The organism is Streptomyces sp. NPDC088747, assembly GCF_044751025.1.
Lineage (GTDB): Bacteria > Actinomycetota > Actinomycetes > Streptomycetales > Streptomycetaceae > Streptomyces.
Genome location: NZ_JBIVKZ010000006.1, coordinates 282,830 through 394,368 on the forward strand (window position 1 = coordinate 282,830; position 111,539 = coordinate 394,368).

The 111,539-nt window shown below is 71.6% G+C and carries 89 protein-coding genes and 1 pseudogene (1 of these 90 cut by a window edge); 45 read left to right on the top strand and 45 right to left on the bottom strand.

Annotated elements, in window-relative coordinates:
- The 6 genes from ACIP79_RS17040 to ACIP79_RS17065 all read right to left on the bottom strand — a co-directional run.
- Positions 1-1,150, bottom strand: partial view of an IucA/IucC family protein gene (locus ACIP79_RS17040; protein WP_401223884.1) — the 5' portion only. Its footprint begins 623 nt before the window's first position; only the first 1,150 of its 1,773 coding nucleotides appear in the window; the start codon lies at positions 1,148-1,150; the stop codon falls past the left edge of the window.
- A complete protein-coding gene (locus ACIP79_RS17045; RefSeq protein ID WP_401224288.1) occupies positions 1,147-1,707 on the bottom strand; it encodes a GNAT family N-acetyltransferase in 561 nt (186 codons plus the stop codon). The genes ACIP79_RS17040 and ACIP79_RS17045 overlap by 4 nt, the downstream gene beginning before the upstream one ends.
- Positions 1,708-1,730: 23 nt before the next feature.
- On the bottom strand, positions 1,731-3,014 hold the full coding sequence (locus ACIP79_RS17050) for a lysine N(6)-hydroxylase/L-ornithine N(5)-oxygenase family protein (RefSeq protein WP_401223887.1): 1,284 nt from the start codon (positions 3,012-3,014) through the stop codon (positions 1,731-1,733).
- On the bottom strand, positions 2,998-4,464 hold the full coding sequence (gene desA / locus ACIP79_RS17055; protein ID WP_401223890.1) for a lysine decarboxylase DesA: 1,467 nt from the start codon (positions 4,462-4,464) through the stop codon (positions 2,998-3,000). The genes ACIP79_RS17050 and desA overlap by 17 nt, the downstream gene beginning before the upstream one ends.
- Positions 4,465-4,624: 160 nt before the next feature.
- Entirely contained in the window at positions 4,625-5,470 is an 846-nt protein-coding gene (locus ACIP79_RS17060) for a siderophore-interacting protein (protein ID WP_401223892.1), read from the bottom strand.
- A gap of 43 nt (positions 5,471-5,513) precedes the next feature.
- On the bottom strand, positions 5,514-6,563 hold the full coding sequence (locus ACIP79_RS17065) for an ABC transporter substrate-binding protein (protein ID WP_401223894.1): 1,050 nt from the start codon (positions 6,561-6,563) through the stop codon (positions 5,514-5,516).
- Between the two features lie 368 nt (positions 6,564-6,931).
- On the opposite strand from ACIP79_RS17065, the gene argG reads away from it, so the two are divergent.
- The 3 genes from argG to ACIP79_RS17080 all read left to right on the top strand — a co-directional run bounded on the left by argG (position 6,932) and on the right by ACIP79_RS17080 (position 11,800).
- The gene (gene argG / locus ACIP79_RS17070; protein ID WP_383685704.1) at positions 6,932-8,380 is read left to right on the top strand and encodes an argininosuccinate synthase; all 1,449 of its coding nucleotides are present in this window, start codon (positions 6,932-6,934) and stop codon (positions 8,378-8,380) included.
- Positions 8,381-8,613: 233 nt separating this feature from the next.
- Positions 8,614-9,375, top strand: a complete 762-nt coding sequence (locus tag ACIP79_RS17075; protein WP_401223897.1) for a hypothetical protein — start codon at positions 8,614-8,616, stop codon at positions 9,373-9,375.
- Positions 9,376-9,535: 160 nt separating this feature from the next.
- On the top strand, positions 9,536-11,800 hold the full coding sequence (locus tag ACIP79_RS17080; RefSeq protein WP_401223898.1) for a PQQ-binding-like beta-propeller repeat protein: 2,265 nt from the start codon (positions 9,536-9,538) through the stop codon (positions 11,798-11,800).
- A gap of 25 nt (positions 11,801-11,825) precedes the next feature.
- Here the strand turns inward: ACIP79_RS17080 and ACIP79_RS17085 are convergent, their stop codons facing one another.
- From ACIP79_RS17085 to ACIP79_RS17100, 4 genes are all read right to left on the bottom strand, one after another.
- The gene (locus ACIP79_RS17085) at positions 11,826-12,986 is read right to left on the bottom strand and encodes an acyl-CoA dehydrogenase family protein (RefSeq protein WP_401224290.1); all 1,161 of its coding nucleotides are present in this window, start codon (positions 12,984-12,986) and stop codon (positions 11,826-11,828) included.
- 11 nt (positions 12,987-12,997) lie between these two features.
- Positions 12,998-13,960: a hydroxymethylglutaryl-CoA lyase gene (locus tag ACIP79_RS17090; protein ID WP_401223901.1), complete on the bottom strand. Its 963-nt coding sequence runs from the start codon at positions 13,958-13,960 to the stop codon at positions 12,998-13,000.
- The gene (locus ACIP79_RS17095) at positions 13,957-15,975 is read right to left on the bottom strand and encodes an acetyl/propionyl/methylcrotonyl-CoA carboxylase subunit alpha (RefSeq protein WP_401223903.1); all 2,019 of its coding nucleotides are present in this window, start codon (positions 15,973-15,975) and stop codon (positions 13,957-13,959) included. Before ACIP79_RS17095 ends, ACIP79_RS17090 begins: the two co-directional genes overlap by 4 nt.
- Before the next feature lie 74 nt (positions 15,976-16,049).
- Positions 16,050-17,669, bottom strand: coding sequence for a carboxyl transferase domain-containing protein (locus ACIP79_RS17100; RefSeq protein WP_401223906.1), 1,620 nt, complete (start codon positions 17,667-17,669; stop codon positions 16,050-16,052).
- A gap of 86 nt (positions 17,670-17,755) precedes the next feature.
- Between ACIP79_RS17100 and ACIP79_RS17105 the strand changes: the two genes are divergently transcribed.
- From ACIP79_RS17105 to ACIP79_RS17125, 5 genes are all read left to right on the top strand, one after another.
- Positions 17,756-18,349 (top strand): TetR/AcrR family transcriptional regulator, encoded by a 594-nt coding sequence (locus tag ACIP79_RS17105; protein WP_383681015.1) that lies wholly within the window; start codon positions 17,756-17,758, stop codon positions 18,347-18,349.
- A gap of 172 nt (positions 18,350-18,521) precedes the next feature.
- A complete protein-coding gene (locus ACIP79_RS17110) occupies positions 18,522-19,679 on the top strand; it encodes an acyl-CoA dehydrogenase family protein (RefSeq protein ID WP_401223907.1) in 1,158 nt (385 codons plus the stop codon).
- Between the two features lie 35 nt (positions 19,680-19,714).
- Entirely contained in the window at positions 19,715-20,581 is an 867-nt protein-coding gene (locus ACIP79_RS17115) for an acyl-CoA thioesterase (protein WP_401223909.1), read from the top strand.
- Between the two features lie 24 nt (positions 20,582-20,605).
- Positions 20,606-21,583: a cation diffusion facilitator family transporter gene (locus ACIP79_RS17120; RefSeq protein WP_401223912.1), complete on the top strand. Its 978-nt coding sequence runs from the start codon at positions 20,606-20,608 to the stop codon at positions 21,581-21,583.
- Between the two features lie 106 nt (positions 21,584-21,689).
- Positions 21,690-22,376 carry a maleylpyruvate isomerase N-terminal domain-containing protein gene (locus ACIP79_RS17125; protein WP_401223913.1) on the top strand — a complete coding sequence of 229 codons (687 nt, stop codon included), beginning with the start codon at positions 21,690-21,692 and terminating at the stop codon, positions 22,374-22,376.
- Between the two features lie 19 nt (positions 22,377-22,395).
- Here the strand turns inward: ACIP79_RS17125 and ACIP79_RS17130 are convergent, their stop codons facing one another.
- Positions 22,396-23,184, bottom strand: coding sequence for a phosphatase (locus ACIP79_RS17130; protein WP_401223915.1), 789 nt, complete (start codon positions 23,182-23,184; stop codon positions 22,396-22,398).
- A gap of 338 nt (positions 23,185-23,522) precedes the next feature.
- On the bottom strand, positions 23,523-25,094 hold the full coding sequence (locus ACIP79_RS17135; RefSeq protein WP_401223918.1) for a PucR family transcriptional regulator: 1,572 nt from the start codon (positions 25,092-25,094) through the stop codon (positions 23,523-23,525).
- Positions 25,095-25,349: 255 nt separating this feature from the next.
- On the opposite strand from ACIP79_RS17135, the gene ACIP79_RS17140 reads away from it, so the two are divergent.
- From ACIP79_RS17140 to ACIP79_RS17150, 3 genes and pseudogenes are all read left to right on the top strand, one after another.
- Complete coding sequence (locus ACIP79_RS17140) at positions 25,350-26,816, top strand: sodium:solute symporter (RefSeq protein WP_401223921.1); 1,467 nt, start codon at positions 25,350-25,352, stop codon at positions 26,814-26,816.
- 73 nt (positions 26,817-26,889) lie between these two features.
- Positions 26,890-27,849: pseudogene (gene speB / locus ACIP79_RS17145) on the top strand (agmatinase); the annotation flags it as partial.
- 131 nt (positions 27,850-27,980) lie between these two features.
- Positions 27,981-29,666, top strand: a complete 1,686-nt coding sequence (locus ACIP79_RS17150) for a thiamine pyrophosphate-binding protein (protein WP_401223924.1) — start codon at positions 27,981-27,983, stop codon at positions 29,664-29,666.
- Between the two features lie 26 nt (positions 29,667-29,692).
- On the opposite strand, the gene ACIP79_RS17155 is transcribed toward ACIP79_RS17150, so the two are convergent.
- The 3 genes from ACIP79_RS17155 to ACIP79_RS17165 all read right to left on the bottom strand — a co-directional run bounded on the left by ACIP79_RS17155 (position 29,693) and on the right by ACIP79_RS17165 (position 33,534).
- The gene (locus tag ACIP79_RS17155) at positions 29,693-30,121 is read right to left on the bottom strand and encodes an ATP-binding protein (protein ID WP_401223926.1); all 429 of its coding nucleotides are present in this window, start codon (positions 30,119-30,121) and stop codon (positions 29,693-29,695) included.
- Between the two features lie 79 nt (positions 30,122-30,200).
- Entirely contained in the window at positions 30,201-31,004 is an 804-nt protein-coding gene (locus tag ACIP79_RS17160) for an endonuclease I family protein (protein ID WP_401223927.1), read from the bottom strand.
- Between the two features lie 238 nt (positions 31,005-31,242).
- Positions 31,243-33,534: an ArnT family glycosyltransferase gene (locus tag ACIP79_RS17165; protein ID WP_401223929.1), complete on the bottom strand. Its 2,292-nt coding sequence runs from the start codon at positions 33,532-33,534 to the stop codon at positions 31,243-31,245.
- 198 nt (positions 33,535-33,732) lie between these two features.
- Here ACIP79_RS17165 and ACIP79_RS17170 point away from each other — a divergent pair, with 198 nt between their 5' ends.
- From ACIP79_RS17170 to ACIP79_RS17190, 5 genes are all read left to right on the top strand, one after another.
- Complete coding sequence (locus tag ACIP79_RS17170) at positions 33,733-34,593, top strand: serine hydrolase (protein ID WP_401223932.1); 861 nt, start codon at positions 33,733-33,735, stop codon at positions 34,591-34,593.
- A gap of 132 nt (positions 34,594-34,725) precedes the next feature.
- The gene (locus tag ACIP79_RS17175) at positions 34,726-35,772 is read left to right on the top strand and encodes an esterase-like activity of phytase family protein (protein ID WP_401223935.1); all 1,047 of its coding nucleotides are present in this window, start codon (positions 34,726-34,728) and stop codon (positions 35,770-35,772) included.
- A gap of 85 nt (positions 35,773-35,857) precedes the next feature.
- The gene (locus ACIP79_RS17180) at positions 35,858-39,577 is read left to right on the top strand and encodes an ABC transporter ATP-binding protein (protein WP_401223937.1); all 3,720 of its coding nucleotides are present in this window, start codon (positions 35,858-35,860) and stop codon (positions 39,575-39,577) included.
- Between the two features lie 128 nt (positions 39,578-39,705).
- Complete coding sequence (locus ACIP79_RS17185; protein WP_401223939.1) at positions 39,706-40,092, top strand: hypothetical protein; 387 nt, start codon at positions 39,706-39,708, stop codon at positions 40,090-40,092.
- Between the two features lie 121 nt (positions 40,093-40,213).
- Positions 40,214-41,665 carry a S28 family serine protease gene (locus tag ACIP79_RS17190; protein WP_401223941.1) on the top strand — a complete coding sequence of 484 codons (1,452 nt, stop codon included), beginning with the start codon at positions 40,214-40,216 and terminating at the stop codon, positions 41,663-41,665.
- A 28-nt stretch (positions 41,666-41,693) separates the two neighbouring features.
- On the opposite strand, the gene ACIP79_RS17195 is transcribed toward ACIP79_RS17190, so the two are convergent.
- The 3 genes from ACIP79_RS17195 to ACIP79_RS17205 all read right to left on the bottom strand — a co-directional run bounded on the left by ACIP79_RS17195 (position 41,694) and on the right by ACIP79_RS17205 (position 45,689).
- Positions 41,694-42,347, bottom strand: a complete 654-nt coding sequence (locus ACIP79_RS17195; RefSeq protein WP_383680988.1) for a hypothetical protein — start codon at positions 42,345-42,347, stop codon at positions 41,694-41,696.
- A gap of 163 nt (positions 42,348-42,510) precedes the next feature.
- Positions 42,511-44,334, bottom strand: a complete 1,824-nt coding sequence (locus ACIP79_RS17200) for a glycoside hydrolase family 3 protein (RefSeq protein WP_401223944.1) — start codon at positions 44,332-44,334, stop codon at positions 42,511-42,513.
- 437 nt (positions 44,335-44,771) lie between these two features.
- Positions 44,772-45,689 (bottom strand): LysR family transcriptional regulator, encoded by a 918-nt coding sequence (locus tag ACIP79_RS17205; protein ID WP_401223946.1) that lies wholly within the window; start codon positions 45,687-45,689, stop codon positions 44,772-44,774.
- A gap of 124 nt (positions 45,690-45,813) precedes the next feature.
- On the opposite strand from ACIP79_RS17205, the gene ACIP79_RS17210 reads away from it, so the two are divergent.
- Both ACIP79_RS17210 and aroA read left to right on the top strand, forming a co-directional pair.
- A complete protein-coding gene (locus tag ACIP79_RS17210) occupies positions 45,814-46,731 on the top strand; it encodes an EamA family transporter (protein WP_401223949.1) in 918 nt (305 codons plus the stop codon).
- A 4-nt stretch (positions 46,732-46,735) separates the two neighbouring features.
- On the top strand, positions 46,736-47,965 hold the full coding sequence (gene aroA, locus ACIP79_RS17215) for a 3-phosphoshikimate 1-carboxyvinyltransferase (protein WP_401223952.1): 1,230 nt from the start codon (positions 46,736-46,738) through the stop codon (positions 47,963-47,965).
- A 29-nt stretch (positions 47,966-47,994) separates the two neighbouring features.
- On the opposite strand, the gene hemC is transcribed toward aroA, so the two are convergent.
- Positions 47,995-48,930: a hydroxymethylbilane synthase gene (hemC, locus tag ACIP79_RS17220; RefSeq protein WP_401223954.1), complete on the bottom strand. Its 936-nt coding sequence runs from the start codon at positions 48,928-48,930 to the stop codon at positions 47,995-47,997.
- Between the two features lie 93 nt (positions 48,931-49,023).
- Here hemC and ACIP79_RS17225 point away from each other — a divergent pair, with 93 nt between their 5' ends.
- Positions 49,024-49,620, top strand: coding sequence for an RBBP9/YdeN family alpha/beta hydrolase (locus tag ACIP79_RS17225; protein ID WP_401223956.1), 597 nt, complete (start codon positions 49,024-49,026; stop codon positions 49,618-49,620).
- Here ACIP79_RS17225 and ACIP79_RS17230 read toward each other — a convergent pair.
- Together ACIP79_RS17230 and ACIP79_RS17235 are read right to left on the bottom strand one after the other, a co-directional pair.
- Positions 49,601-49,789 (bottom strand): DUF397 domain-containing protein, encoded by a 189-nt coding sequence (locus tag ACIP79_RS17230; protein WP_401223958.1) that lies wholly within the window; start codon positions 49,787-49,789, stop codon positions 49,601-49,603. The genes ACIP79_RS17225 and ACIP79_RS17230 overlap by 20 nt on opposite strands.
- Positions 49,786-50,604: a Scr1 family TA system antitoxin-like transcriptional regulator gene (locus ACIP79_RS17235; protein WP_401223960.1), complete on the bottom strand. Its 819-nt coding sequence runs from the start codon at positions 50,602-50,604 to the stop codon at positions 49,786-49,788. The genes ACIP79_RS17230 and ACIP79_RS17235 overlap by 4 nt, the downstream gene beginning before the upstream one ends.
- A 119-nt stretch (positions 50,605-50,723) precedes the next feature.
- Between ACIP79_RS17235 and ACIP79_RS17240 the strand changes: the two genes are divergently transcribed.
- The gene (locus tag ACIP79_RS17240) at positions 50,724-51,143 is read left to right on the top strand and encodes an ATP-binding protein (protein WP_401223962.1); all 420 of its coding nucleotides are present in this window, start codon (positions 50,724-50,726) and stop codon (positions 51,141-51,143) included.
- Here the strand turns inward: ACIP79_RS17240 and ACIP79_RS17245 are convergent.
- The 3 genes from ACIP79_RS17245 to ACIP79_RS17255 all read right to left on the bottom strand — a co-directional run bounded on the left by ACIP79_RS17245 (position 51,057) and on the right by ACIP79_RS17255 (position 54,793).
- Complete coding sequence (locus ACIP79_RS17245) at positions 51,057-52,409, bottom strand: MFS transporter (RefSeq protein ID WP_401223964.1); 1,353 nt, start codon at positions 52,407-52,409, stop codon at positions 51,057-51,059. The two genes, ACIP79_RS17240 and ACIP79_RS17245, sit on opposite strands and share 87 nt — an antisense overlap.
- Before the next feature lie 96 nt (positions 52,410-52,505).
- Positions 52,506-53,444: a GNAT family N-acetyltransferase gene (locus ACIP79_RS17250; RefSeq protein ID WP_401223966.1), complete on the bottom strand. Its 939-nt coding sequence runs from the start codon at positions 53,442-53,444 to the stop codon at positions 52,506-52,508.
- 299 nt (positions 53,445-53,743) lie between these two features.
- Positions 53,744-54,793, bottom strand: coding sequence for a LacI family DNA-binding transcriptional regulator (locus tag ACIP79_RS17255; protein ID WP_401223969.1), 1,050 nt, complete (start codon positions 54,791-54,793; stop codon positions 53,744-53,746).
- Between the two features lie 258 nt (positions 54,794-55,051).
- Here ACIP79_RS17255 and ACIP79_RS17260 point away from each other — a divergent pair, with 258 nt between their 5' ends.
- Genes ACIP79_RS17260 through ACIP79_RS17270 form a run of 3 tightly spaced genes read left to right on the top strand, consistent with a single transcriptional unit; the run spans position 55,052 to position 58,190 of the window.
- Positions 55,052-56,203 (top strand): Gfo/Idh/MocA family protein, encoded by a 1,152-nt coding sequence (locus ACIP79_RS17260; protein WP_401223971.1) that lies wholly within the window; start codon positions 55,052-55,054, stop codon positions 56,201-56,203.
- Positions 56,200-57,357, top strand: coding sequence for a dihydrodipicolinate synthase family protein (locus ACIP79_RS17265; protein WP_401223973.1), 1,158 nt, complete (start codon positions 56,200-56,202; stop codon positions 57,355-57,357). The genes ACIP79_RS17260 and ACIP79_RS17265 overlap by 4 nt, the downstream gene beginning before the upstream one ends.
- Positions 57,358-57,383: 26 nt before the next feature.
- Positions 57,384-58,190: a sugar phosphate isomerase/epimerase family protein gene (locus ACIP79_RS17270; protein WP_401224292.1), complete on the top strand. Its 807-nt coding sequence runs from the start codon at positions 57,384-57,386 to the stop codon at positions 58,188-58,190.
- A 185-nt stretch (positions 58,191-58,375) separates the two neighbouring features.
- Here ACIP79_RS17270 and ACIP79_RS17275 read toward each other — a convergent pair whose 3' ends face one another.
- Positions 58,376-59,365, bottom strand: coding sequence for an AraC family transcriptional regulator (locus ACIP79_RS17275; RefSeq protein WP_401223975.1), 990 nt, complete (start codon positions 59,363-59,365; stop codon positions 58,376-58,378).
- Positions 59,366-59,855: 490 nt separating this feature from the next.
- On the opposite strand from ACIP79_RS17275, the gene ACIP79_RS17280 reads away from it, so the two are divergent.
- From ACIP79_RS17280 to ACIP79_RS17290, 3 genes are all read left to right on the top strand, one after another.
- Entirely contained in the window at positions 59,856-60,917 is a 1,062-nt protein-coding gene (locus ACIP79_RS17280; RefSeq protein WP_401223978.1) for an ArsR/SmtB family transcription factor, read from the top strand.
- Between the two features lie 158 nt (positions 60,918-61,075).
- Complete coding sequence (locus ACIP79_RS17285; RefSeq protein ID WP_401223980.1) at positions 61,076-61,492, top strand: hypothetical protein; 417 nt, start codon at positions 61,076-61,078, stop codon at positions 61,490-61,492.
- 137 nt (positions 61,493-61,629) lie between these two features.
- On the top strand, positions 61,630-62,511 hold the full coding sequence (locus ACIP79_RS17290) for a hypothetical protein (RefSeq protein WP_401223982.1): 882 nt from the start codon (positions 61,630-61,632) through the stop codon (positions 62,509-62,511).
- Positions 62,512-62,890: 379 nt separating this feature from the next.
- On the opposite strand, the gene rbsD is transcribed toward ACIP79_RS17290, so the two are convergent.
- The 5 genes from rbsD to ACIP79_RS17315 form a co-directional block, all read right to left on the bottom strand.
- A complete protein-coding gene (gene rbsD / locus ACIP79_RS17295) occupies positions 62,891-63,280 on the bottom strand; it encodes a D-ribose pyranase (protein ID WP_401223984.1) in 390 nt (129 codons plus the stop codon).
- Positions 63,277-64,236 (bottom strand): ribokinase, encoded by a 960-nt coding sequence (locus ACIP79_RS17300; protein WP_401223986.1) that lies wholly within the window; start codon positions 64,234-64,236, stop codon positions 63,277-63,279. Before ACIP79_RS17300 ends, rbsD begins: the two co-directional genes overlap by 4 nt.
- Before the next feature lie 117 nt (positions 64,237-64,353).
- The gene (locus ACIP79_RS17305) at positions 64,354-66,303 is read right to left on the bottom strand and encodes a substrate-binding domain-containing protein (RefSeq protein ID WP_401223988.1); all 1,950 of its coding nucleotides are present in this window, start codon (positions 66,301-66,303) and stop codon (positions 64,354-64,356) included.
- Positions 66,293-67,840 carry a sugar ABC transporter ATP-binding protein gene (locus ACIP79_RS17310; RefSeq protein WP_401224294.1) on the bottom strand — a complete coding sequence of 516 codons (1,548 nt, stop codon included), beginning with the start codon at positions 67,838-67,840 and terminating at the stop codon, positions 66,293-66,295. Before ACIP79_RS17310 ends, ACIP79_RS17305 begins: the two co-directional genes overlap by 11 nt.
- 14 nt (positions 67,841-67,854) lie before the next feature.
- Positions 67,855-68,883, bottom strand: a complete 1,029-nt coding sequence (locus ACIP79_RS17315; RefSeq protein ID WP_401223991.1) for a LacI family DNA-binding transcriptional regulator — start codon at positions 68,881-68,883, stop codon at positions 67,855-67,857.
- Positions 68,884-69,126: 243 nt separating this feature from the next.
- Here ACIP79_RS17315 and ACIP79_RS17320 point away from each other — a divergent pair, with 243 nt between their 5' ends.
- The 3 genes from ACIP79_RS17320 (at position 69,127) to ACIP79_RS17330 (ending at position 73,985) form a co-directional block, all read left to right on the top strand.
- On the top strand, positions 69,127-70,131 hold the full coding sequence (locus tag ACIP79_RS17320; RefSeq protein WP_401223994.1) for a hypothetical protein: 1,005 nt from the start codon (positions 69,127-69,129) through the stop codon (positions 70,129-70,131).
- Between the two features lie 42 nt (positions 70,132-70,173).
- Entirely contained in the window at positions 70,174-72,423 is a 2,250-nt protein-coding gene (locus ACIP79_RS17325) for an ATP-dependent RecD-like DNA helicase (protein WP_401223996.1), read from the top strand.
- A 272-nt stretch (positions 72,424-72,695) separates the two neighbouring features.
- Positions 72,696-73,985: a citrate synthase gene (locus ACIP79_RS17330; RefSeq protein ID WP_401223998.1), complete on the top strand. Its 1,290-nt coding sequence runs from the start codon at positions 72,696-72,698 to the stop codon at positions 73,983-73,985.
- 596 nt (positions 73,986-74,581) lie between these two features.
- On the opposite strand, the gene ACIP79_RS17335 is transcribed toward ACIP79_RS17330, so the two are convergent.
- Together ACIP79_RS17335 and ACIP79_RS17340 are read right to left on the bottom strand one after the other, a co-directional pair.
- Positions 74,582-76,849 (bottom strand): heavy metal translocating P-type ATPase, encoded by a 2,268-nt coding sequence (locus tag ACIP79_RS17335; RefSeq protein ID WP_401224001.1) that lies wholly within the window; start codon positions 76,847-76,849, stop codon positions 74,582-74,584.
- A 108-nt stretch (positions 76,850-76,957) separates the two neighbouring features.
- Positions 76,958-77,197 (bottom strand): heavy-metal-associated domain-containing protein, encoded by a 240-nt coding sequence (locus tag ACIP79_RS17340; RefSeq protein ID WP_387186000.1) that lies wholly within the window; start codon positions 77,195-77,197, stop codon positions 76,958-76,960.
- A 177-nt stretch (positions 77,198-77,374) separates the two neighbouring features.
- On the opposite strand from ACIP79_RS17340, the gene ACIP79_RS17345 reads away from it, so the two are divergent.
- Both ACIP79_RS17345 and ACIP79_RS17350 read left to right on the top strand, forming a co-directional pair.
- Positions 77,375-78,571: a cation:proton antiporter gene (locus ACIP79_RS17345; RefSeq protein WP_401224003.1), complete on the top strand. Its 1,197-nt coding sequence runs from the start codon at positions 77,375-77,377 to the stop codon at positions 78,569-78,571.
- Between the two features lie 97 nt (positions 78,572-78,668).
- Positions 78,669-79,703 (top strand): zinc-dependent alcohol dehydrogenase family protein, encoded by a 1,035-nt coding sequence (locus ACIP79_RS17350; protein ID WP_401224004.1) that lies wholly within the window; start codon positions 78,669-78,671, stop codon positions 79,701-79,703.
- Between the two features lie 55 nt (positions 79,704-79,758).
- Here ACIP79_RS17350 and ACIP79_RS17355 read toward each other — a convergent pair whose 3' ends face one another.
- Positions 79,759-79,959 carry a helix-turn-helix transcriptional regulator gene (locus ACIP79_RS17355; protein ID WP_401224007.1) on the bottom strand — a complete coding sequence of 67 codons (201 nt, stop codon included), beginning with the start codon at positions 79,957-79,959 and terminating at the stop codon, positions 79,759-79,761.
- 320 nt (positions 79,960-80,279) lie between these two features.
- Positions 80,280-81,233: a sugar phosphate isomerase/epimerase family protein gene (locus ACIP79_RS17360; RefSeq protein WP_401224008.1), complete on the bottom strand. Its 954-nt coding sequence runs from the start codon at positions 81,231-81,233 to the stop codon at positions 80,280-80,282.
- 122 nt (positions 81,234-81,355) lie between these two features.
- On the opposite strand from ACIP79_RS17360, the gene iolC reads away from it, so the two are divergent.
- The 5 genes from iolC to mmsA all read left to right on the top strand — a co-directional run bounded on the left by iolC (position 81,356) and on the right by mmsA (position 88,025).
- Entirely contained in the window at positions 81,356-82,306 is a 951-nt protein-coding gene (gene iolC, locus ACIP79_RS17365; protein WP_401224011.1) for a 5-dehydro-2-deoxygluconokinase, read from the top strand.
- Positions 82,307-82,899: 593 nt separating this feature from the next.
- A complete protein-coding gene (locus ACIP79_RS17370; protein ID WP_401224297.1) occupies positions 82,900-83,745 on the top strand; it encodes a deoxyribose-phosphate aldolase in 846 nt (281 codons plus the stop codon).
- A gap of 7 nt (positions 83,746-83,752) precedes the next feature.
- A complete protein-coding gene (gene iolB / locus ACIP79_RS17375) occupies positions 83,753-84,568 on the top strand; it encodes a 5-deoxy-glucuronate isomerase (protein ID WP_383681273.1) in 816 nt (271 codons plus the stop codon).
- On the top strand, positions 84,565-86,508 hold the full coding sequence (iolD, locus tag ACIP79_RS17380; protein ID WP_401224014.1) for a 3D-(3,5/4)-trihydroxycyclohexane-1,2-dione acylhydrolase (decyclizing): 1,944 nt from the start codon (positions 84,565-84,567) through the stop codon (positions 86,506-86,508). Before iolB ends, iolD begins: the two co-directional genes overlap by 4 nt.
- Positions 86,509-86,522: 14 nt before the next feature.
- Positions 86,523-88,025 (top strand): CoA-acylating methylmalonate-semialdehyde dehydrogenase, encoded by a 1,503-nt coding sequence (gene mmsA, locus ACIP79_RS17385; protein ID WP_401224015.1) that lies wholly within the window; start codon positions 86,523-86,525, stop codon positions 88,023-88,025.
- A gap of 58 nt (positions 88,026-88,083) precedes the next feature.
- Here mmsA and ACIP79_RS17390 read toward each other — a convergent pair whose 3' ends face one another.
- Positions 88,084-88,923, bottom strand: a complete 840-nt coding sequence (locus ACIP79_RS17390; RefSeq protein WP_401224017.1) for a hypothetical protein — start codon at positions 88,921-88,923, stop codon at positions 88,084-88,086.
- A 416-nt stretch (positions 88,924-89,339) separates the two neighbouring features.
- Between ACIP79_RS17390 and ACIP79_RS17395 the strand changes: the two genes are divergently transcribed.
- Complete coding sequence (locus ACIP79_RS17395) at positions 89,340-90,749, top strand: APC family permease (RefSeq protein WP_401224019.1); 1,410 nt, start codon at positions 89,340-89,342, stop codon at positions 90,747-90,749.
- Positions 90,750-90,765: 16 nt separating this feature from the next.
- Here ACIP79_RS17395 and ACIP79_RS17400 read toward each other — a convergent pair whose 3' ends face one another.
- A complete protein-coding gene (locus ACIP79_RS17400) occupies positions 90,766-91,176 on the bottom strand; it encodes a GNAT family N-acetyltransferase (RefSeq protein WP_401224021.1) in 411 nt (136 codons plus the stop codon).
- 116 nt (positions 91,177-91,292) lie between these two features.
- Between ACIP79_RS17400 and ACIP79_RS17405 the strand changes: the two genes are divergently transcribed.
- The 4 genes from ACIP79_RS17405 to ACIP79_RS17420 all read left to right on the top strand — a co-directional run bounded on the left by ACIP79_RS17405 (position 91,293) and on the right by ACIP79_RS17420 (position 98,634).
- The gene (locus tag ACIP79_RS17405; RefSeq protein WP_401224023.1) at positions 91,293-93,950 is read left to right on the top strand and encodes an alpha/beta fold hydrolase; all 2,658 of its coding nucleotides are present in this window, start codon (positions 91,293-91,295) and stop codon (positions 93,948-93,950) included.
- The gene (locus ACIP79_RS17410; RefSeq protein WP_401224026.1) at positions 93,947-94,810 is read left to right on the top strand and encodes an ABC transporter permease; all 864 of its coding nucleotides are present in this window, start codon (positions 93,947-93,949) and stop codon (positions 94,808-94,810) included. The genes ACIP79_RS17405 and ACIP79_RS17410 overlap by 4 nt, the downstream gene beginning before the upstream one ends.
- A gap of 153 nt (positions 94,811-94,963) precedes the next feature.
- Positions 94,964-96,565, top strand: coding sequence for a von Willebrand factor type A domain-containing protein (locus ACIP79_RS17415; RefSeq protein WP_401224029.1), 1,602 nt, complete (start codon positions 94,964-94,966; stop codon positions 96,563-96,565).
- Positions 96,566-96,714: 149 nt separating this feature from the next.
- The gene (locus ACIP79_RS17420) at positions 96,715-98,634 is read left to right on the top strand and encodes an AMP-dependent synthetase/ligase (protein ID WP_401224032.1); all 1,920 of its coding nucleotides are present in this window, start codon (positions 96,715-96,717) and stop codon (positions 98,632-98,634) included.
- A gap of 76 nt (positions 98,635-98,710) precedes the next feature.
- Here ACIP79_RS17420 and ACIP79_RS17425 read toward each other — a convergent pair whose 3' ends face one another.
- Entirely contained in the window at positions 98,711-99,121 is a 411-nt protein-coding gene (locus tag ACIP79_RS17425) for a rodlin (RefSeq protein WP_401224033.1), read from the bottom strand.
- A 199-nt stretch (positions 99,122-99,320) separates the two neighbouring features.
- A complete protein-coding gene (locus tag ACIP79_RS17430; RefSeq protein WP_401224036.1) occupies positions 99,321-99,734 on the bottom strand; it encodes a rodlin in 414 nt (137 codons plus the stop codon).
- Positions 99,735-99,989: 255 nt separating this feature from the next.
- Here ACIP79_RS17430 and ACIP79_RS17435 point away from each other — a divergent pair, with 255 nt between their 5' ends.
- From ACIP79_RS17435 to ACIP79_RS17445, 3 genes are all read left to right on the top strand, one after another.
- Entirely contained in the window at positions 99,990-100,406 is a 417-nt protein-coding gene (locus tag ACIP79_RS17435) for a rodlin (protein WP_401224038.1), read from the top strand.
- Positions 100,407-100,621: 215 nt separating this feature from the next.
- On the top strand, positions 100,622-100,879 hold the full coding sequence (locus ACIP79_RS17440) for a chaplin (protein WP_401224040.1): 258 nt from the start codon (positions 100,622-100,624) through the stop codon (positions 100,877-100,879).
- A gap of 134 nt (positions 100,880-101,013) precedes the next feature.
- On the top strand, positions 101,014-101,742 hold the full coding sequence (locus tag ACIP79_RS17445; RefSeq protein ID WP_401224042.1) for a chaplin: 729 nt from the start codon (positions 101,014-101,016) through the stop codon (positions 101,740-101,742).
- A gap of 46 nt (positions 101,743-101,788) precedes the next feature.
- Here ACIP79_RS17445 and ACIP79_RS17450 read toward each other — a convergent pair whose 3' ends face one another.
- Both ACIP79_RS17450 and ACIP79_RS17455 read right to left on the bottom strand, forming a co-directional pair.
- The gene (locus ACIP79_RS17450; protein ID WP_401224045.1) at positions 101,789-103,036 is read right to left on the bottom strand and encodes an FAD-dependent oxidoreductase; all 1,248 of its coding nucleotides are present in this window, start codon (positions 103,034-103,036) and stop codon (positions 101,789-101,791) included.
- Positions 103,036-104,298, bottom strand: coding sequence for an ATP-grasp domain-containing protein (locus ACIP79_RS17455; RefSeq protein ID WP_401224048.1), 1,263 nt, complete (start codon positions 104,296-104,298; stop codon positions 103,036-103,038). Before ACIP79_RS17455 ends, ACIP79_RS17450 begins: the two co-directional genes overlap by 1 nt.
- 182 nt (positions 104,299-104,480) lie before the next feature.
- On the opposite strand from ACIP79_RS17455, the gene ACIP79_RS17460 reads away from it, so the two are divergent.
- Complete coding sequence (locus ACIP79_RS17460) at positions 104,481-105,809, top strand: glycosyl hydrolase (RefSeq protein ID WP_401224050.1); 1,329 nt, start codon at positions 104,481-104,483, stop codon at positions 105,807-105,809.
- Between the two features lie 31 nt (positions 105,810-105,840).
- On the opposite strand, the gene ACIP79_RS17465 is transcribed toward ACIP79_RS17460, so the two are convergent.
- Genes ACIP79_RS17465 through murJ form a run of 5 tightly spaced genes read right to left on the bottom strand, consistent with a single transcriptional unit; the run spans position 105,841 to position 111,439 of the window.
- Positions 105,841-106,968, bottom strand: a complete 1,128-nt coding sequence (locus tag ACIP79_RS17465; RefSeq protein ID WP_401224051.1) for a GNAT family N-acetyltransferase — start codon at positions 106,966-106,968, stop codon at positions 105,841-105,843.
- Positions 106,965-107,621 carry a lipopolysaccharide biosynthesis protein gene (locus tag ACIP79_RS17470; RefSeq protein ID WP_401224054.1) on the bottom strand — a complete coding sequence of 219 codons (657 nt, stop codon included), beginning with the start codon at positions 107,619-107,621 and terminating at the stop codon, positions 106,965-106,967. Before ACIP79_RS17470 ends, ACIP79_RS17465 begins: the two co-directional genes overlap by 4 nt.
- A 17-nt stretch (positions 107,622-107,638) precedes the next feature.
- A complete protein-coding gene (locus ACIP79_RS17475; RefSeq protein ID WP_401224056.1) occupies positions 107,639-108,751 on the bottom strand; it encodes a glycosyltransferase in 1,113 nt (370 codons plus the stop codon).
- Positions 108,751-109,509 (bottom strand): polysaccharide deacetylase family protein, encoded by a 759-nt coding sequence (locus ACIP79_RS17480; RefSeq protein ID WP_401224058.1) that lies wholly within the window; start codon positions 109,507-109,509, stop codon positions 108,751-108,753. Before ACIP79_RS17480 ends, ACIP79_RS17475 begins: the two co-directional genes overlap by 1 nt.
- Positions 109,493-111,439 carry a murein biosynthesis integral membrane protein MurJ gene (murJ, locus tag ACIP79_RS17485; RefSeq protein ID WP_401224060.1) on the bottom strand — a complete coding sequence of 649 codons (1,947 nt, stop codon included), beginning with the start codon at positions 111,437-111,439 and terminating at the stop codon, positions 109,493-109,495. The genes ACIP79_RS17480 and murJ overlap by 17 nt, the downstream gene beginning before the upstream one ends.
- Positions 111,440-111,539 lie beyond the last annotated feature (100 nt).

Sequence of the window (111,539 nt, forward strand, 5' to 3'; positions counted from 1 at the left end):
TCGTCGCCAGGGTCTCGCCCTCCCGGAGAGCGGGCACCGGGCTCTCGCGCCACAGGGCCGCGAGCATCTTGCGGTAGGGCGAGGAGCGGTCGGTGGCCGCCTCGTACTCCAGGTGGCGGTAGCCGACGGCGGCGCGCTCGCGGATGACCGACAGGCCCGTCGACTTCAGCACCGGGTCGTTCTGGACGAGTTGGGCCAGCCAGTCGTTGATCGCCGGGGTCGCCTCCATGTACGCGGCCGAGAGCCCGCGCATGAAGCCCATGTTGAGGACCGACAGCGCCGTCTTGACGTAGTGCTTCCCGGGGTGGGACTTGTTGAAGAAGGTCCGGATCGACTGCTGCGCCAGGTACTCGTCGTCGCCCTCGCCCAGGCAGACCAGGTGCCGCTGGGCGACCTCGGCCGCGAACGTCACCGACAGTTTGTTCCACCACTGCCAGGGGTGGACGGGGATGAGCAGGTAGTCGTCGGCGTCCAGGCCCTGCTCGGTGAGGACCTTCGCGAACCGCTCGACGGTGTCGTCGCCCAACTCGCCCCGCACGAAAGACTCGTACTCGATGCCGACGCCCGCCGTGAACGCGGCACGCGAGCGGTGCGCGGCCAGCCACACCAGCCGGACCGGGTTCGCGGTCTCGGGGGCGTACGACAGGTACTCGTGCACGCCGAAGCCGAGCCGTCCGTTGTTGGCGACGAAGCAGGGGTGTCCTTCGGTCATGCCGGTCTCGATGTCCTGGAAGCCGGAGCGGGCGAGCTCGGCGGCGGAGATCCGCGGCTTGGTGAGTTTGAAGCAGGTGCCCGAGAGGGTGGAGGAGATCTCCTCCAGGTAGACGGGCAGGACCTCGTCGCTCAGACCGAGCGTCTTCCTCAGCTCGATGAAGAAGTCGAGGGCGGCGAGCGGGAGTTCACCGCCGTCGCGGTGCCGGGTGATCGACTCGGCGTCGACCCGCCAGTGGTCGAGCGCGTGCAGGCGGGCGGTGAAGCGGTAGCGGGTGAGGCCGTCGTCGCTGCGGACGGCGTACCGGTCTTTGCCCAGCGGCTCGGGGGTGAGCAGCCGCTCGTGCGCGAACTCGGCGAGTGCCTTGCGGACGAGCAGCCGGTTGGCGCGGTCCCAGCGTTCCGGGGACAGGTGGGCCACGGCGTCGGACAGGGTCATATCGCCACACTCCGCACTTCTCGTATCGCGGCGTCGAACTGCTCGCGCGTGCAGAAGCTCAGCAGCGCGCGCTTCTCGGGCTTGTCGATCTCGCGCTCGGCGACGAAACCGACGGCCTCGTTGAGCGCGTGCACCGCCTTGTTGCTCACGTCGGGCTCGACGACGACCCGACGGGTGGCGGGGTCCGCGAACAGCTCGGCCATCACCGCCGTGATCACCGCCCGGGTGAATCCGTGCACCGGCCTGTCCGTCGGCGCGACCAGGAAGTGCATGCCGACATCGCCCGGCTCGGGCTCGTACAGCCCCACGAGTTCGACGTACCGGGGGTCGTAGCTCTCCATCAGGAAGACGGGTTCGCCGTCCAGCAGGCCCAGGAAGGCGTCGTGGTGCTCGGCGGCGGCGATGGCCATGTACTCCCGCTCCACGTCCTGGAGCCTGGCGTCCCCCATCATCCAGAACGCGGACTTGGGATGGGTGACCCAACTGTGCAGCAGCTCGGCGTCCTTGAGCGGGTCGAGCTCGCGAATGGTGAACGTGCCGATGTCGGTGGTGGTCATCCGGCTCGTACCGGTGGGACGGCTCATACGGCGAACTCCTGGAACGCGATCGACTTCTCGACCGGGTAGTACTCGGTGCCGAGCAGCTCGCGGATGATGTACGCGTTGCGGTACGCGCCCATGCCGAGGTCCGGCGAGGTGATCGAGTGCGTGTGCACGCCGGCGTTCTGCAGGAAGATGCCGCGCCCGGTCGTGTCGATGGCGTAGTTGCGGGCCACGTCGAAGTTGCCGTGCGAGTCGTACCGCAGCCGCTCGTGGACCGGCTTGAGGAACTCCGGCGCGGCGTACTGGTAGCCGGTCGCGAGGATCAGCCCCTGGGAGCTGAGCTCGTAGTCCCTGCCCTGCTCCTCCTGGCGCAGGCCGAGGGTGTACGTCCCGTCCCGGTAAGTCGCCGTGTGCAGCGCGGAGTTGGTGAGCAGCCGGGTGGGCACCCGGCCGCCTCCGCCGACCTTCTTCTGGTAGAGCAGGTCGAAGATCGCGTCGACCAGTTCCCCGTCGATGCCCTTGAACAGGCCCTTCTGCTCGGTCTGGAGGCGGTAGCGGGTCTCCTCGGGCAGCGCGTGGAAGTAGTCGACGTACTCCGGGGAGGTCATCTCCAGCGTGAGTTTGGTGTACTCCAGCGGGAAGAAGCGCGGGGAGCGAGTGACCCAGTTGAGCTGGTAGCCGTGTACGTCGATCTCGCTCAGCAGGTCGTAGTAGATCTCCGCGGCGGACTGGCCGCTGCCGACGAGCGTGATGGACTCCTTGCGCTGCAACTCCCGCTTGTGGTGCACGTAGCGGGAGTTGTGGATGAAGTCGCCGCCGAGCCCGGCGCAGGCCTCGGGGATGTACGGCGGGGTGCCCGTGCCGAGGACCAGATGCCGGGCGCGGAACTCCTCACCGGCCTCGGTGCGGACGACGTACACCTCGTCCTCGTGGCTCACCTCGGTGACCGTGGTGTCGAACCGGACGCTGGAGAGTTTCGAGGCCGCCCAGCGGCAGTAGTCGTCGTACTCGACCCGGAGCGGATAGAAGTTCTCCCGGATGTAGAACGAGTACAGCCGGCCCGATTCCTTCAGGTAGTTGAGGAAGGAGTACGGGGAGGTCGGGTCGGCCAGGGTGACCAGGTCCGACATGAACGGGGTCTGGAGGTGCGCGCCCTCCAGGAACATCCCGGAGTGCCATTCGAAGTGCGGCTTGGAGTCGAGGAAGAGGCCGTCCAGTTCGGCGATCGGCTCGGTGAGGCAGGCGAGGCCGAGGTTGAAGGGGCCGAGTCCGATGCCGATGAAGTCATGGGTCTTCACGGCGGATTCAGGAAGCGCGGTCAAGGGACTCTCCCAGGTACTGCTCGGCGTGGCCGGCGATCAGATCGAGTACGGCGGTGATGTCGGCCGTCGTGGTCTCGGGGTTGAGCAGGGTGAACTTCAGGTAGTGCCGTGCGCCGACCTTCGTGCCCGCGACGACGGCGTCACCGGAGGCGAAGAGGGCCTTGCGGGCGTACAGGTTGGCGCGGTCGATCTCGGAGGGATCGGTGACCGCCGCCGGGATGTAGCGGAAGACGAGGGTGGAGAGGGAGGGCGTGACCACCACGTCGAAGCGCGGGTCGGCGGCGAGCAGTTTCCAGCCCTCCTCGGCCAGGGCGCAGACCTCGTCGAAGAGTTCGCCGATCCCGTCGGCGCCCATCACCCGCAGCGTCATCCACAGCTTGAGCGCGTCGAAGCGGCGGGTGGTCTGCAGGGACTTGTCCACCTGGTTGGGGATGCGTTCCTGCACCGAGCGGGCCGGGTTGAGGTACTCGGCGTGGTAGGTGGCGTGGCGCAGCGTCACGGCGTCCCGGACCAGCAGGGCGGACGAACTCACCGGCTGGAAGAAGGACTTGTGGTAGTCGACGGTGACGGAGTCGGCGCGCTCGATGCCGTCGATCCGGTCCCGGTTCCTCAGCGAGGTGAGCAGTCCGCAGCCGTAGGCGGCGTCGACGTGCATCCAGGTGCCGAACCGTGAGCACAGCTCGGCGATCTCGGGCAGCGGGTCGATGGAGCCGAAGTCGGTGGTGCCGGCGGTGGCGACGACGGCCATGGGGACGAGGCCGTCGCGCTCGCAGCGTTCCAGTTCGCGGGCGAGCGCGACCGTCCGCATGCGCTTGTCGCGGTCGACGGGGACCGACACGACGGAGTCGGCGCTCAGGCCGAGCAGTTTGGCCGACTTCCTGACGCTGAAGTGACTGGCCTCGGAGGCGAAGATCCGCAGTCTGCCGAGGCTGTCACCGGGCTCGAACCCGGACCGCGCGGGCTTGGCCTCCTCGCGGGCCAGCAGCAGCGCCTGGAGGTTGGACTGCGAGCCGCCGGAGGTGAACACGCCGTCGGCGGCGGGGCCGAGACCGATGCGCTCGTTGGTCCAGTCGATGAGCTTGCGCTCGATGAGGGTGCCGCCCGCCGACTGGTCCCAGGTGTCCAGGGAGGAGTTGACGGCCGACAGGACCGCCTCGCCGACCACGGCCGGGATGACGACCGGGCAGTTGAGGTGCGCGAGGTAGCGGGGGTGGTGGAAGTAGACCGCGTCCCGGAGGTAGACCTCTTCGAGTTCGTCGAGGACCGCGGTGGTGTCGTGCAGTGGGCGGTCCAGGTCGATCCGCTCGATACGGGGAGCGAGGGCGTCGACCGTGACACCCGTGAACGGCCGGTCGGTGGCGGCGAGTCTGGCCGCCACCCGCTCTATGCCGTCGGTCACGGAGCGGCGGTATCGGTCCGCCGTCGTGTCGTTGAGCAGGTGCGAGCGCATGTGGGGGTTCCTCCGTGCGGGGAGAGTCCGAGGGGGACATGAGTGGGGCGGGATCCCTACGGTCAACTTAGGTTAGCCTAACCTAACTCGACCATGGGATCCCGCCCCAGGGGTCTCCTCCCGCCCCACACGTGACGAACACCTCGTCCGGGGCCGGGGGTTACTCCGGCTGTTCGCGCAACTGCTCCTCGGTCAGCCCGCGCCGCCAGTAGCCGACGAAGGTGACCCGCCCGTGGTCGATCCCGCGCTCCCGCACCAGATGCCGGCGCAACTCCTTCACCCGGCCCGACTCGCCCGCGATCCAGACGTACGGCCGTTCGGCGGGCGGCAGCGTGGCGGCCCGTACGGCGTCGACGGCCATGGGGGCGCCGTCCGCGCTTACCAGCCAGTCGATGTCGGCGTCGGCCGCCACCGCCAGTTCCTGCACGTCGTCGGCGTGTTCGGCCTCCAGCCAGGCGCGGACACGGGTGCCGGCCGGCAGTGCCTCGATGATCGCGGAGGCGGCGGGCACGGCGGTCTCGTCGGCCCAGACGACCACCAGGTCGGTGTCCTCGGGCGGCCGGAAACGGATCGCCCTGTTGTCCTCGACCGCGGGACCGAGCAGCAGGACACGGTCCCCGGCAGCGGCCTCGGCCGCCCAGCGGGAGGCGGGGCCCGCCGGTGTCGCGGCCCCCGGCTCCACGCCGTGCAGCACGAAGTCGATGTCGATCTCGTCGGGATCGCGCCGCCGGGCCCGCAGCGTGTACGAGCGCATCACCGCCCGTACGTCGTCCGGGAGTTCGCGCCAGGCCCCGAACCAGCCGTCGCCGAGTTCGACCGGGACGCGGGGCTCGGTCTGGCCCGGGTGCGGCAGGAAGAGGGAGAGGCTCTGGTCCAGGCCGTCGGAGGCGAACGCGCGCAGGTCGCGGCCCGCGAAGGTCACCCGGGCCAGCGAAGGGCCGAGCCGCCTCGTCCGTACGACCTGGAGGGAGAAGAAACGGAACGGGGCGGCCACGGCCGTCGGCATCGGTGCTCCTGGGGTGCGGTCGGGGTGCGCTGCCCGGGAGGGGTCAGGCGACCTTCGTGGCGTTCTCGATGGCCTCGGCGAGGTTGTCGAGGATCGGGGTGCACTTGTCGTACGACAGGATCGGCTCCGGCGTACGGGCGATGACCTGGCCGGCCTTGACGGCGGGCAGCTTCTTCCAGGTCGCCTCGGTGATGTCGGCGGGCTGGATGGTCGAGGTGCGGTCGTCCATGATGATGATGTCCGCCGGGTACTTGTCGACGTTCTCCCAGCTGAGGTTCTCGAACCAGCCGCCGCTCGCCTCCAGGACCTTGGCCGAGGGCTCGACGATGTTCACGCCGAGCGCCTTGAAGTACTCCAGGTCGATGGAGAGGTTCGAGCCGGAGACGTAGAAGATGTCCTGGCTCGCGGAACCGGCGAGCACCTTGATGTCGGGGTGCGCCTTGGCGGCGGCGCGCAGCCGCTCGGCGGCCGTTTCGAACTTCTTCTTCGCCTCGACGACCTTCGCGGCCTTCACGTCGGCGCCGAGCGACTCGGCCAGCGTGTACAGGTGCTCCAGCGACACCGGCATCTGACGGTCGTACACGGAGATGCCGACGCTCGGGGCGAGCTTGAGGATCTTGTCCTTGGACTCCTCGGGCACGTACCAGAGGGTGCCCGCGTCGTCGAACAGGGTGGAGATCAGCACGTCGGGGGTGAGGGTCGCGTACTTCTCGATGTTGAACTGACCCCACTCGTTGCCGAGGATCGTCAGCTTGCTGATGTCGAGGTCGCCGGCCTGCACGTCGGCCTTGCCGTCGGAGGTCTTGGTCGGGCCGAAGACGCCCTTGACCTCGATGCCGTAGTCGAACAGGGCGGCGGCCACGCCGATGAACGCGACGATGTTCGCCGGGGTCCTGTCCAGCTTCACCGTGGTGCCGCGGTCGTCCTTGAACGTCCAGGGGCCGGAGCTCGCCGCTGCCTTCGTCCCGTCCGCCGAGCCGCTGCTCGCCGAGTCGTCGTCCCCGCAGGCCGCGAGGACGGCGCCGAGGCCGAGGGCACCGCCGGCGGCGAGGACGCCGCGACGGGAGAGGTGGGTGGCACGGGCGTTGGACATGTGTGTGGCTGCTTTCGACACGGGGCGGAAGAGCCCGCCTGACAGATTCGAAGGTAGGTTAGCCTAACCTCACGAAGTGTCCAGGGGGTGGGGCCCCGCCTCCCTGCCTGTGACCTGTGTGTATTCCGGGGCCGGGGCTGCAGCTGGCTCGTCCCCGATCCGGGTCGGGGACGCGTCAGGCCCGTGCCGGACCGTCTTCGGGGCGCGGTTTTCGGCCACCAGTGAGGCCTCCGCGCGGACATTTTCCTCGGGCGGAATGCCCCAACTCGCCGTCGCGCGCAGCGTGTTCGGTCTCTTCTCCTTTTCCCGCTCCCCGGATGCCGCGGGCCCACCTTGCATGATCATGCGTTCTCTTGCATAATATTGCCATGTCCAAGGTCCTCACCTCCCTGCCCACCGGCGAGCGCGTCGGCATTGCCTTCTCCGGCGGTCTCGACACCTCGGTCGCCGTCGCCTGGATGCGCGACAAGGGTGCCGTCCCGTGCACGTACACCGCCGACATCGGCCAGTACGACGAACCCGACATCGCGTCCGTGCCCGACCGCGCCGCCGCGTACGGCGCCGAGATCGCCCGGCTCGTCGACTGCCGTGCGGCGCTGGTCGAGGAAGGGCTCGCGGCGCTCGCGTGCGGCGCGTTCCACATCAGGTCCGGCGGCCGTCCGTACTTCAACACCACGCCGCTGGGCCGTGCCGTGACGGGCACGCTGCTGGTGCGGGCCATGCTGGAGGACGGGGTCCAGATCTGGGGCGACGGCTCCACGTTCAAGGGCAACGACATCGAGCGGTTCTACCGGTACGGGCTGCTCGCCAACCCGCACCTGCGGATCTACAAGCCCTGGCTGGACGCGGACTTCGTCACGGAGCTCGGCGGCCGCAAGGAGATGTCGGAGTGGCTGGTCGCGCACCAGCTGCCGTACCGCGACTCGACGGAGAAGGCGTACTCCACGGACGCCAACATCTGGGGCGCCACGCACGAGGCCAAGACCCTGGAGCACCTCGACACCGGCATCGAGACGGTCGACCCGATCATGGGCGTGCGGTTCTGGGACCCGTCGGTGGAGATCGCCACGGAGGACGTGACGATCGGCTTCGACCAGGGCCGCCCGGTCACCGTCAACGGCAAGGAGTTCGCCTCCTCGGTCGACCTCGTCATGGAGGTCAACGCGATCGGCGGCCGGCACGGCCTGGGCATGTCCGACCAGATCGAGAACCGGATCATCGAGGCCAAGAGCCGCGGCATCTACGAGGCGCCAGGCATGGCGCTGCTGCACATCGCCTACGAGCGTCTGGTCAACGCGATCCACAACGAGGACACCCTGGCCTCCTACCACAACCAGGGCCGCCAGCTCGGCCGGCTGCTCTACGAGGGCCGCTGGCTGGACCCGCAGGCGCTGATGGTGCGCGAGTCGCTCCAGCGCTGGGTCGGCGCGGCGATCACCGGCGAGGTGACGGTGCGGCTGCGGCGCGGTGAGGACTACTCGGTCCTCGACACCCGGGGCGCGGCGCTCAGCTATCACCCGGACAAGCTCTCCATGGAGCGCACCGAGGACTCCGCCTTCGGCCCGGTGGACCGCATCGGCCAGCTCACCATGCGGAACCTGGACATCGCCGACTCGCGCGCCCGCCTGGAGCAGTACGTCGGCCTCGGCCTGGTCGGCAGCGCCCACCCGACCCCGATCGGCGCCGCGCAGGCCGCCTCGACGGGACTCATCGGCGCCATGGACGAGGGCGGCGCCGAGGCGATCGCCTCCCGCGGCGAGGCCCCGGCCGAGGAGACGATGCTGGACCGGGCGGCCATGGAGTCCGGCACCGACTGAGCCAGGCACTCGGACCCGGACACCGGACGGCGGCCCCCGGCGGATACCTTTCCGCCGGGGGCCGCCGTTCTCGCGACGGCGGGTGCGACCCCGGGCGACCGGCAGTCCGTCGGTCACTTGTCGGCCGGCCACCGCTGGCGCCGTGGAAAACTGTCGGCCGGCCACCGTCGGCGCCGTGGAAAACTGTCGGCCGGTCACCGTCGGCACCGTGGAGAAAGAGGCCGCAGCACATCGTGAACAGTTCCGGCATACGCCGCAGCCGTCCCCGCGCCGGGGCCTTCGTGGCCCTGCTCGTGCCCCTCGTGTTCGCCGCCGGGTGCGGTGACTCCGACGACGGTTCCGGCGGCGGGGAGGGCGGCGAGGCATCCGCGTCGAGCAGCCGGCGGGCGTCCGACGCGCTCACCGCGGCGCGGTTGGAGAAGCTGGCCCTGGCCGAGAGCGACATCGAGGGGTTCCTCGTCAGGAAGCCCGCCGCGGCCGAGATCCTCACACAGCGGGACGCCCGTACGGGAGAGGTGGACTGTGCCGAGGTCAGCCAGGTCATGTGGGGGGTGGCCCTGGGGAAACCGGCGGCCACCGTGCACCGGCGGGTGACGTCCGAGCCCGACGGGGCGCTGGACGCGGAGCTCACGGTCTCCACCACCACCGTGAGCCTCTCCTCGTACGACAGTGCCGACCAGGCGCGTACGGCGATCGAGGCGCTCGGCGGCGGGATCGCCGGGTGCGACGGCGGATTCCAGACCGGCGCCCTCGGTACGGGGGAGCCGGGAGAGGTGACCGCGGGCAGCGCGCCGGACGCGGGTGAGGAGGCCGTCGCCTTCACCGCGACGCTCGGCGGGGACACCGACCTGCTGGGCCCGGTGAAGGCGGTGGTCTTCCGGCACGGCAGTACTCTCGCCCAGTTCAGCACCGTCAGCTCCAACGCCGCCGTGTCCGGGGGCGACTTCGACTTTCCGACCGCTCTGGTCGAGGCCCAGGACGCGAAGCTGGGCTGAGGGGCCGGGCGGTCCAGGCGTGCGAGAAGGGGTTCAGCGCGGCGAAGTTGTCGGCCGGGGCGCCGGTGATGATGGCACCCGGGAGGGGAGCGGGGCACAGGTACTACTCTGGTGCCGCTGAACGGCTGTGCGACACAGGGGATTTGGAAAGGTACCGGCGATGCCGCTGAGCACCGGGGAATCGGAGTCCATCGGGTCCATAGGCGGTTACGTCCTCGTCGACCGGCTCGGCAGCGGCGGCATGGGCGTCGTCCACCTGGCACGCTCGGCCTCGGGACGCCAGGTCGCGGTCAAGGTGGTGCACGCGCAGTACGCGCTGGACGAGGAGTTCCGGGCCAGGTTCCGGCAGGAGGTCGCGGCGGCGCGACGGGTCAGCGGTGCGTTCACCGCGCCGGTCGTGGACGCCGACCCCGACGCCCCGGTGCCGTGGATGGCGACCCTGTACGTGCCCGGCCGTACCCTGGCCGAACTCGTCGCCCAGGAAGGCCCGTTGAACGGCCCCGACCTCCGCGCGCTGGCGCTGGGACTGGTCGAAGCCCTGCGGGACATCCACCAGGCGGGCGTGGTGCACCGGGATCTGAAGCCGAGCAACGTCCTGATGGCCGCCGACGGCCCGCGCGTCATCGACTTCGGCATCTCGCGGGCCGCCGACAACCAGGCGCTCACCGTGACCGGGCGGCTGATCGGCACCCCGCCGTTCATGTCGCCCGAGCAGTTCGTCTCGCCCCGGGACGTCACCGCCGCCTCCGACGTCTTCTCGCTCGGCTCGCTGCTGGTGTACGCCGCCACCGGCAACCGCCCCTTCGTCGGCGGCAGCCCGTACCTGACGGGCTATCAGGTGATGTACGAGGAACCGCACCTCGACGGGGTCCATGAGCCGTTGCGGAGCATCGCCGAACGCTGCCTGGAGAAGGACCCGGCCGACCGGCCCGAACTCACCGAGCTGCACCGGCTGTTCAGGAGCCTCCCGGACACGGTCGACGCGGGCTCCGACGCGGCGGCCCCGCCCCGGGGAGAAGCGGCGCCCGAGCTCGCCAGGAGAGCGGCGGGCGGCTCCCTCGGCCCGAACCCGGCACGCAGCTTCGCGGACACGCAGGGGGCCGCGGGCAGCTCCGCCCGCGCCGCCGCCGCGCGACGGCGCCGGACCCGCCGGCTCCTCGTCCTCGGCGTGGCCCTGGCCGTCACCATGGTGGGCGCGGCGGCGTTCTACCTGTCGTCGAACCCCGGCAGCGGCGAGGAAGCCGAGCTGCGCACCGGCGTGTACCCGGCCCCGGTGCTCCCCGCCGGCTGGGAGCCGTGGCGCGCGAACCTCACCCGGGCCGAACTGTCCGCGGACTACGTCGTGTCGAACGCCGAGTCCGGCTGCCTGCCCGGCGGCTCCTTCGTGTACTGCGCGGGCACCGCCTTCACGGTCGCCAAGATCGACGCGGCCTCCGGTCATGTCGAGTGGCGGGCCGGCGTCAGCCCGCAGACGGCGCTGCCCGTCGGAGTCAGGGACGGGGTCGTCCTCGTGTACGAGAAGCCGGACCCCGAGGTGGTCGTGACCGAGTCGTGGCGGCTGGTCGCGCTGGACGCGGGCACCGGGAGACGGCTCTGGGCCCATCCGGTCAGCGAGGTCGACCCGGCCGTCCTGTTCAGCCGCGGCGTCCTGACGATGTCGGACGACAGGACGGAGTTCATCGCCTTCGACATCCGGACGGGCAAGGCGCTGTGGCGGACACCGGCGAAGTCGTCGGCGGGTGACTTCTGCGTTCCGGTGGCCCTGGGGGGCGTTCCCTACGGCCAGTGCGGGCAGGAGGACCCCGCCTTCGGGCCGATGGCCCTCGTCCGCCTCGCCCCGGCCGACGGGACGGCGCGCGAACTCGCCTCGCTGCCCGTCGGGTCGGTGCCGCTCGGCGTCGTCGACGGGCGGCCGCTGTTCGCGGTGCCCAGGTCGGTGGAGTACGAGTCGGTCGACGGCCTGGACGAGGCGTACACGGTGCTGCTGCGGGTGGACCCGGCCGACGGCGCCGTCACCCGGGTCCCGCTGGCGGGCACCCCGCGCGGCTCGGTCACCCTCGCCGGAGGCGTCGCCCACTTCGTCCGGCCCGACGGGACCGTCACCGCCGTCAGGGTGAGCGACGGCGCCCGGCTGTGGCAGCGGGCGACGGGGATCGAGAACCTCTCGAAGCCGGTGGTGTCGTCGAAGTACGACGCCCTCTACCTCGCCAACCGCTACGGCCGCCTGCTCGCGCTCGACCGCCGGACCGGTGCCGAGGTCTGGAGCACCGACAAGCTCGACGACCCCGGCATCTCGGCGGAGAGCACCGTCCCGAGGGTGCTGCTGGTCAAGGACGCGATCGTCGCGGTCGCGGGCGACACGGCCTTCTCCGTACGCCCGGACCGCTCCGCGTCCAGCCCGCTGCCGATGCCCGCCCCCAACTGACCCGGGCCGCCCGGGGGAAGGGGGATCAGCCCGTCAGCCCCAGCTCCCGGGCGATCAGCATCCGCTGCACCTCGCTCGTGCCCTCGCCGATCTCCAGGATCTTGGAGTCCCGCCACATGCGGGCCACCGGGTACTCGTTCATGAAGCCGTAGCCGCCGTGGATCTGGGTGGCGTCGCGGGCGTTGTCGACGGCGATGGTGGAGGAGTAGAGCTTGGCGAGGGCCGCCTCCTTCTTGAAGGGGTCGCCGGTGACGAGCCGGGACGCGGCGTCGCGCCAGGCCAGGCGGGCGGTGTGGGCCTTCATCTCCATGTCGGCGATCTTGAACTGGATGGCCTGGTACGAGCCGATGTTCCGCCCGAACGCGTGGCGCTCCTTGGCGTACTTCACCGACTCGTCCACGCAGCCCTGTGCGAGCCCGGTGGCCAGGGCCGCGATCGCGATGCGGCCCTCGTCCAGGATGCGCAGGAACTGGGCGTAGCCGCGGCCCACCTCGCCGAGCAGGTTCGCCGCCGGTACCCGGACGTCCTGGAAGGACAGCTCGCGGGTGTCGGAGGAGTTCCAGCCGACCTTGGAGTACGGGGCGGCCACCGTGAAGCCCGGGGTCCCGGACGGGACGATGATCGAGGAGATGCGCGGCCCGCCGTCCGGCTTGCGGCCCGTGACGGCGGTGACCGTGACCAGGCCCGTGATGTCCGTGCCCGAGTTGGTGATGAAGCACTTCGTGCCGTTGATCACCCACTCGTTCGTCTCCGGGTCGAGGCGGGCCGTCGTGCGCGTAGCCCCCGCGTCCGAGCCGCCGTCCGGTTCGGTGAGCCCGAACGCGCCGAGGATCTCGCCCGAGCAGAGGCGGGGCAGCCACTGGGCCTTCTGGGCATCGGTGCCGAAGAGGTGGATCGGCATGGCGCCCAGCGAGACACCCGCCTCCAGGGTGATGGCGACGGAGGAGTCGACGCGCCCGAGCTCCTCCAGCACGACGCCGAGGGCCAGATAGTCGCCGCCCATACCGCCGTACTCCTCGGGGAAGGGCAGCCCGAACAGGCCCATGCGGCCCATCTCGCGCACGATCTCGTACGGGAACTCGTGCCGCTCGTAGAGGTCACCGATCTTCGGCGCGACGACGTCGTGGGCGAACTCCGCGACGGTGCGCCGCAGTTCGTCCAGTTCGGGGGAGAGGCGGTGGTCCAGGGACATCGGGGTCACTCCTTGGGGGGCTGTGCGGTTCCAGCGAGCGCTTTGACGGTGCGGGACGGGCTGGGTCGGCCCAACTGGTCGGCCATCCACACGCTGGTGGCGGTGAGACGGCCCAGGTCGACCCCGGTGTCGATACCGAGGCCTTGGAGCATCCACACGAGATCCTCGGTGGCGAGGTTGCCGGTGGCGGACTTGGCGTAGGGGCAGCCGCCGAGGCCGCCCGCGGAGGCGTCCACGGTGGTGACACCGTGCTGGAGCGCGACCAGGGTGTTGGTGAGCGCCTGGCCGTATGTGTCGTGGAAGTGCACGCCGATCGAACCGGTCGGCACCCCCGCTTCGTTGAGCTCCGTGAGCAGCCCGCGCACATGGCCCGGCGTCGCCACGCCGATGGTGTCGCCGAGGCTCAGCTCGTCGCAGCCCATGTCCAGCAGGGACCTGCACACCCGGACCACCTGGTGGACGGGGACTGCGCCCTCCCAGGGATCGCCGAAGCACATGGAGAGGTAACTCCGCACATGCAGACCGTCCTTCTTGGCCTGCGACACCACCGGCTCGAACATGGCCAGTGCCTCGTCGACCGTCCTGTTCAGGTTGGCCTTGGAGAAGGACTGCGTGGCGCTGGCGAAGACGGCCACGCGGGTGGCGCCGAGGGCGAGGGCCCGGTCCAGGCCGTGCGCGTTCGGTACGAGCACGGGGAGGTGGACGCCGGGCAGGTCCCGTACGAGCGGGAACAGTGCCTCGGCGTCGGCCAGTTGGGGGACCCACTTGGGGTGGACGAAGCTGGTGGCCTCGATGGTGGTGAGGCCCGCGTCGGCCAGCCGCCGGACGAACTCGGCCTTGACCTCGGTCGGGACCGTCGCCTTCTCGTTCTGGAGACCGTCGCGTGGGCCGACCTCGTGGATCCGCACCCGGGCGGGGAGGCCCGGGGCCGGTACGACCATGGGGAGGCCGAGTTCGGGGGTGCTCATACCGCTGCCTCCCGCTCCGCGGGCTCCGCCGCCGTGATGACCGCCAGGACCTGGTCCATGGCGACGGTGGTGCCCGGCGTGACGTCCAGCTCGCTCACGGTCCCGGCGTGCGGCGCGGAGATGACGTGCTCCATCTTCATCGCCTCGACCACCAGCAGGCTCTGCCCGGCGGTCACCTCGTCCCCGACGGTGACCTTCACCACGGTCACGGTGCCGGGCATGGGCGCGGTGAGCGAGTCGGCACCGGCACGCGTGGCGCCGGTGAGCGACGCGGCCACCGGGTCGTGGTCACGCACCTGCCAGGCATCGCCGTCGCGGCCCAGCCAGGTGCCGTCCGGCAGAGCGGCGAAGGTGTGGGTGACACCGCCGAGCTGAAAGGCGAACCGGGCCGCGCTGTCTCCCCGGGATCCGGGGACGCGCAGGGGCGGCTCCCCGTCGTCGAGGAGCACCTCGGTGGCACCGTCGGCCGTGCCGCGCACGCGGACGGTCACCGGGTCGTGCCCCGGCACCCGCAAGTGGTGTGCCGTCCAGGCGGGTTCGCCGCCGAGCCGCCAGCCGTCCGGCACGGAGAACGGGTCGACCCAGCCGGTGCCGCGGGGCCCGAGGGCCGCCTGACGCAGCAGCGCCGCCGCCGCGTACACCTCCCTCGCCACCTCCGCCGAGACCAGCGAGTCCGCCTCCCGCTCCACCAGCCCGGTGTCCAGCTCCCCGGCGACCACCGCCGGGTGAGCGAGCAGCCTCCGCAGGAACCCCGCGTTCGTCTGCACCCCCAGCGTCACCGTCCGCGCCAGCGCCGCCCGGAGCCTGCGCAGCGCGGTCGCGCGGTCCGGCCCGTACGCGATGACCTTGGACAGCATCGGGTCGTACAGGCTGCCGACCTCCATGCCCTCGCCGAGCCCCGAGTCGGTGCGCACGCCGTCGCCCTGAGGCTCGTGCAGCATCAGCACCGTGCCCCCGGAGGGGAGGAAGCCGCGCGCTGGGTCCTCGGCGCACAGCCGGGCCTCCACGGCGTGCCCGGTGAGCGTGATGTCCTCCTGCGCGTACGGCAGGGGCTCGCCCGCGGCCACCCGCAGCTGCCACTCCACCAGGTCGAGGCCCGTGACCAGCTCGGTGACGGGGTGTTCCACCTGGAGGCGGGTGTTCATCTCCATGAAGAAGTACGAGGAGGGGTCGCGGCCGGGCACGATGAACTCCACCGTGCCCGCGCCCTCGTAGCCGCAGGAGCGGGCCGCCTGGACGGCCGCCTCGCCCATCGCGGCGCGGGTGCCGGCGTCCAGGAGCACGCTCGGCGCCTCCTCGACGATCTTCTGGTGGCGGCGCTGGAGGGAGCACTCGCGCTCGCCGAGGTGGATCACGTTCCCCCGGCCGTCGGCCAGGATCTGGATCTCGATGTGCCGGGGGCGGTCGATCCAGCGCTCCACGAGGAGGGTGTCGTCGCCGAAGGAGGCGCGGGCCTCGCGCCGGGCGGCGGCGATCTCCTCGGCGAGGAGCGAGGCCTCGCGCACCAGGCGCATGCCCTTGCCGCCGCCGCCCGCCGACGGCTTCAGCAGGACCGGCATGCCGATCTCGCGGGCGGCGTCGGCCAGTTCGGCGTCCGTGAGCCCGCTGCCCGAGGAGCCCGGGACCACCGGGACGCCGGCCGCCCGCACCGTCTCCTTGGCGCGGATCTTGTCGCCCATCAGCGCGATCGCGTCGGCGGGCGGCCCGATGAAGACGAGTCCGGCGTCCGCGCAGGCCCGCGCGAAGGACGCGTTCTCCGCGAGGAAGCCGTACCCCGGGTGGACGGCCTGCGCGCCCGTCCGCGCCGCGGCCTCCAGGAGCCGGCCGGCCGACAGATAGCTCTCGGCGGCGGGTGCCGGGCCGATCCGTACCGCCGTGTCCGCCTCGCGGACGTGCCGGGCGTCGGCGTCCGCGTCGGAGAAGACGGCCACCGAGCGCACGCCGAGCGACCGAAGCGTACGGATGACCCGGACGGCGATCTCGCCCCGGTTGGCCACGAGCACGGTGTCGAACATCAGCAGTTGTTCCTTACATCCGGCATCAGCATTCGTCCCTTGCATCCGGTGCATCCGGCATCAGTGGTCGTCCCCTACATCCGGAAGACGCCGAACCGGGGTTCGCCCAGCGGCGCGTTGGCACAGGCGGTCAGCGCGAGTCCCAGGACCTGCCGGGTCTCCATCGGGTCGATCACGCCGTCGTCCCAGAGGCGGGCCGTCGCGTAGTAGGCGCTGCCCTGGCGTTCGTACTGCTCGCGGATCGGGGCCCTGAAGGCGTCCTCGTCCTCGGTGGGCCAGGACTCGCCGCGCGACTCCAGCTGGTCGCGCTTGACGGTCGCGAGGACGGACGAGGCCTGCTCGCCGCCCATCACGGAGATCTTGGCGCCCGGCCACATCCACAGGAAGCGCGGGGAGTAGGCCCGGCCGCACATCGAGTAGTTCCCCGCGCCGTACGAACCGCCGATCACGACCGTGAGCTTCGGTACGCGGGTGCACGCCACGGCCGTCACCATCTTGGCGCCGTGCTTGGCGATGCCCCCCGCTTCGTACTGCCGGCCGACCATGAACCCCGAGATGTTCTGGAGGAACACCAGGGGGATGCCCCGCTGGTCGCACAGCTCGATGAAGTGGGCGCCCTTCTGGGCCGACTCGGAGAACAGGATGCCGTTGTTGGCGACGATGCCGACGGGGTGGCCGTGGATGTGCGCGAAGCCGGTCACCAGGGTCTGCCCGAACTCCGCCTTGAACTCGGCGAACCGCGAACCGTCCACCACGCGCGCGATGACCTCGCGGACGTCGTAGGGGGTGCGGGGGTCGACCGGCACCGCGCCGTACAGCCCGTGCGGGTCCGTCTTCGGCTCGACGGACTCCGCGACCGCCCAGGGCAGGGGCCCGCGCGCGGGGAGGGTGGCCGCGATGTTCCGGACGATCCGCAGCGCGTGCGCGTCGTCCTCGGCGAGGTGGTCGGTGACGCCCGACACGCGCGCGTGGACCTCGCCGCCGCCCAGCTCCTCGGCGGTGACGACCTCGCCGGTGGCGGCCTTCACCAGGGGAGGGCCGCCGAGGAAGATCGTGCCCTGGCCGCGCACGATCACCGCCTCGTCGCTCATCGCGGGCACGTACGCGCCGCCCGCCGTGCAGGAGCCGAGGACGGCGGCGATCTGCGGGATGCCGGCGCCCGACATCCGCGCCTGGTTGTAGAAGATCCGGCCGAAGTGCTCGCGGTCGGGGAAGACCTCGTCCTGCATGGGGAGGAAGGCGCCGCCGGAGTCCACCAGATACACACAGGGGAGGCGGTTCTCCAGCGCCACCTCCTGGGCGCGCAGGTGCTTCTTCACCGTCATCGGGTAGTACGTGCCGCCCTTGACGGTCGCGTCGTTGGCGACGATCACGCACTCACGGCCGCTCACCCGCCCGATCCCGGCGATCACTCCGGCGGCCGGCGCCTGGCCGTCGTACAGCCCGTCCGCCGCGAGCGGGGCCAGCTCCAGGAAGGGCGAGCCGGGGTCCAGGAGGGCGTCGACCCGGTCGCGCGGCAGCAGCTTGCCGCGCGCGGTGTGCCGCGCGCGGGCTCGCTCCCCGCCGCCGAGACGGGCGGCGGCCAGCTTCTGCCGCAGCTCCTCGCCCAGCGCGCGATGGGCCGCCTCATTGGCCCGCCAGGCCTCCGACGCGGGGTCTGCCGCGCTCGTCAGCTCCGGTGCCTCGTGGTGCATTGCGCGGACCCCTCACGTTGTTAATGAGCGTTAACGCGTTTCCTCCAGGTTAACGACCGCTAACCTTCCTGTCTAGAATCACTTCCATGGCCACGAGAACCGACGCGCCCACCCGTCGAGAGCAGATCCTCAAGGAGGCCGCCCGGCTGTTCGCCGAGCGCGGCTTCCACGGCGTGGGTGTGGATGAGATAGGGGCCGCGGTCGGCATCAGCGGCCCCGGTCTGTACCGGCACTTCCCCGGCAAGGACGCGATGCTCGCCGAGCTCCTGGTGGGGATCAGCGGCCAGCTGCTGACCGGCGCCAAGCGGCGGGTCGCCGAGGCCGACGGGAACCCTCCGGAGCGGGTCCTCGACTCGCTCATCGAGGGGCACATCGACTTCGCGCTCGACGACCGCCCGCTGATCACCCTGCACGACCGCGAGCTCGACCGCCTGCGTGACAGCGACCGCAAGCTCGTACGACAGCTCCAGCGGCAGTACGTCGAGCTGTGGGTGGAGGTCGTGCGCGAGGTCTATCCGGCGCTGGCCGAACCCGCCGCCCGCTCGGCCGTGCACTCGGTCTTCGGGCTGCTCAACTCCACCCCCCACCTGGGGCGCCCCGGCGCGCTGCCGGGGCGGGCGGCCACCGCCGCGCTGCTGCACCGGATGACGCGCGGGGCCTTCGAGGCCGCGGGAGCGTGACGAGCGTCTCGGGACGGCTGCACGCCTCCTCTGGACGACGGTCGTGACTGCCCGGTAACCTGGAACTGAGCAAGCGCTTAGCCGGGGTCGGTGGCCTCGACCGGGGAACCCCCACGGCTAGCAACCCCATACGCGAGAGCGGCGCCGGCTTAGGCGCAGAGAGGTGCCGGCGGTGCGCCGTACTGTGTTCAACGAGGACCACGAGGCGTTCCGGGAGACCCTCCGCGCCTTCATAGAGGCCGAGGTCGTCCCCGTCTACGACGAGTGGTTCGCCGCGGGCCAGGCTCCGCGCGACTTCTACTACAAGCTCGCCGAACTCGGCGTCTTCGGCATCCGCGTGGACGAGGAGTACGGCGGCGCGGGCATCGACTCGTACAAGTTCGAGGCCGTGATGTACGAGGAGACCGCGCGCGCGGGTGTCTCCTTCGGCGGCTCCGGTGTGCACGTGCTGCTCGGCCTGCCCTACATCAAGGCGCTGGCCACCGACGAGCAGAAGAAGCGCTTCCTGCCGAAGTTCGTCTCCGGCGAGGAGATGTGGGCCCTGGCGATGACGGAGCCGGGCACCGGCTCCGACCTCGCGGGCATGAAGACCACCGCGAAGCTCTCCGAGGACGGCACGCACTACGTCCTCAACGGCTCCAAGACGTTCATCACCGGCGGTGTGCACGCCGACCGCGTGATCGTCTGCGCCCGCACCTCCGCCCCGACGCCGGAGGACCGCCGCCACGGCATCTCACTGTTCGCCGTCGACACCAAGGCCGAGGGCTACTCCATCGGCCGCAAGCTCGACAAGCTGGGCCTTAAGGTCTCCGACACCGCCGAGCTGGCGTTCGTCGACGTGAAGGTGCCGGTCGAGGACCTGCTCGGCGAGGAGAACAAGGGCTTCTACTACCTCGGCGGCAACCTGCCCTCCGAGCGCTGGGGCATCGCGTTCGGCGCCTACGCGCAGGCCGCGGCGGCCGTCCGGTTCGCCAAGGAGTACGTCCAGGAGCGCACCGTCTTCGGCAAGCCGGTCTCGCACTTCCAGAACACCAAGTTCGAGCTGGCCGCCTGCCAGGCCGAGGTGGACGCGGCCCAGGCCGTCGCCGACCGCGCCCTGGAGGCCCTCGACCAGGGCGAGCTGTCCCCGGCCGAGGCCGCCAGCGCCAAGCTGTTCTGCACCGAGGTCGCGCACCGCGTCATCGACCGCTGCCTCCAGCTGCACGGCGGCTACGGCTTCATGAACGAGTACCCGATCGCCCGCCTGTACGCGGACAACCGCGTGAACAGGATCTACGGCGGCACCAGCGAGATCATGAAGTCGATCATCGCCAAGAACATGGGCCTGTAAGACCACCGAAATCACCGGTCAGTAGAAATGGCTCCATGAGTCAGGCACTTCAGTCCCTCCTCGATCTGCTCGACCTCGAACAGATCGAGGAGAACATCTTCCGCGGCCGGTCCAGGTCCGCCGTCGTCCCACGGGTCTTCGGCGGACAGGTCGCCGCACAGGCGCTCGTCGCCGCGGGGCGCACGGTTCCCGAGGACCGGTTCGCGCACTCCCTCCACTCGTACTTCCTGCGCCTCGGCGACCCCGGCGCGCCCATCGTCTACACCGTGGACCGCATCGGCGACGGCCGCTCCTTCACCACCCGCCGGGTCGTCGCGGTCCAGCACGGGCAGCCGATCTTCCACCTCTCGGCCTCCTTCCAGCGGTACGAGGAGGGCTTCGACCACCAGGCGCCGATGCCGCCCGCGCCCGACCCCGTCACCCTGCCCACGGCGGAGGAACGGATGAGGTCCTACGAGCACATCGACCCCGAGGTCAGGGCCAAGATCCTGCACGCGCGCGCCGAGGTCGACCTGCGCTACGTGGACGACCCGCCGCACGGCCGGTACGGGCAGCCGCGCGAACCGCGCTCGCAGGTGTGGTTCCGCGCCAACGGCAAGCTCGCCGACGACCCGCTGCTGCACGTCTGCCTCGCCACCTACGTCTCCGACATGACGCTCCTGGACTCCGTCCTGCTGGCGCACGGACGCGGCGGCTGGGCCGTCGGCGACGTCGTCGGCGCCTCGCTGGACCACGCGATGTGGTTCCACCGGCCCTTCCGCGCCGACGAGTGGCTGCTGTACGACCAGGAGTCGCCGTCCGCGTCCGGCGGACGGGGCCTGGGCCAGGCCCGCATCTACACCCAGGACGGCCGGCTGGCCATCACGGTGATCCAGGAGGGCGTGGTCCGTATCCCGCGATGAGCGCGGGCCGGTAAGACTTGGGTCATGGCTGACGCTTCGGAACAGGACGACAACGGCGGCGGCGAGAGCACCTTCACGGTGCTCGTCGCCGCCGTCGCCAATCTCGGTATCGCGCTCGCCAAGGCCGTCGCCGGGGTGATCAGCGGATCCAGCGCGATGCTCTCCGAGGCGGCGCACTCGGTGGCGGACACCGTCACCGAGGTGATGCTGCTGACCGCGCTGAAACGCAGCGAGAAACCGGCGGACGAGGAACACCCGCTCGGCTACGGCCCCGAGCGCTACATCTGGGCACTCCTCGCCGCCGTCGCGACCTTCGTCGGCGGCGCGGTGTTCTCGCTCTACGACGGCATCCACACCCTCGTCGCGGGCGAGGAACTCGGCGACCCGCTGGTCTCGTACATCGTGCTCGCCATCGCCTTCCTCCTGGAGGGCTACTCCCTGCGCACCGGCGTACGCCAGGCGCGGGGCGAGGCGAAGCGGCTGAAGGCCCCCTTCAGGCTCTACCTCCGGCGCACCCCCGACACCGCCGTGAAGGCCGTCGTCATGGAGGACTCGGCCGCGCTGGTGGGCCTGCTGCTCGCGGCGGGCGGCCTGCTCGGCGGCCAGCTCAGCGGCTCCGGTGTCTGGGACGGCATCGCGTCCCTGTGCATCGGCGTACTCCTGCTGTACGTCGCCTGGGTGCTGGGCCGATCCAACGCGGAGCTGCTCATCGGGCGCCCGCTGCCCAGGCAGGTCCGGGAGCGGATCGAGACCGAACTGCTCGCGTCGGAGCACATCGAGGCCGTACTGGAACTGACGACCCTGGTCCAGGGGCCGCGGGAGGCGCTGGTCGCCGCGAAGGTCGACTTCCGTGACGTGTCGACCGCCGCCCAGATCGAGTGGGCCTGCGAGCAGGCGGAGCAGCGGCTGCGGGAGGTGTTCCCGATGGTCAGCCGGGTGTACCTGGACCCGACGCCGGGGTTCGCGCAGCGCCGCGAGGAGGGGCTCAACCCCTGGCCGTGACCGGCCTTTCCATGGTCGTTTCTCGCCAACGGGGCCTGCACGGGACCTGTACGGGGCCCCACGCACGGCAGGATGGCGTGCACAGGACACTCGTTGAGGGGGCGGCATGACCGGGGTGGACATCGGGAGCTGGAACTGGCGCGGGCCGGGGGTCCGGGAGGCCTTCCTGGACGCCGCGGCGTCCATGGTGGGGCTGCTCGGCGAGCCCGCCGTCGTCGAGGCGTGGGAGAAGCCGAGCGCGCTGCGGGAGTACACCGTCGGGGGACTGGCCGGGCACACCGCCTGGCAGATCCTGTTCGTCCCGGAGGCACTGGACGCGCCCGCGCCCGACGGCGAGATCGTGTCGCTGCGCGACTACTTCATGACACGGGTGACGTGGATCGGCGAGGACACCGGCAGCGCGGTCCACGTCCGCATCCGCCGGGGCGGTGAGGCGGCGGCCGTCCTGGGACCCGAGGCGCTGGCCGCGCGCGCCGGCGCCGCCCTCGACCGCCTGCGCGCCCAGCTCCCCGGCGTGCCCGCCGCGCCGCCGAGGCCGCTCGGGATGCCGTCCTGGAACGGCTGGGCCCTCGGCCTCGACGACTTCCTGCTCACCCGCCTGCTCGAACTCGTCGTACACGCGGACGACCTCGCCTTCAGCGCGGGCATCCCGACGCCCGAACTGCCCGACCACGTCACGGAGCCGGTGGTGGAACTCCTCGGCCACCTCGCGGTCCGGCGGCACGGGGCGGTGAACGTACTGCGGGGACTGTCACGGGCGGAACGGGCGCCGGCGTCGATCGCCGGGATCTAGGGCCGGCCCCAGGGGCGGTCTAGGAGAGCCCGGCCGCGTTCAGGAGGTAGGCCGTCATCGGGTCGTAGTGGCGGGGGCTGGTGACGTGGTCGTCCAGCGGGACGGCCACCTGGAGGGTGCCCTCGGACTCGGCGAGGAACAGGGCGGGGTCGTTGCAGTCGGCGTAGCCGATGGCGTCGATGCCCTGCTGGGCCGCGAAGCCCGCCCAGCCGTGGTCGGCGACGACCAGGTCGGGCAGCGGCCGGCCCTCCCGCTCCAGGCCGCCCAGGATCGCGCGCATCGGCTCGCCCGAATGGGTGTGCCAGAGGGTGGCGCCGTGCTCCAGCATCGCGACGTCCGCGAACTGCATCACGTATCCCTCGTCGGTCTGGAGACCGTCCGGGATGACCACGATCTCGCAGCCGGCCGCGCGCAGGGCGCCGGCGGTCGCGCGGTGCACGTCCAGGAGACCGCCCGGGTGGCCGGTCGCCAGGAGCACGATCTGGGTGCCGTCGGCGGCCTTGCGCAGCCGCGCCGCCGCCCGGTCCAGGGCGTCCACCGTCAGGTCGGGGTCGATGGTGTCCTGCCCGTAGCGGTACTCCGGGTCGTCGTTCACGCCGCAGCGCTCCGCCATCACCGCGAGCACGTCCTGCTCGTCGGTCCAGCGGTCACCGAGCTCAAGACCGAGCCACCAGTTGCGCTCGCCGTTCGCCAGCTTGCGGTAATGAGAGAGGTTGTTCTCGCGGGGCGTGGCAACGTCGCCCGCGATGCGTGTCTGGACGAGGTGGTCGACGAGCTCTTGGCGGCTGGGGATCCCGGGTATCGGCATGGGTCCATTGTGCCGTCGGCGCCGGTGTGCGAGTCGGATGTCCCGAACGCTGGGACGGGGGTCACTTGGTTGTACGAGGGTGGGGTGTGCCCTGGATGCCTTCTTGCCGTTGGCCTGTGCGGGTGGGCTGCGCCGCTCCGCGGCGTGCGTTCCCGGACCGCTCCGCGGCAACACGTTCCCCACCGCTCCGCGGCGGCTTTCCCGCCCACCCACCCGTCTCGGTCCCTCGGAAGGCTCGCGCCCAGGCGATCCCGGCCGCTCCGCGCCCGTCCCTCCACCGCTCCGCGGCGGGTTTCCCGCCCACCCGCCCGTCTCGGTCCCTTGGAAGGCTGGACTCGTTACCCGTCCCGCAGCGCGAACCACAACTCCATCCGGACGTCGGGGTCGTCGAGGTCCGAGCCGAGCAACGCCGTGCAGCGGGCGATGCGTTGGCGGACGGTGTTGCGGTGGATGGAGAGGGCGACCGCGGTGCGGTCCCAACTGCCGTGCAGGGAGAGCCAGGTGCGGAGGGTCTCGGTGAGGGCGGCGTTGTCGGCGACGGGCGCGAGGAGGGCGCGGGCGTACGCCTCGGCGTCGGACGGGGGGACCAGGTCGGCGAGGGCGGGGCGTTCACCGTGGCGGACCAGCGCGGCGCGCGTGGCACGGGCGCGGGCCAGGGCGCGGCCCGCCTGCGCGTCGGCCGCCGCCCACTCCGGTGCTCCGACGGACGCGCTGACCCCGCAGGTCCAGCCGGGCTGCGCGGCGACCGCCCGGCCGTCGGGCACCAGGACGCGTACGACGTCACCGTCCGCGTCGACCAGCGTGGAGCCGAGCGCCGCCCCGAGCGCGGACGCGGCGACGGCGTCCGGAGCGGGGTCGTCCCCGGCGGGCCGCGCGTGCACGACGGTCCACCGTCCGCCGCCGCCCAGCAGGGGCGCGACGGACTCCGGCGCGGCTCCCAGGAGCAGCCGCACCAGCGCCGACGACCGCGCCGCCCCGCTCCCGCTCTGGTGCTCCCCGGTGAGCAGGGAGAGCAGGACCGCCGCGACGGAGGCGATGGTGTGGTCCCCGGGCTCGCGGCCCGGCGCGCCGACCCCGAGCACGAAACCCTGCCCGGAGCCCAGGGCGTAGGCGGCGAGGTGCGTGCGGCCCATGGTGTCCGTGGCGGAGGAGGGGGAGGGAGAGGGAGACGGGGACGGGGGCGGGTTGGGCGAGGGGCCCGCCTGGGACGCCGACGGCCGTACGACACGGGCCAGCGCCGCGAGTGCCCGCACCGCGCCCTCCTCCGCGCCCCTCCCCGCCCGCGCCAGCTCCGCCCCCTCCGGCCCGTACAGCACGGTCCAGCCGCCCACCCGCTGGGCGAGTTGCCGCAGTACCGCCGGTACCGGATCGGGGCGGGCGGCGGCCGCGGCGAGGCTCTGCTGGGCCTCGGTCACCCGGCGCAGTTCCGTGTGGCGGGCCTGGGCCATGAGCTGCCAGACCGCGCGGGCGACGGCCGAGAAGGTGGTCCGGGGCGGGACCTCCAGCAGCGGCAGACCGTAGCTGTCGCAGGCGGCGACCAGGGCGCGGGGGACCGTGTCGTGGACGGGGGCCACGCCGAAGCCGAGGGCCGCGCCGCCCGCGGCGACGATGCGGGAGACGTAGTCGTCGAAGTAGGTGCCCGAGCCCGCCGCCTCCGGGATGTGCACCCCGGCGGTGAGGAGCAACTCGCCGCCCAGCAGATACGGGTACGGGTCCGCCATCTCCGAGGTGTGCGCCCAGTGGATCACCGTGTCCGTCTCGGCCGGCCCGGCGATCCGGACCAGGCCGAGATCCTCGCGGGCCAGCAGCGCGGAGAGCGGCACGGGCGGAGTCGGTGGCACAGGCGGAGTCGGTGGCACAGGCGGCGTCGGCGGTACGGGTGGGGCAGGCGGGGCGGATGCGTCCGGCATGGTGGACGTTCCCTCCATCCGGTTCAGCGGCAATGGATGAAACGTACACTTCAGTGTCGCTTTCCGGCCACCTAGTGTCGTGACCGCCGGCAGCCGCGGGTACGGGCGGATGTCCCCGCGACCAGCTACCGGCTACTGGCCACCGGCTACTGGCCACCGGCCACCGGCTACTGGCCACCGGCCACCGGCCGAAGCCGAGACCCACCACCACCCCCCACCCGCACGACACGCCACAGAGCGCCCGGAGGAGACCCCATGGCCGTCGACTACGCAGTGATCGTCGTCTATCTGGCAGGCATGCTGGCCATGGGCTGGTGGGGCATGCGCCGCGCGAAGTCCAAGAGCGAGTTCCTCGTGGCCGGGCGGCGGCTGGGACCCGCCATGTACTCCGGGACCATGGCGGCCATCGTGCTGGGCGGCGCGTCCACCATCGGCGGGGTCGGCCTCGGCTACCAGTACGGGATATCCGGCGCCTGGATGGTCTTCACCATCGGCCTCGGACTCCTCGCGCTGTCCGTCTTCTTCTCCGCCCGTATCGCCCGGCTGAAGGTCTACACCGTCTCCGAGATGCTCGACCTGCGCTACGGCGGCCGTGCGGGAGTCATCTCCGGTGTCGTGATGTGGGCGTACACCCTGATGCTCGCCGTCACCTCGACCATCGCGTACGCCACGATCTTCGACGTCCTCTTCGACATGAACCGGACGCTCGCGATCGTCCTCGGCGGCTCGATCGTCGTCGCGTACTCGACCCTCGGCGGCATGTGGTCGATCACGCTCACCGACATGGTGCAGTTCGTCGTCAAGACGATCGGTGTGCTGCTCCTGCTCCTGCCCATCGCCGTGGTCAAGGCCGGCGGGTTCAGCGAGATGAAAGCGAAGCTGCCCACCGAGTACTTCGACCCGCTGGGCATCGGCGGCGAGACGATCTTCACGTACGTGCTCATCTACACGTTCGGCATGCTGATCGGGCAGGACATCTGGCAGCGCGTGTTCACCGCGCGCAGCGACACCACGGCCAAGTGGGGCGGCACGGTCGCCGGCACGTACTGCCTGGTGTACGCCGTCGCGGGCGCCGTCATCGGTACCGCGGCCAAGGTCATGTACCCGACGCTGCCCAGCGCCGACGCCGCCTTCGCGACCATCGTGAAGGACGAACTCCCGGTCGGGGTCAGGGGGTTGGTGCTGGCCGCCGCCCTCGCCGCCGTCATGTCGACGTCCTCCGGCGCGCTCATCGCCTGCGCCACCGTCGCCAACAACGACATCTGGTCCCGGTTGCGCGGCACCGCGGCGACCGGGGACGGCGAGGAACGCGACGAGGTCCGGGGCAACCGGGTCTTCATCCTGATCATGGGCATCGGGGTGATCTGTACGGCGATCGCGCTCAACAACGTCGTCGAGGCGCTCACCGTGGCCTACAACCTGCTCGTCGGCGGACTCCTCGTCCCGATCCTCGGCGGACTGCTGTGGAGGCGCGGGACCGCGCAGGGCGCGCTCGCGGCCGTCGTGGTCGGCGGCGTCGCGGTCATCGGCCTGATGGCGACGTACGGCATCCTCGCCAACGAGCCCGTCTACTACGGCCTGCTCTCCTCGCTCGCCGTGTACGTGATCGTCTCGCTCGCCACGCCCGCCACCGACGCCGCCGTCCTGGCCGCCTGGCGGGAGCGCCTCGCGGGCCACGGCGGCGCCGAACCCCTGTCCGAACCCGTCCCGGCCCACCAGTAGAGTCGTATCAGCTGTACTTAGTCGTACTTAGCTGTACATACGCGATGTTGCGTAGGAAAGTAGGCATTTCATCATGAGCGGTAACGAGACGCCTCGTGGCCCCGTCGACTCGTCCCGCGTTCCGCGGTACGCGGGACCCGCGACCTTCGCCCGGCTGCCGCGCCTCGACGAGGTCGGCACCGCCGACGTCGCCGTGGTCGGCGTGCCGTTCGACTCGGGCGTCTCCTACCGGCCGGGCGCCCGCTTCGGCGGCAACGCGATCCGCGAGGCGTCCCGGCTCCTTCGCCCCTACAACCCCGCCCAGGACGCCTCGCCCTTCGCCCTGGCGCAGGTCGCGGACGCCGGCGACATCGCGGCGAACCCGTTCAACATCAACGAGGCCGTGGAGACGGTCGAGGCGGCCGCCGACGAACTCCTCGGCACCGGCGCCCGGTTGATGACCCTGGGCGGCGACCACACCATCGCGCTGCCGCTGCTGAGGTCCGTGGCCAAGAAGCACGGGCCCGTCGCGCTGCTCCACTTCGACGCCCATCTCGACACCTGGGACACCTACTTCGGCGCCGAGTACACGCACGGCACCCCGTTCCGCCGGGCGGTGGAGGAGGGCATCCTCGACACCGAGGCGCTCTCGCACGTCGGCACCCGGGGGCCGCTGTACGGCAAGCAGGACCTCACCGACGACGAGAAGATGGGCTTCGGCATCGTCACCTCGGCGGACATCTACCGGCGCGGCGCCGACGAGGTCGCCGACCAGCTCCGTCAGCGCATCGGCGACAGGCCGCTCTACATCTCGATCGACATCGACTGCCTCGACCCGGCGCACGCGCCCGGCACAGGGACCCCGGAGGCGGGCGGCATGACCTCCCGCGAACTCCTGGAGATCCTGCGCGGGCTGTCGTCCTGCAACCTGGTCTCGGCGGACGTGGTGGAGGTCGCACCCGCGTACGATCACGCCGAGATCACCGCGGTGGCGGCCTCCCACACGGCGTACGAACTCACCACGATCATGTCCCGCCAGATCGCCCAGGCCCGCAGGGACGACGACCGGACGGGCGACCAACTCGACCAGACCCGCAAGGACGGCGACCGGCTCACCCGGGTCCGCAAGGACGACGACCGGCCCGGCGACCGGCTCGCTCAGACCCGTAAGGACGGCGAAGCGAAGTGACCCACGACCACGACCTGGTGCTCCGCCCCACGGCCGCCCAGACCTCGGCCGCGCTGAACCCGCCCGCCGGGCGCAACGGCGGGGACCTGGTCGTGGAGACCCTCGCCGGTCTCGGCGCCACGACCGTCTTCGGCCTGCCGGGACAGCACGCGCTCGGCATGTTCGACGCCCTGCGCCGCTCGTCCCTCCAGTACGTCGGACTGCGCGTCGAGAACAACGCGGGCTTCGCGGCGGACGCCTACGGCCGGATCACCGGCGAGGCGGCCCCGCTGCTGCTGTCGACCGGTCCCGGCGCGCTCACCTCGCTGGCCGCGCTCCAGGAGGCGGCCTCGGCGTCCTCCCCGGTGCTCGCCGTCAGCAGCCAGGTCCCGACCGCGGGGCTCGGCGGCGGGCGCCACGGCTATCTGCACGAACTCCCGGACCAGCAGGCCTCGTTCAGGGGAGTGGTGAAGTCCGTCCACACGGTCCGCAGCCAGTCCCAGATCCCGTCGGCGATCGCCGCGGCCTGGGAGTCGGCGCTGACCGTGCCGCACGGCCCGGTGTGGGTGGAGATCCCGCAGGATGTCCTCCTCGCCGAGACCTCCCTGCCGGTGGTCACGGCGATGGACGCGACCCCCGAGGACGTCGTCCCGCGCCCCGAACTGACCGCCGTGGCGGCCGACCTGCTCTCCCGCGCCGAGCGCCCCGCGATCATCGCGGGCGGCGGCGTCGTACGGGCGGACGCCGCCGGCAAGCTCCGCCTGCTCGCCGAGAGGCTGAACGCCCCGGTCGTCACCACCTTCGGCGGCAAGGGCGCCTTCCCCTGGGAACACCCGCTCTCCCTCCAGTCCTGGCTGGAGGACCGCCACACCACGGACTTCCTGGAGGACGCGGACGTCCTGCTGGTGGTGGGCTCGGGCCTGGGCGAACTCTCCTCGAACTACCACACGTTCAAGCCCCGCGGGCGGGTGATCCAGATCGAGGCCGACCTCGGCAAACTGGAGTCCAACCACCCGGCGCTCGGCATCCACGCGGACGCCCGCCTGGCCCTGTCGGCGCTGCTCGAAACGGTCGCCGACCGGGCCGACGGCACGGCGCCCGAGCGGGTCGCCGCCGTGCTCGCCCGGGTCGGCGAGCGCATCGCGGCCCAGGAACTCACCCTGGAACAGGACGTGTTGGCGGCAGTCCGCCGAGCCCTGCCCGCCGGCTCCCCGTCCTTCTGGGACATGACGATCCTCGCCTACTGGGCCTGGTCCGCCTTCGACCCGCGCGGAACGAACACCATGCACTCCGCCCAGGGCGCGGGCGGCCTCGGCTACGGCTTCCCCGCGGCCCTCGGCGCGGCGACCGCGGACCCGACCCGGCCCGTGCTCGCGGTCTCCGGCGACGGCGGCGCGTTGTATTCGATCGCCGAACTCGCCACGGCCAGGCAGTACGACCTGAACGTCACCTGGCTGATCGTCGACGACGGCGGCTACGGCATCCTCCGCGAGTACATGACGGACGCCTTCGGCCAGTCCACCGCGACCGAGCTGTCCCGCCCGGACTACGTGGCCCTCGCGGAGTCCTTCGGCGTGCCCGGCGTACGCACCACACCCGCGACCCTGGAGGCGGACCTCGCCAAGGCCCTGGCGACGCCCGGCCCCTCGGTGGTGCTGCTCCCGGCGGTCCTGCGGATGTTCGCGCCCACGCACCTGAGCTGACCGTCACGGCCCCGCGGGGGCCGGGCTCACCGCGGGAGCGCCAGCTCCGCCCAGGTGGCCTTTCCGCTGCCCTGCGACCGGGGGCAGAAGCCCCAGCGTTCGGCCAGTGCCTGGACGAGGGCGAGTCCCCGGCCGCCCTCGTCACCGGGAGCCGCCCGGCGGGGGAGGGGCCGGCGGTCGTCCGTGTCGGCGACCTCCACGCGCAGCCGGCCCTCGTACGTCGCCAGCCGCAGACCGATCTCGTGGCCGGGCGGGGCGGACGCGTGCTTGAGCGAGTTGGTGATCAGCTCCGAGAGCAACAGCTCGGCCGCTTCGGCCACTTCGCCGTCGATGCGCCAGTGCGTGAGCTGGGTGCGGAGCAGCTGCCGGGCGCGCGGAGCGCTGTGCGGGGTGCGGGGGAGCTGCCAGGTGGCGTCGGTGACTTCGGCGTTGGCGTTCGCGGCGGCTTCGGACATCGGCGTCTCCCTCCTGGCCGAACAGGTTACGGAGTCGAACTCCCCGCTGGCTACGGGGAGTTCAACCGTTCAGCCGTTGTTACCAGATCGCCTCGACCCACTCGGGGTGGTCGATGAACGGGTTGCGGTTGTGCTGGTAGGTGTCGTAGATGACCTGGTTGCGCTTCTCCTCGAAGGCGCTGGGCGGGTCCGCCTCGTTCCACGCCTTGAGCACGGACAGCTTGCCCATGTACGGGTTGCTGCCGTTGTTCACCAGCTGGTTGGGCTCCAGGTTGGCCCAGCCGTCGCCGCCCTCGTAGCGGACGGTCATGTAGAGGATCATGCGGGCCACGTCGCCCTTGTCGGCGTTGCGCGGCTCGAAGGAGTCGGAGTCCGTGTAGCTGCCGGAGGCGCCGCTGACCGCGCTGCCGCCGTTGTCGAAGTCCTTGTTGCCGCGGATGCTGTTGACCTGGACGTCGGCGGGACGCAGGTGGTGCAGGTCGGTGCCGGGACCGGTCGCCTCGCCGAAGTCGCCGTGGGACTTGGCCCACGTGTGCTCACGGTTCCAGTCGCCCACGTCGCCGCCGTTGAGGGACTTGGCGCGCGAGGTGCCGCTGTAGAGCAGGATCACGTTGTTGCTGTTGTTGGGGTCCTGGTCGGTGGCCATCAGGGCGTTCCAGACCGCGGAGTACGAGATCTTGGTCTGGGGGGTGATGATCGTGTGCAGCGACGCCTTCAGGCTCGTGCCGGTCTTGCCGATCGCGTTCTTGTAGTACGTGCTGTCGTACGCGGTAGTCGTGGCCGCCGCGGGGGTCGCGGTCACGGCGGGGAGGGTGAGGCCGACGAGCACGGCGGATGTGGCCACCGCAAGCGCCTTCCATCTGCCTATCTGCGCAACGGACATGGGGGTGCCCTTTCCCGGGATCGACAGGCGTTCGATCGCTGCGCCCGGATCAACGGGGCCTCGATCTACGCGTGTTGACTTTTTAGGTAACCGGGAGCGTGGCATGCCCTGGGGGTCGGCCGTGTAACAACTGAAAGGAATTCGCGTGACGATATGGAATAGAGGGCAACCCCTGACCGTGAAAACGGTCAGGGGTTGCTTCGATCGAGGGTTTACTCCAACTGGCTAAGGGTTTCCCCTAGTTGACGTCCGACGGATCGAGCCGGTAAAGCGACTGAGTGCTCTGGGTGCCACTGCCGGCCGCGGATCCGGAGTCGGCTTCCGAGCCGGACGCGGAGCCCGAGGACGACGTGGAGGTGGACGTGCCGCCGTACTCGCTCGCCTCGACCGCCGTGGCGTTCTTCTGCACCCACGCCGTGACCTCGGAGCTGAGGGTCGAGCCGCCGCCCATGCCGCCACCGCCACCGCCGCCGAGCTGGATGTAGTGCAGCTCGCCGTTCTTCACGAGTTCCTTGAGCCTGGCGAGCGTCATCGCCTTGTCGGTGCCGGACCAGCCCCACATGGAGATGACCGGCTCACCGCTGCTCAGGATGAGCGACGCGGCGGTCTGCGAACTGGACACCGCGAGCAGCCACTCGGCGCCGTCCTGGTTCTTCTTCAGGTAGCTGATCAGCTCGTCGCTGGTCTCGCCGCCCATACCGCCACCGCCCATACCGCCGCCCATACCGCCACCCCCGCCGAAGCCGCCGCCGGGCTGACCGGTCGTGCCGCCCGCCTCGCCGGTTCCGCCGGTTTCGCCGGCTCCGCTCGGCGGCGTACCGGTGCCGCCGTCCTGCTGACCGCCGGGCGCGGTGCCGCCCGGGGCGCCGCTGGGCATGCCGCTCGGCGGCGTACCCGCGCCACCCGCCTGCCCGGACTGGCCGCCCTGGCCCGCCTGGCCGCCGCCGGGCAGCTCACCACCGGCCATGGCGCCGCCGCCCGCCCGGCCGCCGCCCCCGCCGCCGAAACCGCCGCCGCCCGTCGAGGGCCCGGCCGTCGGATTGGTGCCGCCGCCCATGCCGCCGGTCGTGCCCGCGGGCACCGACGCCGCGTAGGCCGCGGGCCCGGCGACCGCGGCCACGATCGCCGCGGCCACGGAGGCCGCCAGCAGCCGGGTCCGGTGACCGGAGCGGAAGAGAAGCAGACCGGCGATCGCCAGTGCCATGACCACCGCGATCGCGGGCCACAGCCAGGTGTTCCAGCCGGTGGCCCGGCGCAGCAGCACGACGGCCCAGATGCCGGTGACCGCCAGGGCGACGGGCAGCACCCACGCCCACCGCCGGTCCGCCCGGAAGGCGCGCAGCAGCAGGACGCCGCCGCCTCCGCAGAGCGCCGCGATGCCGGGCGCGAGGGCGGTCGTGTAGTAGGGGTGCATCGTGCCCTCGGCCATGCTGAAGGTGAGGAAGTGCAGCACGGTCCAGCCGCCCCACAGCACCAGTGCGGCACGCGTCGGGTCGGTGCGCGGGGCGCGCCCGCACAGCGCGAGACCGCCGGCCAGTGCGATGCCCGCGAAGGGCAGCAGCCAGGAGATCTGGCCGCCCAGGGTGTCGTTGAACATCCGGCCGATCCCGGCGGTGCCGGCGAAGCTTCCGCCGCCGCCCCCACCGCCTCCGCCGTTGCCCTCGCCGCCGAAGACCCGGCCCAGGCCGTTGTAGCCCATGATCAGGTTCCAGGCGGTGCCGTCCGTGGAGCCGCCGATGTACGGCCGCTCGGAGGCGGGCACCAGTGACACCGCGGCGGGCCACCAGAAGCTGGCGACCGCCAGGGCCACGCCCGCGGCCAGCAGGTTCACGATCCGCTTCACGAGGCCGAGCCGGGACGCGTACAGGTAGACGGCGAAGACGGCGGGCAGCGCGATGTAGCCCTGGAGCATCTTCGTGTTGAACGCGAGCCCGAAGCACACCGCCGAGCCGACGAGCGGCAGCAGTCTGCCGTCCCGTGTGGCGCGCAGGCCCAGTGCGGCGCCCGCGACCATCAGCAGGACGAGCAGCGTGTCGGGGTTGTTGTCCCGGTTGATGGCCACCGTGATGGGCGTCAGCGCGAGGACCAGCGCGGCCACGGCCGCCGCCGCGTGCCCGAAGACGCGCTTCACGCTGGAGTGCAGGATCCAGATGGTGCCGAGCGCGGATGCGATCAGCGGCGCCATCATCTGCCAGGTGCCGTAGCCGAGGACCCGGCAGGACAGGCCCATCACCATCAGGACGAAGGGCGGCTTGTCCACGGTCATGAAGTTGCCCGCGTCGAGCGAGCCGAAGAACCAGGCCTTCCAGCTCTGCGTGCCGCTCAGCACGGCGGCGCTGTAGAAGCTGTTGAGGCCCGACGAGGAGAGGTTCCAGGAGTACAGGATCCCGGCCAGCAGCATGATCGCGATCAGCGCGGGGAGTGACCAGCGCGGCGCCTTCTCCGGGGGGCCGGGCGGCGCGGGAGGCGTCGGCGCGGGCGAGTCGGGGGCCGCGGAGGCGTGGGGGTGTGGGTCGGTGGCAGATGTCACCAGGGCATCCTGCGGACCGCTGGTGGGCGCGGGCTGTGGTGTACCTGGGGGGCACCTGTGGATCCGGCAACGGAGGGTCAGGGTCCGGCAACGGTTCCCCAACGTGTCGCTGTTCCGTACAACCATTCCCCCGTGCGGGTGAGTCAAAGGGGCGAGCGTGCAGGGGGCGCGCTCGTATCCAGCCAAGGGGGAGCGGCCATGACTCATCGGACATCCGGCATATCCAGGCGTACGCGTGTGATCGGCGCCGGTATCGGCGCCGGAATGCTCATACCGCTGGTGGCGGCCGTGACGCCCGCCGCCGCGGCCACGCCGACGGTCAGCTGTACGTCGGCGAAGGCGGGCCTGGCCACGAAGCTCAAGAGGGACATCACCGCCGCGCTCGCGAACCGTGCCGGCACCGTCGCGGTCGGTCTCTACGACCGCAGCACGAAGACGACCTGCTCGCTCAGATCCTCCACCACGTACGACTCGGCGAGCGTCGTCAAGGTCACCGTCCTGGCGACGCTGCTCTGGGACGCCAAGAAGACGAATCGTTTCCTCACGCAGCGCGAGGCCGACCTCAGCAAGGCCATGATCACCAGGTCGGACAATGCCGCGACCACCGCGCTGTGGCGGCAGCTCGGCATGACGAAGATCAAGGGCTTCCTGACGGTCGCCGGGATGACCCAGACCAAGCCGGGCGCGGACGGCTACTGGGGCCTGACCCGGATCACCGTGCGCGACGAACAGCGGCTCCTCGCGCTCACCACAGCGAAGAACTCGGTGCTGAGCGACAACTCCCGCGCGTACATCCTGAAGCTGATGGGCCAGGTCATCTCCTCGCAGCGCTGGGGGACGCCGGCGGGGGCGCCCTCCGGTGTCGCCGTGCACGTCAAGAACGGCTGGCTGTCCCGGGCCACCCTCGGCTGGCGGGTGCACAGCGTCGGCACCTTCAAGGGCGGCGGCCACGACTACACGATCACGGTGCTGACGCACGGCAACAGCAACATGCAGTACGGCGTCAACACCATCCAGGCGGTCGCCAAGGTCATCCACAGGGACCTCGCGGCGAGCTGACCGGCTCCGTCGGCGGGGACTGTGACCGGCTCCCCGGCGGGGACTGTGACCGGCTCCGCCGACGGGACTCGGCTCCCCAGAATTCACGGCGAGTACGCCCGCGCTGAACCGGCCGCTGCCTACCGTGTCGCCATGCGCCTGCGAACCGTACTCGCCACCGTCACCGCCGGCCTGGCGGCGGCCACCACCCTGACCGCCGCCGGGCCCGCCACCGCCGCCACCGGCACTTCAAGCGCCAACGCCTGCTCGCCCGCCGTCTCCGTCGACGGCTTCTCCGACGCGCTCGACAAGACGACGTACGAGGGCACCTTCGTCGGCAACTTCTCCGCGCTCGCCGTGGACCGGAAGGGCCGGATCGCCGCCGTCTCCGACCGGTCCGCACTCTTCACCCTCGACGCGAAGACGCTGAAGACCCTGGCGCCCACCGGCGTCGTCCCGCTCGCCGACGAGAACGGCGCCGCGCTGGACTCCGAGGGCCTGGTCGTCGACCGCGACGGCACCCGGCTGATCTCCTCCGAGACCGAGCCCTCCGTACGCCGCTACTCCCGCGACGGGAAGATCCTGGACCGCCTGCCGGGCCCGGACGCGCTCAGGGTCGCCCCCGCGGGCCGCGCCACCACGAACCAGACCTTCGAGGGCCTGGCCCTGCTGCCCGGCGGGCGCACCCTGCTCGCCGCCATGGAGGGCTCGCTGTCCGGCGACACCGCGGGCATCGTCCGCTTCCAGACCTGGGACCGGAAGAACACCCACAAGGCATTCCGGCTGGGCGACCAGTACGGCTACCGCACCGACACAGGTCTCGGCGTCTCCGAGGCCACCGCCACCCCCGACGGCCGCCTGCTCGTCCTGGAGCGCGGCTTCACGGCGGGCGTCGGCAACACCGTCCGCCTCTACCTGGCCGACCCGCGGCGCGCCACCGACACCGGTGACGTGACCACGCTCACCGGCCAGGACGGCGTACGGCTGGTGAAGAAGACCCTGCTCGCGGACCTGGTGAACTGCCCGTCCCTGGGTGCCACGGCCAAGCAGCCGCAGCCCAACCCGCTCCTCGACAACATCGAGGGCCTGGCGGTCACCGGCAGCACGAAGGGCCGACTGAACCTCCTGCTGGTCAGCGACGACAACCAGAGCGCGGCGCAGATCACCCGTTTCTACTCCCTGCGGGTCCGACTGCCGTAGGCCCCGAATTGTTGCGGAGGGATGAAATCCGCTTCGCTCGGCGTTGGTGCCTTCCGGCGGACTGAGATCTACGGAAGGCACCCGCGTGGCAGCGCAAGGGGGATGGGCACGGCGACTGGCCGGGTACGCGTGGCGGCACCCGAAGGAAGTCGTGCTGGCGCTCGGGTCCTCGCTGGCGGGCATGGCCGTCATGGCGCTCGTCCCGCTGGTCACCAAGGTGATCATCGACGACGTGGTCGGGAACTACACCAGGGACATGGCCCCCTGGGCGGGCGCGCTGGTCGGCGCCGCCGTCGTCGTCTACGTCCTCACCTACATCCGCCGCTACTACGGCGGCCGGCTCGCCCTCGACGTCCAGCACGACCTGCGTACCGAGATGTACGCGACGATCACCCGGCTCGACGGCCGCCGCCAGGACGAGCTGTCCACCGGCCAGGTCGTCGGCCGCGCCACCAGCGACCTCCAGCTCATCCAGGGCCTGCTCTTCATGCTCCCGATGACCATCGGGAACGTGCTGCTCTTCCTGATCTCGCTCGCGATCATGGCCTGGCTCTCCCTCCCGCTCACCCTCGTCGCGCTCGCCGTCGCCCCCGCCCTCTGGGTCGTCGCCAAACGCAGCCGCACCCGGCTGCACCCCGCCACCTGGTACGCGCAGGCCCAGGCCGCCGCCGTCGCGGGAGTGGTCGACGGCGCGGTGAGCGGCGTACGCGTGGTGAAGGGCTTCGGGCAGGAGGAGCAGGAGACCGGGAAGCTACGGGAGGTGGGGCGCAGGCTCTTCGCGGGGCGGCTGCGGACGATCCGGCTGAACGCCAAGTACACCCCCGCCCTCCAGGCCGTGCCCGCCCTCGGCCAGGTCGCGATGCTCGCGCTCGGCGGCTGGCTCGCGGTGCGCGGGCAGGTCACCCTGGGCACGTTCGTCGCGTTCTCCTCCTACCTCTCGCAGCTCGTCGGGCCCGTGCGCATGCTCGCCGTGGTGCTGACCGTCGGCCAGCAGGCCCGCGCCGGCGCCGAGCGGGTGCTCGAACTCATCGACACCGAGCCGTCGATCAAGGACGGCACGAAGACCCTGCCGGCCGACGCGCCCGCGACCGTCGAGTTCGACGACGTCTCCTTCGGATACGAGGAGGGCCGGCCGGTTCTCGACGGGCTGAGCTTCGAGATCCGGCCCGGCGAGACCCTCGCCGTCGTCGGCTCCTCCGGTTCCGGCAAGTCGACCGTCTCGCTGCTGCTCCCGCGGTTCTACGACGTGACGCACGGCGCCGTCCTCGTGGGCGGCCACGACGTGCGCGAGCTGACGACCGAGTCGCTGCGGGCGGCGATCGGGCTCGTGCCCGAGGACTCCTTCCTCTTCTCCGACACCGTCCGCGCCAACATCGCCTACGGCCGCCCGGACGCCACCGACGAGGAGATCCTCACCGCCGCCCGCGCCGCCCAGGCGGACCGGTTCATCGCGGAGCTGCCGCGCGGCTACGACACCACCGTCGGCGAGCACGGCCTCACCCTCTCCGGCGGCCAGCGCCAGCGCGTCGCCCTCGCCCGCGCCATCCTCACCGACCCCCGCCTGCTCGTCCTGGACGACGCCACCTCGGCCGTGGACGCCCGGGTGGAGCACGAGATCCACGAGGCACTCGGCCAGGTCATGGCGGGCCGCACCACCCTGCTCATCGCGCACCGCCGCTCCACCCTCAACCTCGCCGACCGCATCGCCGTCCTCGACGACGGCCACCTCGCGGACATCGGCACACACGACGAACTCCAGGCACGCTCACCGCTGTACCGGCGGCTGCTGACCGACCCGGACGAGCTCGGCGGCGTCTCCCCGGGACACGCCCTGCCCGTCGTGCCGCGGGAGGACACCTCGGTACGGGACGAGCTGGACGCCGAGTTCGACGCCGAGCGCGGGGTCACCCCGCGGCTGTGGACCGGCGACCGCGAGCCGAAGGACACCGCGCTCGCCGGGATGCCCGCCACGCCCGAACTCCTCACCCAGGTCGAGGCGTTGCCCCCGGCCCTCGACACCCCCGGGATCGACGAGGCGCGGGCGGCCACGCCGGAGGAGTCGTACGGACTGCGGCGGCTGCTGCGCGGCTTCGGGGCGCCTCTGCTGCTCAGCCTCGGGCTCGTGGCCGTCGACGCCGGTATGAGCCTGCTGCTGCCGGTGCTGATCCGGCACGGCATCGACCAGGGTGTCTCCGAGGTCGCGCTCGGCGCGGTCTGGGTGGCGGCCGGTCTCGCGCTGGTCACCGTGCTCGCCCAGTGGGCGGCGCAGATCGGCGAGGCACGGATGACCGGCCGGACCGGCGAGCGGGTCCTGTACTCGCTCCGCCTGAAGATCTTCGCGCAGCTCCAGCGCCTCGGACTCGACTACTACGAACGGGAGTTGACCGGGCGGATCATGACCCGGATGACGACCGACGTGGACGCGCTGTCCACGTTCCTGCAGACCGGCCTCGTCACCGCCTTCGTCTCCGTCGTCACCTTCTTCGGCATCCTGGTCGCGCTGCTCGTGATCGACGTCCAGCTCGCGCTGGTCGTCTTCGTGACCCTTCCGGTGCTGATCGTCGGCACCTTCTTCTTCCGCCGGGCGAGTGTGACGGCGTACGAACTCGCCCGCGAGCGCGTCTCGTCGGTCAACGCCGACCTCCAGGAGTCGGTCTCCGGGCTGCGGATCCTCCAGGCGTTCCGGCGCGAGGCCTCGGGCGTGCGGCGGTTCACCGAGGGCAGCGACAGCTACCGCCAGGCACGCAGGCGCGGACAGTGGCTGATCTCCGTGTACTTCCCCTTCGTGCAGCTGCTGTCGTCGGCGGCCGGGGCCGCCGTGCTCGTCGTGGGCGCGCACCGCGTCGACGCCGGGACGCTCACCACCGGCGCGCTGGTGGCCTACCTCCTCTACATCGACCTGTTCTTCGCGCCCGTGCAGCAGCTCTCGCAGGTCTTCGACGGCTACCAGCAGGCGACCGTGTCGCTCGGCAGGATCCAGGAGCTGCTCCAGGAGCCGACCTCGACGAAGGCCGCGGACAAGCCGCTCAAGGTGCGCTCGCTGCGCGGCGACATCGCCTTCGAGGACGTCGACTTCGCCTACGGGGACGACGAGGAGGCCCTGAGCCAGGTGTCGCTGACCATTCCCGCCGGGCAGACCGTCGCCTTCGTCGGGGAGACCGGCGCGGGCAAGTCGACGCTGGTGAAGCTGGTCGCCCGCTTCTACGACCCGACCGGCGGGCGGGTGACCGTCGACGGCACGGACCTGAGGTCGCTGGAGCTGACCTCCTACCGGCACCGGCTCGGCGTCGTCCCGCAGGAGGCCTACCTCTTCCAGGGCACCGTCCGGGACGCCATCGCGTACGGCAGGCCCGACGCCACCGACGCCCAGGTGGAGGCCGCCGCCCGCGCGGTCGGCGCGCACGACATGATCGCCACGCTGGAGGGCGGCTACCTCCACGAGGTCGCCGAGCGCGGACGCAACCTGTCCGCCGGACAGCGCCAGCTCATCGCGCTGGCCCGCGCCGAACTCGTCGACCCCGATGTGCTGCTCCTGGACGAGGCCACCGCCGCCCTGGACCTGGCGACGGAGGCGCTGGTCAACCAGGCCACCGACCGGATCGCGGGCCGCCGTACGACCCTGGTCGTCGCCCACCGCCTGACGACGGCCGCCCGCGCGGACCGGGTCGTGCTGATGGACCACGGGCAGGTCGCCGAGGACGGTACCCACGAGGAACTGCTCGCCCTGGACGGCCGGTACGCCGAACTGTGGCGGACGTTCATCGGCGCCGCCGAACCGGGGGAGCCCGTCGGCCGCCCGGCCTGACCCCGCGTGCCGTGCCTGCCCCGCATGCCGTGCCTGCCCCGCGTGCTCGCGTGCCCCGCGCAACCATTCCGCCCGTCTCGTGCGTCCGTACACCAGTACGCACATAAGCCGGTAAGGGAGTGGCGACTGTGAACAGTGGGGCGATTTGCCGAAGGGCGGCGCTCGGCCTGGCCGTACTGAGCACGTCCGGGATGCTGGCGCTGGTGAGCCCCGGCTCCGCGGCGGCCGCGTCGTACTGCGCGGGGCGCGAGGTCCGCAAGCTCCCCTTCTCGACCGGCACCGTACGGGTCTACAAGAGCGGCGGTTACGTCTGCGCGGTGACCTTCCCGAAGCGGCAGGGCCCCCGCAAGCAGATGTCCGTCAGCGTGCAGGCGCGCGGCAGCCGGCCGGCCGCGGACAAGGGAGTGTTCGCGCACCACGCGGGCCCGGCGAAGGTGCACGCCGGGCGGCGCTGTGTGTGGATCAAGGGCTCGGTCGGCACCGGAAAGGTGAGTTCGGGCTGGATCCTCTGCTGACCGGACCGGATTCTCCGCCGATTCATCGCAAACCCACAGGGTTCGCCCAATCACCCCTGGTGTCAGGCCAGTTGCTCCGCTAGGTTCCGGCGGACATCTGTGTAACTCCAGGGGAGGGTGCATGCGCAAGGCGCTCAGATGGCTGCTGGCGCTCACAGTGCTCATCGGCACGTTGAGCACGGCCGGGGCGGCCACCGCCGCCCAGCCGGAGGCCACCGCCGGTACGGCGAGTACGACAGGCACCGACATACTTGACCGGCTGCTCGCCATACCCGGGATGAGTCTGGTCCAGGAGAAGCCGTACACCGGCTACCGCTTCTTCGTCCTGAACTACACCCAGCCGGTCGACCACCGGCGCCCGTCCAAGGGCACGTTCCAGCAGCGCATCACCGTGCTGCACAAGGACACCGCGCGCCCGACGGTCTTCTACACCGGCGGCTACAACGTCTCCACGACGCCCAGCCGCCGCGAGCCGACCCAGATCGTGGACGGCAACCAGGTCTCGATGGAGTACCGCTTCTTCACTCCGTCCCGGCCCGAGCCGGCCGACTGGTCCAAGCTCGACATCTGGCAGGCGGCCAGCGACCAGCACCGTATCTTCAAGGCCCTCAAGCGGATCTACGACAAGAAGTGGATCTCCACGGGCGGCTCGAAGGGCGGCATGACCGCCACGTACTACGAGCGCTTCTACCCGCGTGACATGGACGGCGTCGTCGCGTACGTCGCCCCCAACGACGTGGTGAACGACGAGGACTCGGCCTACGACCGCTTCTTCGCCACGGTCGGCACCAAGGAGTGCCGCGACCGGCTGAACGCCGTGCAGCGCGAGGCGCTGGTACGCCGTGAGCCGCTGGAGAAGGTGTACGAGGCGTACGCCGCCGAGAACGGGTTCACCTTCACCACCGTCGGCAGCCTCGACAAGGCGTACGAGGCGGTCGTCCTCGACTACGTGTGGGGCTTCTGGCAGTACAGCCTGCTGGCCGACTGCGACTCGATCCCGGCCGACGCGGTGAACGCCACCGACGAGGAGATCTGGACCTCCATCGACACGATCTCCGGCTTCTCCTTCTACACGGACCAGGGCCTGTCGCCGTACACGCCGTACTACTACCAGGCGGGCACCCAACTGGGCGCGCCCACCATCAAGTTCCCGCACATCGAGGAGCGCCTGATCCGCTACGGCTACCAGCCGCCGCGGAACTTCGTGCCGCGTGACATCTCCATGAGGTTCCAGCCCTCGGCGATGCGCGACGTGGACACCTGGGTGAAGAACAACGCCGACCACATGCTGTACGTGTACGGCCAGAACGACCCGTGGGGTGCCGAGCGCTTCCGCCTCGGCAAGGGCGCCCACGACAGCTACGTCTTCACGGCGCCCGGCCTCAACCACGGCGCCAACGTCGCGGGTCTCGTCGCCGACGAGAAGGCCCTCGCCACGGCCCGCATCCTGAAGTGGGCGGGCGTCGCCTCGGCCACCGTCCAGGCGGACCCGTCGGCGGCCAGGCCGCTCGCCAGGTTCGACGCGAAGCTGGACCAGCGTGACGTGGAGCGCGAGCCCGCGTTGCGGCCGTAACTCCCGTGCTGCGCCCGCCCGTCGGCTGCTACAACGGGCGGGCGCAGCCCACCGGCTCGCTGCCGCCGAGCTGGACGTACAGGTCCGTGGCGGCCGGGCACTGCGCGCGGCTCCCGACCGCCGACGTCACCTTGTACTCCGGGGCCTTCTCGCCCTCGCCGTCGCACGCGGTCTCGCGGACCTGGCCGCTGCCCGAACTGTAGACGCAGTCACCGACGACGGTACGGGGGCCTCCGCCGCCGCCCGGGTCGCCCGGGTGTGGGGGCTGGAGCTTGCGCATACAGGCGTAGCCCTGCGGGACCGCGCCGTCGCCGTCCTCGTCGGAGGCGGGCCGTGTCTCGCTGATGTGCAGGACGAAGTCCGTGTTCGCGGGGCAGGAGGGGCCGTCCGCCACCTTGCCGTCGTAGCGGGCGACGACCCGTGCGGCCGCCCGTTCGCTGGTGCAGCGCACCTCGGTGAAACTGGTCGTCCCGAACGAACTGCACTCCTCGACGGCGAGGAACACCGCGCCGTAGCCCGTGGGCCGCATCGGCGCCGTGACCGCGGAGGAACCGGACGGCGAGGGCTCGGCGGGCCCCGACGAGGTCGACAGCGCGTCGCAGCCGGTGAGCCCCGGCACCGCCAGCACGCATGCCAGCGCACCCGCCGGCAGTGTTCCCAGCACGGAACGCGCAATCCGCATGGCTCGCATGGCAATCCCCCCGATACCCCAGCCCAGCGTGACCCGCGGCAGCGGGCCACGCCAGGCGTACGGGGGGCTTTGCGTCACTTGGGGGCGGTGCGCCGGGTGTGCGGCGTACGCGCCATACGTCGGATGACCCGCCCCTGTGACACCTCCTGTCCGACTAGTACCTCAGCCCGTACCCCACCGGATACAGCACCCGCGTCGGATCGTCGGCCCGTTGCACCGGCACCGGCAGCTCGCCCCGCGGCTCCGCGCGGCCCGCGATGACCCGGGCAGCCGCGCGCAGTTCGACGTCGGTCCAGGAGTAGGCCGCCAGGAAGGCCTGGACGTCCGGGAGTTGGGCGACGTCGTACGGGTTGCGGATGGCGACAGCGATCACCGGGACGCCGGTGGCCAGGAGTTGGGCGACCAGGGTCTTCTGGGAACTGCTCGCCGACACGTTGTACGTCCCGACCACCACCGCGTCCGCCTCGCCGGCCGCCGTGACCGCGCGGGCGATCGTCGCCGCCGAGGGCGCGGTGCCGGTGGACAGCGCGGTCGCGGTGAAGCCCAGCTCCGTGAGGGCGCGGGCCAGCACCGCGGTGGGCGGTCCGTCGCTGCCGGACGGGGAGGCCGGGTCGGCGCCCACCACCAGCACTCTGGGCGAGCGGCGCCGGGAGAGCGGAAGCAGGCCGTCCTCGTTGACCAGCAGGGTCGTGGTGCGCTCGGCGATCCGGTCGGCGGCCCTGAGGTGCCCGGCGGTGCCGACGGCGCGGTCGACCCCGGCGTCGGTGACGTACGGGTCCCTGAGCAGTCCCAGCTTCGACTTGAGACGCAGGACGCGCAGGATCGACTCCTCCAGGCGCGCCTCGGTCAGCTCGCCGCCCCGTACGGCGTCGAGGACGGCGTTCCAGGCGATGTCGAGGGAGGGCGGGTTGAGGAGCTGGTCGACACCGGCCTTGAGGGCCAGTACGGGCACGCGGTCGTCGCCGTACTTCGTGCGGACGCCCTCCATGCCGAGCGAGTCGGTCACCACGAGCCCGTCGTAGCCCAGTTCGCCGCGCAGGATGCCGGTGAGGATGGTCGGCGAGAGGGTGGCCGGGTCACCGGAGTCGTCGAGGGCCGGGACCATGATGTGCGCGGTCATGATCGAGTCGATGCCGGCGCGGACGGCCGCCCGGAACGGCGTGGCGTCCAGGGTCTCCCACACCTCACGGCTGTGCGTGATGACCGGGAAGCCGTAGTGGCTGTCCACGGCGGTGTCCCCGTGCCCCGGGAAGTGCTTGGCCGTGGCCGCGACTCCGGCGCCCTGATACCCCTTCACCTGGGCGGCGACCAGACCCGCCACCGCGTCCGGGTCGGCGCCGAAGGACCGTACGCCGATCACCGGGTTGGCCGGGTTGACGTTCACGTCGGCGACCGGGGCGTAGTCCTGGCGGATGCCCAGCGCGTGCAGTTCGGTGCCGGAGATCCGGGCCGCCGTACGGGCGTCCTCCCGCGACCTGCCCGCGCCGAGCGCCATCGCGCCCGGGAGCAGCGTCGCGGGCTTGCCCACCCGTGCCACTATCCCGTGCTCCTGGTCGGTGGAGATGAGGACGGGAAGCCCGCGGGGCTGGGCGAGGGAGGCCCGCTGGATCCCGTTCGAGAGAGCCGCGATCTGGTGCGGGTCACGGGTGTTGTGCGCCCAGGCGAAGTAGATGATCCCGCCGACGCGGTACTTGGCGATCAGCTCCTCGGCCGTCCTGACGCCGAGCTCCTTGAGGTTGGCGTCGATGTCGGCCTGGTCGGGCTCGGTCGCCGAGTGCCCGTAGACCCGCGTCACGAAGAGCTGGCCGACCTTCTCCTCCAGCGTCATACGGGAGATGAGCGCGCGGAGTCTCCTGTCGTCGTGCGAGTCGGCGTACGCGCTGGTGCCGGCGGCGAGGGCGGTGGTGACGCCCGCCGTGGCGGCGAGAACGGTACGTCTGGACGGTCGTGCCGTGCTTCCCGTGCTGGAGTCGCGCACGTGGCGCCCCTTCCCTTTTGAAGGAAACTTCCGAGGAGCCACGAATATCCGGGAAGTTTCTTCCAGTCAAGGGTGCGCACATCAACGCGCGGCGGGCGGCGGCGGGGCCGTCACCGGCGCTGTTGGAGGGGGGCGCACCGGTGACGGCATGCTGCCGGCCGCGGGCGGAGGAGAGGGTAAGTCAGCTTTCGCAGCCAGCAGCGACGCCGACACCGCCCCACGGAGACTCACCCGACAACACGCGCCTTGGACGAAGCGAGGGGGTTACGGGTTCCCCCCCGCTGTGGGCATGCGTGCCGCTAGGGGCGGCACGGGTGGGCACAGCGGCACCCCGCAAGCGCCGGGCTCCGCGTCCCACCCCGCCCGAGCCCCAACGCCGGGCAACAGGAAAACGCCCTAGGCCTCAGCTACACCGCCGGGCCCCGGCAACAGCACCGTCACCGCACCCCGTGCGCGGAAACCACCGGCCAATGCCCCTGCAAGGTCCGCACCATCTCCGAGATGGCCGGCCGCCGAGCCGCCCCCGCCCGCCACACCGCGTACAACCTCCGCACCGGCATGGGATCGAGCGGCACCTCGACCACCCCGTCCGGCAGGACCCCCCGCCCCAGCCGGGGAATGAGCGCCACCCCCAGCCCCGCCGCGACCAGCGCCACCAACGTCGGGTTCTCCTCCGCCTGGTGGACGATCTCCGGCTCGCACCCCGCCGCCCGCAACGTCCGCACCAGCCAGTCGTGGCACACCCGCCCCGGCGGCTGGCAGATCCACCGCTCGTCCCGGAGATCCTCGCGCCGCACGGCCGCCCGCCCGGCGAACGGATGCCCGGCCGGCACCAGCAGATCGCACAGGTCCTCGCCGATCAGCGCCTGCTCCACCCCGTCGGGGGCGGGCAGCGGCGCGATGTCCCAGTCGTGCGCGACCGCCATGTCCACCGCGCCCCTGGCGACGAGGTCGACGGAGAGATGCGGATCGACCTCGGTCAGTCGGGTGTCCAGCGCGGGATGCCGCCGCGCGAGATCCGCGAGCACCCCCGGCATCAGCCCCCGCGCCGCCGACGCGAACGCCGCCACCCCCAGCCGCCCGGCCGGCAGCCCCCGCCGCTCCTCCAGCTCGGTCTCGGCACGCTCCACGATGGACAGCAACTCCCGCGCGGTGGCGGCGAGTCGCTCGGCCTGCTCGGTGAGCCGTACGCCCCGGCCCTGGCGTTCCAGGAGCACGGTCCTGGTCTCCCGTTCCAGCTTGGCGATCTGCTGGGACACGGCGGAGGGCGTGTACCCGAGCGAGGCCGCGGCGGCGCCGACGGTGCCGTGGACGGCGACGGCGTGCAGGGCGCGCAGCCGTTGGAGATCGAGCACGGGGCCTCCCGGGGGACGGTGACGTGGCGGGTGACGACGTACCCGCATCACATAAGCATCGCTACATCCAACCATGCAGGAATCCGTGCTGGTGCTACACGATGGGCGCCCCGATGCTTGATCCATGCGACCCACCCACATCGCCCTGGCCGTACTCGTCGCCGCCGTCTGGGGCGTGAACTTCACGGTCATCGAGGTCGGCCTCGACCACTTCCCGCCCCTCCTCTTCTCGGCCCTCCGCTTCCTGGTGGCCGCCCTGCCCGCGGTCTTCTTCGTGGGCCGCCCGAAGGTGGCGTGGAAGTGGATCGTGGCGGTGGGCCTGGTGCTGGGAGTGGCGAAGTTCGGGCTGCTCTTCGTCGGCATGGACGCGGGCATGCCGGCCGGCCTGTCCTCGCTCGTCCTCCAGATCCAGGCGGTGTTCACGGCCCTGATCGCCATCGCCTTTCTCGGTGAACGCCTCACCGGCATACGGTTGTTGGGCATGACGGTGGCCCTGTGCGGAGTGGTGCTCGCCGCGGTGGACGAGGGCGCGGCCGGACCCGTCGGCGCCTTCGCCCTGGTCGTCGTCGCCGCGGCCTGCTGGGGCGTGTCCAACGTCCTCACCCGCAAGGCCTCCCCGCCGGACCCGCTGAACTTCATGGTGTGGGTCAGCACCGTTCCCGTACTGCCACTCCTCGCGCTCTCCCTGCTCACCGAGGGCCCTTCCCGCGATCTGGCCGCGCTGCGCGCCCTGGACTGGCAGGGCGCGGGCGTCGTGGTCTACGTCGCGTGGGTCACGACGGTCTTCGGCTTCGGCGCGTGGGGCTGGCTGCTGCACCGCCACCCGGCGTCGACGGTGGCGCCGTTCTCGCTCCTGGTCCCGGTCTTCGGGATGTCGTCCGCAGCACTCTTCCTGGGCGAGTCGGTCAGCCCGCTGCGCTGGGGGGCTGCCGCGCTGCTGGTGGGCGGGGTGGGCCTCACCTCGCCGGCCCCCGGCCGACGCCGGGCGGGGGTCCAGTCGGCGGACGGTCCGGCGCGATCGCGGATCAAGGAGCCAGCATGACCCCATGGCCGTAGTCAACATTCCCGGTTCCAAGTCCATCACCGCTCGTGCGCTGTTCCTCGCGGCGGCGGCGGACGGGGTCACCACCCTGACCCGCCCGCTGCGTTCGGACGACACCGAGGGCTTCGCGGAGGGCCTGACCCGGCTCGGCTACCGCGTCGGCCGGACCCCGGACACCTGGCACGTCGACGGCCGCCCGCAGGGCCCCGCGGCCACCGAGGCGGACGTCTACTGCCGCGACGGCGCGACCACCGCCCGCTTCCTGCCGACCCTGGCCGCCGCGGGCCACGGCACCTACCGCTTCGACGCCTCCGCGCAGATGCGCCGCCGCCCGCTCGCCCCGCTGACGAACGCCCTCCGCGACCTCGGCGTCGACCTGCGGCACGAGGAGACGGAGGGCCACCATCCGCTGCGGATCGCGGCGGCCGGGGTCGAGGGCGGCGACGTGGTCCTCGACGCGGGCCAGTCCTCCCAGTACCTGACGGCCCTCCTGCTGCTGGGCCCGCTGACCCGCAAGGGCCTGCGGATCACGGTCACCGAGCTGGTGTCCGCGCCGTACGTCGAGATCACCCTCGCGATGATGCGGGCCTTCGGGGCGGACGTACGACGTGACGGCGACGTCTTCGTGGTGGAACCCGGCGGCTACCGCGCCACGACGTACGCCGTCGAGCCCGACGCCTCGACCGCGAGCTACTTCTTCGCGGCCGCCGCGGTCACCGGACGCGAGGTGACCGTGCCGGGCCTGGGCGAGGGCGCGCTCCGGGGCGACCTGGGCTTCGTCGACGTGCTGCGCCGGATGGGCGCGCGGGCGGAGGTCGGACCCGGCGGCACGACGGTCACCGGCACCGGCGAACTGCGCGGCCTCACCGTCAACATGCGCGACATCTCCGACACCATGCCGACCCTCGCCGCGATCGCGCCCTTCGCCTCCGGGCCCGTCCGCATCGAGGACGTCGCGAACACCCGGGTGAAGGAGTGCGACCGCCTGGAGGCCTGCGCGGAGAACCTCCGGCGGCTGGGCATCCGGGTGGAGACGGGCCCGGACTGGATCGAGATCCACCCCGGTACGCCGGTCGCGACGGCCCCGGTCACCACGTACGGCGACCACCGCGTCGTCATGTCCTTCGCGGTGACCGGACTCCGGGTGCCCGGCCTCTCGTTCGACGACTCCGGCTGCGTACGGAAGACGTTCCCGGGGTTCCACGAGGCGTTCGCGGCGTGGGCCGCGGGGTGAGCCGGCAGATCAGTGCAGGTCAGTGCAGGTCAGTGGGGGATGCCGTCGATGAGCTCGCGGGCCCCCTGGCGCAGCAGCGCTACGGCGACGGAGGTGCCCAGGGTCGCCGGGTCGAGACGGCCCGCCCACTCGTGGGCGTTCAGCACGGTCTTGCCGTCCGGGGTGAACACGCAGGCGCGCAGGGACAGTTCGCCACCGCGCTCGGACCTTGCGTACCCCGCGATCGGTGAGTTGCAGTGGCCCTGGAGGACGTGCAGGAACATGCGTTCGGCGGTGGCCTCCCGGTGCGTGGCCGGGTCGCCGAGGCCGCTGACGGTGTCGATCACGGCCGTGTCGCCCTCGCGGCACTGGAGGGCCAGGATGCCCGCGCCGATCGGCGGCATCAGCGTCTCCGGCGACAGGATCTCGGTGATCACGTCCGCCCGCCCGATGCGTTCGAGCCCGGACGCCGCGAGCAGCAGGGCGTCGGCCTCACCGGCGGCCAGCTTCTCCAGACGCCGGTTGGCGTTCCCCCGGAACGGCACGCAGTCCAGATCCGGGTGCGAGGCCGCGAGCTGCGCGACCCGGCGTACGGAGGAGGTGCCGATCCGGGTGCCGGGCGGCAGCTCGTCGAGGGTGAGCCCGCCCGGGTGGATCAGGGCGTCCCGGATGTCGTCGCGTGCGAGGAAGGCGGCGAACATCGTCCCGGCAGGCAGCGGCCGGTCCGCCGGGATGTCCTTCACGCAGTGCACGGCGAGATCCGCCTCGCCCGCCAGCAGCGCGGCGTCCACCTCCTTGGTGAACGCCCCCTTGCCCTCGACCTGCGCCAGATCACCCATCCACTTGTCCCCGGTCGTCTTCACGGGGACGACCGCGGTACGGACATCGGGGTGCAGCACGGCCAACTCGGCGCGGACCCGCTCCACTTGGGCAAGCGCCATGGGCGAGTCGCGGGAGACGATACGGAGGAGTTCCGGAGCGGACATGCCGTTCACGATAGCGGTCCGACGGGAGTGCCGAGGTCCACGCTCCGGACCCGGTATGGACGCGGGCGCCGGTGATCGGAAACGATCGTCGCCATGACCTCCCGCGTGACCTCCCGTTCCTTCCTCGTCCTCCACGGCTGGCAGAACCACCGGCCGCGCGACCACTGGCAGCACTGGCTGACCGACCGGCTGACCGGCCTCGGGCACACCGTCGTGTACCCCCAGCTGCCTGACCCCGACGACCCCGACCTGGAGGTCTGGCTCACCGAACTGTCCCGGCACCTCGCCGCGCTGCCCGGCGGCGGCGAGCGCGTGGTGATCGCCCACAGCGCGTCAGTCCTGCTGTGGCTGCACGCGGTCGCCCGCGGTGTCCCGGGGCTCGACGTCGACCGGGTCCTGCTTGTGGCCCCGCCGTCCGCGTCCGTACTCCTCGGGTACCCGGAGGTCGCGGAGTTCGCCCCGCCCGCGTTCCCCCTCGCCCTGCCAGGACCGACCCGGCTGGTCGCGGGCGCCGACGACCCGTACTGCCCCGAGGGCGCCCTCGCGGCCTACGGCGACCCCCTCGGCATCCCCACCGAGATCATCCCGGGCGCGGCCCACCTCGACCTGGACGCCGGTTACGGCTCCTGGCCCGCCGTACTGTCCTGGTGCCTCGACGACTCCGCGAAGCTCACGGCCCGCCCGGCGTAGGCACGGTGTGCGCGAGGAACGCGGTCCAGGTGGCAGGGGAGACGGTGAGGTGGGGGAGGGAGGGGGCCTTGGAATCACGGATGTGGATGACGGAGGCGGTGGCTATCTCGACGCAGTCGCCGCCCGTGCTGTCGCTATAGCTGCTCTTGAACCAAGCCAGTTCGGTCATAGCTCACCTGCCAACTGCTCGATCAGGGCTACGGATTCCTCCGGGCGGAGGGCCTGGCTTCTGATCATCGCATAACGGCGGGTGAGGATTCCTACGTCTTCCGGACGGGAGACCAGCGTGCTCTGCCCCTGAACTTCCATGTAGACCAGGGTGGTTTGTTCGGGTGTTTCGATGACCTTCATCGGCCCAGGAAGCCCCGCATGACCTCCCTTGCTCATCGGCAGTACCTGGAGCACCAGGTTGGGGCGCTCAGCGCACGAGACGAGGTACTCGTACTGCGCGCTCATAACCTCCGGACCGCCGATCTGGCGCCTGAGCGCGGCCTCTTCGAGGATCACGCTCACCACGCACGACGGCTTGCGGTCCAGCAAGGCCCGTCGCTCAATCCGGGCCACGGTCAGCTGATCGATCTCCTCCACCTCCAGCGGAGGGAAGGCACACTCCAGCACCGCCCGCGCGTACGCCTCGGTCTGCAACAGCCCCTCGATGAGTTGAGTGCCGTACGACGACACACTCAACGCCTCCTGCTCCAGCTGCACGAACCCCTGGAAGTGCGCCGGATACCGCTCCAGCCGGAGATATTTGGCCGCCGCCGAAACAAGACCCCCCGCCTCCAACGCCTTCTCCGCGGCCTCGATGAACTCGTCGGTCGCCGGCTTGGCGCCCGTCTCCACCGCACTCACCGCCGCGCCCGAGTACGCCATCCGCTCGCCCAGTTCGTTCTGCGAGAGTCCCGCCTTCGTGCGCAGTACGCGCAGCACCTCCGCGAAGTACTGCGCGGCAGGCGAGGACGAGTTCTTCTTGGGCTGCCCCATCGCAGTCCCCCCTCTACACGGCTCTACGCCGATCAACGCGCGCGCGGCACCAGTTGCCGTACGCGATGGTCGACGCTCGGTCACTGGTGACGGTAGCGACCAGGGCGGACAGTGGTCTCATGAACACAGAAAGTGACGGTGTAAACCTCCGGCTCCGCACCTGGCGGCGGGGGTTCATGCCGGTGGCCGGAAACATCGCCGAGGTCCGGCACGGCGCCCGGATCGTGCTGGCCGGCTGGGCGGTACCCGAGGACGCCTGCGAGACGGCCGTGCTGATCGTCTCGGAACTGGCGACGAACGCGGTCCGGCACGCCCGCGTCCCCGGCCGTACCTTCGACGTGGCGCTCGCCTACGACGAGACCGGCAAGGCGGTCGAGATCGAGGTCTCCGACGGGTCGCCCCGGCACCCGGTGGTGAGGCCCTTCGACCCCGACGCGACCTCGGGCCGGGGCCTACTCCTTGTCGAGGCGCTGTCCGACGTCTGGGAGGTCCGCGACCGCGAGTTCGGCAAGACCGTCTGGGTCCGGGTCCTCGGCTGACGGGTCCGGCGAGGTGTCGGCCCGGTCGGCCCGCGATCCCCGTAGCTCCGGTGTGCCCGCCGCCACGGCCGCGACCGCGAGCAGGCACAGCACTCCGCCGCTGACCAGCGCGGTCATGCCGGACGTCCAGCCCGCGACCAGGCCGCCGCGCAGGTTGCCGAGGTTCGGTCCTGCCTGGCCGACGATCTGTTCGGCGGCCGTCACCCGGCCAAGAAGCGCGTCCGGTGTGCGGGTCTGCACGATGGTGCCCCGGGAGATGACGGAGAGGGTGTCGGCCGCACCGGCCAGCGCCAACAGGCCAAGGCCCGCCCACGGGTTGGTGACCAGGCCGAACAGCGCGAGCGCGGCTCCCCAGGTCGCCGCGCCGCAGAGCATCACCAGCCCCGGGCGGGCGAGGCGGGTGAGCGAGCCGGACAGGGCCGACGCGGTGATGCCCCCGACGGCCACCGCGGACAGGAACAGGCCCAGGGTGCGCGGATTGTCGCCGAAGCGCTCGGCGTTGACCAGCGGGAAGAGGCTCATCGGCATCGCCAGCACGGTGGCGGCCAGGTCGGTGATCAGCGCGCCGCGCACCGCCCGGTGTCCCACCAGGAAACGGAGCCCGTCCGTGATCCCGCGCAGCCCGGCCCGCGCCAACTCGCCCTCGGGCGGCAGCTTGGGCAGGCCGAAAGCGCCGTAGAACGCCATTCCGAAGCTCAACGCGTCGATCAGGTAGCAGCCGCCCACCCCCAGCACGCCCACCAGCAGTCCGCCGAGCGCCGGGCCCACCAGCATCGTCGCCTGGAACGACACGTGGTTGAGGGCGAGTCCGGCCCCCACCTGTTCCCTGGGCAGCAGTCTGCGGATGAACGAGCCCGCCGCGGGGCCGCCGATCGCGCCGAAGCAGGACTGGGCGGCGACCAGCGCGAGTACGCCGATCACCGGGACGTGGCCGAGGAAGCCCTGCACCGCGAGCAGCAGCGAGACGGCCGCCTGTCCGACGGTGCTCACCAGGTAGATCGCCCGCCGGTCCCGCCGGTCGGCCAGCGAACCGGCGAACAGCCCGACCGCCACCATCGGCAGCGCCTGCGCCAGCCCGACCGCACCGGTCCACGCCGTGCTGCCCGTCATCAGCCAGACCTGGTACATGACGGCGACCAGCGTCATCATGGCGCCGAGCACGGACACCGTCCGCCCGATCAGCAGCCTGCGGAACGCGGGGGAGGTGCGCAGCGGCTCGACGTCGAGCAACGCACGGCTGAGGGTCGGTTTCGGGCTCAGCTTCATGAGAGGGCGGCGGCGGCACGCGCGGGCGGATTCACCGGCCGGAGGTTAACCGTCCGCCCCCGGGCGCGGCCAGTGAATTATGCGGGGCCCGTTCCCTCACCGGCTGTTGCCGTGCAGGTCAAGGCGCCAGTCCTGGCCGACCAGGTCCGCGCCGAAGGAGCGGTGGGGTTTCTCCGAGACGAGGACGAAACCGTGTCGCTGGTAGAGGCGGCGGGCGGAGGCCAGGATGTCGTTCGTCCACAGCACGAGCTCGTGATAGCCGACGCCGCGCGCGAAGTCGATGACGGCGCGGACGAGTTGGTCGCCCACGCCGAGTCCGCGGGCGTCCGGTTCCACCAGCAGGAGGCGCAGGCGGGCCGTGGCGGGTGCGTCGTCCCGTACGCACATCACGCAGCCCACCGGGCGTCCGTCGACCGCGGCGATCCACACGCGCTCCAGGTGCGGGTCGTGATCCTCGGCGAAGTCGGCGACGATTCTCGCCACCAGGCCCTCGTAGTCGGTGTTCCAGCCGTACTCGGCCGTGTAGAGCGCGGCGTTGCGCTGCACGATCCAGCCGAGGTCGCCGGGGCCGGGCTCGCGCAGGCCGACGTCCTGGGGGTGCGGGGCCGCGCTTCGGCTGTCGCCGAGGATCGTGCGTACCGTACGCATCGCCTCCGCGAGCCGCGGTCGGTCGGCCGGGGCCACGGTGGCGAGCAGCTCGCCGACGGTCTCCCGCGCTCGCTCCTCCAGCAGCCCGGCGGCCTCCCTGCCCCGCGCGGTGAGCGTGACGCGCCGACGCCGCGGGTCCTTCTCGGACGGCGCCCGTTCGACCAGTCCGTCCTGCTCGAACTTGTTCAGGATGCGGCTCAAGTACCCCGCGTCCAGCGACAGTTCCTCACGGAGGTCGGCGGCGTCCGTACGAGGGGAGTGCGCGAGTTCGTACAGTACGCGGGACTCCGTGAGCGTGTACGGGGCGTAGAGGTGGCGCCCGTAGTCGAGGGCACCGATGACGTTCGTGTAGAAGCGGTTGAAGGAACGGACATCCTGAACACTCATGCTCGGCCCCGGGTGCTCGGCGTTTTATCGTTGACTCAGTCAGAGGTTCCCTCCGAGCGTAGGCCGCGCCCGGCCTGGCGTCCATGGCGCTCCACTCCCAAGGCGCGTCGGCCACCGGCCGGTGGGGGGTCGGGGCCGTGCCGGTACGTCCCGCCCGTCGCCGACGGATCAGACGTCGGGCAGGAGTTGGGGGTCCGGTGACGCGGGCGTACGCGACGGGCATGTGGACGTACCGGCACGGCCCCTTCCGCCGGTGGGCGGGTGCGGGGTGCGGGGCCTTCTGGCTTTGTTGACGGGGGCTACTTCCTGGGGGTTCCCGTCGAACCCCTCACCATCAACTCGCCGCGTACCGTGGCGATCCCGCCGGGCGGGGGGTCCTCGCGGCCCATGGCGATGCGGCCCGCACGGGCGCCGGCCTCGGAGAGGGGCAGGCGGACCGTGGTGAGGGCGGGTACGGCGTCGATGCTGAAGGGGAGGTCGTCGAAGCCGGCGACGGAGACGTCGTCCGGGATCCGCAGGCCCGAGTCCCGCAGGGCGGCGCAGGCGCCGAGGGCGACGGTGTCGTTGGCGGCGACCACCGCTGTCAACGTCGGCTCGCGGCGCAGGAGTTCGAGGGTGGCCTCGTAGCCGGAGCGGCGGTCGTACCGGCCGTGCACGGTGCGCGCCGGGGCGTCCTCGATGTCGTGGGCGGCGAGTGCGGCCCGGTGGCCCTCCAGGCGGTGGCGGGTTGTCGTGCGCTCCTCCGGACCGGCGATGTAGCCGATGCGCCGGTGGCCGAGCCCGATCAGATGCTCGGTCAACTCCTGGCCACCGCCACGGTTGTCGAAGGTGAGGGCGATCGCGTCGGCGGCCTCGGGTGAGGGCGGCCGGCCGCAGAGGACGACCTTGGAGCCGGCGTCCGCCAGCCGGCGCAGCTTCGCGGCGACGGCCGAGGCGTGCGCGGCGTCCTCGATCGCACCGCCGGTGAGGACCACGGCGGCGGCGCGTTGGCGCTGAAGGAGCGTGAGATAGGTCAGTTCGCGCTCCGGGGAGCCGCCGGTGTTGCACACGACGCCGAGCCGCTCACCGCCCGCGCGCCCCCCGGGCCCCCCGATCTCCGACTGGATCGCCGCGGCCATGATGCCGAAGAAGGGGTCGGCGATGTCGTTGACGAGGATGCCGACGAGGTCGGACGTCGCCGCGGCCAGGGAACTCGCGGGGCCGTTCAGTACGTAGTCGAGGTCGTTCACCGCGCGCAGTACGCGCTCACGCGTGGACGCCGCGACGGGGTAGTTCCCGTTCAGCACCCGGGACACGGTCGCGGGTGAGACCTGCGCACGCGCCGCCACGTCCGCCAGGGTCACGGTCATCTCGTCGTCCTCCGGTAGCGCAACTGGTTGATGTCTTGACTGCCGTCGTGGTGGTCGCCATATGCGGGTACATCCGACCCTGACCATGCCCCCCGCGTCCACCCGTCCGACCGATCGAACATCTCGTCCCCCCTGTGGTCTTGTCCAATTGGCTGGACAGAGGCTAACTTCTTCCTGGATAGAAAGCGCTTGCTGGCACGCTCACCAGTTCCTCAGTGGGGCGTACGGGGCGCGGAACCCGCGTACGAAAGGAATGACGTGACACGCAAGACGGTGCGTATCGCCATGAACGGCGTGACGGGGCGCATGGGCCACCGCCAGCACCTCGTCCGCTCGATACTCGCGCTGCGCGAGGAGGGCGGCCTCGACCTGGGCGACGGCACCGTGCTGTGGCCCGAACCCGTCCTCGTCGGGCGCCGCGAGCACGCGCTGAAAGCGCTCGCCGAGGAGCACGGTCTGACGGAGTGGTCCACCGACCTGGACGCCGTGCTGGCCGACCCCACCATCGACATCTACTTCGACGCGCAGGTGACCTCGGCCCGCGAGGAGTCGATCGCGGCGGCGATCGCGGCGGGCAAGCACATCTACACCGAGAAGCCGACCGCGACCGGCCTCGACGGCGCCCTCGAACTGGCCCGCCTCGCCCATGAGAAGGGCGTCAAGCACGGCGTCGTCCAGGACAAGCTCTTCCTCCCCGGACTGCTCAAGCTCAAGCGCCTCATCGACGGCGGCTTCTTCGGCCGGATCCTGTCCATCCGCGGCGAGTTCGGCTACTGGGTCTTCGAGGGCGACTGGCAGACCGCCCAGCGCCCGTCCTGGAACTACCGCTCCGAGGACGGCGGCGGCATCATCGTCGACATGTTCCCGCACTGGGAGTACGTGCTGCACGAGCTCTTCGGGCGGGTCACCTCCGTCCAGGCCATCGCCGCCACCCACATCCCGCAGCGCTGGGACGAGCGGAACAAGCCGTACGACGCCACGGCCGACGACTCCGCATACGGCATCTTCGAGCTGGAGAGCGGCGCGATCGCGCAGATCAACTCCTCGTGGGCCGTGCGGGTCAACCGCGACGAGCTGGTCGAGTTCCAGGTGGACGGCACGGAGGGATCGGCCGTGGCCGGGCTGCGCAACTGCCGTGTCCAGCACCGCAGTTCGACCCCCAAGCCGGTCTGGAACCCGGACATCCCGGCCACCTACTCCTTCCGCGACCAGTGGCAGGAGATCCCCGACAACGCCGAGTTCGACAACGGCTTCAAGGCCCAGTGGGAGCTGTTCCTGCGGCACGTCTACGCCGACGCGCCCTACCACTGGGACCTGCTGGCCGGCGCCCGCGGCGTCCAGCTCGCCGAACTGGGCCTGCGGTCCTCGGCCGAGGGCCGCCGTCTCGACGTACCGGAGATCTCGCTGTGACGGCCACGATCCGACTGCCCGGCGTGGGAGGCGAGTTGCGCGACCACACACCGCGCTCCGAGCCCCTCGCCGCTGTCACCGGAGGTGCCCTGGCCTCCCGTACGGTCTTCTCCGCGGCGCACGTCGTCGCCGACCCGTACGCGGACGTGTCGCCCGACTCGCCCGCCGCCGTCGACTGGGACGCGACCCTCGCCTTCCGCCGCCACCTGTGGTCCCACGGGCTGGGCGTCGCCGAGGCGATGGACACCGCTCAGCGGGGGATGGGCCTCGACTGGGCGGGCGCGGCGGAGCTCATCCGCAGGTCGGCCGCCGAGGCGAAGGCGGTCGGCGGCCGGATCGCGTGCGGCGTCGGCACCGACCAGCTCACCGAGGGTTCGCCGGGGGAGATCCGGAAGGCGTACGAGGAGCAGTTGGCCGTCGTCGAGGAGTCGGGCGCGCAGGCCATCCTGATGGCCTCGCGCGCGCTGGCGAAGGCCGCCACCGGACCCGAGGACTACCTGGAGGTGTACGGGCATCTGCTCCGGCAGTCGTCCGACCCGGTGATCCTGCACTGGCTCGGGCCGATGTTCGACCCGGCTCTCGACGGCTACTGGGGGTCCAGCGACCTGGACGCGGCCACCGAGGTGTTCCTGCAGGTCATCGCGGCCCACCCGGACAAGGTGGACGGCATCAAGGTCTCCCTGCTCGACGCCCGGCGCGAGATCGACATCAGGCGCCGTCTCCCACGGGGCGTGCGCTGCTACACCGGCGACGACTTCAACTACCCCGAGCTGATCGCGGGCGACGAGCAGGGTTTCAGCCACGCCCTGCTCGGCATCTTCGACCCGCTGGGGCCGCTGGCGGCGCGGGCCGTGCGCGTCCTGGACACGGGCGACGTACGGGGGTTCCGCGAACTCCTGGACCCGACGGTCGAGTTGTCCCGGCACCTCTTCCAGACCCCGACGCGCTTCTACAAGACGGGAGTCGTCTTCCTGGCGTGGCTCGCCGGTCACCAGTCGCACTTCACGATGGTCGGCGGCCTCCAGTCCGCCCGCTCGCTCCCGCACTTCGCCCGCGCCTACGAACTGGCCGACGGACTGGGCCTGTTCCCGGATCCGGAGCTCGCCGCGACGAGGATGCGGACGATGCTCACCCTGTACGGAGTGGCCCAGTGAACCTGTCGCGTTTCTCCATCAACCAGATGACGGTCAAGCAGCTGTCGATGCCCGAACTGGTCGACGCCTGCCTTGAACTGGGCGTCCCTGGCGTCGGCCTCTGGCGTGAACCGGTGCGGGCGTACGGGCTCGACGCGACGGCCAAACTGGTCCGTGACGCCGGTCTGGCGGTGACCACCCTGTGCCGGGGCGGCTTCCTCACCGCGATCGACCCGGCCGAGCGGGCCGCCGCCCTGGCGGACAACCGCGCGGCGGTCGACGAGGCGGCCACCCTCGGCACCGACACCCTCGTCCTGGTCTCCGGCGGACTGCCGGCCGGCAGCAAGGACCTGCACGGCGCGCGGGAGCGGATCGCCGACGCGCTCGGGGAGTTGGGCCCCTACGCGGCGGAGCGGGGCGTGCGGCTGGCCATCGAGCCGCTGCACCCCATGTTCGCCTCGGACCGCTGTGTGGTGTCGACGCTGGCCCAGGCCCTGGACCTCGCGGAACGCTTCCCCGCACAGCAGGTGGGCGTGACGGTGGACACGTACCACATCTGGTGGGACGACACGGCCCCCGCCCAGATCGCCCGCGCGGGCGCCGCCGGCCGCATCCACACCTTCCAACTCGCCGACTGGATCACCCCGTTGCCCGAGGGCGTCCTCAACGGCCGCGGCCAGATCGGCGACGGCTCGGTCGACATGCGGGAGTGGCGCTCCCACGTCGAGGCGGCGGGCTACTCAGGTCCCATCGAGGTCGAACTGTTCAACGAGGAACTGTGGGCGCGCGACGGGCGCGCGGTCCTGGCGGAGACGGCGGCCCGGTTCGCCGAGCACGCGGGTCAATACAGCTAGGGGTGTCGTTCGGCGCCCCGGACGCCGGTATTCACCCGGTGCTCCATCCCTCCCCGGCCGGGATGGAGCACCGGGGTCGGGCTCGCCTGCTGGTCAGGGAGTTGTCCGAGAACCGCCCGACCAGAATGCGGTGTGACTCCCGGGACTGTCGTTACCAGCGGGTCCACAGGTTCTTGACGTTGCGTCTACTCCGCCGTGGCCGGTGCCTGGAAGCGGTACTCCTTGGGCGAGATTCCGTACGCGGTGCGGAAGACGCGGGTGAAACCGGACCCGCGGGGGAGGCCCCAGCGGGCGGCGACGGCGTGGATCGGAGTGCCGTGCAGCGCGGGGTCCGACAGGTCGCGGCGGGCACCCTCAAGACGCTGGGCACGGATCCAGGCCGCGACCGTCTCACCCGACTTCTCCTCCTGGAAGAGCCGGTGCAGATAGCTGAGCGAGATGTGGTGGGCCGCCGCGATGACGGGCGGCGTCAGCTCCGGATCGTGCAGGTTCTGCCGGACGAAGGCCCGGATGCGTTCGGTCATGGCCCGGTGCCGGGTCTCCGGCGGCAAGCCGGCCTCCGTGTCGAGCACCTGCGCGGACCAGGCGGCCAGCAGATCGAGCAGGACCCTGCCAAGTCGCGGCGCGTCGGAGGGCTGGAGGGAGTCGGACTCCTGGTGCAGCCCGGTGAGGAACCCCGACAACAGGGCGCCCGTCCCCTCCTGCCCGGACAGCCGCCTGCCCAGCAACTCCCGGGCCCGGTCCGGCGGTACGGGGAGCAGCGCCTTCGGGAACTCCACGCCCACGCCCGCCACCGCGCGGCGGCCCGCACCGTCCGGCGGCCGTACGTCGTACGGGCGCGAGGTGTCGGTCACCCACAGGTCGCGCGGCTGGTACAGATCGGTCCGCCCGGCATGGTCGAGCCCCAGCGAGCCGCCGAGCAGCAGCGTCAGGTGGTGCTCCTCCGGATCGGACTGCCGTATCAGCTTCGCGTTCCGCCGGAACCGCATCGGCAGGAAGGACGCGGGCCACACGGTCACCGGGCCCAGCTTCAGCAACCGCTGCTCCGCCCAGAAGTCGGCGGCGTACTCACTGCTGATGTCGCTGGGCGCGATCGTCCGGTCCATCAGCTCGCGCCAGTACTCGAACCTGTCTTCCGCAGGTACGTCCTCGCTCCGGAACACCGTCCCGATCATTCCGCCCCGTTCCCCGCTTCCCGATCCCCGTTGCCCTCCAAGTCCCCCGGACCTGCGCTTACTTCGGCGCAATGGCACTTTATCCCTCACGAGGAGAGTGAGCCGGGCGCTCAACAGGGGGCCGGGAAAAAAATCTGGCGACACCGTGCAACCCTTCCCCGGCCTTGCGGGTCGTACTTGGCATCAGGACTTCTGGAGGGGGATCCGGGGGGGATCGCGGGGGTTCTGATTCGGAGGGGAACCCGAGGGGGCCCGGTCGACGGACCGGGCCCCCTCGATGGTGCGTTCGTCGTCCTCAAGGCGTGTCGTCGTCCGGCTGACCTGCCCCTCAGCTCCGCGCATGGGACGTCAACCCCGTATTCCAGCCCAAGTGACGGCAGGAGGCGGCCGGATATGGCGTTCCCTCCTGTGGAAACCGTTCGCCACTCTGCTCCGTGCACAGAGCTGCGCACAGATGAGCAGAGCTGTGCGTGACCGCAGGGGGAAAACCATGCTGCGTATTCACTTCGGGCCCGACGACTTCGCACGGGTCAGGCTGGCCAGGGAACCCGACCCGCTCTGGGAAATCGTCTGCAGCCTGCACCGATTACAGACCTCGCAGGGTCGCTGGGCCTACGCCGACTGGTACCGCGCCACCCGGGACACCCTCGTGGGAACCCCGCTCGGCGACGCGGTACGCAGGCTCCTCGTCCCCGTCGTGCCCCTCGCACGCTACTTCCCGGACTTCCTCACCCCGCAGGAGTCCGCCGACGGGCTGGACCCGGGCCTCGCGGCGATCGTCGACACCCCGCCCACCCGCGTCGCCCTCGAAGTGCGCAGACTGAGACAGATCAGCGGCGCTCCGCCCTGGGCCCCGACCCTCGTCGAACGCGCGAACCGCGAGGAGTTCGCCAAGGCACTCCGCGCCTACCACAACGCCGTGATCGCGCCTCACCACGACCACATCGGCGCCCGCATCACCGGTGAGTCCGCGCTGCGGGCCCGCGAGACCCTCGACACCGGCATCGACGGGCTGCTCGCCGGACTCACGCCCGCCATGCGCTGGCGGTCACCGGTCCTCCAGGTCGACTACGTCGAGGACAGGGACCTCCACCTCGGCGGGCGCGGACTGCGCCTGGTCCCCTCGTACTTCTGCTGGCGGACCCCGATCGCCCTCGCCGACGAGACCCTCGAACCGGTGCTGATCTACCCCCTGCACCGCGCCCGGCTCCCCACACCCGTGCCACCGTCCGAGGCCTCCCTCGGCGCGCTCCTCGGCAAGACCCGCGCCGCCGCGCTGCGCACGCTCGCCGAAGGCGCGACCACCTCCGAACTGGCGCGCTTCCTGGGCGTCTCGCCCGCCACCGCCACGCACCACACCACCGTGCTGCGCGACGCGGGCCTGATCACCAGCCAGCGCACCAGCAACAGCGTGCTGCACACCCTCACCCCGCTCGGCGCGGCGATGCTCCGCCCCTCGGGCCCCACCCGCGTCACGGCTCCCTCCGCCACCGCCGGAGTACCGGCGTCCGCCGCCGGGTCTCGGACTTTCGACTCCGGTCGAAGTCGGTAGTACGGGCACGGCCCGGTCTGCGAGCGTCGTCCGCGAGCCGCCCTCGGGGCAGACGCGAGGCGCGCTCGAGGCAGCCACGAGTGGGACGCACGCACGGGACACGACCCCGCCCGTACTGCCGGAACAAGGCCCGCACGCCCAACCAAGGGGGAACACCCATGAACAAAACCGTCATGGCCGGCGCACTCGCCCTGGTCTCCGCCGCGACCTGCGTGGTGGCTCTCGCCCCGGCCGCGTCGGCCGCCCCGCAGGCCTGCGTGACGCAGAGCCTGACCACCGGGGGCAACGAAGGCGTGGGCACCATCCGCTACAAGTCCGCCAGCAGCACCTGCGGCGACCTCAACCTCACCTACACCAACGACACTTCCGGCTACGCCAACGACTGGTTCGCCGGACGACTGCGCCGCTCCAACGGCACCTGGTTCACCTGTTCCGCCGGTTACGTCCACGCCTACAACGGCAGCCACAGCGTCAACGACTCCACGTACTGGCTGTGCACGGACGTCAACGACAACACCCCGTTCACGGTCGCGAGCCTGGCCAACGGCGGCGACTCCGTCAACATCACGCACTAGCACGCCACTCCCATGACCCGGGGGTGCCGTCACGAGCGGCCGCACCCCCGGGTCACCGGGATCCGAGAAGCCCCAGAAGAAGCCCCAGAAGAAGCCATAGGCAATCGCAGAGGTAGTCGCAGGGGGGAATCCGTCCGGTGATTCAGCTTCCGGCCCGTATCGCCGTCGCGGCCACCGCCGTGCTGCTGGCCCTGTGTTCGGCCGCCTGCTCGGCGGACTCCGGCCCGTCGGGCGCACCGGACGCCTCGGGCGACCCGCCCGCTCCCGTGACCCCCGCCCGCCTCAGCGACACGCTGCCGGACGATCCCGTACGCATGGCCCTCCCGGCGACCGGCGCCGAGACCCGCTGGACGCAGGGGCTCGCCACCTTCGGTCAGCAGACGGCACGCGCCGCCGCGACCGCCTGCGCGAGCGAGCGCGGCATCGCCCTTCCCGAGCAGGTCCCGCTCGCCTACATCCGGTTCTCCGAACTGCCCGACCTGGACTTCCTCGCCCGGCACGGCTTCAGCCAGAGCGCCGAGGTGCCCACCCCCGCGGCGCGGCCCGTCGTCGCCCGCACCGCAGGCGCCGCCGCGGTACGCCGGTGCCAGGCCCAAGGCGCGGCCGCCGCCGACGAGTTGAGCGAGACCTACGCCTCGCTCCAGTCGAAGTGGTTCGACGCCCTCGCCGCCCTGCGCACCGACCCCGCCGTCCGCCGGGCCACGCAGGCCCTGCCCGACTGCTTCGCCGGGCAAGGCCTGCGAGTCCGCAACGAGAACGGCTTCTTCGCCCTGGTCGACGCCAACCTGAACTCCGCCGCTCCCACCGAACTCCCGTACGTGGACCGCGAACTCGGCAACGCCTACGCCACCTGCATGCGCCCCGTCGAAGCCGTCCGCGAACCCGCCCGCCTGCGGCTGCGCACCCGCTTCCTCACCGAACACCCCACCGAGGTAACCGCGTTGCGAACAAACCTGGTCCCGTCACTCCACGACACCGAAAAACGCCTCGGCATACGCCTGGCCTTCCCGGCACCTTGAGCGGGCGGCACCCTGAGCGGGTGGCAGGCGGTCCGTCTGCCGGGTGGCAGGCGGCCAGGCGGTCGGTGGTCCGGCGGCCGGGAGGCAGGCAGTCCGGTGGTCAGGCGGCCAAGCGGCCCGGTGGTCCGTCGGCCAAGCGGTCAGGCGGCCAAGCGGTCAGGCGGTCAGGCGGCCCTGTGGTCCGTCGGCCAGACGGCCGGGCGCCAGCCGGTCCGTCGGCTAGGCGTCCGGCGGCTAGGTGGTCGTCGGCTAGGTGGTCCGTCGGCCGGGCGGCTAGGCGGCCATGCGGTCCGTCGGCCGGGCGGCCATGCGGTCCGGCGACCCGTCGCCCAGGCGCCCAGGCCGCCGGGGCGACCCATCGCCCCGGCGGACCGTCGGCTCAGAAGAACACCCCGCACCGCAGCAGCACGTTCGCGTAGGGACGGGCCTCCCCCGTCCGTACGATCAGCCGTGCGCCCGCCGACAGTGACTTCAGTTCCTCGTGGGAGACGGTCCAGAGCTTCGGGAAGCGCTTCTCCAGCAGGGCGGTGGCCTCCGGGTTCGCCTCGCGGACCTCGCACGCGGCGGTGGCGCCCTCCACCACCAGCTCGTCCAGCAGCCCGTCGAGCACCTCGGCGAAGGACGGCACCCCGGCCCTGAAGGCCAGGTCCACGACCCGCGGCCCCGCCGGGATCGGCATCCCCGCGTCGCACACCAGGACCCCGTCCCCGTGGCCCAACTCGGCCAGCGCGCCCGCGAGATGACGGTTCAGAATTCCGGCCTTCTTCACCGCGACCCACCTCGCGAGGGCCGTGAGTCGTCCTCCGGTGACGGGAAGGCGGCAGCCAGCGCGGCGACCTCCCCGGCCGTCGGGAAGGACTCCTGCGCACCGGCCCGGGTGACCGCGGCGGCCCCCACCAGGGCGGCGTACGCGGCGGCGTCGGCCAGCGACTCCCCGCGCCCCAGCCGCCAGGCCAGCGCCGCCGTGAACGAGTCGCCCGCCCCGGTCGTGTCCACCGCCTCGACCGGCACCGACGGCACCCGGACCCGCGCCCCGGCCCGCACGGCGACCAGCGCGCCCTGCCCGCCCAGGGTGATGACCACAGAGCTCGGGCCGAGAGCCAGCAGAGCCCGCGCCCAGTCCTCGGGCTCGGGACCGGCACCGGGGCCGATCAGCACCCGGGCCTCGTGCTCGTTCACGATCAGCGGATCGCAGGCCGCCAGCACCTCGCGCGGCAGTGGCCGGGGCGGCGAGGGATTCAGTACGAAACGGCCGGCGTCGGCGAGGTTGCGTACCACCTCCACGACCGTCTCCAGCGGGATCTCCAGCTGCGCCGAGACCACCCGGGAGGCCTGGAAGAGGCTCCCGGCCGCGCGGACGTCCCCGGGAGTCAGCCGCCCGTTCGCGCCGGGCGAGACCACGATGCTGTTGTCCCCGGACGGATCGACCGTGATCAGCGCGACGCCGGTGGGCGCCCCGCCGACCAGCACGCCCACCGTGTCGACACCGGCGGCCCGCTGCGAGTCCAGCAGCAGCCGCCCGTACGCGTCGTCGCCGACGCGGGCCAGCAGGGCCGTACGGGCACCGAGCCGGGCGGCGGCGACCGCCTGGTTGGCGCCCTTGCCGCCGGGGTGGACGGTCAGGTCCGAGCCGAGGACCGTCTCCCCGGCCGCGGGCCGCCGCTCGACCCCGATCACCAGGTCGGCGTTGGCCGATCCCACGACCAGCAGGTCGTAGTCGTACATGAACTGTCTCCCTAGAAAGGTCGGTCGGGAACGCGTCGGGTGAGCGGCCGGCCGGACCAGTCGTCCGTCCGGCCGCTCACCGGGGTCATCCGCCGAAGCCGGCCGCGCCCACCGGTGTCATCCGCTGAACTCGTCGACGTTGCGCGAGGTGACCACCTTCACCGGCACCATCACCGTCTTGTCGACCTTCTTCCCCTCGGCGGCCTTCAGCGCGTTCTCCACCGCGATTCGGCCGAGTTCCGTCGGCTGCTGGGCGACGGAGGCGTACATCGTGCCCGCCTCGACGGCGGTCAGCCCGTCGGGCGTGCCGTCGAAGCCGATGACCGCGACCGACTTGCCGGCCTTGGAACCCAGCGCCTTGACCGCGCCGAGCGCCATCTCGTCGTTCTCGGCGAACACGCCCTGGATACCGGGGTTGGCCTGGAGCATGTTGGTCATGACGTCGAGGCCCTTGGTGCGGTCGAAGTCCGCGGGCTGCTTGGCGACGACCTTGATGCCGGGGTAGTCCTTCAGCCCCTCGGCGAACCCGGCCCCGCGCTCACGGCTGGCGGACGTGCCCGCCTGGCCCTGGAGGATCGCGATCGTGCCCCGGCCGCCCAGCTTCTCGGCCATGGTCTTCGCGGCGAGCTTGCCGCCCGCGATGTTGTCGGAGGCGACGAGAGCCGCCGTGTCGGCCTTGTTCACGCCCCGGTCGACACCCACGACGGGGATGTCGGCCTTGTTCGCGGAACGCACCGAAGGGCCCGCCGCGTCCGAGTCCACCGGGTTGACGATGATCGCACCGAGGCCCGAACTGGTGAAGTTCTGCAACTGGTTGGCCTGCTGCGACGCGTCGTTCTGGGCGTCCGTCACGGTCAGGTCCACACCGAGCTTCTTCGCCTCCTCCTGAGCCCCCGCCTTGATCTGTACGAAGAAGGGGTTGTTCAGCGTCGACAGGGACAGCCCCACCTTCGTCTTCGCGGTCGAGGACGAGCCGTTGTGCAGGAAGGACATCGCGCCCACCACGGCCGCGGCGACCACGGCGGCGATCACGTACGTCGCCGCCTGCTTTCCCCTGCCGCCGCCGCCCGAGGCACCGGACACCGGGGTCGCCCCCGCCTTGCGCCGCAGCGTGTCGAGCAGGACGGCGAGCGCGATCACCACGCCGATGACGACCTGCTGCCAGAAGGCCGACACCGAGAGGAGGTTGAGCCCGTTGCGCAGCACCGCCAGGATCAGCGCGCCGATCAGTGTGCCGGACGCCTTGCCGGTACCGCCCGCGAGGGAGGCGCCGCCGATGACGACCGCGGCGATCGCGTCGAGCTCGTAGCCCTGCGCGGCCTGCGGCTGGGCGGAGGAGAGCCGGGAGGCGAGCACGATGCCCGCGGCGGCCGCGAACAGACCGGACAGCGCGTAGATCACGAGCTTCTGCCGCTTCACCCGCAGCCCCGACAGCCGCGCGGCCTCCTCGTTGCCGCCGATGGCGTACATGGAGCGGCCGATGTACGTCCGCCCCAGGATCAGGGCGGTGATCAGGCCCATCACGACCATCACCAGGACCGGCACCGGCAGCCAGCCGCCGAGCGTGTCGCCGAGGTGGGACACCGAGTCGGGGAAGGCGATCGGGCTGCCCTGCGAGATGACCAGGCTGAGCCCCCGGCCCACCGACAGCATCGCGAGCGTCGCGATGAACGGCGGCAGTTTCCCGTACGAGATCAGCACGCCGTTGACCAGGCCGCACGCTATGCCGGTGGCGATCGCGAGAAGCACCGCGATCCAGACCGGCACACCCTCTGAAGTCGCCGTCCAGGCAAGGACGGTGGCGGAGAGCGCGGCGACGGAGCCGACCGACAGGTCGATGCCCGCCGAGACGATCACGAAGGTGACGCCGAAGGCGAGGATGGCGGTGACGGCCGCCTGGACGCCGATGTTGAGCAGGTTGTCCGTCGTCAGGAAGTCGCCGGACAGTGCCGTCATGGCGACGACTAGGACGATGAGCGCGGTGAGCGCGCCGTTGTCGAGCAGGAGGCGCCGGACCGCCGATGCGCCGCTCGCGCCTGGGGCGCCCGCTTTGGTGTCAGTGGCCACGGGGGGCCTCCTTTTCGGTGTTCGTGCTGACGGCGAGGGCCATCACGGAGTCCTGGGTCGCCTCGTCGGCGGAGAGTTCGCCCGCGATCCGGCCCTGTGCCATCACCAGCACCCGGTCGCTCATGCCGAGCACCTCGGGCAGATCGCTGGAGATCATCAGGACGGCGGCGCCGGCCGCCGTCAGTTCGTTGACGAGCTGGTAGATCTCGACCTTGGCGCCGACGTCGATGCCGCGGGTCGGCTCGTCGAGGATCAGCACCCTGGCGTCGGCGAGCAGCCACTTGCCGATGACGACCTTCTGCTGGTTGCCGCCGGAGAGGGTGCGCACATGCTGGCCGAGACCGGCCATCCGTACGCCCAGCCGCTCGGCGACCCGCGCGGCGGCGGCCCGCTGGCCCTTGAGGTCGACAAGACCGCCGTGGGTGGCGGCCCGCATGGTCACGAGCCCGAGGTTCTCCTCCACAGAGGCGTCCAGGAGCAGGCCCTGGCCCTTGCGGTCCTCGGGGACGAGCCCGATGCCCGCCGCCATCGCGGCGTTCACGTCGTGGCGCCGCAGCGCGGAACCGGCGACCCGCACGGCCCCGCTGTCATACGGATCGGCGCCGAAGACGGCCCGGACGACCTCCGTACGTCCGGCCCCCACGAGCCCCGCGATGCCGACGACCTCACCGGCCCGCACCTCGAAGGACACGTCGTGGAAGACGCCGTCCCGGGTGAGCCCCTCGACACTGAGCAACGCGGCCCCGGCCTCGGCGCGTTCACGCGGATACTGCTGCTCGATGGACCGGCCCACCATCAGGCGGACGAGTTCGTCCGAGTGGGTGGACGCGGGGACCTGGCCGACGCTCCTGCCGTCCCGGATGACCGTGACCCGGTCTCCGACGGCGGCGATCTCCTCCAGGTGGTGGGTGATGAAGACGATGCCGACACCGTCCTCGCGCAGCCGGCGCACGATCGCGAAGAGCTTCTCGACCTCGTCGGAGGTGAGCACCGCGGTCGGCTCGTCCATGATCAGCACGCGGGCGTCCAGGCTGAGCGCCTTCGCGATCTCGACCATCTGGAGCCGGGCGATGCCCAGTTCACGCACCCGCGCGGCCGGGGAGACCTTCACCCCGACCCGCTCCAGCAGGACGGCGGCCTCGGCCTCCATCCGCTTGCGGTCGATCAGCCCGAAGCGGCGCGGCTGCCGGCCCAGGAAGATGTTCTCGGCGACCGTCAGGTCCGGGACGAGGTTGAACTCCTGGTAGATGGTCGCGATCCCGAGACGCTCGGAGTCCTGCGCCCCCTGGATACGGACCTCCTCGCCGTCGACGAGGACGCGCCCGGCGTCGGGATGGTAGGCGCCGGAGAGCATCTTGATGAGAGTGCTCTTGCCCGCGCCGTTCTCGCCGAGCAGGACGTGCACCTCACCGCGGCGCAGGTCGAAGTCGACGCTGTCGAGCGCGACGACGCCGGGGAAGGTCTTGCGGATTCCTTCGATACGCAGCAGTTCGCGTGAATCGGTACGGGGCGACTCGTCCGAGCCGGTACCGGGCAACTCGTCGGGGCGGCTCACGGGTTGCTCCTCTCTGCGACAGGTTCTGTGACAGGGGACTCGCCGCACGAGCGGCGGACGACGAGACGGGCGGGGAGGGTGACGGACTGCGGGGGCCGGCCCTCGATGCGGTCGACCAGGGCGCGTACCGCGGCCCGGCCGAGCTCGCCCGTCGGCTGGGCGATGGCGGTGATCGGCGGATCGGTGTGCACGAACCACGGGATGTCGTCGAACGCGGCGAGCGCGATGTCCTCGGGGACCCGCATCCCGCGCGCGCGGATCGCGTCCAGCGCGCCGAGCGCCATCAGGTTGTCGGCGGCGAAGACGACCTCGGGCGGTTCGGCCAGCGCGAGGAACCGCTCGGTGGCCCGCCGTCCGCTCTCGGCCTGGAAGTCGCCCTGTCCTATGTAGGCGCCGGGCAGCGGAATCCCGTACTCCGCCATGGCCTCGCGGAAGGCCTCGACCCGCTCGCTGCCGGTCGTCGTGGCCGCCGGGCCCGCGATGATGGCGAGCCTGCGGTGGCCGAGCCCGTGCAGATGGGCGACGAGATCGCGTACCGCGGCCCGCCCGTCGGACCGTACGACGGGCACGTCCAGGCCGGGTATCCAGCGGTCGACGAACACCATCGGGGTCCCGGCGCGCGCGGCGTCCAGCATCCCGGGGGAGCCGCCGTCGGCGGGGGAGACGAGGAGTCCGTCGATACGCCGGTCCAGCAGGGTCCGTACGTGGTGATCCTGGAGGTCGGGCCGCTCGTCGGCGTTGCCGATGATCACGCTGTAGCCGAGCGCGCGGGCCTCCTCCTCGACGGAGCGGGCCAGTTCGGTGAAGTAGGGGTTCAGCACGTCGCTGATGACCAGGCCGAGGGTGCGGGTCTGGTCGGTGCGCAGGGAGCGGGCGACGGCGTTCGGGCGGTAGCCCAGCGCCGCGACGGCGGCGAGGACGCGGGCCCGCGCGTCGGGGCTCACGGACGGGTGGTCGTTCAGCACACGGGACACCGTGGCAACGGAGACACCCGCCTCCGCGGCGACATCCTTGATGCTCGCCATCACCGCTCCACCTCCTTGTGGAATCGATTACACGAAGGATTGGAATCGATTACACGGGGGTTTGACAAGAGTCCGACACCGGATCGTGACCTGAGGTGCGCTCGTCCCGGATTTCCGCGGTCCGGTGAACCGGTGGTCCACCGCTGCCGTTGTGGCCCCGCGGGCCCGCAGGACCACAACGGCGGTCGCGACAGGGCTGGGGCCTCTGCGCCAGCGGCGGCCGACACCAGGAAGAAGTGAACGATGACGAACGCGCCGGACGGTTCTCCCACCGGTTCCGAGGACTACCCGGCCTTCTACCTGGACCAGCCTCAGGCGGTCTGGGACTTCACGCCGAGGGATCCGACCGAGGCGGTGGAACCTCCCGGCTACCACACAGATACCGCCCCCGGGGAGGCTCCGTCGGAGGACTTCGTGAGGGGGTACGAACGGGCGGTGCTTCAGGAGCGTGGAATGAGGGGCGCGGAGGCCCCGGTCTACGACCCGCAGGAGCGGTTCGAGAGGGACATGCGGGAAGCCGAACTGCGCAGTCTCGACATGTCCGTTCAGCCCGACAGGCCGGAAGCTGACTTCCAGCAGGATCTGCGGCTGGCTCTGGACGCCAGCCTCGCGGACGTGACCCGCCCGTCGGCACCGGAGGCACCACTCCCCACCACCCTCGGCGTCTCCCCTCCGTCGGCCTACAACGCGTCGGCCTTCAGCCCCGGCGCCGACTACGAGGAGGACCTTCGGCGGGCCCTGGATCTCAGCGCGGCGGAGGCCGCGAACGAGCAGCGGCCGACGGCGACGGAACCCGCGTGGCTCGGCGCCTCCAACTGGACGTTCGCCGGCCTGACCCCTTCCGCCCAGGCCCCCGAGAGCCCGGTCGTCTCCAGTCCGGTGGACCCCGCCCCGGCGTTCTTCGGCATCACCCGCGGTCCCCTGCCAGAGGCGGACCCCTTCGCGTTGCAGGTGGCCGAGGAGAGGGCCGACGCGGGCTTTCCGGGGCCTCAGGGGGGACCGGATGCGCAGGCCTTCGCGAGCGCCCGGCGGCCCCCGACCGCTCCGAACCCGTCCTTCCAGGTGCCCTCCAACCCCGTCGTCGGTTCCGCGAACAACTACTTCCCGCAGCCGGATCCCCGCGTGCCGCCGGAGGCGGACCACCCGGACGCGGACAGGCGGCAGACGGACAGGCGGCAGGTGGAGCGGCCGTGGGAGCCGGGAGGCCAACAGCAGGGCAGGGGCGGCCGGCCCCAGGGCCGCCGCTGATCCCGTCCACCGTTGTCGGACCCCGGCGGTACCGTTTCGACCATGTCCCATCAGGCGGCGGACCCCACAGGCGAACGGCGGCTCGCGACACTCGAAGGCGTACTCGAACGCATCACGTACGCCAACGAGGAGAACGGATACACGGTCGCGAGGGTCGACACCGGTCGCGGTGGCGGTGACCTGCTGACCGTCGTCGGCTCGCTGCTCGGCGCGCAGGTGGGGGAGTCGCTCCGGATGGAGGGCCGCTGGGGCTCGCACCCCCAGTTCGGCAAGCAGTTCACGGTGGAGAACTACACGACGGTGCTGCCCGCCACCGTCCAGGGCATCCGCCGTTACCTCGGCTCCGGCCTGGTCAAGGGCATCGGCCCGGTCTTCGCCGACCGGATCACCCGGCACTTCGGCACCGACACCCTGCGGATCATCGAGGAGGAGCCGAAGCGGCTCGTCGAGGTCCCCGGGCTCGGCCCCAAGCGCACCAGGAAGATCGCCGACGCCTGGGAGGAGCAGAAGGCGATCAAGGAGGTCATGCTCTTCCTCCAGACCGTCGAGGTGTCCACGTCGATCGCGGTCCGCATCTACAAGAAGTACGGCGACGCGTCGATCTCGGTGGTGAGGAACCAGCCCTACCGCCTCGCGTCCGACGTCTGGGGCATCGGCTTCCTGACCGCCGACAAGATCGCCCAGTCCGTCGGCATCCCGCACGACAGCCCGGAGCGCGTCAAGGCGGGCCTGCAGTACGCCCTTTCACAGTCCACCGACCAGGGCCACTGCTATCTCCCCGAGGAGCGGCTGATCGCGGACGCGGTCAAACTCCTCCAGGTGGACACGGGCCTGGTCATCGAGTGCCTCGCGGAACTGGCGGCCCCGGCGGAGGAAGGCGAGGACCCCGGCGTCGTCCGGGAGAAGGTGCCGGGCCCGGACGGCGAGCCGGTCACCGCCGTCTATCTGGTCCCCTTCCACCGCGCCGAACTCTCCCTGTCCGCCCAGCTGTTGCGCCTGCTGCGCACCGACCAGGACCGGATGCCCGCCTTCCGCGACGTCGCCTGGGACAAGGCACTGACCTGGCTGAAGGGGCGTACGGGCACGGAGTTGGCGCCCGAGCAGGAGCAGGCGGTCCGGCTCGCGCTCACCAGGAAGGTGGCCGTGCTCACCGGCGGACCCGGCTGCGGCAAGTCCTTCACGGTCCGCTCGATCGTGGAACTGGCCCGCGCCAGAAGGGCGAAGGTCGTCCTGGCCGCGCCCACGGGCCGTGCCGCCAAGCGGCTGGCCGAGCTGACGGGCGCCGAGGCCTCCACCGTGCACCGGCTCCTTGAGCTGAAGCCGGGCGGCGACGCGGCCTACGACAGGGACCGCCCGCTCGACGCCGACCTGGTGGTCGTCGACGAGGCCTCGATGCTCGACCTCCTCCTCGCCAACAAGCTGGTCAAGGCGGTGCCTCCGGGCGCGCACCTCCTCTTCGTGGGAGACGTCGACCAACTCCCCAGCGTCGGCGCCGGCGAGGTGCTGCGCGACCTGCTCGCCGACGGCGGCCCGGTCCCGGCGGTCCGGCTCACCCGGATCTTCCGGCAGGCCCAGCAGTCCGGGGTGGTGACCAACGCCCACCGGATCAACTCCGGGCAGCACCCGCGCACGGACGACATGTTGGACTTCTTCCTCTTCGTCGAGGACGACACCGAGGAGGCGGGCCGGCTCACGGTGGACGTGGCGGCACGGCGGATTCCGGCCAAGTTCGGGCTCGACCCGCGCCGCGACATCCAGGTCCTCGCGCCGATGCACCGGGGCCCGGCGGGCGCGGGCGCCCTCAACGGCCTTCTCCAGCAGGCCATCACGCCGGCCCGCCCCGACCTCCCCGAGAAGCGCTTCGGCGGCCGGGTCTTCCGCGTCGGCGACAAGGTCACCCAGATCCGCAACAACTACGAGAAGGGCGAGAACGGCGTCTTCAACGGCACGGTCGGCGTCGTGACCTCCCTCGACGCCGAGGAACAGAAGCTGACGGTGCGGACCGACGAGGACGAGGAGGTGCCGTACGACTTCGACGAACTGGACGAGCTGGCCCACGCGTACGCGGTGACCATCCACCGCTCCCAGGGCAGTGAGTACCCCGCGGTGGTGATCCCGGTGACCACCAGCGCGTGGATGATGCTCCAGCGCAATCTCCTCTACACCGCCGTCACCCGCGCCAAGCGGCTGGTCGTCCTCGTCGGCTCCCGCAAGGCGATAGGCCAGGCGGTCCGCACGGTCTCCGCCGGGCAGCGGTGCACGGCGCTGGCCTTCCGGCTAGCCCAGGCCTGACGCGCGCGGATCCGCCCCCGCCGGGCCTTTCGGACCTCTCGGGAGGCCTCCGCGCGCCACCTCGGCAAAAATGATCGATCAAACGAGTCGTAAAGGTCACACAGCACTTCCGGAACCCGGGCGAAGGGGGGCAGGATGAGTAAGTTGGCGGCACTCAGTGCCGCCAATAGGCCCAATGGTCGACCCCGAGTGCACTCTCCAGGGCCAAATGGGGGATGGTAGAGACAGTCAGGGCACCTCGAAGAAGAGGGACAACGTCGGTGAGGGATGACGTGAGCGACAACTCTGTAGTAGTGCGTTACGGCGATGGCGAGTACACCTACCCGGTGATCGACAGCACCGTCGGCGACAAGGGCTTCGACATCGGGAAGCTGCGCGCACAGACGGGTCTGGTGACGCTGGACAGCGGATACGGGAACACCGCCGCCTATAAATCCGCGATCACCTACCTCGACGGTGAGGAGGGCATCCTCCGCTACCGCGGCTACCCGATCGAGCAGCTGGCCGAGCACTCCACCTTCCTTGAGGTGGCCTCGCTGCTGATCAACGGCGAACTGCCGAACGTGGACGAGCTCTCCACCTTCAAGAACGAGATCACGCAGCACACCCTGCTGCACGAGGACGTCAAGCGTTTCTTCCAGGGCTTCCCGCGCGACGCCCACCCGATGGCGATGCTGTCGTCGGTGGTCAGCGCCCTGTCGACGTTCTACCAGGACAGCCACAACCCTTTCGACGAGAAGCAGCGTCACCTCTCGACGATCCGCCTTCTCGCCAAGCTTCCGACGATCGCGGCGTACGCCTACAAGAAGTCGATCGGGCACCCCTTCGTCTACCCGCGCAACGACCTCGGGTACGTCGAGAACTTCCTCCGCATGACGTTCTCGGTCCCGGCGCAGGAGTACGAGCTCGACCCGGTCGTCGTCTCCGCGCTGGAGAAGCTGCTCATCCTGCACGCGGACCACGAGCAGAACTGTTCGACCTCCACGGTCCGCCTGGTCGGCTCCTCGCAGGCGAACATGTTCGCGTCGATCTCCGCCGGCATCTCCGCCCTCTGGGGCCCGCTGCACGGCGGCGCCAACGCGTCCGTCCTGGAGATGCTGGAAGGCATCCAGGCCAACGGCGGCGACGTCGACTCCTTCATCCGCAAGGTGAAGAACAAGGAGGACGGCGTCCGCCTGATGGGCTTCGGCCACCGGGTGTACAAGTCCTTCGACCCGCGCGCCAAGATCATCAAGGCCGCGGCGCACGACGTCCTCTCGGCCCTGGGCAAGTCCGACGAGCTGCTGGACATCGCGCTCAAGCTGGAGGAGCACGCGCTCTCCGACGAGTACTTCGTCTCGCGCAACCTCTACCCCAACGTGGACTTCTACACGGGCCTGATCTACCGCGCCATGGGCTTCCCGACCGAGATGTTCACGGTCCTGTTCGCCCTGGGCCGCCTCCCCGGCTGGATCGCCCAGTGGCACGAGATGATCAAGGAGCCCGGCTCCCGCATCGGCCGCCCCCGGCAGATCTACACGGGCGAGGTCCTGCGCGACTTCGTTCCGGTCGAGGGCCGCTGAGCGCGGAACCCGCCGGACCGCCGCGCGCGTAGCGGCACGCACGAAATCCGCGCGCAGCGGCACATACGGACAAAACGGAAAGCGCCCTGCTACCGGTCCCCCCACGGGCCGGCAGTCAGGGCGCTTTCCTTGTCCCGGTGCGGATTCCCCCCACGGGATCCGGCCGGGCGTCTGTGGACAGCGCCTGAATCGCTGTGTTCTGGCTGGACGTGCTGGTGAGCGGCCTGCTGTGAGCGGAACGAGCAAAACTTCGGTCACGAGGGTGCGGTTGGCCGGGACGCGTACCGCCGGGAGGGCCGCTCAAAGCTCCCCGGTGTACGTGCCCCGGCAACGCAGTTCCAGGAACGTCCCCCAAGACATCCCCAGATGCCAGTCACGCCCCCCAAGACGCTTCTGACATCGCCAACTTAGACTCACGAACCCCTTCGTTGGTTACGTTCACATCACTGTGACCTGCGTCTCTTGCATATGTCCTGAAGATACGCAAGAGACCCCAAAACGGATTGCAGGGGCCCAAGCGTAAGGAAGATGCGCGAGCCTTGTGAAGAGCTTATGTGAGGCTCTCCCCGGACTCTAGGGGGGTTCTCACCCGAACATCATGAGAATGCCCTGAGCCGAAGGCTGTTCGTGACCACGAACACCGACGAGAAGGCCATCGCCGCCCCCGCGATCATCGGGTTCAGCAGCCCGGCCGCCGCCAACGGCAGCGCCGCCACGTTGTATCCGAAAGCCCAGACGAGGTTCCCCCTGATGATGCCGAGGGTCCTGCGCGACAGCCGGATCGCGTCCGCGGCCACCCGCAGATCCCCGCGCACCAGCGTCAGATCGCTCGCCTCGATCGCCGCGTCCGTGCCGGTTCCCATCGCCAGACCCAGGTCGGCGGTGGCCAGCGCCGCCGCGTCGTTGACCCCGTCGCCCACCATCGCGACGCTGCGCCCCTCGCCCTGGAGCCGCCTGACGACGTCGACCTTGTCCTCCGGCAGCACCTCGGCGATCACGTCCGCGCTGTCGATCCCCACGGCACGGGCCACGGACTCGGCGACCGCCCGGTTGTCCCCGGTGAGCAGCACCGGCCTGAGCCCGAGGGCGCGCAGGGCGCGCACGGCCTCGGCGCTGGTCTCCTTGACCGCGTCGGCGACGGTGAGCACACCGACCGCCGCGCCGTCCCGGGTGACCACGACGGCGGTACGTCCTTCCGCCTCGGCCGCGGACTTGGCGCGCGCCAGCTCCTCCGGGAGTGCCGGCGCGGTGTCCGTCGCGAACCGGCCGACCGTCACCTCGTGGCCCGCCACGCGCCCGCGGACCCCGCGCCCCGGAACGTTCTCGAAGTGCTCCGGGGGCGAGAACGCGCCAGTTCGCTCCTGAGCGCCTGCCGCGACCGCCTGGGCAATCGGGTGCTCGGAGGCGTGTTCCAGGGCTCCTGCGAGCCGCAGGACCTCGTTCTCGGCCATGCCGCCGACGACGTAGACCTCTTGAAGTTTCATGCGTCCCGTCGTCACGGTCCCGGTCTTGTCCAGGACGACGGTGTCGACGCGGCGGGTGGACTCCAGGACCTCGGGTCCCTTGATGAGGATGCCGAGCTGGGCGCCGCGTCCCGTGCCGACCATCAGGGCGGTCGGCGTGGCGAGCCCCAGCGCGCACGGGCAGGCGATGATCAGCACCGCGACGGCGGCCGTGAAGGCGGCGACCGTGTCGCCCGTGACCGCCAGCCAGACCCCGAACGTGCCGAGCGCGATCAGCAGCACCGCCGGGACGAAGACCCCGGAGATCCGGTCGGCGAGTCGCTGCACCTCGGCCTTGCCGTTCTGCGCGTCCTCCACCAGCCGCGCCATCCGCGCGAGTTGGGTGTCCGCGCCGACCCGGCTCGCCTCGACGACCAGCCGGCCCCCGGCGTTCACGGTCGCGCCGGTCACCGCGGAGCCCGCGCCGACGTCGACCGGCAGCGACTCGCCGGTCAGCATCGAGGCGTCCACGGCCGAGGCGCCCTCGATGACGGTGCCGTCGGTGGCGATCTTCTCGCCGGGCCGTACGACGAACCGGTCCCCGACGGCCAACTGGTCGACAGGGACGCGTACTTCGCGGCCGTCCCGCAGAACGGACACGTCCTTGGCGCCCAGTTCCATCAGCGCCCGCAGCGCGGCCCCGGCCTGCCGCTTGGAGCGGGCCTCCAGATACCGGCCGAGCAGGATGAACGCGATGACACCGGCGGCGACCTCCAGGTAGATCGCCGAAGTCCCCTGCTCGCGCGAGACGGTGAACGAGAAGCCCTCGCGCATGCCCTCCATGCCCGCGTCCCCGAGGAACAGCGCCCACAGGGACCAGCCGAACGCGGCCAGCGTGCCGATCGAGATGAGGGTGTCCATGGTGGCCGCGCCGTGCCGCGCGTTCGTGAACGCGGCCCGGTGGAAGGGGAGTCCGCCCCAGACGACCACGGGTGCGGCCAGGGTGAGCGCCAGCCACTGCCAGTCGTCGAACTGGAGGGCCGGGATCATCGACAGCAGGGCGACGGGGAGGGCGAGGAGGACGGAGACGGCCAGGCGTTCGCGCAGGGCGGCCAGTTCGGGATCGCGCTCTTCGGCGGAGTCCGGCGCGGACTCGGCCGTGGGCGGAGGCGGCGGCTGCTTGGCCGTGTACCCGGTCTTCTCGACGGTGGCGATCAGATCGGCGACCACCACCTCCCGCGGATACGAGACCTTCGCCTTCTGGGTCGCGTAGTTGACGGTGGCGGTGACACCGTCCATGCGGTTGAGCTTCTTCTCGACGCGCGCCGCGCAGGAGGCGCAGGTCATACCGCCGATGCTGAGCTCGATCTCCGAGGCGGGCGCGGTCTGCGCCCTGGCTGTCGCGGGTGCTGAGGTGGTCATGGTCCGGCTCCAAGGAACGAACCAGGCCGTACGGAGCCAGTATCAGCTGGTCGGTACGGCCCGGTGTGGAGAGCTAGGTGTCGCGGAGGGTGTCGCGCGGGGGTCGGTTCAGGCCTTGCCGACGAGTTCGAAGCCCGCCTCGTCGACCGCGGCACGCACCGCGTCCTCGTCGAGGGCGGCGGCGGAGACCACGGTGACCTCACCGGTGGCGGCCACGGCCTTCACCGAGCTGACGCCGGCGATCCCGGCGAGCTCGCCGGAGACGGAACCCTCGCAGTGCCCGCAGCTCATTCCGCTCACCTGGTAGACGGTCGTGACGGAACCCTGGGTGTCGGTCTGCGAGGTCATGGCGTTACTCCTCAGTGAGGCATCTCGGGCGTGCGTACGTAGACAGGAGGTGAGTCCTGAGGCTCCAGGGTTGCCTCCTGCTAGCAGGCTATACCCCTAGGGGGTACTTCTCCAAGCGGGGTCACGGGGCGGCGGCCGCTGGCGGGATCCGCCGGGACTCTATGGTAAATACCCCTTATGTCGCAGTCCGGGACGCTCATTCTGATCATGTCCATCGCGGTACTCGCCCCGCTGCTGGCCTACGGGATCGGCCGCCGGCTGCCGGTCTCGCTCGTCATCTTCGAGATCGTCCTCGGCATCCTGGTCGGCCCCGACGTGCTGGGCTGGGCCGGCGAGGGCGAGGTCATCGACACGCTCTCCGACCTGGGCCTGGCGATGCTGATCTTCCTCGCGGGCTACGAGATCGAGTTCGACAAGGTCCGCGGGGACACCCTGAAGCGCTCGGTCGGGGCCTGGCTGATCGCGCTGGCCGCGGGACTCACGCTGGGCATGCTGCTCACCGGGGCCTCCAAGGGCGTCTACATCGGCACCGCCCTCACCAGCACCGCCCTCGGCGCGGTGCTGTCCGTCCTGCGCGACGCCGGGGACCTGCGCTCGCGTTTCGGCTCGGTGATGATGGCGATGAGCGCGGTGGGGGAGTTCGGGCCGATCATCGCGATCACCCTGCTGCTGAGCGGCCGCGCGCCGGGCAGGTCGACGGTGCTGCTCGCCGCGTTCGCGCTCCTCACCGCCGGAGCGGTGTTCTGGGCGCTGCGCCCCCGGCGGCCCTGGTTCTCGCACGTAATCGACAAGACCCTGCACAGCAGCGGGCAGTTCGCGGTCCGGCTGGTCGTCCTGCTGCTGGCCGTGATGCTCGGCGTCTCCGGCGCCCTGGGCCTCGACACCCTGCTCGGCGCCTTCGCCGCCGGCCTGATCACCCGGCTGGTGCTCCACGGGGCGGCGCCGCGGAGCGCGGGCGAGATCCTGGCCAAGGTCGAGGCGATGGGGTTCGGCTTCCTGGTGCCGGTCTTCTACGTCGTCACCGGAATCGAGTTCGACCTGGACGCCCTGCTCTCCGGGGGCCGCGCGCTGCTCCTGCTGCCCGTCTTCCTGCTGCTCTTCCTCCTGGTGCGCGGCCTGCCCGTGTACGCCCTCGCCCCGCGCGATCTCCAGGGACGCGACCGCCGTGCCCTCACCCTCTTCGCCTCGACGGCCCTCCCCCTGGTGGTGGCCATCACCACCATCGGAGTGGACGACAAGGTGCTCGGCACCGAGGAGGCGGCGGCACTGGTGGGGGCCGCGATGCTCTCCGTACTGGTGTTTCCGCTGGTGGGGCTGAGGCTGCGGGGGGAGAAGGTGGAGAAGGGGGAGAGCGAGGGGGCCGAGACGTGGTGAGCGCCGACGGCCCGGACCGCGGCTGTCCCGCGGCCCGGCCCGGCTAGCGTTCGTTCCCGAAGGCTGATCCACGGGTCGACGGCGAGGGGCTGGACGGATGCGCGCGGTGGTGTTCGAGCGGTACGGGGAGCCGGCCGAGGTGCGTGAGGTGGCGGACCCGGCGCCCGCGGAGCACGGGGTGGTGGTGCGGGTCGAGGCCACCGGGCTGTGCCGGAGCGACTGGCACGGCTGGATGGGCCACGACTCCGGCATCACACTGCCGCACGTGCCGGGGCACGAACTCGCCGGGGTCGTCGAGGCGGTGGGCGCCCGCGTCACCGGCCGGCGCCCCGGCGACCGGGTCACCGTGCCGTTCGTCTGCGCCTGCGGAAGCTGTCCCTCGTGCGCCGCGGGCGACCAGCAGGTGTGCGAACGCCAGACCCAGCCGGGGTTCACGCACTGGGGTTCCTTCGCGCGGTACGTGGCGCTCGACCACGCCGACGTGAACCTGGTCGCGGTGCCCGAGGGGATGCCCGCGGCCACGGCCGCCTCGCTGGGCTGCCGGTTCGCCACGGCGTACCGGGCGGTGGTCGCGCGGGGCAGGGCGGCGGCGGGGGAGTGGCTCGCGGTGCACGGCTGCGGGGGCGTCGGTCTGTCCGCGGTGATGATCGCGGCCGCCGCCGGGGCCCGGGTCGTCGCCGTCGACGTGTCGCCCCGGGCGCTGGAGCTGGCGCGGAGGTTCGGGGCGGCGGAGGCCGTGGACGCGTCGAAGGTGGCGGACACGGCGGAGGCGGTACGCGAACTGACCGGCGGCGGCGCCCACGTGTCGCTGGACGCCCTCGGGTCCGCGGCCACCTGCGCGGCCTCGGTGAACGGCCTGCGGCGACGCGGCCGGCACGTCCAGGTCGGACTGCTGCCGGCGGCCCCCGAGATCCCCATGGCCCGCGTGATCGCCCTCGAACTCGACGTGCTGGGCAGCCACGGCATGGCGGCGCACGCCTACCCCGACATGCTGGAACTGGTACGGGCCGGGATCCTGCGCCCCGACCTCCTGGTCACCGCCACCATCCCGCTGGACGCGGCACCGGCCGCGCTGGCGGCGATGGGGACGACGCCCGGGGCGGGGGTCACGGTCATCGAGCCGTGGAGCTGACCGGGGAGGCCCGTGCCCTGCCTGAAGGCGGGGCACGGGGAAGGGGAGGCGGAGGTCAGCCGTCGTTGCGACCCCGGTTGCGAGGGCGTGAGGCGACCCAGGCGCGGACGGTGTCCGCGTACCAGTAGGGCTTGCCGCTCTCCACGTGGTCGGGCGGCGGCAGCAGTCCGTGCTTGCGGTACGACCGCACGGTGTCCGGCTGCACCTTGATGTGCGCCGCGATCTCCTTGTACGACCAGAGCCTGCGGTCGGTCATGAGTGGCACCTCCCCGCGCGTGCCGCGGCGGCGGCCGGGGGTGGCCGTCGGGGGAGCCGGACACTGCGCTGGTGATCAACAAAGCCTGTGCTCCGTGAACGACACAGAGTGAGCACCGGGAAGTGCCTGTCGACCGGGTGTGACCCAAGACCCGCGTACACGCGACATGTGTGACAGGAACCGGGTATTTGTGACACGAGTGACGCAATGGGCGGGTGGCGGTCAAAAGACAGCGGAGACGGCGGCGGAGGCGACGCTGGAGCCCGGGGGGTCCCGCCGAGCCCCGAGCGCTCGGCGGGCTCACGCCACGACGCCGCCCCCTAGGCCCCGCAGGACCTCAGGAACGCCCGCGTGCGCTGCGCGATCGGCAGCGGCTTGTCCGGAAGGCACGGGTACATGTCCTGCTCGACAATGGCGAAGAGGTCGACGTCGAGCCGTTGCGCGGCCGCCAGGACGGGCTCCAGGGCCGGTACGCCCGACGGCGGTTCGCACATCACCCCTCGAGCCACGGCGGGCCCGAACGGCACCTCCTCCGCCCGCACCTCGGCCAGGATCCGCGGATCGACCTGCTTGAGGTGCAGGTACCCGATGCGCTCCCCGTACGTCTCGATCAGCTTGACGCTGTCGCCGCCGCAGTACGCGTAGTGCCCGGTGTCCAGGCAGAGCGAGACCAGCGAGGAGTCCGTCGAGTCGAGGAAACGGGTGACGTTCTCCTCGCTGTCGATGTGTGTGTCCGCGTGCGGGTGGACGACGATCTTCAGGCCGTACCGCTCGCGCACCTCGTGGGCGAGCCGCTCGGTCTGGGTGGTCAGATCGCGCCACTGTGCGGGCGTCAGCGTGCTGTCCTCCAGCACGTCACCCGTCTTGTCGTCCCGCCAGAACGCGGGGATGACCACCAGGTGCTCGGCACCCATCGTCTGGGTGAGCGCCGCGTTGTCCGAGACGTGCGCCCAGGTGGACTCCCAGACGTCGGGACCGCGGTGCAGCCCCGTGAACACCGTGCCGGCCGAGACCGTGAGCCCGCGCCGGGCGGTCTCCTCCCGCAGGACTGCCGGATCGGTGGGGAGATAGCCGTAGGGGCCCAGCTCGATCCACTCGTACCCGGACCCGGAGACCTCGTCGAGGAAGCGCTGCCAGGGGACCTGCCGGGGGTCGTCGGGGAACCAGACGCCCCACGAGTCGGGAGCCGAACCGACCCGGATACGGGACAGTGAGGACGGAGGCGATGCCTGCGGGGAGGAGAGCGGAGAGGACTCCGGTGACAACGACGTCATGAGCGTCAGCTTCCGGCGGCGCCAAGGACGTGTCAAGGCCTGGTCCGAATGTCTGGACAAAACGTTGACAGGGCTCCCCGCACCCGGCTAGACCTGGGTGCAGCCGAAGCGAAGGGAACTCGATGGCGCACGACCTGATCACCATGGGGCGGATCGGTGTGGACCTCTATCCGTTGCAGGCAGGGGTCCCGCTGGCGCGGGTGACGACCTTCGGGAAGTTCCTCGGCGGTTCGGCGACGAACGTCGCGGTGGCCGCGGCCCGGCTCGGACGCCGTACGGCGGTGATCACACGCACGGGCGACGACCCCTTCGGCGCCTACCTCCACGAGGCGCTGCGCGACTTCGGTGTCGACGACCGCTGGGTCACCCCGGTCCCCGGCCTGCCCACCCCGGTGACGTTCTGCGAGGTCTTCCCGCCGGACGACTTCCCGCTGTACTTCTACCGGCAGCCCAAGGCCCCCGACCTGGAGATCGACGCCCACGAACTCGACCTCGACGCCCTGCGCGAGGCCGGCATCTTCTGGGTGACCGGCACCGGCCTGAGCGAGGAACCCAGTCGGACGGCGACGCTCGCGGCGCTCGCCCACCGCGCCAGATCGGGTACGACGGTCTTCGACCTCGACTGGCGCCCCATGTTCTGGACGGACCCCGAGTCGGCCCGTCCCTTCTACGCCGAGGCCCTGCGCCACACCACCGTCGCGGTCGGCAACATCGACGAGGTCGAGATCGCCACCGGAGAGCGTGAACCGCACGCGGCCGCCCGCGCCCTGCTGGATGCCGGCGTCGAACTCGCCGTCGTCAAGCAGGGCCCCAAGGGCGTCCTCGCCGTCCACCGCGACGGCAGCCGCGCCGAGGTCCCGCCCCTCCCCGTGACCGTCCTGAACGGCCTCGGCGCCGGCGACGCCTTCGGCGGCTCGCTCTGCCACGGCCTCCTCGCCGGCTGGGACCTGGAGCGGATCATGCGGTACGCCAACGCCGCGGGCGCCATCGTCGCGTCCCGCCTGGAGTGCTCCTCCGCGATGCCGACCCCCCGCGAGGTCGAGGACGCGCTCACGGCGGGAGCGGTGCTGTGAGGGCCGGCCAGGTCGGGGGCGCGAGGAACGAAGGGGGCGACCCGGGGGCGTACGGCGAAGGCACCCCGGACGGTGCGCTTCCGCCCGAGACGAGCACCTCGGGCGACCCGAACCCGCGTGACGCCGGCAGCCCGGACGCGACCCCGCGCGAGGCGAACACCCCGGGTGCCCCGAACCGGCGTGAGGCGAGCACCCTGGGCGGACCATCTCCGCGTGACGCCGGCAGCCCGGACGCGACCCCGCGTGATGCGAGCACCCCGGGTGCCCCGAACCGGCGTGAGGCGAGCACCCTGGGCGGACCATCTCCGCGTGACGCCGGCAGCCCGGACGCGACCCCGCGTGATGCGAACCCCCCGGGTGGCCCGAACCGGCGTGAGGCGAACACCCTGGGCGGACCATCTCCGCGTGACGCCGACACCCCGCACGCGACCCCGCGTGACGCCGACACCCCGGACGCGACCCCGCGTGCGGCGAACCCCCCGGCCGGCCCGACCCCGCGTGCGGCGAACCCCCCGGCCGACCCGACCCCGCGTGCGGCGAACCCCCCGGGCACCCCCCGCCGCGTCGACGTCGGCGAGCTCGTCCGTACCCGTGTGCACCACCCCGAGGCCATCGCCGAGGCGGCCGAGCGCAGGCCCCGGCGGCCGCTCGTCAACGACGGGGGCCGGCTGATGATCGTCGCCGCGGACCACCCGGCCCGCGGCGCCCTGTCCGTCGGGGACCGCAAGTTCGCGATGGCGAGCCGGGCGGACCTCCTGGAGCGGCTCTGTGTCGCGCTCTCCCGGCCGGGCGTCGACGGCGTCCTCGCCACCGCCGACATCCTCGACGACCTGCTGCTCCTCGGGGCGCTGGACCACAAGGTCGTGCTCGGCTCGATGAACCGCGGCGGACTCGCGGGCGCCTCCTTCGAGCTGGACGACCGGTTCACCGGGCACCGCCCCCAGGACATCGAAAGGCTCGGCTTCGACGCGGGCAAGCTGCTGCTGCGCATCGACTACGACGACCCCGGCTCGCTGCGCACCCTGGAATCCACCGCCCGGGTCATCGACGAGATGGCGGAGCGGCAACTCCCGGTGTTCGTCGAGCCTTTCCTCTGCCGTCGCCGCGCGGACGGCACCCTCCGAAACGATCTCAGCGCCGAGGCGGTCACCAAGTCCATCGCCATCGCGAGCGGCCTCGGCGGCAGTTCGGCGTACACCTGGCTGAAGGTCCCCGTCACCGAGAACCCCGACGACATGGCCCGCGTCATGGAGACGTCCACGCTGCCCGCCGTACTCCTCGGCGGCGACGTCGGCGAGGACCAGGAGGGCGCGTACGAGAAGTGGCGCGGGGCGCTCCAACTCCCCACCGTCCAGGGCCTGGTGGTAGGCCGTTCGCTGCTCTACCCGGCCGACGGCGATGTGACCGCGGCCGTGGACACCGCCGTCGGACTGCTGTGAGGACCGGATGACGAGCAAAGACCTGTACGTCCCCCGAGGCGCCGCCGCCGGCTCGCTGTACGCCGTCGACATCGACCCCGAACTGGCCGGCTGGTCCCACAGCAGCCTGCGCGTCGTGGAGTTGGAGCCGGGTGGCACGCACACCTTCACCACCGGCGACAGCGAGTGGATCGTACTTCCCCTCAACGGCGGCTGTACGGTGGACATAGAGGACGAACAGTTTGAAATCCTGGGCAGGGAGAGCGTGTTCGGCGGAGCCACCGACTTCGTCTACGTACCCCGTGACACCCGGGCACAGATCGCCTCCGGCGTGGGAGGCCGCTTCGCCCTGGCAGGAGCGAAGTGCGAGCGCCGACTCCCCGCCCGCTACGGCCCCGCGCCGGAGGTACCCGTCGAAGACCGCGGCAGCGGCGTCTGCGCCCGCCAGGTGCGCAACTTCGCCTCCGCCGACGCCTTCGAGTGCGACAGACTCATCGCCGTCGAGGTCGTCACACCCGGCGGCAACTGGTCCTCGTACCCGCCGCACAAGCACGACGAGCACCGGCCGGGCGTCGAGTCGGAGCTGGAGGAGATCTACTACTTCGAGATCGAGGGCCCGAACGGATTCGGCTATCAGCGCGTATTCCCTTCGCACGAGGGCGGATCCGACGTCCTCGCCGAGGTCCGCACCGGAGACGTGGTCCTCGTCCCCGACGGATGGCACGGCCCGTCCATCGCTCAGCCCGGCCACGCCATGTACTACCTGAACGTGATGGCGGGACCCGGCGAGGAGCGGGAGTGGCGGATCTGCTTCCACCCAGAGCACACCGAGGGGTACCAATGACAGAGCCGACGTCGAAGGCGACGAAGGTGACAGTGGTGTCGAACGCGTCGAAGAAGCCTGGTGCCACCACCAGGCTGACGGTCGCGCAGGCACTGGTGCGGTTCCTGGCCGCGCAGTACACGGAACGGGACGGCGAGCGGCGCCGGTTGATCGGCGCCACCTGGGGGATCTTCGGCCACGGCAACGTCGCCGGGCTCGGCCAGGCGCTCGTCGAGTACGCGGACGAGATGCCGTACCACCAGGGCCGCAACGAACAGTCCATGGTGCACGCGGCGGTCGGCTACGCGCGCCAGTCCAACCGGCTCTCCGCGCACGCCGTGACCACCTCCATCGGCCCCGGCGCCACCAACCTGGTGACCGGCGCCGCCCTCGCCACCGTCAACCACCTCCCGGTGCTCCTCCTCCCCGGCGACACCTTCGCCACCCGCCCCGCCGACCCGGTGCTCCAGCAGCTCGAAACCCCCTACGCGGGCGACGTGTCGGTCAACGACTGCCTGCGCCCGGTGTCGAGGTACTTCGACCGGATCAGCCGCCCCGAGGCCCTGATCCCGGCCGCCCTCCAGGCGATGCGGGTGCTCACCGACCCGGTCGAGACGGGCGCGGTCACGCTCGCGCTGCCGCAGGACGTGCAGGCGGAGGCGTACGACTGGCCCGAGGAGTTCTTCGCCGAGCGGACCTGGACCGTGCGCCGCCCGCCGGCCGACGTGTCCGAACTGGCCGCCGCCGTAACGGCGATCCGCGAGTCCCGCCGTCCCCTGATCGTCGCGGGCGGCGGCGTCCACCACAGCCGTGCCGAGGACGCGCTCGCCGAACTCGCCGCCGCCACCCGCATTCCCGTCGCCTCCACCCAGGCGGGCAAGGGCTCGCTGCGCTTCGACCACCCGCAGGACGTCGGCGGCATCGGCCACACCGGCACCGCGACCGCCGACGAACTCGCCCGCACCGCCGACCTGGTGATCGGCGTCGGCACCCGCTACACCGACTTCACCACCGCCTCCGGCACCCTCTTCACCGGCACGGGCGTCCGCTTCCTGAACCTCAACATCGCCCCGTACGACGGCCACAAGCTCTCCGGCATCCCGCTGATCGCCGACGCGCGGTCCGGACTGGAGGCCCTCACCGAGGCGCTGCTGCTGCACGAGCACCGCGTCGAACCGGCGTACGCCACCGAGTACGCCGACGACAAGGAACGCTGGGAGTACCGCGTCGACGCGGCGTACGAGGCCGACGACCTGGACATCCGGCCCACCCAGCCGCAGGTCCTCGGCGTCCTGGACGAACTGGTCGACGAGAGCGACATCCTGATCAACGCGGCCGGATCGCTCCCCGGCGACCTGCACAAACTGTGGCGGGCGCGCTCGCGGGACCAGTACCACGTCGAGTACGGCTACTCCTGCATGGGCTACGAGATCCCGGCCGCGATCGGCGTGCGGATGGCCGCCCCGGACCGTCCCGTCTGGGCGCTGGTCGGCGACGGCACGTACCTGATGATGCCGACCGAGATCGTCACCGCCGTGCAGGAGGGCGTCGCGATCAAGGTCCTGATACTCCAGAACCACGGGTACGCCTCCATCGGCGGCCTCTCCGAGTCGGTCGGCGGCGAGCGGTACGGCACCGCGTACCGCTACCGCTCCGAGGACCGTACGTACACGGGGGCGCCGCTCCCGGTGGATCTCGCCGCCAACGCGGCCAGCCTGGGGATGCGCGTCCTACGCGCGAAGACCGTCCGTGACCTGCGCGCGGCCCTCGCCGAGGCGCGGAGCGCCGACACTCCCACATGTGTCTACGTGGAGACCGAAACGGCAGACACAGTGTCGGGCGCGCCCCCGGCCCAGGCCTGGTGGGATGTTCCTGTGGCCGAGACCGCGACCCGCTCGTCGGCGGTCAAGGCGCGCGAGGAGTACGAAAGGCACGTCGCCGCCCGACGCCGCCATCTGTGAAGGAGTTCTTGGTCATGACGAAGATCGTCAACCACTGGATCGGCGGCAAGCCCGTCGACGGTGCGTCGGGTGCGTACGGGCCGGTCACCGACCCCGCGACCGGCGCGGTCACCACGAAGGTCGCCTTCGCGACCGCCGAGGAGGTCGACGCCGCGGTCGCCGCCGCGAAGGACGCCTACGCGACCTGGGGCCGGTCCTCGCTGGCCAGGCGGACCACGGTCCTCTTCAAGTTCCGCGCGCTGCTCGACGCCAACCGCGACGCCATCGCGGAGCTGATCACCGCCGAGCACGGCAAGGTCCACTCGGACGCGCTCGGCGAGGTCGCGCGCGGCCTGGAGATCGTGGACCTGGCCTGCGGGATCACCGTGCAGCTGAAGGGCGAGCTGTCGACCGAGGTGGCCTCCCGGGTCGACGTGTCCTCGATCCGCCAGCCGCTCGGCGTGGTCGCCGGCATCACGCCGTTCAACTTCCCGGCGATGGTGCCGATGTGGATGTTCCCGATCGCCATCGCGTGCGGCAACACCTTCGTCCTCAAGCCGTCGGAGAAGGACCCGTCGGCCTCGATGAAGATCGCCGAACTGCTCGCGGAGGCCGGTCTTCCGGACGGCGTCTTCAACGTCGTGCACGGTGACAAGGTGGCCGTCGACCGCCTCCTGGAGCACCCGGACGTCGCCGCCGTCTCCTTCGTCGGCTCGACCCCGATCGCCCGGTACATCCACACCACCGCCGCCGCCAACCACAAGCGGGTGCAGGCCCTGGGCGGCGCGAAGAACCACATGCTGGTCCTCCCGGACGCCGACCTGGACGCGGCGGCGGACGCGGCCGTGTCCGCGGCCTACGGTTCGGCGGGCGAGCGCTGCATGGCCATCTCGGCCGTCGTGGCGGTCGGTTCGATTGGCGACGAGCTGGTCCAGAAGATCCGCGAGCGCGCCGAGAAGATCAAGATCGGCCCCGGCAACGACCCGTCCTCCGAGATGGGCCCGCTGATCACGGCCGCCCACCGCGACAAGGTCGCCTCGTACGTCACGGGCGCGGCGGCCCAGGGCTCCGAGGTCGTCCTGGACGGCACGGGCTACACGGTGGAGGGCCACGAGGACGGCCACTGGATCGGCCTCTCGCTCCTGGACCGGGTGCCGGTCACCTCGGACGCGTACCAGGACGAGATCTTCGGCCCGGTGCTGTGCGTGCTGCGCGTGGACACCTACGAGGAGGGTCTGGCGCTGATCAACGCGTCGCCGTTCGGCAACGGCACCGCGATCTTCACCCGGGACGGCGGCGCGGCCCGGCGCTTCCAGCTGGAGGTCGAGGCGGGCATGGTCGGCGTGAACGTGCCGATCCCGGTCCCCGTCGGCTACCACTCCTTCGGCGGCTGGAAGGACTCCCTCTTCGGGGACCACCACGTCTACGGCAACGACGGCACGCACTTCTACACCCGCGGCAAGGTCGTCACCACCCGCTGGCCGGACCCCTCGGAGGCCCCGGCCGGCGTCGACTTGGGATTCCCGCGCAACCACTGAGACACCGCGGTGCCCCGCTCCCGGCCTCGCGAGCCGTGGGGCGGGGCACCGTCGTGTCTCAGCCGGTGCCCTGCTGGGCGTAGGCGTCCTTGACGGCCTCGGTGAGGTCGCCGGTCCGCGCGGCCGGCGGGGCCTGGACGTCCGCGGTGGCGCCGAACCTCACGAAGTCCATGGTGACCGTCATGGTGCCGATCCGCTGCTTCAGGCGGACGGGGAGGTCCTTGGCGCCGACCCAGACGTCCATGGTCGTCGGCCCGCCGCCGGTGACCGCGTCGAAGGCGTTGTCCTCGCCGTCGGCCTGCTTGAACTTGTTCATCTGCGCCGCGTCGATCTCGGCCCGGTAGTGGGTCGTGCTCCGCCCGTCGACCGTCTCGCTGCCGAGATCCTCGACGTCGTTGGCGTACTTGAGGCTTTTCATGGAGGCCGCCGGGCTGCCGCCGCCGCTCCCGTCGAGCGCCTGGGCGCCCTGCTCCCCGAACATCGCCGAGGCGTCGACCCTCATCCACTCCTTGCCCTTGAGCGGGCCCGAGGGCTGCGGGTCGGTGTCGTAGTAGTAGGCCCCGTCCACGAACAGACAGCGGATCGTCGGGTCGTCCGTGAGCGTCTGCATCTGGGCGGCGGCGGTGTCCATCTCGACGTCGTACGCGTAACCGTCGCCCCAGGAGTACGTGCCCTCCATGGCGATCGGGCCGCCGGCGCCCACCGTGGTGGTCATCCTGACCTCGGCCGAGCCGAGCTCCTCGGTTCGGTCGGTCGCCCGCCCCAGCGCCGCGAAGATCGTGTCGGCCCCGCTCACCGCCTCGGCCGCCTTCTTCGTGGTGTCCGCCCCGCATCCGGCCGTCCCGGCCAGCGCCGCCGCGGCCACCCCTGCCCAGACGGCCATGCGTATGTGCCTCATGAGTCCCACCCCTTGGTTGCGCTTCCCCTGTGGGCAGCACTCTACTGACCGCCGAGCGCTCCGGGCGGGGGGATTAATCCCGGCGAATTTCGGTCATGGAGCTGCGGTTCTCGTGGGCACGTAAGGAAACGGATGACGCAGGTGATTGATCCTTGACGCCTTGGAAAGGAAGGTCGTCTTCATCCTGGTCTTGATGATTGCCTTACCTGGGTGTTACAGCCTGGGAAAGTTATGTGGTCCACGGCACTCCGCTTCTGCGGATTCCGTAGGTAAACAGCCATTGACGCAACGGTTTCCGTCAAGGTTCCATCAGGGCCGGGAGCGGACGAGAAGAAGAACGACGCGAGCCGCCGGAGGCGATAACGCTCCCGCCCGAGTCACCTGACGCACGACACGAGTCGATCGGAACCGCCCGTATGACCGACACGCTCCGCCCTGTCGAGACCGTCGTCCCGGAGGCCGCCCCCACGGCCTCCGACGGCCCCCGCAAGCTCAAGCGCTCCATCGGCGTCGTCGGCGGCACCCTGCTGACCCTCTCCTGCGTGACACCCGCCTCCACGCTCTTCGTGGTCGTGCCCGACCTCTTCTCCTCGCTCGGCACGGCCACCGCGCTCACCATCGCGATCGGCTCGCTGCTCTGTGTCGCCGTGGCGTTCTGCTACTCGGAGCTGGGCACCCTCATCCCCAGCGCGGGCGGTGAGTATGCCATGGTCTCCACGATGGCCGGACGGCTCGCCGGCTGGCTGGTGTTCGTCCTCTCCCTGCTGGTCGTCATGATCGTGCCGCCGGTGATCGCCATGGGCACGGCCGACTACCTGGCCCCGATCGCGCACCTGAACCCCTCGATGGCGGGCGCGGGCGTGATGCTCCTCGCCACCCTCGCGGGCCTCCTCGACCTGCGGGCCAACGCCTGGATCACCGGCGTCTTCCTGGTCCTGGAGGTCATCGCGGCGGCCGTCGTCGCGGTCCTCGGCTTCTCGCACAGCGAGCGCGGCCTCTCCAGCCTCACCTCGATGCAGGTATCCGGCTCCGGAGGCCACACCGACACCGTGACCGCCATGCTCGTCGTCTCCGGGCTCGCCATCGCGCTCTTCATCACCCAGGGCTTCTCGACCGCGGTCTACCTCTCCGAGGAACTGGAGAACCCGCGTCGCAACGTCGCCCGCACGGTCCTGGCGACCCTCGCCATCTCGACCGTGATCATCCTGGTCCCGGTCGTCGCGATCACCATGGGCGCCCCCGACCTCTCCGCCCTCACCGGCGGCGACATCGGCACCATGGTCACCGCCTGGTCGAACTCCGCGGTCGGCACCTTCGTCAGCCTCTGCGTGGCCCTCGCGATCGTCAACGCCGGCATCGTCATGGTCATCCAGAACTCCCGCGTCCTGTTCGCCTCGGCCCGCGACAAGGCCTGGCCCGAGCCGGTCAACGGCGTCCTGTCCAAGCTCGGCCGTTTCGGCTCCCCGTGGGTCGCCACCCTCCTGGTGGGCGTCCCCGGCGCGGTCCTCTGCTTCGTCGACCTGGACACCCTGTACGGCGTGACGGGCGTCTCGGTGACCGCCATGTACCTGCTCGTCGCGGTCGCCGCGCTGCTCGCCCGCCGCGGCCACCACCGTCACACGCCCGCCTGGCGGATGCCGCTCTGGCCCGCCGTCCCGGTCCTGCTGATCGCGGTCCTCGCCTACGTCCTGACCCAGCAGGAGACGGTCTACCTGCTGTGGACCGGCGGCATCACGGCGGTCGCGACCCTGTACTGGGCCTTCTACCTGCGCCCGCGCCGCGAGACCCGGTGGCTCGTGTCGATCCCCGAGGACGCGCACGCGTAGGCCCGGGGAGCGGGCGTCAGCCGAAGTCCCAGGTCACCACCGAGGCCGTCCCGTCGTCCTTGCCGTCCGCACTGCGGTACACGGCAAGGGCGACGTCGTTCCCGGTGTCGACGGCGACCCACATCCCGTAACAGCCGAGCTCCCGGGCCAGCGCGGCGAGCTCCCGGACAAGCGCCCGCCCGGCACCGCGCCGGCGGTACGGCTCGTCGACGGCCAGCTCGTAGAGGAACATCTCGTGGCCCTTGTCGGGGTGAGCCGTCTCGACACCGCTGACGAAGCCGACGGGGCCCCCGTCCTCGTACGCGAGGAAGAGGTGATGGCCCTGCCGGTCCAGGAAGAGCCGCGCCCACTCGGGACGGACGGGCTGGTCGAAAAGGTGCCCGGCGGCGATCAGTTCGTCGACGGTGGCGGCGCGGCGAATCTCCATGGGTCGTTCGTACCACGGGCGCGGTATGCCAGGAGGGCGCCGTACTCCCATGGGAGGGGCGGGGGTTCAGACCGGCGGCTGCATCGGTTGTCGGTGGCGGGCCGTACCGTTGACGCATGGATCTTCGACTGCCCCGACTGCGCGGCCCGGCACTGCGGCGACCGCGACGGTGGATCGCCGCCGCGGCCGCGGTCGTCGTGCTCGCCGGCGCCGGGACATGGACGGCCGTCGCCTCCGACGACGCCCCGCGTGTGCGGCGCGCCGACCGCGTGATGGACATGGGCGACGGGGTGCGCGTCGACACGTCGTACTTCACCGCGGGACCGAGCTCGGACCGCCGTCCCGCCGTCCTGCTCGCGCACGGCTTCGGCGGCAGCAAGGACGACGTCAGGGCGCAGGCGGAGCGGCTCGCACGCGACGGATACGCGGTGCTGACCTGGTCGGCGCGCGGTTTCGGCGAGTCCACCGGAAAGATCGGCCTGAACGACCCGAAGGGCGAGGTCGCCGACGTCTCCAAGCTCATCGACTGGCTGGCGAAGCGCCCCGAGGTCCAGCTCGACAGCAGCGGCGACCCGCGCGTGGGCATGACCGGCGCCTCCTACGGCGGGGCGATCGCCCTGGAGACCGCCGCCTACGACCAGCGGGTCGACGCGATCGCCCCGGCGATCACCTACTGGAACCTCTCGGACGCCCTCTTCCCGAACGGCGTCTTCAAGAAGCTCTGGGCCGGCATCTTCATCAACTCCGGCGGCGGCTGCGCCAAGTTCGAGCCGCGGCTGTGCGAGATGTACAACAGAGTCGCGGAGTCCGGGAAGCCGGACGCGGCGGCCACGAAACTCCTCCAGGAGCGCAGCCCCTCCGCCGTCGGCGACCGCGTCAAGGTGCCCACACTCATCGTGCAGGGCCAGTCCGACTCCCTCTTCCCGCTCGGCCAGGCCGACGCGATGGCCAAGGCGATCCGTGCCAACGGCGCCCCGGTGGACGTCGACTGGATCTCCGGCGGCCATGACGGCGGCGACATGGAGGCGGACCGCGTCCAGGGCCGCGTCGGCTCCTGGTTCGACCGCTATCTGAAGGACGAGCCGGGCGTCGTCACCGGCCCCGCGTTCCGCGTCACCCGCACCGGAGGCATCGACTCCACCGACGGCGCCGCCCAGCTCCGGGGCGCGAGCGGGGACACCTACCCCGGCCTGGAGAGCGGCGAGCACTCCGTCACCCTGGCCGGGCGCGAGCAGAGCTTCGAGAACCCCGCGGGCGCGAACCCGCCCGCCATCTCGGCCCTCCCCGGCCTCGGCGGCACCGGCGGCCTCTCCCAGCTCTCCTCCCTCGGCGTCGGGGTGTCGCTCGACTTCCCCGGGCAGTACGCGCAGTTCGTGTCCCCGGCGTTCACCGACGACCTGTGGATCACCGGATCACCGACGGTCACCGTCCACGTCGAGTCCAGCACCGACGAGGCCGTCCTCTTCGCGAAGGTGTACGACATCGGCCCCGGCGGCACCCAACAGGTGCTCCCCTCGCAGCTGGTGACCCCGGTGCGCGTCGAGGGAGCCAAGGCGGGCAAGGACGTCACCCTCACCCTGCCGGCCATCGACCACGAGGTGCAGCAGGGCCACCGGCTGCGCCTGGTACTGGCCTCGACGGACCTCGGCTACGCCTCCCCGACGGCCCCGGCGACCTACACGGCCTCCCTGAAGAGCGCGTTGCGCGTTCCCACCGCGCCCGCCGTGACGACGGCCGCCGCCGCGCTCCCCGCCTGGGTGTGGTGGCTGCCGGTCGCCGGAGCGCTCGCCGCGCTGGCCCTGCTGCTGACCGGCCGCCGTCGTACGACCGCGGGACCGCCCGACCCCGAACTGGCCGAAGTCCCCCTCCAGATCACCGGCCTGAGCAAGCGCTACGCGAAGTCGGCCGACCGGTACGCGGTACGGGAGCTGTCCTTCCGCGTGGAGAAGGGCCAGGTCCTGGGCCTCCTGGGGCCGAACGGCGCGGGCAAGACCACCACCCTGCGCATGCTGATGGGCCTGATCACACCGGACGGCGGCGAGATCCGGGTGTTCGGTCACGAGATCCAGCCGGGAGCGCCGGTCCTTTCCCGGGTCGGCGCCTTCGTCGAGGGCGCGGGCTTCCTCCCGCACCTCTCCGGCCGCGAGAACCTGGAGCTGTACTGGCAGGCCACCGGCCGCCCGTCCGCGGACGCCCACCTGGAGGAGGCCCTGGAGATCGCGGGCCTCGGCGACGCGCTGGCCCGCGCGGTCCGCACCTACTCCCAGGGCATGCGCCAGCGCCTGGCCATCGCCCAGGCCATGCTCGGCCTCCCCGACCTGCTGATCCTCGACGAACCCACCAACGGCCTCGACCCGCCGCAGATCCGCGAGATGCGCGAGGTGATGATCCGCTACGCCGCCGCGGGCCGCACGGTCATCGTCTCCAGCCACCTGCTGGCCGAGGTCGAGCAGTCCTGCACCCACCTGGTGGTCATGGACCGCGGACGGCTGATGCAGGCAGGACCGGTCGCCGAGATCATCGGCTCGGGCGACACCCTCCTCGTCGGCACCGGCACCCGCGTGGACGAGCCGATCGCGGAGAAGGTGGGCGCGCTGCCCGGCGTGGCCTCGGCCGTCGTCACCGACGACGGGATCCTGGTCAGGCTCGACCCCGGCGGCAGCGCCCAGCGCCTGGTCGTGGAGCTCGTACGGCTCGAAGTACCCGTGGAATCGGTGGGCCCGCACCGCCGGCTCGAAGACGCCTTCCTCACCCTGATCGGGGGCAACGCATGAGCACCCTCGTCGAGCGGGCCGAGACGGCCGACGGCTACCGGCCGCGCCGGACACTGCCGCTGCGGGTGGAATTGCTCCGGCAGCTGAAGCGGCGCCGCACCCTCGTGATGGCGGCGATCCTGGTGGCGCTGCCCTTCGTGCTCGTCGCGGCCTTCGCGATCGGCGGCACCCCGGACGGCCGGGGCAACCAGATCACGCTGATGGACACGGCCACCGCGTCGGCCGCGAACTTCGCAGCGGTGAACCTCTTCGTCTCCGCCGGCTTCCTGCTGGTGATCCCCGTCGCCCTGTTCTGCGGCGACACCATCGCCTCCGAGGCGAGCTGGTCCTCGCTGAGATATCTGCTGGCGGCGCCCGTGCCCAGGGCCCGCCTGCTCTGGTCCAAGCTGACCGTCGCGCTGGGCCTCAGCCTCGCCGCGATGGTGCTGCTGCCGGTCGTCGCGGTGGCGGTGGGCGCCGTGGCCTACGGCTGGGGCCCGCTGGAGATCCCCACCGGCGGCGTGCTCCCGGCGGGCACCGCGGCCCAGCGCCTGGTGGTCGTGGTGGCGTACATCTTCGTCTCCCAACTGGTCACCGCCGCCCTCGCGTTCTGGCTGTCGACCAAGACGGACGCCCCGCTCGGCGCGGTCGGCGGAGCGGTCGGCCTGACGATCGTGGGGAACGTGCTGGACGCCGTCACCGCCCTCGGCCACTGGCGCGACTTCCTGCCCGCGCACTGGCAGTTCGCCTGGGCGGACGCCGTCCAGCCGCATCTGGAGTGGTCCGGCATGATCCAGGGCACGGCGGTCTCGGTAACGTACGCGCTCGTGCTGTTCGCCCTGGCCTTCCGGGTTTTCCGGCGCAAGGACATCGTGTCGTAGGTCTCCGGAGGATCACCTACCGGTCTCGACGGCCCCCCGTCGTGGCCGCTTCGAGATCCATCCGCAACCCTCCATGGCGCACATCCCGGCCCCCTCGGACGTCACAGTCACAGACGTCGGCCCATTCACAGGCCGCTCGACGAGGGGGCACAGATGGGAAAGGACCACACACGGGCGAGGGCTGTCACCGCGCACGGCCGTCGGCCGCTCGCCACGATGCTCGCCCTGACCACCGCGGGGGCCCTGCTGCTCACCGGCTGCGGCGGGGGAGACAGCTCAGACCACGGCCGCTTCTCCGACCGTGACGGCGGCACCGCCGACCTGCCCGCCCCCGCCTACTCCTCGGGCACCACGGAGGGCGAGCGGAACGGCGTACCGGACGGCGAACAGAGCGGCGAGCAACAGGACGACCAGGGCCGGGAGATCGCCCCGCCCCCGGACTACCTCTCCACCTTCGCGCTGGACGTCGACACCGCCTCCTACGGCTACGCCCGCCGCACCCTCGCGGACGGCCGGCTGCCCGACCCGGCGACCGTCCGCCCCGAGGAGTTCGTCAACAGCTTCCGCCAGGACTACGAACGCCCCGACGGCAACGGCTTCTCGGTCACCGTCGACGGCGCCCGCACGGAGGACGAGGACTGGTCGCTGGTCCGGGTCGGCCTCGCCACCCGCGCGGACGAGGGCGACGGTGAACGCCCGCCCACCGCCCTGACCTTCGTCATCGACGTCTCCGGCTCCATGGACGAACCGGGCCGCCTCGACCTGGCCAGGGACTCCCTCGACGTGATGACGGACCGCCTCCGTGACGACGACTCGGTCGCCCTGGTCACCTTCAGCGACGAGGCCGAGACGGTCCTGCCGATGACCCGGCTCGGCGACCACCGGGGCCGCGTCCACGACGCCATCGACAGCCTGGAACCCGAGGCCTCGACCAACCTCGGCGCCGGCGTCGAGACCGGCTACGCCACCGCCACCGAGGGCCTGCGCGAGGGCGCCACCAACCGCGTCGTGCTGGTCTCCGACGCCCTGGCCAACACCGGCGACACCGACGCCGACACGATCCTGGAACGCATCGCGGACAACCGCCGCGAGCACGGCATCACCCTCTTCGGCCTCGGTGTCGGCAGCGACTACGGCGACGCCCTGATGGAACGCCTCGCGGACAAGGGCGACGGCCACACGACGTACGTCTCCGACACCGAGGACGCCCGCGAGGTCTTCTGCGAGGAACTCCCGCGGAACATCGACCTCACCGCCCGCGACGCCAAGGCGCAGGTCGCCTTCGACCCGGAGACGGTCCAGCAGTTCCGGCTCATCGGCTACGACAACCGCCAGGTCGCCGACGAGGACTTCCGCGACGACCGGGTCGACGGCGGCGAGGTCGGCCCCGGCCACACGGTGACCGCCCTCTACGCCGTCCGCACCAGGCCCGGCGGCTCGGGCCACCTCGCCACGGCGAGCGTCCGCTGGCTCGACCCCGAGACCCGCACCCCGCACGAGGAGTCCGGCCAACTGGAGGCCGGGAGCCTCGACGACGACCTCTGGAACTCCTCCGACCGCTTCCAGGTCACCGCGGTGGCCGCGTACTTCGCCGACGCCCTCCGCCAGGGCGACAACCGCTGGACCCGGCTCCCGGGCAGCCTGCCCCTGCCCGAACTCCGCTCCCGGGCCGACGAGTTGGCGTCCGACACCGGGGACAGGGCGGTGCGCGAACTGGCCGACGCCATCGAAAGGGCCACCGGTATGCGCCGCTGACCCACCCGTCCACCCGTCCGCCCCCGTTCGTGCGTCCCCCCGTCCGCCGGGCCACCACCCGGCGCACGGGAACCCGCGCGACCCATTGAAATTCTGTTACGCGCCGGTAAGTTGACCCACGTTCAGGAACCCTGCGACCGGGAGCCGCCATGGGCGTACGCAAGGATCTGAAGCGGGCCAGGAAGCGCACCGGCCTCGCGTCCCGCGCCGAGGTGGAGCTGACCAAGGACTCCACCGGCGCCGTCCGGGAGGCCCGCACCCCCCGTCTGGCCCCGCCCCCCACCACCGGCAGCACCGCCGACCTGCCCTTCACCAACGCGGCCGAGTCCCCGGACGCCGTCGTCCTGCGCCGCCGCGAGAACGACACCTGGCAACCGGTCACCGCGGAGTCCTTCGCCGCCGAAGTCACCGCCACCGCGAAGGGGTTGATCGCGGCCGGGCTCGAACCGGGCGGCCGGGTCGCGGTCATGTCCCGTACGCGCTACGAGTGGACGGTCCTCGACTTCGCGATCTGGGCGGCCGGCGGCCAGAGCGTCCCCGTGTACGCGACCTCGTCCGCCGAGCAGGTGGACTGGATCGTCCGGGACTCCGGAGCCCGCTGGGCGATCGTCGAGACCGCCGAGAACGCTGACACGGTCGCCGCCGGCACGGCCCGGCACCCCGAACCCCCGCGCGTCTGGCAGCTGGACGCCCACGCCCTGGCCGAACTCGCCACCCTGGGCCGGGACATCACCGACGAGGAGGTGACCAAGCGCCGCGCCGCCCTCACCCCCGACACCACCGCCACCCTCTGCTACACCTCCGGAACCACCGGCCGGCCCAAGGGCTGCGTCCTCACCCACGCCAACCTGCATGCCGAGGCCGCCAACACCGTCGAACTGCTGCACCCCGTCTTCGAGGAGGTCACCGGCCAGACCGCCTCGACCCTCCTCTTCCTCCCGCTCGCCCACATCATGGGCCGCACCCTCCAGATCGCCTGCCTGATGGCCCGCATCGAGGTGGGCCACTGCCCGAGCATCAAGCCCGACGAACTCCGCCCCGCCCTCAGAGAGTTCAGGCCGACCTTCCTGGTCGGCGTCCCCTACCTCTTCGAGAAGATCCACCACACCGGCCGCGCGACCGCCGAGAAACTCGGCCGCGCCGCCTCCTTCGACCGCGCCGACCGCGTCGGAGTCCGCTTCGGAGAGGCGTACCTGAACAAGTTCCTCGGCACGGGCAAGGGGCCGGGACCGGGCCTGTACGCCGCCTGGGCGCTCTACGACCTGCTGGTCTACCGCCGCATCCGCAGGGAGCTCGGCGGCCGGGCCCGCTACGCCATCAGCGGCGGCTCCCCGCTCGACCGCGACCTCAACCTCTTCTTCTACGCCGCCGGAATCATCGTCTACGAGGGCTACGGCCTCACCGAGACCACGGCCGCGGCGACGATCGTGCCACCCCTGCGCCCCCGCCCGGGGACGGTCGGCCTCCCGGTCCCCGGCACCGCCGTCCGCGTCGCCGACGACGGGGAGGTCCTCATCAAGGGCGGCGTCGTCTTCGGCGCCTACTGGAACAACCCGGCGGCGACGGACGCGGTGCTGCGGGACGACTGGTTCGCCACCGGCGACCTCGGCGCCCTCGACGACGACGGCTACCTCACCATCACCGGCCGCAAGAAGGACCTGCTCGTCACCTCCGGCGGCAAGAACGTCGCGCCCGCGGTCCTGGAGGACCGGCTGCGCAGCCGCCCGCTCGTCGGCCAGTGCGTGGTCGTCGGCGACAACCGCCCCTACGTCGCCGCCCTGATCACCCTGGACCCCGAGTCTGTCGCCCACTGGCTCGCCGTACGCCGGCTGCCCGCCGACACCCCGCTGTCCGAACTCGCGGCCGACCCCCGCATACGCGCCGACGTCCAGAAGGCCGTCGACCACGCCAACGAGGCGGTCTCACGCGCCGAGTCCATCCGCCGGTTCACCCTGGTGGCAGGCGAGTTCACCGAGGACAACGGACTGCTCACCCCGTCCCTGAAGGTCAGACGCCACGCGGTGACGGCGGCGTACGCGGGCGAGATCGACGCGCTCTACGAGAGCTGACGGTCCCTCCCGCGGACACGCGAACAGCGGGCCGCTCCGAAGAGAGGCCCGCTGTTCGCGATGCGGAGGAGAGTGATCAGCTGCCGCTGGCGCCGTTGCCCGACAGGACCGGGATGTTGGACAGGATGTGCGAGAGGGGCTCGTCGCCCTTGGCCTGGGTGGAGTTCTCGGTGCACTGCTGGTTCTGCGGGGCGGAGAGGATCGGCACGTCCTGGAGGACGGTGACCGGAACCAGGCCGACGAGGGAGGCCAGGTTGGCCTTCGCCGGCAGACCGATGCAGGGCTTGTTCAGGGAGCCCTGGACCAGCGCGAGCTGGGGGCTCATGTCACCGTGCGTGGCCTGGTTGCCGTACGACTGGAGGGCGCCGTTGCCGTTGGTGGTGGTGACACCGTCGTCGTTGCCGATGGCGAGGGCCTGGGGCGCGGCGGCGGCGGAGATACCGGCGACGGAGGCGGCGATGGCAGCGGTTGCGAGCAGCTTCTTCATGTTCGTTCCCTTCGGAGAGTGGACTCCCGTTTGCGGAGCCGCGTAATGATCAACAGTGCGGTGGACGGCGTGGTTGCGCGGTGTGCCCCGTTTGGCCCACAGGGATTCCGCGGGACCGGAGCTGACGCGTCGCCGTTGATGTGAGAGGAGCAGCGGGCCGCTCCGGGGGAGCGGCCCGCTCGCGCGCGATGCTGAGGAATCAGCTGCCGCTGGCGCCGTTGCCCGACAGGACCGGGATGTTGGACAGGATGTGCGAGAGCGGCTCGTCACCCTTGGCCTGGGTGGAGTTCTCGGTGCACTGCTGGTTCTGCGGGGCGGAGAGGATCGGCACGTCCTGGAGAACGGTGACCGGAACCAGGCCGACGAGGGAGGCCAGGTTGGCCTTGACCGGCAGGCCGACGCAGGGCTTGTTCAGGGAGCCCTGGACGAGCGCCATCTGCGGGCTCATCTTTCCGTGGGTCTCCTGGTTGCCGTACACCTGCGCGGCGCCGTTGCCGTTCACGGTGGTGACGCCCTCGTCGTTGCCGATCGCCATCGCCTGGGGCGCGGCGGCAGCCGAGATACCGGCGACGGAAGCGGCGACCGCCGCGGCAGCCATAACCTTCTTGATCACTTGCATGGTCCCTTCTGGAGTAACCCCGTCCACCGGAGCGACCTGGACAACTGCCCCCGGCCCGCATAGTTGCTGCGATTCACCCCAATGGCCCATATGTGAAACGCACTGGTACGGAGCACGCGCGCGAGCTTTTCCGCGAATTACCGGGGGCCGAACGGGCCATTCGGGTGACCTTGAGGAACCAATCGCTCCACCCCCAGTTGAGGCGGGGCAGGTACGCGTGTATCTCGGTCACGAAAGGAACACGGAGAAATGTTCAAGAAGGCAATGGCCACGGCCGCGGTCGCCGCTTCCGTCGTCGGTGTGTCGGCGGCCTCCGCCTCTCAGGCGCTTGCCATCGGGAACGACGAGGGCGTCACCACCACCAACGGCAACGGCGCCGAGCAGTCGTACGGCAACGCCAAGACGAAGGGCGAGAAGAGCCCCCACCTCTCGCTGGTCCAGGGCTCGCTGAACAAGCTCTGTGTCGGTCTGCCGGTCAAGGCCAACCTTGCCTCGCTCGTCGGCGTCCTGGTTCCGGTCACCGTCCTCCAGGACGTGCCGATCCTCTCCGCCCCGCAGAACCAGCAGTGCGCCGAGGACTCCAGCCAGGCCAAGGGCGACGAGCCCCTCTCGCACATCCTGGACAACATCCCGGTCCTGTCGGGCAACGGCGCCGACGGCAGCTGAACCGTCGCTCCGGAACAGCTCGGACGGTCCGTCGTATTCACACGTCGGTCGGCCCGGGCTTTTCCGGGTTTCCGCCCGCGCAGGGCGATTCGAGTGAATTCACAATTCGCTCACGTTGTGTCGTTTCTTCGTCCGTCTTTCCCTCGTTCTCAGCCCGTAGGTCATGGCGCGAGCCGTTCCTGATGTGCTCGCTCGGTTTCTGCCGACACAGGGACATGACCGCAGAGAAGGGAAAGCACGTGAAGCTCAAGAAGAGCGCTGCCTTCGTCGCCGGCGCGATCATGGCTCTGGGGCTCGCCTCCCCCGCCTTCGCGGACGCGGGCGCCGAGGGCGCGGCCGTCGGTTCGCCCGGTGTCCTCTCGGGCAACGTGGTCCAGGTTCCCATCCACGTTCCCGTCAACGTGTGCGGCAACTCGATCAACGTCATCGCCCTGCTGAACCCCGCGTTGGGCAACACCTGCGTCAACGACTGACGCGGACCGCACATCAGCCAATTCGGCTGGGTGACAGCCGGCCCCGGAACGCCTTTCTGGTTCCGGGGCCGGCTTTCCTCACTTCGAGCAGGAAGACCACGAGATTGCGACAGACCCTGAGTAGGGGAGTGGTCGTGGCCGCAGCCGCGACGAGCGTCATGTCCCTTTACGGCACCCCCGCGTTCGCCGGCTCGAACGCGGGCGGAGCCGCCGAGGACTCGCCCGGCGTGGGGTCGGGCAACAACGTCCAGCTTCCGCTGACCGCCCCGGTGAACGCCTGCGGCAACACCGTCGACGCGATCGCCCTGCTGAACCCCGCGTTCGGCAACTCCTGTGCCGGCGGCCGGGGTTCGGACTCCCGCGGTTCGCACGGCGCACCGCACGGGTCTCCGGACCGCCAGGACCCCTCCGGCTACGGAGACTCGTCCGGCTATGGCGACCACGAGGGCTACGGCGACCAGGAGGGCTACGGCCACTCGGGCGGCGGCCGGACGGACGGCCACGGCAGCGGTCATGACGGTGGCGACGGCCCCGGCGGCTACGGCGACACACCGTCGACCCCGCCGCCGACCACACCCCCGTCGACGACGCCCCCGCCGAAGGTGCCCCCGGCCGTCCAGCCGGAGACGTCGCCCCCGGGCGTCCCGCTGTACGAGGCACCGCCCGGCGTCCCGCGGTACGAAGTGCCGTCCGCCACCCCGCGGTGGGCGCCGCCGCCCGGGTCCCCGTCGACCGCCGAGTCGGAGGACGTCCTGGCGCGGACCGGCGGCGAGGCCCTGCTCGCGACCGCGGCCACCAGCGCCGCGCTGCTCGTGGGCGGAACCGTCCTGTACCGCCGGGGCCGAGCCGCGTCCCGTCGATAACACCCCGGGTGCCGGACGCGCCACGCGCCCGGCACCCGGGCACGTTTCACCGCCGGGCCGGATCCAGCGTCTCGCGCCGCCTCCGCGGTACCGGTACCGGCGCCGTGCGCAGCCGCCGCCGTACCCCTCGCACGAGCGTTTCCGCCGTGAAGGTGGCGCCGTGCACGAAGCGCATCGCGGGGCCGAAGCCGGACGCCGTCACCAGGCCCGCCATGAAGAGGCCCGGCACCGAGGACTCGAAGTCCCGGCCGACCTCGGGGGAACCGTCGGCGACCGCCGCCAGTTCCCCGCGCAGCTCCTCGGCGAGCAGTCCGAGCCGTTCGCGGGTCGCGCCGAACCCCGTGGCCGCGATGACGTGTTCGGTCTCCAGCAAGGCCCGCGCGCCGCCCAGGCCCACCGTCTCCAGGCGTACGCCGCCCCCGGTCCCGTACGCCGCCGCGACCTCGTGGCCCAGCAGCAGTTCGACGGATGTCTCCACGCGGTGGCGCAGCCACCAGGCGCCGGCCGGGCCCAGGGCCGTGGCCGCGATCCGGGCCCGGGTGGTCTCCGGGAGCCGGCGGAAGAGGCCGGGGCGCTCGGCGTAGAACCAGTTGCGCCAGCCGCAGCCCAGGCCGCTGTGCGGGGTGCGGGCCGACTTCCACCACGGGCGTTCCAGGGCGGGCGGCACGTCGTTCCAGTTCAGCCGGCCGGCGCGGGCCAGGACCCGGGTGCGGGCGCCCTGCTCGGCGAGGAGGGCCGCCGTCTCCAGCGCGGCCTGGCCGCCGCCGATCACGGTGACGTCCCGGCCGCGGAAACGGCCGAGGTCGCCGTGGTCGCTGCTGTGCGAGACGTACGAGGGTCCCAGTCCGCGCAGTGCGGCCGGTACCTCGACGAAGGGGAGCACGCCGACGGCGAGGGCGACCGTGCGGGCGTGCAGGACCTCGCCGTCGTCCACGACCGCCTCGAAGCCGCCGGGGACCGCGCTCAGCCGGACCACCGTCCGCTCGTCGACGTCGGGCACCGCGTTGCGGGCGAACCACAGGCCGTACGAGGCGAACATGGCGACCGGGATCGGCTCGCCGTGCCGGGCCCGTACGCCCTGACCGGCGCAGTAGGTGTCCAGGCGCCACCGGCCCGCGGGGTCCGAGAGGTTCGACGCCGCCGGCTCCGACTTCAGGAACATGCCGGGGGGCATGTGGTCGCGCCAGGACGCCATGGGCCGGCCGAGGACGCGCAGGCTCAGCCCGGCCGCCGCGGCATGGGAGGCGACGGACAGGCCGTACGGACCGGCTCCCACCACCAGGAGGTCGTACATCAGCAGCTGCTCGCTTTCTCGTCGTCGGTCAGGGGATTGTGGGGAAGCGGCTGCCGTACGATCCGCGGCGGCGCGGCGACGGGCGCCGAACGCCGTACGCGGTCCCGCAGCCGACGGGCCACATGAGCGCCCCACAGCGCCCACATCGCCAGTCCCGGCGCGAGGTCGTCCCGCGCGTGCCAGGCCAGCTCGGTTCCGCCGGGCCGCGGGCGCAGCGCGTTGAGCGGGGCGTAGTTCTCCACCACGAACGCGCGGCCGGGCAGCGGCGCCGGAACGGGCAGCGGACGGTGGGTCAGATCCAGGTGCAGGGCGCGTACGACGTCGTGACCGGCTCCGTCGGCGAAGAGCCGGAACTGGGCGCCGGGGCGGGGGTTGAAGTCGAGCAGGTGGTAGTGGCCGCTCGTGCCGTCCCGGCGGAAGTCGAGGTCGAAGACGCCGCGGTATCCCAGGGTCCCGACGAGCTGTTCGACGAGCGACTGGAGCCGCGTGTTCGGGGTCCAGTGGCCGACCGCGGTCAGTCCGGCGCCGCGCGGCCAGGCGTGCTGCTTGCGGCCGGGGCCGCCCCCGCTCACCGACCCGGAGCGGTCGGCGTACCCGTGGAAGAACCAGTCGCGGTCGGGCCCCGGCGGCAGGAACTCCTGCAACAGCAGTTGGCTGCCCGCCTCCTCGGCGCGCAGGTAGAGCGCCTGCGCCTCCTGCGCCGAGCGCACCACTACCGTGCTGCGCAGGCCCGAACCGGCGGGCAGCAGCCAGGGGCGGCTCCACTTCGCCACCACCGGCAGCCCCAACCGCCAGGCGGCGGACGCCGCCTGCGAGGGGCTGTCCGGGATGAGCGTCACCGGGTGCGGAACGCCCGCGCTCCGGCAGACGGCGGCCAGTTCGGCCTTGTCGGCCACCCGCTCGGCGAGGGCGGCGGGCTGCTGCGGCAGCAGATAGGAGGGCGCGAGGTGTTCTCGGCACCGCGCCACGGCGACCGCGCTCGCGTCATCCATGGGGATGAGGACGGCCGGACGGGATACCCGCGCGGCCACTCGGCGCAATGCGCCGACGATTTCTCCGGCGGACGCTCCGGGCGGCGGCGGGGGATGCATCTCGCAGACAAAACGCGACCTGCGGACGGGACTTCCCGTTGAATCGGCGACCACATGCACCTCGACGCCCGCTCTTCCGAGTGAGCGTACGGCGCCCAGCGTTCCGTGGTGAAAAGGGTTCCGGTCGATCCGCAGAAGCACGGCGGGGACACGGGTGTCGAGAAATGGCACGGAATTTCCTTCGGGCCGGTCACCCGTGCGGGTGACCGGCACGCTCAAAGGCCGAAGCCTCGGTTGGCGGAATGGGTATTCATATGACTGAGTGTCAGTAGACGGAAGCTGACAGAAGGTAAATCGGAGTATCCGGGGACGGAACATGTCGTCGGAGCAGCAGAGTGGAGAGAGGAGCAGGCATGGCCCCACAGCAGCAACGGCCCCGGAGCAGGCGGGTGGCGTGCGTCGCGGCCGGAATCGTCGCGTCGGTCGCCCTGGCGTCGGGTCCGGGATACGCCGTGGGCGCCGGGGTGGCGGGAGTCGCCGATCCTCCGGCGCCGACACCGGCGTCGGTGACCGCGCCGATGTCACCCGTGACGCCCGCACCGCTCACCCCGCCCGAACCGCTCACGCCACCCGCGACTCCCGCGGCTCCCGTGACTCCCGCGAAGACGCCCGCACCGGCCGTCCCCGCGCGGGAGCCGAAGCCCGCCGAGAAGCCCCCCGCCGTGGGTGCCTACCTCGACTACGGCGCCCGCGGTGTCGCCCGGATCGCCGAGCTCAGCAAGTGGCTGGACGGCACCGAACTCCGCGTCGGGCACACGTATCTGCCCGGCGACCGCTGGAGCAACATCGAGGGCGCCCCCGGCTTCCTCGACGTCTGGGCGGACTGGCGGCTCGAACAGGACGACCGGATGCTCGTCCTCAACGTGCCGATGATGGAGCGCAACGAGGGGCGCGTCCCCGACGACGAGGTGCGCGGGCTGCTGCGGCAGGCCGCCGACGGAGCGTTCGACAAGCACTTCCGCGCACTGGGCGAGCGCCTGGTCGAACTGAAGGTGCCGGACACCGTCATCGTGCTCGGCTGGGAAATGAACGGCATCACGTACACCCATCGCTGCGGTCCCGACCCGGAGGCCTGGAAGAAGTACTGGAACAGAATCGTCACCACCATGCGGGCGGTGCCGGGACAGAAATTCCGGTTCGACTTCACCCCGAACCGCGGCCGGGACGCCATCCCCTGGACGCAGTGCTATCCGGGGGACGACACGGTCGACATCATCGGCATGGATTCGTACGACCAGCCGACGGGGCTCTCATTCGACGAGCAGGTGAAAGAGCCGTACGGCCTTCAGGAGCACGTGGACTTCGCCAAATCCCATGGCAAGCCCATTTCCTATCCTGAATGGGGACTCTTCCGCAACGGAGACAACGCGGAGTACATGAAGCGCATGCTCGCGTGGATGGACGAGCACAAACCGCTGTACAACACGGTCACCGACTACTGCCCGCACGGGGTGTGGCAGTGCTCGGAGAACCCGAAGGCGTCCGAGATCTACCGCAAGGCGCTGGCCGGCCGGACCGATCCCGCTCCCGACCCGAATCCCGACCCCACACCCGAGCCGACCCCGCCGCCCAATCCGGTGCGCCCGCCCAACTGTTCGCCGGTGAACCTGGGCGACTGGGTCGAGTACTGGATCGGCGGGAAGCTCTGCCTCCGCTTCGACTGGTGGTCGCGCGGCAGGTGACCCGGGCGTGAGACCGGTGGCGGCGGGCCGTTCAGGACCCGCCGCCACCGCGTTCCCTCCAGCGTCGCAGCAGTTCCTTGCCCCGGCTGCGCGCGGCGACATCGCAGACGACCGCCGACATCAGCGGCGCCGTCCGCCGCCGGGCCAGCAGCAGACGCTGGTTGACGACGGGGTCCGGGCGCCAGTGGCGCTTGTAGGGCTCGTCGCCGCGCAGCAGGCTCAGCGCAGCCCGTCCGCCCGCCTCGGTGTGCTGGGCACAGGCGTTGAGCAGTATCACCGCCACATCCGCCTTGCGTTCGCGCAACTGCGGGTGGGCGCCGTACAGATAGCCGCCCGCCAGGCGCCGCGACAGCAGCGTGAGGTCCACGGCCATCACCGTGTCGTCGAGCCGGAACTCGGTGACCACCGCGTCCCCCGAGCGCACCATCGGGGCGACCGACCGGACCAGATGCTCGGAGAACCGCTCCTGGAGGTGCTCCGACGTCACCTTCCGTCCCTGCCACTGGAGTTGGTGCAGCTCCAGCAGCCGTCGCAGCGCCGCGTCCACCTCGTCGTGCCGTACGACGCGCTGCTCGACCCCCAGCGCGCTGAGCTTGCGCAGCTTGGCCCGCACCCGCTGGGCCTTGGAGGAGGGGAGCCGGCCGACCAGTTCGTCCATCGAGGTGGCCGGCAGCTCCAGGCACAGCGAGTCGCTGACCCGGCTGCGCGGCCCGCCCCAGCCCTCGAAGATCCGCTCCACCGCGCCGCCCGGCCGCACCTCGCGGAAGTCGATGAGCGCGGAGCGGGCGGCGGCGGAGAGGCCCTCGGTGAGGACGGCGGCCGCCCGGTCGGCGTGCTCGTCGTCGATGAGGACATCCCCGTAGTCGGAGATCGCCCCGCCGAGCGGGACCAGTGCGGGCAGCGGACGGTGTACGCGCATCAGCGGTGCCACCGCCCGCAGTTCGCCGCCGTCGCGGACGAGGACCAGACGCAGCCGGCCGGGCGTGCCGTAGGAGAGCCACCACGAGTGCAGCCAGGCGTGGCTCTGGAACGGGGTGGCCGCGGCGCAGTTCCGGTACAGGCGCCCCCAGGCCGGGCCGAGCTCGGCGAACTCCCGCTCGTCGGTGACGAGTTCGCTCACCAGCGTCCCGGCCGGGGCCGTGCGCAGGGCGCCGCTCACATCTGCCCGCGCACGTCGGAGGCCGTGGCGGGGCTCGGCACGGAGGCCGGGCGTGCGGTGTCCGTCGTGCGCCGGGGACGGACGAGGAGCGCCAGCCCGCCGAGCAGGCCGCCCGCGCTGGCGCCCACCAGAGCGGTCACCGAGGGCGAGGCCGAGGACGCCTCGGTGGGGTTCGTGGCACGGGCGAACTGCTGGAGCTCGACGTGTGTGTCGGCCTGGGCGTCGTTCGCGTGCCTGGTCAGCGCGCGGGAGACGGCGTTGGCCATGTCGGCGGCGAGGTCCGGCCGCGAGGACGTGGCCGAGACGGAGACCATCGGGGCGTCCGGGGAGGTCGCGGTCCGCACGCTCGTCCGCAGCGTACCGACCGGCACACCGGCCCACACCTGCGCGTCTCCGAGCACGGCGAGCTGGGTGGCGACCCGGCCGTAGGCCTGGGCGAAGCCGAGGGCCGCCGCCGGGTCCGACTTCTCGGTCGGTACGGCGACGACGTAACTCGTCGCCGTGTACGTCGGGGTCTTCACCGCGCCGTACGCGCCGCCGAGCAGGCCGCCCAGTACGGCGCCGGCCGCGAGCAGGGACCAGGGCGGCATGCTCTTCGCGCGGGCGATGGCCGTTCCGTTCGGGCGGAGGCCTCTGGTGGGGTTTTCGGTCATCAGGAACTCACTCCCAGTCAGGTGCGGGACACAGCGGCCGCGTACACGTCCATGAGCTGTGCGGCGCTGCGGGTGATGCAGTAGTGGTGGGCGGCGTCCGGTGCCGAGCGGGGCGCGGGGCCCTCCTCGCGGAGCTTGCGCAGGGCGCGGGCGAAGGAGTCCGAACCGCCCTGCACCCGGCGGGCGCCGAGAGCGGCGCCGGGCGGCAGGTCCTCGACGGCCGGGCAGGAGACGTAGAGCACGGGCAGTCCGGCCGCCAGTGCCTCGACGACGGCCAGGCCGAACGCCTCCTCGGCGCAGGGCGAGGCGAGGATGTCCATGGCCGCCGTCAGCGACGGGAGGTCCGCCCCGGGCAGGCCGCCGGTGGGCCGCTCGCCGGTGAACAGCACCCGGTCCGCGACCCCGGCCCGCTGCGCCGTGCGCCGCAGCACGCTCTCCTCCGCGCCGCCGCCGACGAGCAACAGCCAGTAGTCGTCAGGCAGTTCGGCCAGCGCGCGGATGAGTACGCCGAACCGCTTGCCCGCGGTGAGCCTGCCGACCCCGCCGACGACGTACGCGTCCTCCGGCAGCCCGAGCCGGCGCCGGGTGCGTTCGCGAAGCGCCGGGTCGAAGCGGAAACGGGCCAGGTCGATGCCGTTGGGCACCACCTCGATGCGCGGTGCGGGCACGCCCCAGCGGCGCAGCCGGTCGGCGACGGTCGGCGAGACGGCGACGGTGGACCGGCCGAGCCGCTCGCTTGCCAGGTACAGCGCCCGCACGCCCGCGTTGAGCCTGCGCCCCTCCATCTGCGAGTCGCCGAGGGAGTGTTCGGTGGCCACGACGGCCCTGACTCCCGCGAGCCGCGCGGCGATCCGCCCGTACACGCAGGCCCGGTAGAGGTGCGTGTGCACGAGGTCGTACTGTCCCGCGCGGATCAGCTTCACCAGGCGGGGGAGGGCGCCGAGATCGCGGTTGCCGCCCATGCCGAGGTGCGTGACGCGTACCCCGTCGTCGGCGAGCCCGTCGGCGACGGCACCCGGGTTGGTGAGGGTGACGACATCACAGTCCACCGGCAAGTGGCGGAGCAACAACCGGAGTTGCTGCTCGGCACCGCCGACCCCGAGGCCCGTGATGATGTGCAGGGCCTTCATCAGACCCCCTCCACCGGACGCCTGCGCAGGCGGTGCAGCTTGAGCTTGAGCAACAGGCGTACGGCGGTGTCGTTCTCGCCGATGTGGACGCGGGGGAGCGCGTGCGGGCCGGTCAGCGGGCCGGGGTCGATCGCGCAGCCGTACGTGTATCCGGCGTTGCGTACGGCGTCCACGACCCGCTGGTCGATCGTCCCGTACGGATAGCAGAAGCCATCGATCCGCGTGCCCGTCAACTCCGCCAGCACGGCGCGGCTTTCGGCGACCTCGGCGTACACGACGGCCTCGTCGGCCTGGGTGAGGTCGACGTGGGTGAGCCCGTGCGAGCCGATCTCGATGCCCACGGAGGCGGCGGCGAGCCGGATGCCCTGCTTGCTCAGCAGCGGCTTGCGGGGGCCGAGCGGATCCCAGGCGTTGTCGCCGCTCAGCCTGCCGGGCAGCACGAAGAGGGTCGCGCCGCAGTCGTGGCGCTGGAGGAGCGGCAGGGCGTTGTCGACGAAGTCGGCGTACCCGTCGTCGAAGGTGAGACCCACGAGGTCGCGGCCCTTGCCCCGGGCGCGCGCCGCGAGCAGGTCGCTCATGCTCACGCCTCGCAGGCCGCGCCGCCGCAGCCAGGTCAGCTGCTGGTGCAGGCGGTCCGGTGAGACCGTGATGCGGTACGGGTCGTCGGAGGGGTCGCCCACGGAGTGGTACATGGCGACCCACGGGGCCGTCGTGTCGAGGCGTCTGGTGGCGGGGGCCGGGTCAGCGGAAACGGGCATGCGGGAGCCTTTGTGTGAGCGAACGGAGGGCGGGTGCGAAGCCCTGGACCCCCAGGGCCCAGGCGAGCAGGGCGAAGACGGCCGTCGTGGCGGTGCCGCCGGCCAGGAGAGCGAGCAGGGGCGAGTCCACGCGGCTCGCGCAGAACCCGCCCACCGCGGTGGCGGCCACGGCCGCGCGGACCGGTCTGCTGAGCTCGACGAGCACCTCGCGGACGCGGATCGGCACGCTGCGCGGGCCCATGCCGTACAGCAGGAGCACGGCGCTGAGGGTGATGCCGAGGGCGTTGGCCGCGGCGATCCCGAGCACGCCCCAGGAGCCGACGGTCAGCGCGCCGATCCAGGAGGTGGCGATGATGCCCACGGTCATCGCGAACAGCGGGTACCAGGTGGGCCGTCCGCCGCAGAAGTACGAGCGGACGAGCGCGCCGACCAGGGTGTGGCCGAGCAGCCCGAGGGCGTACACGCGCATCACGGAGGCGGTGGCCGCCGTGTCACGTGCCGCGAACGCGCCGCGCTGGAAGAGGAGTTCGATCATCTGCGGGGCACACGCGACGACCACCGCCGCGCCCAGGAGCACCGTGCAGGAGACCAGTGCGAGATCGCGCTCCACGCGGTCGCGGGCTCGCTGGGTGTCGCCCTCGGCGATCGCCTGCGCGACCACCGGGAAGGTGACGGTGCACAGCATCAGGGAGAGCACCATCGGCATCTGGGCCACTTTCTGGGCGTAGTTCAGATGCGAGATGGCGCCGGCGGGCAGCGAGGAGGCCAGGAAGCGTTCGATGAGGACCTGGGACTGGCGGCACAGGGCGAAGAGCAGCACCGTGCTGACGAGGCTCAGGTCCATCGGGGGGCGCGGTTCCTCCACACGCACGTCGTCCGCCGTCAACTCCTTGCGCCTGAGCTGCCGCCACAGCGAGGGCGCCTGCGCGGCCACCATCAGCCCGCTGCCCACCGCGACCCCGAGGGCCGCCGAGCGCACGCCCCAGTGGCCGCCCAGGACGAACATCGCCGTGATGATCCCGGTGTTGTACGCCACGTAGATCACCGCGGGCGCCACGAAACGCCGGTGGGCCCGCAGTACCGCGCTGCAGTACCCGGCGAACCCGAAGCCCAGCACGCAGGTCGCGGTCAACCGCGTGCAGTCCACGGCCAGTTGGGGATCGGGCAGGCCCGGCGCGAGACCCTCGACCAGATAGGGCGCTCCGGCGATGAGCAGCGCGCAGGCGGCCACGAAGGCGAACGACAGCCGCGGCAGCGTACTGGCGACCAGCGCGCGGACCGGATCGCCCGCGCCTCCCTGCGCCCGCCGGGCGATGGCCATGCTGAACGCCGGGATGAGGATGAAGGCCAGCCCGTCCTCGATCAGCAGCGTCGAGGCGAACTCCGGCACCGTCCAGGCCACCAGGAACGCGTCCGTCTCCGACCCGGCCCCGAACAGATGCGCCAGCGCCTGGTCCCGGCCGAGACCGAGCAGGGCTCCGGCGATGGAGAGGGCGACGGTGACCAGGGCCGCCTTCGCGAGGAACCGGTTGGAGGAGAGCGGTTCCTCGGCCTCGGTGACGGCGGCGGGGGAGGCGGCACGGGCGGCGGGAAGCGGCACGGAAACCCCGGCCCCCCGGGAACCCCGCGGCCCCCCGACCACGTCCCCGCTGCCGCTGCCGCTGCCGCTGCCGCTGCCGCTGCCGCTGCCGCTGCCGCTGGTCGGCCGTGTCACCGCGCTGCCGCCGGTCGCGCTCTCGGCCACGCCGTTGCCGGTGGGGGTCGCGACATTGCCGACGTCGGCCGGCCGCGTCGCGGTGCCGCAGGCGGTCGCTCTCGCGACCTGGCCTCTGTCGGTCGCGACTGCGGTTTCGTCATCGCCGGGTGGACGGGCTGCCGTGCTGCCGCCGACAGCGCTTGTTGAAGCGTTGCCGCCGGTCGGGCTCGTCATCACGCCTCTGTCGGTCGCGACTGCGGTTTCGTCATCGCCGGGTGGACGGGCTGCCGTGCTGCCGCCGACAGCGCTTGTTGAAGCGTTGCCGCCGGTCGGG

Excerpts from the sequence above, each read along its gene's own strand:
- ACIP79_RS17045 (WP_401224288.1), bottom strand. The coding sequence starts at position 1,707 with ATGACCACCACCGACATCGGCACGTTCACCATTCGCGAGCTCGACCCG.
- desA (WP_401223890.1), bottom strand. The coding sequence starts at position 4,464 with ATGCGCTCGCACCTGCTCAACGACACGACGGCGGACCGATACCGCCGC.
- ACIP79_RS17060 (WP_401223892.1), bottom strand. The coding sequence starts at position 5,470 with ATGCCGACGGCCGTGGCCGCCCCGTTCCGTTTCTTCTCCCTCCAGGTC.
- ACIP79_RS17065 (WP_401223894.1), bottom strand. The coding sequence starts at position 6,563 with ATGTCCAACGCCCGTGCCACCCACCTCTCCCGTCGCGGCGTCCTCGCC.
- argG (WP_383685704.1), top strand. The coding sequence starts at position 6,932 with ATGTCCAAGGTCCTCACCTCCCTGCCCACCGGCGAGCGCGTCGGCATT.
- ACIP79_RS17080 (WP_401223898.1), top strand. The coding sequence starts at position 9,536 with ATGCCGCTGAGCACCGGGGAATCGGAGTCCATCGGGTCCATAGGCGGT.
- ACIP79_RS17090 (WP_401223901.1), bottom strand. The coding sequence starts at position 13,960 with ATGAGCACCCCCGAACTCGGCCTCCCCATGGTCGTACCGGCCCCGGGC.
- ACIP79_RS17095 (WP_401223903.1), bottom strand. The coding sequence starts at position 15,975 with ATGTTCGACACCGTGCTCGTGGCCAACCGGGGCGAGATCGCCGTCCGG.
- ACIP79_RS17100 (WP_401223906.1), bottom strand. The coding sequence starts at position 17,669 with ATGCACCACGAGGCACCGGAGCTGACGAGCGCGGCAGACCCCGCGTCG.
- ACIP79_RS17105 (WP_383681015.1), top strand. The coding sequence starts at position 17,756 with ATGGCCACGAGAACCGACGCGCCCACCCGTCGAGAGCAGATCCTCAAG.
- ACIP79_RS17115 (WP_401223909.1), top strand. The coding sequence starts at position 19,715 with ATGAGTCAGGCACTTCAGTCCCTCCTCGATCTGCTCGACCTCGAACAG.
- ACIP79_RS17120 (WP_401223912.1), top strand. The coding sequence starts at position 20,606 with ATGGCTGACGCTTCGGAACAGGACGACAACGGCGGCGGCGAGAGCACC.
- ACIP79_RS17125 (WP_401223913.1), top strand. The coding sequence starts at position 21,690 with ATGACCGGGGTGGACATCGGGAGCTGGAACTGGCGCGGGCCGGGGGTC.
- ACIP79_RS17130 (WP_401223915.1), bottom strand. The coding sequence starts at position 23,184 with ATGCCGATACCCGGGATCCCCAGCCGCCAAGAGCTCGTCGACCACCTC.
- ACIP79_RS17135 (WP_401223918.1), bottom strand. The coding sequence starts at position 25,094 with ATGCCGGACGCATCCGCCCCGCCTGCCCCACCCGTACCGCCGACGCCG.
- ACIP79_RS17140 (WP_401223921.1), top strand. The coding sequence starts at position 25,350 with ATGGCCGTCGACTACGCAGTGATCGTCGTCTATCTGGCAGGCATGCTG.
- ACIP79_RS17155 (WP_401223926.1), bottom strand. The coding sequence starts at position 30,121 with ATGTCCGAAGCCGCCGCGAACGCCAACGCCGAAGTCACCGACGCCACC.
- ACIP79_RS17160 (WP_401223927.1), bottom strand. The coding sequence starts at position 31,004 with ATGTCCGTTGCGCAGATAGGCAGATGGAAGGCGCTTGCGGTGGCCACA.
- ACIP79_RS17170 (WP_401223932.1), top strand. The coding sequence starts at position 33,733 with ATGACTCATCGGACATCCGGCATATCCAGGCGTACGCGTGTGATCGGC.
- ACIP79_RS17175 (WP_401223935.1), top strand. The coding sequence starts at position 34,726 with ATGCGCCTGCGAACCGTACTCGCCACCGTCACCGCCGGCCTGGCGGCG.
- ACIP79_RS17190 (WP_401223941.1), top strand. The coding sequence starts at position 40,214 with ATGCGCAAGGCGCTCAGATGGCTGCTGGCGCTCACAGTGCTCATCGGC.
- ACIP79_RS17195 (WP_383680988.1), bottom strand. The coding sequence starts at position 42,347 with ATGCGGATTGCGCGTTCCGTGCTGGGAACACTGCCGGCGGGTGCGCTG.
- ACIP79_RS17210 (WP_401223949.1), top strand. The coding sequence starts at position 45,814 with ATGCGACCCACCCACATCGCCCTGGCCGTACTCGTCGCCGCCGTCTGG.
- aroA (WP_401223952.1), top strand. The coding sequence starts at position 46,736 with ATGGCCGTAGTCAACATTCCCGGTTCCAAGTCCATCACCGCTCGTGCG.
- hemC (WP_401223954.1), bottom strand. The coding sequence starts at position 48,930 with ATGTCCGCTCCGGAACTCCTCCGTATCGTCTCCCGCGACTCGCCCATG.
- ACIP79_RS17225 (WP_401223956.1), top strand. The coding sequence starts at position 49,024 with ATGACCTCCCGCGTGACCTCCCGTTCCTTCCTCGTCCTCCACGGCTGG.
- ACIP79_RS17230 (WP_401223958.1), bottom strand. The coding sequence starts at position 49,789 with ATGACCGAACTGGCTTGGTTCAAGAGCAGCTATAGCGACAGCACGGGC.
- ACIP79_RS17235 (WP_401223960.1), bottom strand. The coding sequence starts at position 50,604 with ATGGGGCAGCCCAAGAAGAACTCGTCCTCGCCTGCCGCGCAGTACTTC.
- ACIP79_RS17240 (WP_401223962.1), top strand. The coding sequence starts at position 50,724 with ATGAACACAGAAAGTGACGGTGTAAACCTCCGGCTCCGCACCTGGCGG.
- ACIP79_RS17245 (WP_401223964.1), bottom strand. The coding sequence starts at position 52,409 with ATGAAGCTGAGCCCGAAACCGACCCTCAGCCGTGCGTTGCTCGACGTC.
- ACIP79_RS17250 (WP_401223966.1), bottom strand. The coding sequence starts at position 53,444 with ATGAGTGTTCAGGATGTCCGTTCCTTCAACCGCTTCTACACGAACGTC.
- ACIP79_RS17255 (WP_401223969.1), bottom strand. The coding sequence starts at position 54,793 with ATGACCGTGACCCTGGCGGACGTGGCGGCGCGTGCGCAGGTCTCACCC.
- ACIP79_RS17270 (WP_401224292.1), top strand. The coding sequence starts at position 57,384 with ATGACGGTCAAGCAGCTGTCGATGCCCGAACTGGTCGACGCCTGCCTT.
- ACIP79_RS17275 (WP_401223975.1), bottom strand. The coding sequence starts at position 59,365 with ATGATCGGGACGGTGTTCCGGAGCGAGGACGTACCTGCGGAAGACAGG.
- ACIP79_RS17280 (WP_401223978.1), top strand. The coding sequence starts at position 59,856 with ATGCTGCGTATTCACTTCGGGCCCGACGACTTCGCACGGGTCAGGCTG.
- ACIP79_RS17285 (WP_401223980.1), top strand. The coding sequence starts at position 61,076 with ATGAACAAAACCGTCATGGCCGGCGCACTCGCCCTGGTCTCCGCCGCG.
- ACIP79_RS17300 (WP_401223986.1), bottom strand. The coding sequence starts at position 64,236 with ATGTACGACTACGACCTGCTGGTCGTGGGATCGGCCAACGCCGACCTG.
- ACIP79_RS17315 (WP_401223991.1), bottom strand. The coding sequence starts at position 68,883 with ATGGCGAGCATCAAGGATGTCGCCGCGGAGGCGGGTGTCTCCGTTGCC.
- ACIP79_RS17320 (WP_401223994.1), top strand. The coding sequence starts at position 69,127 with ATGACGAACGCGCCGGACGGTTCTCCCACCGGTTCCGAGGACTACCCG.
- ACIP79_RS17325 (WP_401223996.1), top strand. The coding sequence starts at position 70,174 with ATGTCCCATCAGGCGGCGGACCCCACAGGCGAACGGCGGCTCGCGACA.
- ACIP79_RS17335 (WP_401224001.1), bottom strand. The coding sequence starts at position 76,849 with ATGACCACCTCAGCACCCGCGACAGCCAGGGCGCAGACCGCGCCCGCC.
- ACIP79_RS17340 (WP_387186000.1), bottom strand. The coding sequence starts at position 77,197 with ATGACCTCGCAGACCGACACCCAGGGTTCCGTCACGACCGTCTACCAG.
- ACIP79_RS17345 (WP_401224003.1), top strand. The coding sequence starts at position 77,375 with ATGTCGCAGTCCGGGACGCTCATTCTGATCATGTCCATCGCGGTACTC.
- ACIP79_RS17350 (WP_401224004.1), top strand. The coding sequence starts at position 78,669 with ATGCGCGCGGTGGTGTTCGAGCGGTACGGGGAGCCGGCCGAGGTGCGT.
- ACIP79_RS17355 (WP_401224007.1), bottom strand. The coding sequence starts at position 79,959 with ATGACCGACCGCAGGCTCTGGTCGTACAAGGAGATCGCGGCGCACATC.
- ACIP79_RS17360 (WP_401224008.1), bottom strand. The coding sequence starts at position 81,233 with ATGACGTCGTTGTCACCGGAGTCCTCTCCGCTCTCCTCCCCGCAGGCA.
- iolC (WP_401224011.1), top strand. The coding sequence starts at position 81,356 with ATGGCGCACGACCTGATCACCATGGGGCGGATCGGTGTGGACCTCTAT.
- iolB (WP_383681273.1), top strand. The coding sequence starts at position 83,753 with ATGACGAGCAAAGACCTGTACGTCCCCCGAGGCGCCGCCGCCGGCTCG.
- iolD (WP_401224014.1), top strand. The coding sequence starts at position 84,565 with ATGACAGAGCCGACGTCGAAGGCGACGAAGGTGACAGTGGTGTCGAAC.
- mmsA (WP_401224015.1), top strand. The coding sequence starts at position 86,523 with ATGACGAAGATCGTCAACCACTGGATCGGCGGCAAGCCCGTCGACGGT.
- ACIP79_RS17390 (WP_401224017.1), bottom strand. The coding sequence starts at position 88,923 with ATGAGGCACATACGCATGGCCGTCTGGGCAGGGGTGGCCGCGGCGGCG.
- ACIP79_RS17395 (WP_401224019.1), top strand. The coding sequence starts at position 89,340 with ATGACCGACACGCTCCGCCCTGTCGAGACCGTCGTCCCGGAGGCCGCC.
- ACIP79_RS17400 (WP_401224021.1), bottom strand. The coding sequence starts at position 91,176 with ATGGAGATTCGCCGCGCCGCCACCGTCGACGAACTGATCGCCGCCGGG.
- ACIP79_RS17405 (WP_401224023.1), top strand. The coding sequence starts at position 91,293 with ATGGATCTTCGACTGCCCCGACTGCGCGGCCCGGCACTGCGGCGACCG.
- ACIP79_RS17410 (WP_401224026.1), top strand. The coding sequence starts at position 93,947 with ATGAGCACCCTCGTCGAGCGGGCCGAGACGGCCGACGGCTACCGGCCG.
- ACIP79_RS17415 (WP_401224029.1), top strand. The coding sequence starts at position 94,964 with ATGGGAAAGGACCACACACGGGCGAGGGCTGTCACCGCGCACGGCCGT.
- ACIP79_RS17420 (WP_401224032.1), top strand. The coding sequence starts at position 96,715 with ATGGGCGTACGCAAGGATCTGAAGCGGGCCAGGAAGCGCACCGGCCTC.
- ACIP79_RS17425 (WP_401224033.1), bottom strand. The coding sequence starts at position 99,121 with ATGAAGAAGCTGCTCGCAACCGCTGCCATCGCCGCCTCCGTCGCCGGT.
- ACIP79_RS17435 (WP_401224038.1), top strand. The coding sequence starts at position 99,990 with ATGTTCAAGAAGGCAATGGCCACGGCCGCGGTCGCCGCTTCCGTCGTC.
- ACIP79_RS17440 (WP_401224040.1), top strand. The coding sequence starts at position 100,622 with ATGACCGCAGAGAAGGGAAAGCACGTGAAGCTCAAGAAGAGCGCTGCC.
- ACIP79_RS17450 (WP_401224045.1), bottom strand. The coding sequence starts at position 103,036 with ATGTACGACCTCCTGGTGGTGGGAGCCGGTCCGTACGGCCTGTCCGTC.
- ACIP79_RS17460 (WP_401224050.1), top strand. The coding sequence starts at position 104,481 with ATGGCCCCACAGCAGCAACGGCCCCGGAGCAGGCGGGTGGCGTGCGTC.
- ACIP79_RS17470 (WP_401224054.1), bottom strand. The coding sequence starts at position 107,621 with ATGACCGAAAACCCCACCAGAGGCCTCCGCCCGAACGGAACGGCCATC.
- ACIP79_RS17475 (WP_401224056.1), bottom strand. The coding sequence starts at position 108,751 with ATGAAGGCCCTGCACATCATCACGGGCCTCGGGGTCGGCGGTGCCGAG.
- ACIP79_RS17480 (WP_401224058.1), bottom strand. The coding sequence starts at position 109,509 with ATGCCCGTTTCCGCTGACCCGGCCCCCGCCACCAGACGCCTCGACACG.
- murJ (WP_401224060.1), bottom strand. The coding sequence starts at position 111,439 with ATGACGAGCCCGACCGGCGGCAACGCTTCAACAAGCGCTGTCGGCGGC.